Source organism: Mesorhizobium denitrificans, assembly GCF_003403035.1.
GTDB lineage: Bacteria > Pseudomonadota > Alphaproteobacteria > Rhizobiales > Rhizobiaceae > Mesorhizobium_G > Mesorhizobium_G denitrificans.
Genome location: NZ_QURN01000012.1, coordinates 1 through 115,343 on the forward strand (window position 1 = coordinate 1; position 115,343 = coordinate 115,343).

A 115,343-nucleotide genomic window follows, 5' to 3' on the forward strand; every position below is an offset into this window, starting at 1 on the left:
ACCGTATTGACCCCAGCATGACTCGAAATCCATAATCAGAGGTGGCTCACTTCTCGATGGAAAACCCGGCTCACTTCTGAGTGGAAATCAACAGAACGCCCTCGGGCAGCCTTTGCCTCGGTACATTTCAAGCTCGAAGAAATACGCCCGCCCCTCCTTGTGCAGATGCTATCTGCCATGGCCAAGGACGGAAACGACAAGCCTGGCGAGTACCAGCTGCACGACTACGACGTGCAGCGTGCCTTCCAGATGCTGAATCGCAACCCGGACGTCCCTTCAGAGGAAAAGGCCGGGCTGGAGTTCGCATACCTTGACGTTCTGGCGCGCTCTTTTCGAGGTGAAGATGGCCACCAGATTCCAAACCTCGAGCGCTACATCGAGGAACACCCTGAGATGTTCGTGCAGGCGGTCGTGTGGGCGTATAAGCGCGAAGACCGCGGCGAAGATCCTCCCGAGTTTCGCATTACCGAAGGCCGCGAGCATCTGGCAAAGCGTGGATACCGCCTCCTTGAAGCCATTAAGCGCATCCCCGGTCAGGATAAGGCGACCGAAGAGGAACAGCGCAAAAAGCTCGCGGAGTGGGTTGCGGCGGTAAGGAAGTCTTGCGCCGAACTCGACCGCACGGCAATCGCGGACGTGTGCTTGGGCAAGCTTCTCTCCAACGCGCCCGCTGGCAAGGATGGCGTGTGGCCGAACGAGGTTGTTCGTGATGTGATGGAGGATTTGCAGTCCGAGGACGTCTCCAGCGGCGCCCGTACGGGCCTCTATAACGCGCGCGGCGTCCATTGGCGCGGTGAAGGGGGCGGTCAAGAACGGGAACTCGCGGACAAGTATCGCAACTGGGCCGACGCCTTGCAGTTCACGCATCCCTTCGTGTCGTCTTCGCTACTGATGTCGATGGTCAAAACGTATGAGCGGGAAGCCGAACAACAGGACACCGAAGCCGGGATACGACGGCGGTTGAGGCACTAATGGAGGGGAATCTCGTATGCTTCAATGGTCCTCTTGGTTGGCTCAGGAATTGAGCTTTTGATCGCGCTCTCCCGCAACGTTCGCCAGCGCTAAAAAACAGAAACCAGCCAGTGTTGTTAATGTCCGCTTTCGGGAAATATGCTGGCTGATCAAAGCGTCGGTTATGGGGGCGCAAAATCACCGATCGTGCCCTAAAGCAAGCACGGCAAGCACGGCTGCGTTACGTATGATAGTGTCCCTCATCACACATTGGAGAGGGGTATGAAGGAAGGTCCGATCGAACCACCGAAGCAACATCCAAAACGCGCCCTAGCGCGTGGCGTTGTCGAAGGCGCCGTTGAGATCATTCCTGGCGCAAGCCTCCTCACCAACATCTATGCTGTTACCCATCCGCCGATCGAGGAATTAGAAAGGCAGCGATGGGAAGTGGACATGAGCCGCCGTTCGAATGAGCAGGACGAGCTCTTAAAGCGCCTTGTTGGTGCACACCTCCGGATGCGTGCCAATCACCAGCGCGCCAATGACGCACAGCAGCTTTTTTTCATCCGAGGCGGCATGGTCAGCACGCTCGAGGCCATCGCGCGCGACGGTCTGTCCGCCCGCACCGAAGCGGAGCTTCGTCAGAAATTCGCGAAGACGACAAGCGATGTCGAGGAGTTGCTCGAAGGCTTGGATGCAGCGCTCGGTAGCATGAGCGATGACAAACGGAACCGTGAGTTCGTCGACATCCTGCGCGAGACGGTCTTTGGGTCCTTCGGCAAATCCTCGATCCGCAACGATATCTATCAGTTGCTGCACGCCGGCAGACAGTCGATCGAGTGGCAGCGAAACGCGGCAGCTGACCTGTGTGAGCGCATTGACCGGTTCAATGCCAACCTTGCCCGCTTAAGCAACTACGCGATGGCGTCGGGAGATTTATGAACCTTCCCCCAGTGACCCGGCACTCCGCTGCGAACGCGAGAGTGCTCGCTCGTTAGGATGAATCCTGATCACCTTTGTAACACGGCTGGGCATCGACGTCTGCTCTGAGACGATGACAACGACCCCTGCAGCGTCCGAAAAGCTGACGACTTGGCCAATCAATGTCGTGAGCCATCGGCTATGTACTCGATCCGCGCTGGCTATGGAAAACGGCCGATTGCGGTCGCCATCACTTCTCTTTCTCCGGTGGAGTCGGCCAATGGAAGATAGGGTCTTCACCTCCGACGCCCTCGAGAGATTGCAGAATGTCAGACATACGCAACGCGTCTCTCACGCCTGGAATGGCTGCGCGTTGTAAAAAGGTAACTCGGTCGAGGCCTTCATACTGAGCAGCCCGGTCGATGTCGGCCAGTTCTTCAGGCGAAAAGCGAAGCTCGATCACCACTGATATTGTTTGGTCGTTTTGGTCGTTCGTGAAGGCAGCCTCCATCAGCCAGGGAAATGCTTTTCCCATTGTAGCACGGGATCTCTTCTCAGCGGACAGCCAGATGGCATTGGCAGCTGCCAACCCACGATTATCATTGCCGGATCCATGAACATTGCGTTGTTCCCTATTTCGATTCAGAGCTGATTTGCTCGGCGGTTTTACCACCTGATGCGCTGGACCAAACGGGACGAGGATAGGCTCCGCCTCGTGCCTGATATGGAACTGCAGCACCGCGCATAGGCCCCCTACGTCGGTTCAGACGCATGGGCTTATCCGCGTCCGTTGACTTATATGCATTTTGCATCTATCTAATGCGCATATTGGATATAAGTTGCTGCCATGACCGACACAGAAACTCAGTTCCTGCAAACTTATGACCCCGCCGAGTACGAGCGCCCCTCTGTCGCCGTCGATCTAGTCCTCATGTCGGTCGTGGATGGCGCGCCGGCTGTCCTGTTGATCCGGCGCACCGAGCAACCAGCGAAAGACAAATGGGCGCTGCCCGGCGGCTTCGTGGACATCGACGAGTCGCTCGACGCCGCCGCGCATCGCGTGCTGCGCGAGAAAGCGCGGATGGACGACGCCTATGTTGAACAGCTCTACACCTTCGGTGAGGTTGATCGCGATCCGCGCATGCGCATCATCAGCGTGGCCTATTTCGCCCTGCTGCCGGCGGATCGCTATGCCGCCGCGTTGAAGAACTCCTCGGTAGACTTGACGCTTGCTCGCGTTGCCGTCGCCTGGCCGGGCGAGACTGGTGGGCCTGCCGCTGCAATCGGTGGGGACGGCCTCCTGCCCCTCGCCTTCGACCATGCCGAGATGCTCGGCCTCGCCATGCTGCGGCTGCGTGGCAAGTTCGACTATTCGCCCGTCGGCTTTGCGCTTCTGCCCCAACGTTTCACGCTGCGCCAACTTCAGGACGTGCACGAGGCCATCCTTGGGGTGCAGCTCAACAAGCCGGCCTTCAGGCGTCGCATGCTCGACAAGGGATGGATCGAGGCAACCGGTGAGAGAGAGACCGGCGCATCCTTCCGGCCCGCCGAACTCTATCGGCTCAAACCACTTATCCAGGCATCGGAAAGGACATAGGATCATGGCCCAGATACGTAATTTTGGCCCTTTGGCGCGGCTGCGCAGCGATGCCAGCAGCCATGTCATACGCTACGGCAACAAGGGCATCCGCCAGAGCGGGCGTGGCCTTGTCTTCTGGTTCGGGCCGGGTACGTCGAGCATCGCGGAAGTGCCTATGGACGATCGCGAGGCGACCTTGTTTATCAAGGGACGCAGTCAGGACTTCCAGACCGTTACCGTGCAGGGCGTGCTGACATGGCGCGTCGCCGATCCCGAAGTGTTGGCGAGCCGCGTCGACTTCAGCGTCGCGCTGAATAACGGGCAGCCCCGTAGCGAGCCGATCGAACGCATCGAGGCAAGGCTGGCCGGCCTCGTCAGCCAGGCTGCGCTTGAATATCTCGCCGCCGCACCGGTGCGTGCGTTGCTCGACGCTGGTATCGAGCCGCTACGCGCCCGCATCGAGGTCGCGCTTGCTGAGGTACCGAGCCTGAGTGAGATCGCGGTCGCGGTGGTCGCTGTCAGGCTCGCTAGCCTCACGCCGACCAGCGAATTGGAGCGTGCGCTCCAGACGCCGACCTTCGAGGCGTTGCAGCAGAAGGCAGACGAGGCGACCTTCGAGCGGCGGGCCCTGGCAGTAGAGAAGGAGCGGGCTATCTCGGAGAACGAACTGGCCAACAAGGTCGAACTCGCCAAGCGCGAGAAGCTGTTGATCGTGGAAGAGGCGGAAAACGCGCGTAATCGCGCTACGGGACAGGCCGAGGCGATGCAGGTGGAAGCCGAGGCGGAAGCCGGACGCATCCGCACGCTGGAGACCGCGAAGTCGGAGGCTGAGCTTGCCCGCATGGCAATCTACCGCGACCTGCCGCCGGCGGTGATGATGGGGCTTGCCGCTCGCGAGCTGGCGTCCAAGCTCGACAGGATCGACCATGTCAACGTGACGCCGGATCTGCTGGCAAGCCTCGCCGAGGGCTTCCGCAAGGTGCCGCCGGTGGTCGACGCGAGCTAGGGAGCGTCGACCATGGCCACCAACGCGCCCCGCGCCGTCTTCGTGACGCGCGAGACCGACTACGAGCTTCTGCTCGCACGCCACGCCACGCGCGAGCAGGCTCGTTTCTTCCTCGAAACGCGCAGCCAACAGCTCGCCCAGGTCGAGGCGCGGCACGAACGGTTTGTCGACGTGCTGCGCCAGGCGCGCACGACCGTTCCCAGCGAATGGCGGCAGACGCTGGTGCGACGGGCCGATTTCGACCGTTTCCTGTTCGGGCCGGAAGATGTCGTAGTCGCGGTCGGGCAAGATGGGCTCGTCGCCAACGTCGCCAAGTATCTCGACGGTCAGCTGGTGCTGGGCGTCAATCCCGCTCCCGATCTCTATGACGGCGTTCTGGTGCGCATCGCGCCCGAGCGTCTTGCGAGGCTGCTCCCGGCCAGCGTCCACGACGATGTGGCACTGGAGCGCCGCACTATGGTCGAGGCGCTGTTGGAAAACGGCGAACACATCCTCGCGCTTAACGAAGTTTTCGTCGGGCATCGCAGCCACCAGTCTGCGCGCTACCGCATCGCGGTGGGCTCAGCGGAGGAAAACCATAGCTCAAGCGGCCTGATCGTCGCCTCCGGTACGGGCGCCACCGGCTGGGCGCGCTCGATCATGGAGGCGACCGGGATCCATTTGTCACTGGAACCGCAGGAAAAAGCCGTCGCCTATTTCGTGCGCGAACCGTTTCCGAGCGTGGCCACGGGAACAACACTGCGCGCCGGAAAACTCGCCGACGGTGGGCTGACGATCACCTCACGCATGAACGAAGGCGGCACGATCTTCGCGGACGGCATGGAACAGGACAGGATCGCCTTCGACTGGGGCCGCCGTCTCACCGTCGCACCATCGGCACGCACCCTCAATCTTGTCACTGGATGACAGCTAAGGGAAAACGCGGCGGCTTTGAAGTGGTGAAGAAGCAAGCAACATCTTGCTAAAGCGCCCTGCAGAGATCGGAGGCGACGATCAGCATTTGGCCAACGGACATTCATGTCTGCCAATCTCCCTAGCAAGCACCCGACCGTGCGTTAGCTGCTGGCCAGGTCGCGACCGGTCGGGGTGCGGCTCGTGTGGGCTCCGGTGGCTTCACCGTTGAGAGTTTGTTTTCTAGCAGAATTAAAATCAGCCGGCGCTGCACTTTAAATTGGACGGAAATCACGTCCAGCGCAGTAGCAAGATAAGTCCGACGGTACGAACGTGAGGAACAAGAGCGCCGACGCCAGCATATGGCGCACAGGCGAGAGTTTCATAAGAAACGTTTAGGAGCGGAGACGAAGAGGTTGGCGCTTTTTGCGTCAGCTCGCCGATCCAAGATATGCGACACCTCCTTGTAATCCGTGCCCGCACACAGGGACGGTCCGGCTACGGCGCCATTTGAAAGCGCGCCGGCCCGTCCCTGTGCACGGCCACTGCCGGTCTCGCCCTATGACGCAACAGGAGAGAAAATAAACGCCGCTACGCGGCCTTGTCCGTTGCTATTCCGCTTTGAACGCTGCGCTACAAACAGCACCGATTTCACTATGCAACACACATCGTCGTTTCAATTGCGAGAATAGCAAGGAATCAGAAGATCATACCCAAAACAACGGATAGCGAAACCGCACTCTTTGGAACAAACGCAGGTAGCCGTAAGGTATTGCTTTTTGCGGCTGAACCGCCGGTTACACCATTGTAGTCGTCTACGCTAAGAAGCGATTTGAATTGTTGTGTTTTTTCCTCAAGACTTTATCGCCAATTCCCACGCCAGCTTAGCGCAAGCCTCAATCATGCTTGGTGATAATGGTTTTGAGCGTTGTGAAGTCATGTAACGCAGCCATTCCTTTTTCACGCCCGTGTCCCGACTTCCGCGTTCCGCCGAACGGCAGTTCGATACCGCCGCCAGCTCCGTACGCGTTTATGTAAACCTGACCGCTTCTGATCTGACGAGCGACACGGGTTCCGCGCTTGCCATCCTGCGTCCAAACGCCCGCAATCAAACCGAAGTCTGTTCCATTGGCGAGTTCAATTGCATCCGCTTCGTCTTCGAATGGAAGCACCGAGAGCACAGGTCCGAATACTTCGTCACGAGCCAGAGTGTTCGAGCGCGGCACCGGCCCGAACATGTGAGGCGCTACGTAGAAGCCGTCCGATGGCGCTCCTTCGGCGACTTTGCCCTTGGAGAGGATCGGAATTCCGTCGTCGGCAGCTTTCGCGATGAACGTCTCCACCCGCTTCTTCTGAAGCTGGCTGATGAGTGGGCCGAGATCAAGGTCCATTTCCGGGCTACCGGCCCGCAGCTTGCTGAACCGATCAGCAACGGCCTCTACCACGCGGTCATACGCCGATTTCTGCACCAGAAGCCGCGAGCCGGCAGAACAGGTCTGTCCAGCGTTCTGAACGATCGCGTTAACGAGACTCGGAAGTGCTGCTTCCAGATCAACATCGGAAAAAACCACCTGGGGCGACTTGCCGCCCAGTTCGAGCACGCAAGAAATGAAGTTCTTTGCTGCTTCAGTCTGCACCATGACACCGACTTCGGGAGAACCTGTGAAGGAAAGGAAATCGACGCCAGGGTGGCTGATAAGCGCTGCACCGGCTTCCGCGCCCAATCCCGGAACAATGTTGATGGCACCGGCCGGGAAACCGACCTCGGCAGCCAACTCAGCCAGCCGGAGCGAGGTCAGGCATGCGTCTTCGGCAGGCTTCAGGACGGTTGCGTTTCCGGTTGCAAGCGCTGGTCCCAGAGAACGGCCGAACATTTGCGCCGGGTAGTTCCAAGGAATGATGTGCCCCGTCACGCCATGTGGTTCGCGCTCGGTCGCGACGAAAAAGCCGTTGAGGAACGGGATCGTCTCTCCATGGAATTTATCAGCACCACCGCCGTAAAATTCAAAATAGCGAGCGCAAGCCTGTATATCGGCCCGCGCTTGTTTCATCGGCTTTCCGGTGTCGCGGGCTTCAAGCTGCGCAAGTTCCTCGGCATTGTCGAGAATTGCCAGACCAAGCTTAGCGAGGAGTCGCCCTCTTTCGAACGGAGCGAGCTTGCCCCAGGCTCCTTGAGAAAACGCGTGGCGGGCGGCTGCGACTGCCCTATCGATGTCTACACCGTCTCCCGCCGCGATTTCGGCGAACACTGCGCCCTCCCCCGGTGCATAAACGTCGAGCGTTTTTCCGGAATTGCTCGTGCGAAACTCGTTGTTGATGAACACGCCTTTGGCACCGGCAATGACTCGAGCGCCCTTCGTTGGATCGTCAGCCATGTAATTCTCCTTGCGCAACGTCACGCCGCAGCGCGACTGAGTATCGATCTTGCCCGCGCCACGATCGGAGCATCGATCATCTGGCCTTCGACAATTTGCGCAGCGCCAGCATTATCTGCGGCGATGATGCGCCGTGCCCAATCGACATCCTTTTCCGACGGGCGAAATGATTTCAGTACGGGCGCGACCTGATTTGGATGGATGCACAATTTGCCGGCGGCGCCCAATGAAACAGCCAGCGCGCACTCCTGAGCGAGAGCATCGGCATCGTTGATGGCAAAGGCCGGACCGTCCAGCGGAAGCTGCTTGCCAGCCGCCCGACTGGCGACGGCAAGCGATGCCAGCGAAAAAGCCGTCAGCTCTTTCGATACGGCGACGTCCATATCCAGAAAGAAGTCTGCCGGGCCGAAAGCGAGTTGGAGAATATTGGGATGTGCCGCGATCGCTGCGGCGTTCTGCAACCCCTTGGCCGTCTCGATTTGCGCGAGAATAGTGATGTCTCGCCCGAGAACAGCGAGAACCTGTTCGACCAGTTCGGGGCTCTCAACCTTCGGAAGGCAGACCGTGCGACAGCCGGAGGTCCGCAGGGCGTCGAGATCGCTCGTAAACCAAGGTGTCGAGATCGCATTGATTCGAACAAAGGCGGGGACTGGCAGGGCGCCGATACTGGCCAGATTTGCCCGCGCCGCGTCTTTTTGGTTGGGAGATACTGCATCCTCCAGGTCAATGATGACGGCATCGGCACCAGATGCTGCCGCCTTCGCGAACCTTTCCGGACGATTGGCTGGCACGAAGAGCGGAGCGACGAGTGAACTTATGGACATTGTGTTTCCAGCCTGCGGTTAGCTCGTCGAGGCTTGCATATGGCGGACACCCTCGCCGCTCTCGGTCCAGTATTGGTTCGATTTCTCGCCAGAACCGCGGCATATAGCGAGACGATTGCCAGCAATCGCCGGCGACAGACCGCGATAGCTGAAGCGTCCAAGGCTGGCGGATTCCGACGTCGCCGCCAGATTGAGCAGCAGCGTGGCCTGAATTGGTCCATGCACGACGAGGCCGTCATATCCTTCGACTCCGGTCGCGTATGGCAGATCGTAGTGGATACGGTGGCCGTTGAACGTGAGCGCCGAATAGCGGAACAGCAACGTCGGAGACGTTTCGATCGTTCTGCTTGCCGCAGCAGGCTCTGACTCCGGTGCAGCCGAAGGTATCGCTACCTTCGCACCCGGCTTCGCAGCCTCGCGGTAGACCAGGTCCTGCCGTTCACGGACAGCAGGCCCGCGCTCTGTCTCGTATACATGACCGAGCGTGACGAACCAGAGATCGCCAGTCCGGCCATCCTTGCGAACAACGTCCTGAATCGTGGACGTGCGCCTGACCTTGTCACCGATCTGGAGCGGATCAAGGATTTCGAGTTCACCGCCCGCCCACATGCGCCGCGGAAGCGGGACCGGCGGCAAGGACATGTTTTTCGCCGGGTGACCGTCCTCCCCGAGTTGCGACATGGTAGCTATGGCTGGGGAAAGGCACCAATGAATGCCAAGTGGCGCCACGCCATCGGGCACAGGCGCCAGATAAGTATCGAAGATCGCCTTGTAGCTCTCGTTCAGGCGCTCGGTTACAGCATCCTCGGACACTGATGTGCGTCCGATCCACTCGGCAAACGGCTTGTCAGTTTTCATGGTGGAGGCCATGACCTTCAATACGACCTCGGCATGCCCAGAACATGCTCTGACAGATAGGACAAGATCAGGTTCGTCGAGATCGGAGCGACCTGATAAAGCCGGGTTTCGCGGAACTTGCGCTCGACGTCATATTCCTCAGCAAAGCCGAAGCCGCCATGCGTTTGGATGCAGGCATTTGCAGCCTCGTTTGACGCATCGGCCGCAAGCATCTTGGCCATGTTTGCTTCCGCACCACAGTCCTTTCCAGATTCGTAGAGGCGTGTTGCCTCTCGCACCATCAATTCGGCGGCGCGCATGTTTGCGTAAGCTCGGGCGATCGGGAACTGAATGCCCTGGTTGGCACCAATCGGACGTCCGAAAACATTGCGATCCTTGGCGTAATTTGAGGCCTTTTCGATGAGCCACTTTGCGTCGCCCACACATTCCGCCGCAATCAGAATACGCTCGGCATTCATCCCGGAAAGGATATAGCGAAAGCCTTTTCCTTCTTCTCCAACAAGGTTTTCGGCGGGAACCTTCACGTTGTCGAAGAACACTTCCGTTGTGGAGTGATTCATCATCGTGCGGATCGGACGGATGGTCAGCCCCGCTTTTTTTGCCTCCTGCATGTCCACGATAAAGACCGAGAGGCCATCGGTGCGCTTCGCGACCTGATCCTTTGGCGTCGTTCTTGCAAGCAGGATCATGAGATCCGAGTATTCCGCCCGGCTCGTCCAGATCTTTTGGCCGTTTACGACGTAGTGATCCCCTTCCCTCTTGGCGAAGGTTCTGATCGAACTGGTATCGGTTCCGCTTGTCGGCTCGGTTACGCCGAACGCCTGAAGGCGAAGCTCGCCGGAGGCGACTTTCGGAAGATACTTCTCCTTTTGCGACTCGTTGCCATGCCTCAGAACCGTGCCCATCACATACATCTGGGCGTGGCAGGCAGCCCCGTTGCAGCCGGCACGCTGAACCTCCTCCAGCACCGCAGCAGCGGCAGAGAGCGTCAGGCCCGATCCGCCGTACTCTTCTGGAATGAGCGTTGCCAGATAGCCGGCATCGGTGAGGGCTTTCACGAACTCGGCGGGATATGCGCGCTCTGCATCTGCCTTGCGCCAGTATTCACCGGGAAACTGCTCGCAGAGCTTCCGGACAGCCTCGCGGATGTCCTTATGATCATCAAAATCTTCCATGTTTATGCGCTCCGCGCCACGCGCGTCTTTTCGTTGATCGATATGTCCGACAAGAGATCGAGATCTAGCACCGGATAGTTATTCGGCAGGTCCAAGATGGCATCGACAAGTGCGTCGATACGCCGGTCAGACAATCCGGCCTCGGCGAGTTGCAGACGCGCCTTGGCCTCGACCTCGCCGGCTGACACCGGGTTCCCCGGATCGCCCTTCGCTTCACTGCGCACTTCGCTCAGTGTCGATCCGCTCGTGGTCGTGAGCGACACTTCGGAGCCCCAGGACTTTGGATAGGCGTTGTTGATAGGCTCCGAGAGCGAAACTGCGACCTTGTCGCGAATTTCCGCCACGCGTTCACGCGCATCCGCATCGAAACTGGCCTGGATCACCTTGCCTTCGGCAAGCGCGATTGCCACCGTGTGCTGGAGCGAGAACTTGGCGCTGTAGCGATCGTTAGGAACCGGCCTATCGCAGACATCGAGTGCCGCCTGATATGCGCCGACCGAAACCGACGCGATCTCGCGATTTCCGAGCTGCCTATGCAAGTCGATTGCTGCGTCGATGGCTGGGTGGGTGTGTCGGCAGCACGGCCACGGCTTGATCGATGTGCGGATCAACTGCCAATCCGCATCAGGATTCGCCAACACATTCTCCGGCACGGGATCCGTGCAGAGACCTGCGTAAAAGCCCTTCTCGCCCTCCAGTATTTCTTCGGGGCCGGTGAATCCCTCGGCTGCCAGCTGTGCCGCAAGGATGCCCGACTCCGCGCCGCGCGCGGTGTGCAGATGCTTGGACATGGCACCGGTGGCAAGAAACTGCCAGAGACCCGATGATTGCGTTCCGGCATTTCCCAAAGCCCAGACGGTTTGATCCTCGTCGAGCTTCAGAAGGTCCGCCGCAGCGAACGCGGAACCGAACGGCCCACAGGTCGAAGTGTTGTGCCAGACTCTGTAGTGCGCTTTGCCGACCGAATTTCCGACCCGGCACATCGCCTCGTATCCCGCGAGAACTGACTTCAGGAATTCCCGGCCGTTCAGATTGCGGTGCTCCGAGATCGTCCATGCCGCAGGAATGACAACGCTGCCGGGGTGGGTCACCGAGTCGCGATGGAGGTCATCCATTTCCAGAATGTGAGCGAGCCCGCCCAAATAGAAGGCGCGCCGTGGCACATCCGATGTTTCGGGGGGTGCAACAGCCTGCAACATCCTTGCAGGCTCGGTCTTAAGCGCGCCAAGCGCGCAACCCAGCGTATCCAGAACGAAAAGTGCTGCCCATTCCAGATCCTTGTCCGAGACGGGCTTCGAGCGGATGAGTTTCGTGAGATTTCTTGTCAGGCTCATTGTGGTGCTTCTCCCGCGAATGCCTGCTTGCGTCCGACGCTGCCGCCGGAACCGAATTCCGCCCGCAAAGCGGCAGTGTTGGCGCCCAGATCAGGCACTGGCCCGAGTATCGCGCGTTTGCCGTCCATCGTGACCGGTGAGGCGATGATCTCGACCTCGCCAGCCGATGTCTTGACCGTGCTCTTGGTGACGCTGGGATGCGCGTTAAGGCCCTCCATCGACGACAGACGGCCATAGGCGATACGCACGTCGTCCAGAAGCTTGCATATTCCCGCGAGGTCATGCTTTGCGACAACGGCCTGCACGATTTCATCCAGCGCCTGCCTGTTGTTGATCCGTGATACGTTGCTGGAGAATCTGCTATCGTTCTTCAGCGATGGATCGCGAAGAACGCGGTCACAAAACGTCTCCCATTCACGCTCGTTCTGGATGGCAATGAGCACCTCGCCGTCGGAGGTCTGGAACAACCCATAAGGGGCAATCGACGGGTGCGCGAGCCCGAGGCGACGCGGCTCCTTTCCACCGTATCGACGCGCCAGATATGGCACGTTCATGTATTCTGCGAGGGTATCAAAGAGCGATACCTGAATATGCGTCCCCTGCCCGGTGCGCGCGCGAATAAGCAGAGCTTCAAGGATTGCAGCGTAGGCTGCCTGACCGGTTGAAATGTCGCAAATAGATATGCCGACCCGGCTCGGTCCAGACGTTGCGGAGCCGGTCACGGCCGACAGTCCGGCTTCGGCCTGAATGAGAAGATCGTAGGCCTTGCGATCATGATCAGGAGTGCCCGGCGCGTAGCCTCCGATGTCACAGACGATCAGGCGGGGAAAGCGCTTGCGCAGTTCCGCACTGCCGATCCCAAGGCGGTCGGTTGCGCCCGGAGCGAGGTTCTGAACGAAGATATCGGCCTTGGCGAGCATCTGCTCAACCAGTTGCAGATCGTCTGCCCGCTTCAGATCAACAATGCAGGATTCCTTGCCGCGGTTATTCCAGACGAAATAGCTCGATATGCCGTTGACGTAGTCATCATAGCCGCGCGCGAAATCGCCCTCGGGTCGTTCGAGCTTGATGACACGGGCACCGGCGTCCGCGAGCCGCGAGGTTGCAAGCGGGGCGGCAACAGCCTGCTCCAGCGCCACAACAGTCGTTCCCTCCAGCGCGCCAAGCATGGCTCGCTCCCTATGTTCTTTTGCGTTGTCACAGAAGAGAGCCCGGAGCGGTTGAGGTCAAATAGCATTTCTAGATGGAGGGTATAGCGAAACTGAGGGGGCTGGCCGTTTTGCTCAGCTGAACAGCGCGGGATGGTTCGGTTGCTCCGGAAGCTCTGCTGTCCACTCTCCGTCGGCGACAAGCTGCCGCAGTATCTCCCAGGAGAGCTGTGCCACGGCACGGGGCGCGTTCAGTAACGGCCGTTCCGTGGAATAAGCGAGATAGACTTTGCGGGTGATCGACGGATTGGCGAAGCGCCAGGATTTAAATACGCCGGAACGCGTCTCCCTTTCGATTGCCATCTGAGGAAGAATGCCAAATCCGAGCCCGCGGCCGACGAGTTTTTTGATCTGGCTGTATGAATCGATTTCGATTGCCGGGTTCACCGGCTTTCGTACGATGACCGCAGCATCGTCGATCAGGTTCCGCAGCCCGTGTCCCGGACCGGGCACCACCAGCGGCAGCTTCAGCGCGGACGAGAGGTCGAAAGCTGCCTTGTCGAGCTTACAATCAGCAGCCAATTCCGGTGTCGCAAATATGCAAATCTCCTCGGAGAGCCCATGATGCACTTCGAGCCCACGCGGGTCAGACGTCGAATAGATCATCGCCACATCGACCTCCCCGCGCCTGAGCCATTCCAGGACGTAGCCGCTCATCGCTTCGACGACGCGGATGCGGATGTCGGGGTATTTAAGCTTCGCGGCCTCGATCAGTGGCGCTGCCAGCAATTCACCAACCGTTCCGGGCATGCCAAATCGAACGTCACCTGACGGGGCGTGAGCCTGCCCGCGGACACTGTCGGCGATTTCTGCGAATTCGCCCAAAATGCGCTTGGCATGCACCATGAGCCGCACACCGGCTTCCGTCGGCGTCACACCTTGCGCATTGCGAAAGAGCAGCGGGACGCCAAGCTCTTCCTCCATGTGCCGTACATGCTGGCTGAGCGCCGGCTGCGCGATGTGCAGCTGGTTCGAAGCCTTTGAGAAGGAGCCGCTTTCGACGACCTGATGGAAATATCGGATTTGGCGAAGATCCATACGCACCCCTTATCGCGAGAACACAGGAGCTATACATTCTCGTTATTTACACTAGGGGAAATGTGTATGATTTGTCTAGCTAAGCGACGATGGTAGACTGGCTGATCGCCAAACTCATATCGGCTATGATTTCGGCAAGCGCCTTCGCAACCACGTCACCCGATGAACCTTTGGAAGGTGTCACGACTGCAATGGTCCGCTTCATGGCGTCATCGTCAATCGAAAACGCACCGAGCCGCTTTGCGAATATATCCTGCTTGACGCTGTTGTATGGCAGGATCGTCGCATATTGCGTGTCGCGCTCTGCGACGATGGCCTTGACCGCTGAGAGGCTGTCAAGTTCCAGGTCTGGATTGAGGTTCATTCCCCGCTCCTCACAGACGGCATCGATGATGCGCCTCAATTCGTGAATACGTGACGGCAAGATGAGCTTGCTCCGCTGGATCTCCGAAAGAGTCCATTCCCGGCGTTCTGCGTTTTCATCGAAGCTGGTGACATAGACCAGCCGTTCGGAGAACAATTCCCGGATCAGCACGCCGTTTGGAGAACTTGGCTTGTATGTCAGTGACAGGTCCAGCTGACCGCGCCGCAGGAGGTTCATCAGATCTCCGCTATACGCCTCGACGATGCTCAGGTTTACCTTGGGATGGTAATCTCTGAGGTAGCTCTTGATGTTATCGACAAAGAACGGAGCGATTGTCGGGCAGACTCCAAGGACGGCCTCCCCCTGCAGGCCAGAGGAACGAGCCTTCAATTCCCTGACAGCCGCGTCGATGCCTCCCAGATGCGCGCGGGAGCGATCGAGCAGATAGCGGCCCTCCAGGGTCGGCACCGCCCCTCGCCCGGTGCGCACGATGAGCGGAATCCCGACTTCCTGTTCCAGCAGCTTGATCTGCCTCGTCAGCGAAGGCTGGGCGATACCAATGGAATGAGATGCCCGCGAGAAGCCGCCATGTTCGCAGACGGCGACGAAGTATCTCAATCTTCTCAGGTCGACGACAGACTTGTCCATCGCCGCGCTACCTGTTCACTACTCGACCAAGCAGACGCGATATCCACGGCGGCGTCGTGGGCTCGAAGAGCGGATTGCGCGGTGGCGCCAGATCGACAACGCGCTTCGGAGTTGTCACGATCACCGATAGCCCGCCCTGATAAGCGAGCCACCAGACCAGAACGACGCCCACGATCCAGAACAATATCTGCCAGATCAACAGCGATGGCAGGCCGGGTGTAATCGAGCCCTGCGTGAATATAGGGTCACTGAAGAAGCTGTTGCCGAGGATGGCCCCCGGCCCAAGTGCCAGAAACGACCAGACCAGAATGAGCGACCAGCGGGCGGTAATCGCCGCTCCGCGCACGACTCTGGGATCGCTGCTTTCAAAGGCAGCGTGCAACTGCTCACGGTGGGTGCGCTCCTCGCCGCCCCGGCTGAAAAGGGAGACAAGCAGGACGGCAAGGAAATTGAAAGCGAGGCCCCACGCGGCTGAATGGATTGTCAGCGGCCACCTGCCCCACGGTATCTCAACGAAAAACCGGTCAAACAGGATAAGACCGAACGGTTCGGTGAACACGACCAGCAGAATTCCGAGTATCAGCCCGACGATGACACCGCTGCGGCTGATCCAGGGGACCCAACAAAGGCCGAGATAGGCCGGCAGGAGCTGAACCGAAAGGCTCAAGGCAAGAGCGCCAAACACGGCTGCGCTTAGCGGAGCGAAGTTCGCGACCGCAGCAGCGCAGAGATAGATTCCGGCAAGTGCGATCCGCGATGCAAGTCGCTGCCCATTCTGGTCTAGATCGGGAAGGATGTAGCGGCTGACCAGTTCAAGCGTCACGATGCTCGCGCCCGAATTGGCGAAGAACGCAATGGCAATTTGCAGGCTACCCAGCAGCATGATGAGCAGCGCAACTGCCGAGAGTTCATTCAACGCGGCGAATTTGGCGACCAAACCCCCAACATGCTGTCCGTTGCCCAGCGCTGCGATTTCAGCAGCAATCACCGGACCGAACAGACCGAGAAGGCCCGCCGTCACACCGGCCACCATCCAGACCTGGCTTAAGGCGAAGCCCTTCTTCGATGAGCTGGTGATTCCCAAGAAGGAGAAGGCAGGGCTGAGCGATATGCCGATCATGCCTATCGCGAAGGTGAAGCCGGCGATTGCTGTGAACGGCCCTCCAATAGCCTCTTCTCTTCCGATGCCTGCCGTGAATTGAATTACTCCGGGGATGCGATCGGCCAGTATCCCCTGAGCGGTGGCAATGCCCTGCACGGGAAAGGCGACGGCATCGAAGCCGGCAACGATAAAGCCGCCGCTGAGGACGAGCAGCACGAGGCAGACCAGCGACAGCATCGACACCCAGTAAAGTGTACCTCGCCACCCGCCGAGCGCGCCTGCGATAAAGAGATAGATCGCGGTGCCCCAGATTGCATAACTCGCGGGAACAGCGCCGCCTGTCGTTGCTTCAACAATCTCGCCGAACTCCGCGAGACAATATGCTGCTACCGGGATGCTGAAGAGGAAGAGCACGAAAAGAAGATAGAGGCGGATCGTGATGCTGCCGAAGTAGGCGCCGAGCAGATCGCCGATGGTCGACAGTCCGGTCAGCCGGGAGGCTACCCATACCCTCTTCTGGAAGAGCGCCGCGAACAGGGCGGCAAGGATCAGACCGACTGCGATCTGGTTCGCCTGCAGACCGTAGATGGCAAGCAGCCTCAGTTGATCGTTCAGGCCAATCGCCGCGAGTGAGACACCGGCACCGGCGAACACCAGCACCCAGGTCGGCAGGGTGCGCCCTGCATCGAGATATTCGCTTGCCGATGACGCGGCCCGGGCACTCATCGTGCCGAAATAAAGGCCAAGTGCGGCGAGCAACGCCAGCGCTGTGAGGAGTACGAAGGTCACTTCTCGGCTCCTGACGTGCTGCTGCGGCTTTCGTCGCCGAAATCCCGGATGACGTCGAATGCCTGGAATGTACGGCGAACGCCGAAATGAATGATCATGTAGGTTATGACGACGACACCAATGACGATGAAGTCCGCACTGAGCGCCAGGAAGTTCCGTGACGCGAAATCGCGGTCCAGCAGTGTCGCCACTCCGAATGAGATCAGGCAGACCACATAGATGACGAGTGCGAGGGCCAATTCACGCGGCGTGAATGTCGTGGCATAGACGGCGTTGACGATGACATGCCCAAGAAAGCCAAGGATGATCGCGCCCGCACCGGCGAAGAGAAACACCGCCCCACCCAGCCCCAAACCATGATTGATCAGGACCACCGCGGCAAAGCCAAAGGCAACCCAGATCGCCATTACGAGTGCATGGCGATCAAGTCGATCATGGGTCTGTTCAGGATTCATGGCGGTGTGTCCCTGTCAGTTGCTGCTCTCAGTCGTCCTTGTCCTTGCCCGGCGTCTCATTGCCCTGGAAGTTACGGAATGACATGCCACCGGCGCTGCCGAGGTTCTCGATCGGCAGACCGAGATCCTTCATCAGCCCGTCTACGAACGCGACCTGCGTGCGGTACTTCATGGCGGAATTGACGACGCGGTCTGTCATGTTGCCACTGCCGCCTCCGCCAGCGCCGCCCTCGCCGCCAACCATTTCCGACGGGCTGTTGATGCCCGGCAGACCGTCGACCTGAAGAATCTTGATCGAGTCGATGTTTTCCATCGGCTTGACCGTCTCGCGGATAATGCTCGGCAGGTTGCGCACGAGGTTCTCGTAGATCGCGCTGCGCCGGCTGGCGTCGTTGCGCATGTTCTCGGACTCGTTGAGGAGCTTCTGGCCCTCGGCATCCTTGGCGTAACGGACTTCAGCGGCATTCGCCTCAGCGATTTCGGCCAGTGCGCGGAACTCGGCAGCTTCCTTGTCCGCACGCGCGGCCGCAGTAACGCGCTGGGCGTCGCGCTCGGTACGCGATGCCGATTGAATCATCTCGATCCGCTTGACGCGGCCCGCGACTTCTTCCTCCCGTGCGCTGTTGATCTGCTCCTCAAGCTCGGCCTGACGCTTGAGCGCCTTCGCGGCTTCGGTCTTCGCAACAGCTTCCTCTATCGACTTGTTGATGACCGCGATCAGGCGATCCTTGTCGACGATCTCAACTTCTTTCTGCTGTTCTATCTCAAACTTGTCGACGAATTTGCGCGCAGCGATCCGCAACTCGTCCACTTCGCGGTTTGCCACGATGGCCGCGTCTTCGATGTTCTGAAAAGCCTTTGTTTCCGCGAGCTTGATCTTCTGATTCTTCGCTATCTCCTGATGAACGATCTCCTCGTCCCTCTTCAGGCGCTCCATATCGACATTGTAGCGCTTGGCGATGCGAGCTTTTTCCTCTTCAGCATCGGCAAGCTCGTTCGAGATATTGATCTCCTTTTCCTTTTCGACCGCCATAAGCTCAATCACCTTATCGGTCTCGATGCGCTGGCTTTCCACTTCACGCTGGCTTTCGAGCCTTGCCTGATCGATTGCCGCAGTCGAACTCGTCTCGCTGATCGCAATTTCCTGACGGGACCGGATCTCGGATTCCTTTACCTGCTGCTCGTTTTCAATGCGCTGCGCTTCGACCTGGCGCTTGCTCGTGATGCGTTGCAAGTCGAGGTCGCGCTTCGAATTGATCGCCGTCAGCTCAGTCTCCTGCTGACGCTGGATTTCGAGGGCGCGAACCTCGTTGGTCATGGAGATACGCTCAGACTCGACCGCCCGATCTTTGGCAATACGAAGCCGCTCGGACTCCTGCTCGCTGCGGATCTTTGCGGTGGTAATATTGATGGTGGACGTCGAGCGTTCAGATTCGATCTCGGCGAGTTGATTGGCGCGGCGCACCTCGATTGCCTGAGACTGCTCAAGGCGCGCGTATTCCAGGTCGCGATCAATCTCCAGCGCGCGCTGCTCAGTCTCATAATCCTTGAGCTTGATGCTCAGGCGCGACTCGTTCTCGATCTTGTTGCGCAGCTGGCGCCGCTCCTCGATCTGTTCGGTGAGCTGCGTCAGACCTTCGGCATCGAACGCGTTAGAGGGATCGAACACCGATATGCTGGACTGGTTAAGGCTGGTCAGAGAGGCGTTGTCGAGTTCCAGTCCGTTCGAGCCAAGACTTTTCGAAGCAAGCTCGGAAACCTCGTGCATATACTTGCCACGGTTCGCGTGGATCTCCTCCATGGTCATCGTCGAGGCGATTGCCGACATCGCATCGATGAACCGGCCCTGGACGACTTCCTTGAGCGCCGCCGGATCCTGCGTCCGTTCACCAAGAGTACGCGCCGCTATCGAAACGCCCTCTTTCGACGGGATCACCCGAACAAAGAACTCTGCGACAATGTCGATGCGCATCTTGTTCTTGGTGATGAGCGATTGTTCGCCTACCCGCTTAATTTCCACCGGGATGGCGTTCATGTTCACCCGTGTGATGTCGTGCACGATCGGGATGATGAGGGCACCGCCGCCCATCACTACCCTTTCCCCACCTAAACCGGTGCGGACGAAAGACTGGTCCTTTGAGGAGTGCCGGTAGAGCCAGTGAAGTAGGTAGACAAGGATCGCGATGACTATCGTTATGAGGATAACGATGGCGATGACGTCGGCGCCGTTCATGGGTAGTCCTCCACTATTTCCGTGGCGCGCCAAGGCAGCGCCGAACTGGTGTTGCCTAGAAGCGCTCCTCGCCGGCGACGGCGAGAACGATCAGCGAAACTGCGATAAGATTGACGAGGTCTGCTACTGTGTAGAGCACGATGACGCTTGGCACGTGGCCGGCGCCGATAACGACATCCACAAAATGCAGGATCGGATATATGGCCCAGCCGATCGTCATGATCAGGCGAACCCAGAAGTAACCGAGACGGATTGGGCGGCTCGACTTTCGAACGACCTCAGCCATGGCGCCGAAATACATCTCACCCAGAATATAGAGCCAGAAGGCAATCGACAGCAGCACGCCAAGTGTCGGATTGAATATCTGCGCGTCGCCGAGGTAGCGGGACAGAACCATCAGGATCGCCGCTGCTCCAGTACGCCAGAACACACCAGACGGTACTGCCCCGCTGATACGCGCGAAGAAGAAGACCGAGCAGATCTGCAGCGGTTGGACCACGAACCAGGCGACATACCTCGTTGCCGGGGTTAGCTGATGACCGGTAAGCCACAGGTTCAGTGCCGACTGGTAGACCAGACCGGAGGCAAGCAGCGCGACTGCCGATAGCGCGACGGGGACGCGCCACCGCTCCGATGTCCAACTGAGCCCGAGCATCGTCAGCACGGCTGTCGCAAGCGTCGCAACGGTTGCAACGCTAAGCGCGGTGCTGGTGACGTCGCTCGATGAGAAAAGGGTTTGGAACATGTGTCTCCCCTAGACTTGCGCCCTGATGTGCGGGGCGCGGCCATACAGCGCGACCATCGGCAGGATCAGGAGGCCAAAGATGAATTGTTGCCACTCGTATTTTAGGCCGATGCCAATCAGGAACGAGCTGAGAACCTGTAAAACCAAAACACCGATGACAGTGTATCCATAGCCACCAAGACCCCCCATGAGCGAGGTGCCGCCGATGACCACGGCTGCCAGAGTCGTGAAGAGATACTGGTCGCCGACGCCGATGAACCCGCCCCCGCTCCAGCCGAGAAGCAGTGAACCCGTGAGCGCCGCCGAGATTCCGCTGATGGTGTAGGCCAGCGTCCAGTATTTGAACTCGGAGATGCCAATCAGCTTGGCCGAGCGGCGATTGCCGCCAAGTGCATAGATGTGTCGTCCGTAGGCAGTATATCGCAATCCGACAATCACGATGATCGCGAGCACGATCCAGAGAATAATGGTTGGTGGAACCGAGAGGCCGAACGTCTTGCCGTTCATGGCGGCCAGATTCTGCAACCACTTCGGAACCGGCGCAAAGACGTTGCCGCTGAAGGACGAGCCGATGCTTGTAAGAATCTGGACAAGACCGGCAACGGCGAAGCCCATTCCGAGTGTCAGGATCAATGCCTGCCCCTGCAGGCGGTAGGAAAGCACGCCGTTCAGGAAGCCGATTCCACCACCGATGATCAACACGAAGCAGAACGCCAGCCATGGCGGCACCCCGAGACTGACGAGAAACAGCAGCCCGATGTTGGATGCTCCGATCACGAAAGGAATGGAAAGATCAAGACCGCCGAGCAGCGCGACGAGGGTCTGGCCAATGCATGCGATGCCGAGAAAGGCTGCGAACAGCAGGATTGCACGGATATTCGCAGCCGAAAGGAAACCGCTGATCGTGAAGGAACTGATGACGATGAGCGCCAGAAGCACGATCAGGCCGATGAATGCACTGCGGCCATGCGAGAAGCGGTTGCTGACCTTGAACGCGAACACCAGGATCGCTTCCAGCAGCAGGAACGCGATGAGGTTGCCGAGTGTGCGGAAGGTCGGCACGGTTGCCGTGATCAACAGGTAGACGATCAGCATCGTCACCATGACGACGATCACAATTCTGTTGTTGGCCCAGAGGGAGCGCGGCCCCTCTGCCGTTTCGTTGGTTGCTTCGGGAGTCGCGGTTGCGTCCAGCCGTCCCTCGAAGATGACCGCGATATAGTTCAGCAGCCCAAACAGGATTGCGACGAGCACGACCGTATAAAGGATAACCTGTTGCGCGCTGATGCCCTGCCAGAATCCCAGCCCGAAGCCGATGGCGCCGACAATGAAGGTGAGCGCCAGATTGAGCCAGACAAGGGCGCGAGAGCGCGGAATGAAAGCAGAGCTGCTGCGCGCGGGCAAATAGGTCTGGCTCATGGCGAGACTCCCGACGATTGCTGGGGCGGCGAAACGCTGTCGGCATGGGTCTGCTCACCCACGACGAAAAAGAGCAGCAGGATCAGCCCGCCGATAAAGACGTACATGAAAGCGCCGAAACGAACTGCGGCGGCTTCAGCAACGATCATACGCGCCGTGAAGACCAGAACCGCGAGTGCGGCGACCCCGATCATCGCCATGCGCTGGATCGGGCTTAGATCGACGAACCCTAAAACCCCACCATCTGCAATCGGGAGCAGGAAATACCCCGCCGCACCAGTGGCCGCTGGCTTAGCCGCACCTGCGGCAGCATCCGCCAGCACATATGCGTCGTAGGTGCTGACTTGCAGCATGATGCCGACGACAATCGCACCGAGAACGATGAAGGCGGCGAAGGGTGAAATAAAGTAGAGATAGCGCCCGATCACCGGCACCAGCAGCGTCAGCAACAGCGACAGCACGAGGATCAGACCATAGAAAAGCTGCGTGACGAAGGCTTGCGTTGCGCCGAAGTTGAAGGTCGCGAGTACATAGCCGATGAGGAAGAGATTCACCGCCCCCAAAAGCGCACCCGTCACGCCGCCGCGTCCGCCCGACAGGCTCACGCCGCCAAGCACCAGAGCCGTGACCGCAGTAAGCGTCATCGTCGTGCCCTGGGTCGGGTCGCCGGATGCGATGAGCGCTGTGTAGCAGATCGCCCCCAGACCAACGAATATACCGGCGATGATATGCGCGCCAACCCGGACAAGGTTGATGCGAACGCCACTCGTATAGGCCGCACGCTCGTCATAACCCATCAGGCGAAGGTTCGAATAGAAGGAGGTGACTGTGAAAAGCAGCCAGCCGCCAATCGCCAGTAGGAGAAGGAGGAGGACCGGCGAGAATATCGTCGTACCCACGCCCCACGATAACATCCACTCCGGTGCTGAACCGCCGGGGCGCGGAAGGATGACGAGATTGATGCCGGTCAACGCAAGGAATCCGCTGAGCGCAACGATAATCGGCTGGACGCGCACGAAGATGATGATGAGGGCGAAAAGCAGTTGATAGAGGACACCTATACCGATCGCGACGAAGAACACGCCGAAGGGACCGGTGACCACCTCCAGGCCATTCAACCTGACCAGTGATACGTTGATAAAGGCCAGTAGCGGGCCGACTGCCAGATCGACAGTGCCTCGTCCCGCCACTGCGAGAGACATCAATGAGAACGTCGCGAAAATCAACGGGGCCGCCACGATGATCGCGCTGCCGAAGCCCGCCATTGAGACGAGATTCGGCCCCCTGATAACCGCCGTGCCCAAGAGCAAGGCGATCAGCAGGATCGGCACGAGCAGGTAGGTGTTTTGTGAACCCCTGGACTGCGACATCGAACGTTAGCCTGACAACCTGATCAGCTGAAATCGACGACGCGGCGGCCGTCGGCAGCCTTGTCGCGACCGGCGGGGCGCGGATCGGATGAGCCGGTTCGGCTCTGGATCGCACCGCGTTGTCCACGCCGCTCCGGATCGTTGCTGATGATCTTGTTCAGCACCGGCGTCACGACGCCCTTGAACTTCACCGGGTCTTCCGAAGTTGGGAAGTGGCCACCGCTGAAGATCACAACTTCCGAGTTCTTGACCTTCTCGGCTGTGCGTTGGGTCATTTCCGGCGTGCAGGCGAAATCATAGTCACCGGTCAGGAAATAGATCGGCACCTTGCCGGAGATTTTGTGGACCTGATCCCGGATATCGGAGTCGACGCTGTAGAAAAACAGATCGCCCTTGAAAACGCCGGGACCACCCTGCGCATAGTACCAGGCCGTCTCGTAGCGGTAATCGTCCGGCGATTCAGGGGACATAAGCCCGAGCATGCAGGTCGAGATCGCGTCGCCGCCGTGAATTTCGGGATGATGCAGCGGATCGATCCACCAGCCGGGTGAATAATCACAGCCTTCCAGCGAGATCAGCGCCGAGAACTCATTCTCGTGCTTGAGTGCGAGCCAAAGGCAGACATTGCCGCCCATCGACTGGCCCATGATAACCGGCTTCTTCAGGTCGAGCGCCCGGCAGAACGCAACGATGAAATCGCAATAGAAGCGGGTCGTCAGCTTGTACTCGTCCTCCATGAGATGAAAGTCGGAGGGCGGCAGCGATTTGCCGTGCCATGGCAAGTCGAATGCAATGACGCGGAAGTTCTGGGTCATGTCGGGATCGCAGAGTTGGTGCCGATATTCGCGCGCATCGGCACCCGCGGTGTGGAGGCAGACCAGCGGAATGCCTTCGCCGTTCTCCTCGTAATAGGTGCGGTAGGTTTTGCCCTCGCACTGGACGTAAACATAACGTCCGACAATAGGATCGTGTGTGTTCATCTTGGTTCTCCTGTCGGCGTTTTCAGACTTGGCGCATCAGGGCGAGCATGCGCGAGAGCGTTTTGAGGTGCTGCCAGAACGGAAGCGTGTTGCCCTCGATCGACAGCTGCTTGTGAAGCGGGTGAGCCATTGCCCAGATGTCGTTGAACATCGGCGGTGGGACCGGTTGGCTGAATTTCGACCAGGCGCTGGCAGGCGCCTTCAAGGCGAAATCGTAGCCCATGTCGCTCGGCGAAAGGCCTTCGGCGATACGCTGGATCTTGCCCCCGGCGACGACGATCAGATACTCGATTTCATCGATTCCAAGCACGAAACGCCCGGTGAAAAAGCGACCCGTGACCGGCAGGATGCGATCGTTGTTGACGATGCGAGCCCACCGTTCGAGCCATTCGAGATCCAACCCTTTTCTGTTGGAATACTTGCTCATGCAGTCCTCCTGTATTCACATGACGAGAGCCCGGGCTAGCCGGGCAGAGATTGCTTTGCCGGCCCGTAGACCGCGACGAACGATGCCGCGTCGATGGAAACCGGCATGACCGCGGCGGCAAAAGCGGTAAGGTCGGCATCGGCTGGCAGGTCGAGCCTGTCTGCCTTCAAAGCGTAGAGGGTGAAAAAATATCGATGCTCGCGATCCGGCGGCCACGGGCCACCATATCCCCGCCCGAAGCCCGGAATCTTGAATGTGACGAAGTCGCTGTTGAACTCGACCGCCCCTTGGGGAAGCCCTTGGCCCCCGCTTGCACCTTCGGGCAGCTCGCGAATATTGGCTGGAATGTTGGTGACGAGCCAGTGCGCGAATGAACGGGGGAAGTTGAACGCCTCCGGCAGATCCGGGTCGGTAATCGAGAGCGCGAAACTTCTCGTACCTTCAGGCGCGCCGGACCAAATCAGACGTGGCGACGTCTTGGAGTCCTCCGTGAATCTGGCAGGGATGATCCCGCCCGGCGCGATATCCGGCGCATGCAGCTTGAATGACGGCGTGGCTGCCATTTCAGTCACCTCCCTTTCCTTCTGGAAATTGACGACGCGAGGCACTGGACGGCCATCTTCGAAACGAGGCACATGCGACGCAGCCGCGGCGCTGTCTGTTTTGTCGGCGTTCTGGTTGGCCGGCTCACCCGGCATACGCGCGGTCGCCTTTCGACCGAACATCGCGTTTAGTATAACGTGGCCGTCATAAGGCGGCTCGAAGTCTGCCGAGATCGATCCGTTTCTGAAAACGTGAACACGCGTGCACAGATTGAGGAATTCCTCGATCTCGCTTGACAGGAAGAGCACGGCGTTTCCGCGCGCAGCAAACACTTTGAGGTTGCGGTAAAGATCCAGCTTCGCCCCAATGTCGATACCGCGCGCCGGATCGTTGAGAACGAGAACGACAGGCTTTTCGGCAAAGGATCGGGCGATCAGGACCTTCTGTTGGTTGCCGCCGGAAAGCGAGGTGATCAGGTTTTGCCGATCTCCCATCTTGACCGCAAGCTTGCCCGCCTCCCATTCGAAGACCGGGCTCAGTTTCGTCCTGTTGATGAGGTTGAGGATGCCGCCAGCGCGGTACTCCTTGTAGACCGGCATCATCATGTTCTCGAAGATGGAGAGGTTGGCGAAAATGCCTTCCTTCTTACGATCTCCGCTCACGTAGCTCACATCGTTATCGCGCGCGGATGTGAGGTCCGAAATAACGGTGGCCTTGCCGTCGCGAACAACAGTCATCTCACCGGCTTCCAGAGGCTGGATGCCGGCGACCGCCCTTACGAAATCCGCCTGCCCCTGCCCATCCAGACCCGTGACGCCTACCACCTCGCCTGGGTAAAGAGTGAAATTGAACCGGAGGGAGTCGGACCAGACTTTTGCGTCGAAGACCCGCAGAAGGGCGGCGTCGCTCTGGCGCGCGGGAAGCGGTTGATCCTGCAGGGTCTTCTCGCGCTCCGGCCCGGCGATGAGTTCAAGGATACGTGCCTCTGTGATTTCCGATTTGCTGAGGCGACCGACATCGACACCGTCGCGCAGGACTGTCGCACGATCTGCGATCCGCACCAGCTCGGCGATGCGGTGCGTGACGATCAGGATGCTTGCCCCGCGCGCCTTGAGCTGCCGCATCTTGCGGAACAGCCGCTCAGTCGACTCGAAATCAAGCGCTGCGGAGGACTCGTCGAGAATGAGGACTTTCGGATCGGTCAGCAGCGCGCGGGCGATGGTGATCCATTGTTTTATGCTCAGAGGCAGCTCGCCAACGAGCGTAGATAGGTCAACATCAAAGCCGAGCAGTTCGCGCATGAGGGCCCCGGCCTTGGCTTCCTTGTCCTCCCGGTTCATCGACGCGCCGGTGAGGCTGTCGGCACCGAGATAAAGGTTGTCCAAGACGGAACATTCGTCCGCGACGAGAACTTCCTGAAAGACGTTGGAGATGCCGAGTTTTCTTGCCTCGTATGGAGACGTCGCGCTCTTGCCGAGAATTGAGACCTGTCCGCTATCGGGAATGAGGACGCCTGAAATCACTTTTGCCAAAGTGCTCTTGCCCGAGCCGTTGCCGCCAATAATAGCGTGGACCTCGCCCGCATAGGCCGTGAGGTTGGCGCCCCCGAGTGCCACGGTGGGCCCGAAGGTCTTCCTTACAGAAGAGAGTTCGACCGTTGGATAAGCCATTGCCTACATGCACGGGATCTTTCCCGTGTTTCGGGTTAAAAATGTTAAGCACGAAAGGCCGTCCCGCCACGATGGCGGGACGGCTGCTTGGGAGGCCTTTTACGGCTTGAACGCCTCTGGATCGGCAGGATGCAGGAAGAACTGGTCAAGGTATTCCTTGCTCGCCCAGTTGTTCGCCCCGACATTGTACCACTGGTCGGAATCTTCGCTGCAGTCCGCGGGGATCGCCTTTTCAAGCTGTTCGTAGTTCATCACCTGCGGCTTGGTCAGGATTGACTGGACCTTTGGACCCTGTCCCTGAAGCGTGCGCATCATGACATTCCAACCCAGCTCGAAGTCGTCTCCCGGAGGCCACGCATGAATGGCCTCGGTGACGAAATCCTTGTTCTTGCGCCAATAGCAGAGCGCGCCCACCTCGCCGCCGATCGAGAACGGAACCATATCGCGCCCGCTCTGCTGGAGCGCGCGCAATGCGCCAAGTTCCGAGGCAGACTGGATGATGATACCGTTTAGCTCACCGGGGTTTGTGGCAAGCCACTTCTGGATTTCGGACTGCGCGACCTGATCGGTCCACATGCCGGCAACCTGACCGACGACCTTGATGTCCGGATGCTTTTCGAGGGCTTTGAGAACCCCCACGTTTTGTGAATCCGAGGCGGACGCGCCGGGGATGCCCTCGACAATCAGGACATTGCCCTTGCCGCCGATCTGCTGCGCCATCCATTCGCCAAGCATGTTTCCGCCGACAACGAAGTTGGCCGACGAGTTCACGGCATATGGCGACGTCAGGTAGCCGACGGCCGAAAACACCGGGACGTCCTTCTGATGCGCGTACTCGACCGTCTGGTTCAGGGAGGTCGGGTTCGAGCAGCATACGATAATGGCATCGACACCCTGATCGACGAGCTGACGCATCTGCTGGATCTGCGTCGAGTCATTCAGGTTCGACTGGGTGATGATTACGTCCTTGATCAGACCAAGCTTCTTCCACTTCGGAATGATCTCGTCCTGAAGGCGGCTCATGACGGCAGCGCGCCAGGTATTTCCAGCGTAAGAGCTTGCGTAGCCGATGGTCCACGGCGGACCCTTCTTGGGCTTCCATTCACGATAAGCGCTCTCACCGATAGGCTGCATCGGATCGAGCATGTCTTTATTGTACAGCTCGTCCTGAATCTGTTTGGGTAGTTCATCGACGCCGGCAGCAAGTGCGGGCGAGATGCTTGCGAGCGCTGCAATAGCTACAGCGCTTCGCAACAAGGTTGCGAATTTATGTGCCAATTGTTCCTCCCATCAGGCGCAGCGATGGACCGCCGCGCCACAAGCCCTTGATGAGCTTCAAGCGAGACTAACGGACAGATTTTCGGAACGGGTAATACATTTTCACGATGAACGTTATACGCGTTGGCTATGGGTCGAAGACAAATGAATACGTTGATTGTCGGCGACAAATGCAATCCACAGCGAGTGTCCCCTTCCCTGCCCAAGACTCCCTATTCACATTGAGCAGACATTGTGGTGCGTTCTTCAAAGATGACGGAGGATATCGTGGCGACTATGAAAGTGGGCACCGAAGTATTTAGCTTAAGCGTTATGACGCAAGCCGATACGCCGCGCGAACAACTCGATTCAGAGGCAATGGCCATCTACGAGATTTTCGCCGAACGTGAGCGCGAATTCGGATTCAGTCCAGATGTCGTTGTCGAGTATCCGCCAATCGGTGAATCGCAAACGGGTGGCTTTCTCATTGACCCCGTTGGCTACATCGCCGCGCGTGTCGCGGAACTTCAGAAGAGCCGCCCGATCTCGCAAATTGTCGTGCTGACAACCTACGGCCAGCAACTGCTGGGGCCGCTCTCTGCGGCCGGTTACAAGCCTGTACAAATCGACATGCCGGCCGGCCCGGATCATACATACGCGTTTACGCTGGTGCGTGATATTCAGCCGACGAATGCCTGCTCGCTTTACCTTGAAGCGGTCAACGAAGCAGATGACAAAATCCGCCCCACATTCGTGCTCAAGCTGATCGACAGCAATGGTCGGCTCTGTGGTGGTGCGTGCGGCTCTGTCCACGAACGCGACGGTAAACGCTTTGCCTATCTGTCAATGCTGACGCTTGTACCGGGCCTGCCACCCACAACCGGTACACGATTGACCGAGGCGATGATCGAGGCTTTGCGCCAGCAGGGCGTGAGCACGATGCACCTCGGCACACAAACGGCAGGCCGCTTTTACGAGAAGCTCGGTTTCCGGGTCACGCACCGTCTGGTGGAAGGTTTGCGCACACGCATGTCTGGCAGCGGGAAGCACCTGAGCGACGATCTGGTGATGATGAGCATCGATCTTTAACGCAAACACCATGTGCGCCGATGATCGGAGCGCCTAAGCATCAAGATCAAGTGTTTGTTGCTGGCTCGGGTAGACAATGGCTCCATCGGGCTGGACCAGCGCGCCTGAGGTCAGGCGCGCCTCCTCAAGGCGGCCCGCGCTCATGATGTGGAAGACGGTTTCGCCAGCCGCGAGAAGGTAATCTGAAATGATGCGACGATGACATCGCCACCAGACCGCCTCCGAGCACATTATGGCCGAGCGTCGCTTGCTTCCATCGCGCAACAACTGCTCAAGACCAGCGCGAAACTGCTCCGAAAGCGCATAATCGGCATAGTTATGGAAACTTTCGTTTGTCCAAAAGCCGTTGACGTCCGCAGGCAATGTTCGGGCCTTGCCTCGAAGACCGCCCAGAGCAGCAATATGCTCGTAGGAAATCTGGAAGGCTGCCAAGGAGTCGGGCAGCCGGTCTTTGTTGAATTGCGGATTGGTTCTCGACATCGGGATCTTCCTGACATCGACCAGAAGTTCCACTTGCGCTTCACGCAGAAGCGCCACAAAGACTTCGATGCTCCTGTTTGAATGACCGATGGTGAAGAATGGCAGCTTCATCTGCCGGCATCTGGCGCGTAGCTCAGCACTGAGCCCCTGTGTGCCGCGATATGGTCTGTCTTGTCGCTCTTGATCTCGTATTGAGGATCGCTTTCCGTAGCGCGGTGCGTGTGTCCCTTGTAGTCGAAGTCACTGGTATGGATCGCAATGATGGTTCCCGATACATAGCCAGCTTCGGAGTTCCAGGTCACATGGTCACCGATTTTGAACCGCTTTGTCATTTTGCTAGATCCTCGCACATTGCCGGCTCTGGACTGCATCCCGTTTGACGGATCGGCGATGGGTTGCATCAAGCACCAGCGCCCCCTGCCCTGAAATCGTTCGGCGAAAGCAGGCGCAGGTCGGAATGCGGGTTAATTTCATTGTAATCATCGAACCATTCTGGCAGCAAGACTTGGACCAATCGCATTTTCGGAGCCGTCGTTTGAGTAACGTAGCTGCCAGCGGCATCCACCATGTCACGCTCATAACGCGCCACGTGCAGGCCAACGTCGATTTCTATGTCGGCTTCCTCGGCCTACGACTGGTGAAGCGCACCGGAGGCTACGAAGATGCCTTGCAGCTTCACCTGTTCTACGGTGACCGTCTCGGTTCACCGGGTTCGCTGATTACGTTCCTCGTATGGGAAGATGGCGCGCCGGGACGGGTGGGTACCGGCCAAGTAGCCGAGATCGCCCTTGCGGTGCCACCTGACAGCCTTGGCGAATGGATGACGCGCGCCTTGCGCGCAGGGGTGCCGTTCGAGGGACCGTCGCGCGAATTCGGTGAGCCGGTATTGCGGCTGAAGGATCCTGACGGGATCATCGTCAAGCTGGTGGGTGCTGATCTTGCGGCCGCGCAGTCCTGGGGCGATGAGGCGGTGGCGCCACGCCGACTGCGCGCGGTGACGATCCTGACCGAGACGCCAGAGGAGACTACAAGCTTCGTCGGCCGTTTCGGCTACCGGCCGGGGCCGCGCATAGGCAATACAACGCGCATGATCTCCGATACCGACGCGGTCGATATCCGCGATGTCTCCGGCTACGTGCCGGGTATTCCCGGCACCGGCACCGCCGACCATGTCGCCTTCCGTGCGCCGAACGTTGAGGCCGTCCGCGCCGAAGAGCGCGCACTGGCGCGCCTCAACTCGTCAGCAACCAACATGCACGACCGCAAGTATTTCACCTCGCTCTATGTCCGCGAGCCGGGCGGAACGCTGATCGAACTCGCCACTGACGGGCCGGGCTTTACGGTAGACGAAGATACGGAGCGTCTTGGCGAGACGCTGCTGGTGCCGCCGCACGACAAGGAAAGAGCGCGGGATATCGCGGTCATGTTGCCGCAATTTTCCATGCCGGGAACACCCCGCATGGCGCCGCGCGATTTGCCGTTCGTGCATCGCTTCCACGTGCCCGACGATCCCGACGACAGCACGATCGTGCTGCTTCACGGCAGTGGCGGCAACGAAGCCGACCTGATGCCGCTTGCCCGCCGGATTGCCCCACGCGCAACGCTGCTTGGCGTGCGCGGGCGCAGCCATGAGGAAGGCAACGCCCGCTGGTTTCGCCGGCTGACGGCGGTCAACTTCGACCAGGCCGATATTCGTGCCGAAGCGGAGGCTTTCGCGGCTTTCGTCGAGGGGGCAATCGCCGCCTATCGGCTCGATGAAGCGCACCTAACCTTTCTCGGCCACTCCAACGGTGCGAATTTCGCCGCAGCCGTCATGGCGCTCTACCCGCAGGTAATCCGCCGGGCGATACTGCTGCGCGCCATGCCGGTGCTCGAGACGTTGCCGCCCGCAGATCTTGATGGCGCGAGCGTGCTGATGGTGGCAGGTGCGCGCGACCCTTTCGGCAAAGACGCGCCGGCGCTGGCGGACTGGCTCAGGGCAAGTGGCGCGAAACTGGATATGCGCACAGTCGATGCCGGTCACGATCTGGTGCCGGACGACGAGGCGCTGGCGAGGCATTGGTTACAGCGCGAAGAGCCGGTTGGCGCCTGACCGACCCCCGCTAGACCCTACAGGAACAGCCGGACGATGAGCGGCACGACCAGAGAAGTCGCGATTGCGTTGAGCGCCATGGCGATGCCGGCGAATAGCCCGGCGGTCTGATCGACATCGAACGCTCTCGCGGTTCCGATGCCGTGAGAGGTCAGCCCGACCGCAAAGCCGCGCGCGGCATAATCCTTGATACGCATGGCGTTCATGAAGGGTGTGACCACGAGCGCACCGACAATTCCAGTGAGCACGACCAGCACGGCAGTGAGCGACGGGTTGCCGCCCAGCGATTCCGAAATCGCCATCGCCACGCCCGCGGTCGCCGACTTGGGCAGGAACGCGATCAGCACATCGCGCGAAAGCCCGCCCCATGCCCCCATGAGCATAATCGACAGCGCAGCGGTGAACGAACCGACTACGAGAGCTGCAACCATCGGCACAAGCGCCCGCTTGACCTGCCGCCATTGCCGATACAGCGGCACAGCGATAGCCACCGTGGCCGGACCGAGCAGGAAGTGGATATATTGGGCGCCCGCGAAGAACTTTTCGTATGGCTCGCCCGACAGCTTCAGCGTGCCGGCGAGTAGCGCGATTGAAATCAAAACCGGATTGGCCAATGGATGGCGTTTCAGGCGCGTGGAGACGGCAACGGCAAAGAGCCACGCGAAAAGGGTGAGGGTCAGCCACAGCAGCGGTGAGGCGGACAGGTAGACCCAAAGTTCGGTCGGTCGCTTCATGGAACTATTCCCGTCCGATCAGCCGCTGCACGGCGATGAACGTCCACACCGTCGCGGCAAGCGTGATGATTGCCGAGGCCACGAGGATAGCCAGAAGGATGCCGGCTTGGCTCTGCAACTCGCTCCAAAGCGCGACGATACCGACACCAGCCGGCACGAACAGCAGGCCGAGATTGGCAAGGAAGCCGTCAGCCGCCGTTTCCGCCTCGGAAAACAGGCTGAAGCCCATCGTCTTGCAGAATTGCATCGCAACGAACAGCAGGACGAGCCCGACCACCGGTCCCGGCAGCGGGATGCCGGAGCTGAACACGATGCTCTCCCCGATCAACTGGAACAATAGCAGGAGGGCGATTCCCTTGATCATCGACGAGCCTTTCCAGAGCGGCGTGACGGAGTTCTGGTCCATTGTTTACTGCACGTTGAGCGCGATGAAAACGATTGGTTGCACCCCTGCCCTGCGCGTGTACTTGCGACCTGTCGGGGATTGATCTGAGCGTATCAGGCCGCCTCGTCGGTCTTCTGGTCGAAGATCATCTGCGCAGTTGCAATCTCGGCTTCGTTTGCAATCGCCCACCGGCCAAGTTGCTCGATCGGCTCGCACAGCGAATGGCCAAGCGCAGTTAATTCGTAGTCGACACGCGGCGGCTTGGTGGCGAACACGGTGCGCTTCACCAATCCATCACGCTCCATGCCCTTGAGAGTCAAGGTCAGCATACGTTGCGAGATTGTGCCGATGACGCGCTTGATCTCGTTGAAACGACGCGGCCCGTCGCGCAGCGCCATGACGATCAGCACGCTCCACTTGTCGCCGACGCGAGCCAGAATGTGACGCACGGGCCGACACGTCTCCAGAAGATTGACCGGGTCAGGTAACATCCATGTGCCTTCTTGCATAAGGTTTTCCAGTTCCGATATTAGGCCAAGTTACAAATATATACTGCAGTGCAGGCTGCCCTTCAAGGAGCGCCGCCGCAAGGAGAACGACATGGAAATCGGCATCTACAGCTTCGGCGATGTACAGAAAGACGCGACGACCGGCGAGCTTGGTTCCACGGCCGAAGCCACACGCAACCTGCTTGAAGCCATTCAGTTGGCCGATCAGGTCGGGCTCGACTATTTCGGTATCGGCGAGCATCACACACGTGAAATGCCGGCATCTGCCGCCACGGTGATCCTCGGCGCGGCGGCTGCATCGACGAAGAACATCAAGCTCGGCAGCGCTGTTACTGTGCTCAGCACCGACGATCCGGTGCGTGTCTACCAGCAATTCGCAACACTCGACGCGCTGTCCAACGGCCGCGCCGAGATCACGGCGGGGCGAGGTTCCTCGACCGAATCCTTTCCGTTGTTTGGCCACAGCCTCAACGACTACGACGCGCTCTATGCTGAAAAGCTCGACCTTCTGATGCTGATCAACGAAAGCGAATCGGTAACCTGGAACGGAAAATTCCGCCCGGCGCTCAATAAGGCGCAAGTGGTGCCGCGTCCCGATGGCGGCTCGCTGCCGATCTGGCTGGCGACCGGCGGTAATCCGCAATCCTCGGTCAGAGCCGGCCTCAACGGCCTGCCGATTTCATATGCAATCATCGGCGGCCAGGCCAACCGCTTCGCGCCGCTGGCTGAACTTTATCGCCGAGCGGCCGCTCAGGCAGGCGTCGCGCCCGAGAAAATCAAGGTTTCGGTCGCCAGCCCCGGCTTCGTTGGTGAAGATGCAGCCAAGGCCAAGGATTTCTTCTGGACCCACTGGCACGCGGTGATGGAGCAACTGGGCAAGATCCGCGGCTTCGCGCCGCCGCCCCGCTTCCATTATGACAAGGAAGCGAGCGGTGACGGAGCGCTGTTTGCGGGCAGCCCCGAGGAAATTGCCGAGCGCATCGTGAAGCTGCACGGCAGCCTCGGCCATATGCGCCAGTTCTTCCAGATCGACGTCGGTCAGATGCCGCATCGGGAATACCTGCGTTCGATTGAATTGTTCGGCACAAAGGTCAAGCCGCTGGTCGATGCAGCGCTTGGCGACAAGGCGAAAGCCAAGGAGGCAAATCGTGACGCCTGAAATCCGCTCGATTGGAATTCTCGGTGCCGGCAGGGTCGGCACCGCCCTGGCACGGCTGGCGCTCGCCGCCGGCTATGAGGTGCGCGTCGCGACGGCGCGCCCGCCGCACGAGATCGCGCTGCTTTTGGAGGTGATGGCACCCGGTGCCGAACCGCTGTCAGTGGAGGCGCTGATCGCGACCAGCGACATCGTGATACTCGCCTTGCCGCTTTCGAAATATCGCGAGCTGCGCCCGGAGCTGTTTGCCGGCAAGATCGTCATCGACGCCATGAACTATTGGCCGCCGACCGACGGCACGATCGAAGATTTCGAGCGCGCAGCGTCGAGCAGCGAAATCGTGCAGGACCATCTGGCAGGCGCGCGTCTGGTGCGCGCATTCAACCATATGGGCTATCACGAAATTGAACAGGAAGCGCGGCCAGAGGGCGACCCTGCGCGTCGCGCACTGGCAGTGGCAGGCAACGATGCAGACGCACGCGCTGCCGTTTCCGGCTTCATCGATCGGCTGGGCTACGACCCGATCGATGCCGGGCCGCTGATGGCCAGCCGCAACTTCGGTGTTGGCACGACCATATTTGGCGCTGCCTTCGACCGCACCGAAATGGCGCAGCTACTTGCCAGCGCTCACCAGCGGGAGGCTGCCTAGCAGCCTTTCCGCTGTGCAAGACCAAACCCGGATTCTTTACTAGCCCGTTCAGATAGCCAGGATCCAGACCGAAGTCAGTGCCGTAATGCCAGCCGCAATGCGGCTGAACATGCTTGTCGAACTTGGCGAAACCAACATCCTGTTCAACTGCGCGGCGAGTATTACGGTACCGAAGAAAACCGTGCCGAACGCGGCGAAGGTCGTCGCCACCACCAATGCGGCATGCGCAAAACCAGCTAGGCCAACCGGCGCCACGATAGGCAAAAGCAGCATTTGCATAATAAGCGTCGTCGGATTGCCGATGCAGATCGCTACGCCTGCGCCAGCCGACGACAGCAATCCCGCCTTTCCCGATTCCGAACCTGAGATATTGGAGTGGTCGTTCCACATCTTGAGCGCGAGCCAAAGAAGATAGACGACGCCTGCATATTTGGCAGTAGCGAGCAATTCCGGCTTGGTCTGCGCCCAGATGCCTATGCCGAGAATAACAGCGATGACGGCGATAATTTCTCCCAAGCAGAGGCCAGCAGCGAAGGCCAGAGCGCCTTTTCGATTGCCGATGACAGACCGGGCAACCAGAACCGCCATTACCGGACCTGGCGATGCAGCGTAGACGAGCAGAGCCACGAAATATGGGCCAAACATCCAATAGTTCATTTTGTCCCTCCCGATGAATGGGGGGACGAAGAAAGCTGTTTTCTCTCCAGTCCTGCCCCGGTCGAACATGTGTTCGACGGAGGCAGTTGAATCCAAAGTGACCGCGCATCACATCAGGTAATCACCTGATTTGCGATCACCTCGGGCCCGTTTATCGGTGAATCTGATATTCGAGTTCTGTGTGGAGGCGCAGATATGTTTCGCCCCGGCTGCGATACGCCCTATCGGATATTGTCGGGGTCCAGCAGGCCGATCCTGACCGCCGCCAGCAACAGGCTTGCGGTCGAATTGACCTCAAACTTGCGCAACAAATTGGTTCGGTGCGTGTCAATTGTCTTGGGGCTGACACCAAGCGCTTCGGCGGCGCCCGCATTGGTTTGCCCGCGGGCGATCGCAATCAAAACAGCAATTTCGCGGTCGGTGAGTTGAACGTGCGCCCGAGACGATTTCATCAAGAGCGCGGCACCAGCGCTAACTGCGGTTGCACCCGCAAGAACTCGCCGGACCACATCTATGAACTCGGATTCACCACCCTCTTTCAGGCAAATGCCGTGAATTCCGGCCTCAACAAGTTTGCGCAACGTCGCAGCGGTTGCAGTGCCCGTCAGCAACACAAAACGCGTGTCGGGGCACCAGCGCTTTGATTCAAGAAACACTTCCAGTCCGGTCGCGCCCGGCATATTGTGATCCAATATCGCGCAATCCGGTTTGGACTTTCTGATTTCGATAATGGCACGGATTCCATCAGGCACGATCCCGATAATTTCAACGTCATCCAGGACGCCCAGCGCCTTTGCAATGCCCCAAGAGACGAATGCATGATCGTCTGCAAGGAGGACACGCTTTTTCACCAGCAGTTCTCCCGCGCTTGCACGCCGATGCTGCAATTCGTTCTGATGATATTTTGCACGTTTTTGACTTCCCCCGTTCCGCCGGCCATCGCCGCCGAGCGCAATCCGCTCGTGTTGACAGGTCCGGTGGACACGCAAGCGCTTTGCGCCCATTTCGAATACACCACAGATGACGCATGGGAAATCACCATTGGCGATTTTGCCGGATCTTCTTCCATCGATATGAAGCCGCTACCGGGACCAGTGCCGGATTTCGGTTACACCGCCGCGCGCATCTGGCTCAGGGTGCCCGTGGTTAACCAGACAAAGGACGTATCCTCCTGGCGTTTTTACGTGCATGCGAATTTTACCCAGAAGATATCAATATGGAAGATCAGCGCCGATAACCAAATCATCACGCTGCTCAACCTCGACGAAGACACTCCGTTTAGCGCCAGGCCGATCCAGCATCCGCAACTGGTCGCGCCCTTTGCGTTAGAGCCGGGTGAAGCGGCGACTATCGTCATGGCCTACTATTCGCAAGGCGCATCCCGGTTGACCATGTCAATCGAAACGCCCGAGAGCTATGCCGCGCTGATGAGCGTTGCGCAGGCCAAAAGCTACGCGTTTTACGGCATGATGCTCGTCATGATTACGCTGGCTTTGGCCGCGCTGGTGACATTGCGGCAGTCGGTCTTTGCCGCCTATGTCGGCTATCTCTGTTCGGTGCTGATTTATGTCGCCCACGCCGACGGCGTAGCATTCCAGTATCTCTGGCCCAATTTCCCGCGGTTCAACTCGATGGCGTCGGTCGTGGCCGGATCGGGCGTCATGGTATTTGGCGCACTTTTTGCCATCACCTTCCTGCAAACAGCGCGCTATCACCCGGTGATGCATCGCGTCCTTCAGGCGGTAATCGCTATCATAATCGGGCTTGACGTTCTTCTTTGGATCGCTGATCCGCAACTGCTCAAACGCATTCTCGTCTACATGATAACAGGCTCGGTGCTGGTGTTTCTGGCCGCGGCACTCAACGCGAGCAGAACCCGGTTCCGTGAAACTCGCTTCTACGTCGCTACATGGTTTGCATTGTTGATTCCTGCGGGTCTGTTCACGGCGCGCTACGCGTTCGGGCTCGAATCCCAGACTTTCCCCGTCTACGACGCGGTGCGCATCGCGCTGGTCTGCGACGCGCTGCTAATGGGCCTCGCCATATTTGACCGCTACAACCAGCACCGGCAGGCTGCGATGCAGGAAACGCTATCGCAGAGCGAGCGCAACCTGGCGCTGGCGCAGCGTCTCGCCGTGCTGGAGCAAAGCTACCAACAGGTGGAAGCAACCGCCCGCGAGCGCGAGGAAGGCGTCAAGGACACGGTGCATGACCTGCGCCAACCGATGCATGCGCTACGGCTTTCTTTACGCCAGATGTTCAGCGGGCAATCCGACAAGTCGACCGATTTCGGCCAGATCGAGTCGGCGCTTGGCTACATGGAGCAACTTGTCGACAAACGACTTGCCGAGCAGCCGAAATGGGAAAATACGGTCGACGTTCCATCTGCTGCCGATGCTGGAAAAACCGTGGACGAACCCGGGCTCTATGCGGTGCTGCGGGGCGTCACCGACATGTTTTCATCGGAGGCAAGGGAAAAAGGCTTGCAACTGCGGCTCATACTTTCAGCACCAGACGCAAAAGTTGATGCGTACGCACTGATGCGACTGCTCTCCAATCTCGTCTCCAACGCAATCAAGTATACCCGTCAGGGACGCGTCGTCGTTGGCCTCCGGCGACATAAGGATAGCTACCGCGTCGAGGTGCATGACACGGGACCTGGCCTCAGCGGCGATGCGTTTGAGCAGGCCTTGCAACGCAACAAACGCCTCGAACGAGATATTGACGCCGCAGATGGAAGCGGGCTTGGGCTGACAGTCGTCAAGGAAATCGCCGACACGCAGAAATGGCGCCTAAGCTCATGCGCGGATCGCCGATCTGGCGCCAGCATTCGCGTCGAACTCTAGCGCCTTTTGGCCATGCTTTGGCGGCGCAACTAGCTCTTATGGAGCGCCAGGTGAACACCAAGCCCGACAAGGATACCGCCGCCGACCTTCTGTATGATCCGCTGTGCTGATTTCGAGTTGCGCAGCCTGCCGACAATCGCCCCCGCCAGCACGACGCACACGATGTCTGCGGATGAGAATATCAGATTGACGATTGCGCCTAGCACCAAAAACTGCGCCCAAACTGGCAAGCCCGCTGCCGAATCTACGAATTGCGGCAAGAACGCCATAAAGAATATTGCGGTCTTTGGGTTCAGAACTTCGACCATAATGCTTTGACCGAACGCCGCGCGGCCAGACTTGGCTGCAATTGGCGATGGCTGGCCATCCGAAGCTTTTGCGAAAATCAGATTAAAGCCGAGCCAAGCCAGATACAGCGCACCGGCCAGCTTCACAGCTGCGTACAGCGCTGGAACTGCATGAAAAAGCACGGACAAGCCCGCGGCGGCAGCTATGATATGCGCATAGCAGCCAATGTGAATGCCAAGGCTCGCCATTAGTCCTGCGTTGCGGCCGCGCGCCAAGGTTTGAGCCGCAGCGTACAGCATTGCAGGGCCCGGAATATACGCGAAAAGCGTCGTGGTAATGATGAATGCAATCAGGATATCAGCGCTGGGCATTGGGCCTCACTCTTCGTCCAACGGCAGTTCTATCACCATGCCATCATGCGCCGGCTCGACGTTATCAGGCGTTTCGTTCTGCACGGTATCGTAGTCCAGCGGCACATGCATATGCGTGAGCGCCGCGCGTTTTGGGCTTAGCCGCTCGATCCAGCCGAGCGCTTCGTCAAGGCTGAAATGGCTTGGGTGCGTGCGGTATTGCAAGGCGTCTATTATAAGGCAATCCAGCCCATGCAGGCGCGCGGCGGTGGCATCTGGAAATGCCGAAACGTCTGAGCAATAGGCCAAATTGCCAATGCGAAAACCGAGGGAAATGATGTCGCCGTGAATTTGAGGCAACGGCTCGAGACGTATAATGCCGCCTCTCCCACCGATTTCCACCGAATGCGAATGGTCGATCAGATGGGCCTTTACGATGGGCGGATATGAGCTGCCTTTGGGCGTTTCAAAGCAATAGCCGAACGCCTCTTTCAAGCGAAAGAGAGTGGAGCGATCTGCATAGATATCAATAAGATGCTGCTGCTCGATAACGTAGCTTCGCAAGTCATCAATGCCGTGGATGTGATCGGCGTGCGGATGGGTATAGACAACGGCGTCGATGTGCTGGACGCTCGCCATGAGCATCTGATCACGGAAGTCTGGACCTGTATCGATCACCACGGTCGTAGTGCCGTTTTTACCGATGCGCTCGACCAGCGCTGCGGCACGACGGCGACGGTTTTTCGGATTGGCGGGATCGCAAGCGCCCCAATCACCATTGACGCGCGGAACGCCGGGCGACGAGCCGCAGCCCAAAATCGTCAGGCGCAGCAGGTCCGCCATGCTCAGGCGACCCCGATCGGTCGCGTGGCGCGGGAAAAGAGCCGGAAGAAATTATCCGTGGTCAGCTTTGCGATTTCCTCATTGCTGACACCGATTGTCTCGGCCAGCACCGCCGCTGTGTTGACCACATAGGCTGGTTCGTTGCGCTTGCCACGATAAGGCGGCGGCGCGAGATATGGCGCATCCGTTTCGACCAGCAGACGGTCACGCGGAATTTCACGAGCAGTATCGCGAATCTCGGCGGAATTCTTGAACGTCAGAATGCCCGAGAAGGAGACATATCCACCGAGCTCTACGCCTTTAAGCGCGAGTGCTTTGCCTGAAGAAAAGCAATGCAGAACGAAGGGGAAAACGCCCTTCCCTGTTTCCTCTTCGAGTATGGCGGCGATGTCCTCATCGGCCTCGCGCGCATGAATGACCAGCGGCAAACCGGTGATGCGGCTGGCGGCTATGTGTGTGCGGAAACCGACGGCCTGATCGTCGCGCGGAGCCTTGTCGTAGTGATAGTCCAGTCCGGCCTCGCCTATGGCGACGACCTTGGGATGCTCAGCAAGCTTTACTAGTTCGTCCACGGTGATGCCGCGCTCTTCGCCGGCATTGTGCGGATGCGTGCCGACAGAGCAGAAGACATCGTCGTAAGCCTCTGCAATTGCTTTAATTTCGTCAAAGCGGCGCACGCGGGTCGAGATCGTGACCATAGTGCGCACGCCAGCCGCCTTGGCACGCGCAACAATGGCCGCGCGCTCCTCAGCGAAATCCGGAAAATCCAGATGACAGTGACTGTCGACCAGCATTCTTACGCTTCTTCCTTGTCCACATAGCGTGGGAAAACCGGCTGCGGCGCGGGCAATGGCGAGCCGAATTTCAGCGCGTGGTCTTCCGACAGATGCGCGAAGCTGCGCTCATCTTCGGGCACGGCCAGAAGATCCAGCAGCTTTGCGGCGGAGCCCGGAATGAATGCCTGACACATGACGGCAACACGCCGAATGACTTCGGCTGTCGTATAGAGCACCGTTTCCATGCGTGCGGGGTCGGTTTTCTTGAGCGCCCAAGGCTCCTGCGCAGCGAAATAGCGATTGGCCTCCGCGACGACGGCGAAGATGCCCGCAAGCGCGGTGTTGATCGCCTGATCTTTCATCGCGATGCGCGCGCCTTCGAGCGCCGCACTCGCCTGATCCAAAATGGCGGTGTCGGCATCGGCCAGCGCACCCTTGTTCGGAACGGCGGCGTTGCAGTTTTTCGCAATCATCGAAAGCGAGCGCTGCGCGAGGTTGCCAAGATCATTGGCAAGGTCTGCATTAGTGCGGTTCACGATAGCGTCGTGACTATAGCTGCCATCCTGCCCGAACGGCACTTCGCGCATGAAGAAATAGCGGACCTGATCCAGCCCGTATTTATCCACGAGTTCGAACGGATCGACGACATTGCCGACCGATTTCGACATTTTCTCCCCACGATTGAACAGGAAGCCATGCGCAAACACACGCTTCGGCAGTTCAATGCCTGCCGACATGAGGAACGCAGGCCAATAGACCGCGTGGAAGCGCACAATGTCCTTTCCGACAATGTGGACAGCGGGCCAATAACGCCATTGTGGATCGCTGGTATCGGGATAGCCCGCGCCGGTGATGTAGTTCGTCAGCGCGTCCACCCACACATACATGACATGCTTGGGATCGCCAGGAACCGGCACGCCCCAATCAAAGGTCGAGCGCGAGATCGACAGATCTTTCAGACCGGATTTTACAAAGCTGATGATCTCATTGCGGCGCTCGGACGGACCGATGAAATCAGGGTTGGCTTCGTAATAGGCCAGCAGTTTTTCCTGATAGGCGGAAAGTCGGAAGAAATAGGTCTGCTCCTCATTCCACTCGACGGGCGAGCCGAGCGGCTCTCGGCGCACGCCATCGTCGCCGACGGTCGTTTCCTTCTCGTCGAAATAGGCTTCCTGCCGCACGGAATACCAGCCGGAATAACCGCCGAGATAGATGTCGCCATTGGCCGCCATCTTTTCCCAGATTGCCTGACTGGCGCGATAATGGCGCGGCTCGGTGGTGCGAATGAACTGATCGTTCGAGCATCCGAGTTTGACCAGCATTTCCCTGAAAACCGCCGAATTGCGGTCTGCAAGTTCCTTGGGCGTGATGCCGATCGTGTCGGCGTTCTGCTTCATCTTCAGGCCGTGTTCATCCGTGCCGGTGAGGAAGAATACATCCTTTCCGTCCAGCCGCTGGAAACGGGCCAGAACATCGGTCGCGATGTCGGTGTAGGCATGACCGATATGCGGCTTGCCGTTCGGATAGAAGATGGGCGTAGTTATATAAAACGTCTCGCGGGACATGCGCGGCAACTCTCAGGAATGGCTGTTCGGATCGACTATTTTCAGCGCGCCAGCACGGAACAGGCGCTGGGCCAACTTCACATTCGCCCGCTTTGCGGCTTGAGTGCGGTGTTCAGGCGGCTGATCATCGTCAATGCGTGCTGTTTCTGATCAAGGTTATATGTTGCCGTCTCGGTTATAGCTATCCGTGCCATATGCCAAGCGTCTGACAACTTTTTTGCGCGATTTGTATCGCCCGATTGCGCAGCGTCTGCGGCGGCATTGGCCAGAAGCTCAAGCGCCCGCCCGTTAAATACATCAAGCTGGATTGCGCTGTCGCGCCCACTCACAGCTTCAGCGAGGCGTTGGGACGCCGCAATGTCTGCGGAACCGGTGGCGAGAGCGTCAAGCGCGGTGGCGATTTCCACGCCGCCATATTGCTGCAGAATGATCGCGTTGCGTGCGCTGCCCTCCGACCGCGCGAGCAGAGCGTCGCTGACGCGTTCGTCGTCGGGCCACTGGCCCGCGCGTACCAATACTTCCGCTAGATCTTTATCATTTAGCGGCGCGAGCCGAATAACCTGACAGCGCGAGCGGATGGTCGGCAGCAGCGCGCCGGGCGAATGAGCAATGAGAATGAAAATGGTGCGCGACGGCGGCTCCTCAAGATTTTTGAGCAGCGCGTTGGCGGCGGCGGCGCGCATATCGTCCGCCGGGTCGATAATGACGACGCGATAGGAACCATTGCCAGAGGTGAACGACAGAAAGCGCCCAATGCGTCGGATTTCATCCACCGACAGCACTGTCTTGAAGCCCTTCGTTTTGTCGTTCGCGGGGCGCGTGAGGTGCAGCACGGAAGGATGCGCGCCGCTCGCGATCTGGCGGTAGATCGGAGAGTCAATGGCGACCGGTTCGAAGTTCGCACCAGGCTCCGCGCCGCTGAGCAGATGGCGCGCGAAGGCGAAGGCAAATGTCGCCTTGCCAATGCCCTGCGGCCCGGCCAGCACGATGGCGTGAGGCAGGCGCCCTGCCTTTTGCGCCGCCAGCAACATGTACTGCGCTTCAAGGTGGCCGACGAGTTCCGGCGTTTCGGACGGCTCGGCAATGCCTTCCAGCGAGTCGTGTTGCTGTGGCGCCAACCGTTCCTCGCTCATGCCTGCACCTCTTGCCCAGGCGCATAATGCTTTTCGAGCGCGGCAAACACGACTTCCGCAATGGCGAGTTCTACGGTGTCAGGATCCTGATCCGCGTTGATGACTTTGCAGCGCTGTGGCTCGTTGGCGGCAATGTCGAGATAAGCCTGCCTGCGTTGCTCGTGTATGGCGATGGTTTCCTTTTCGAAGCGGTCCGCGCCTTCTCCCTCCGATCGTCGCGCCGCTGCGCGGTGCAAACCGGTTTCGGCGTCGAGGTCCAAGAACAGCGAAAGGTTAGGCATCATGCCGTTTATCGCAACGCGCTCGATGGACGCCATCAAGCCTCGTTCGATGTTGCCGGTAACGCCCTGATAGACGCGCGACGAGTCAATAAAGCGGTCGCACAGCACGATCATCCCGGAGTCGATTGCCGGACGGATAATCTGTTCGACATGGTCGGAGCGCGCAGCGGCAAACAACAGCGCTTCCATTTCCGGGCCGAACTCTTCGGCCGCGCCGGAAAGCAGAACGTGGCGCACGGCCTCTGCACCGGGTGAACCACCCGGCTCGCGCGTAACGAGAACGGTGTAGCTCTTCTGACGCAGCTTTTCGGCCAAGCGTTCGATCTGGGTCGATTTGCCCGCACCCTCCCCGCCCTCAAAGGTTATGAAAAATCCCCGCGCCAATGCTCTTATCCAAGGTTTTGGTGAAACCTACTTAGTGCGATTCATCGCAGTGTTGAAGTGTAGAGCGGACTTTTAGGCGGATGAGGCGTAAGCTAAAGGAAATCGCGGAGCCAGCCGAAGGCGAGTTCTTCGGCGGCGCTGCGGGCGCGCTGGCTTAGCGTACCCTTGCCAATGTCTTCCGCAGCGAAAAGTGGTGTTTCCTGCGTCAATTGCTGGTCTACCCAGACCTTGAGCGAGCCGACCGGCGTTCCTTTCACGATGGGAGCGGTCAGCGGGCCATTATAGACGACATGGGCGACGACCTTGCCGCGATTTTCCTGCGGCAGGAAAATCGAAACGGCGCCCTTGGCTTTGAGCTCAACAGAAGGCTTGTCGCCGCCAAAAACCTTCGCGCGCCCGACGACAGTATCGGCGGCAAACAACGGCGCGCGCTCGAACGCCGTCATGCCCCACTCGACAATGCGACGGGCTTCTTCGGCACGTTCCTTGTCGCTCGTCAAGCCGCCCAACGCGACGAACAAGCGACGATCATTACGCGCTGCCGAACCCACAAACGCATAGCCGGATTCTTCCGTGAAGCCGGTGCCCAGACCATCCGCTCCAATGCCCATGGCGAGCAGCGGATTGCGGTTGCGCTGGGTGATCTTGTTCCACGTAAATTCGGGCTGGCTGTAATATTTGTAGAACTGCGGATAGTCGCGCCAGAGATGGTTGGCGAGCGTGACCAGTTCGCGCATCGTGACCACCTGCCCCGATGCTGGCAGGCCGGTGGAATTCACGAAGCGAGACCTTGTCATGCCTAACGCCTGCGCGCGGCTGTTCATGCGCTCGGAAAAGGCGGTTTCCGATCCGGCCATGCCTTCCGCGATGATGATGCAGCCATCGTTGGCGGATTGCACAATCACACCCTGAATCAAATCTTCCAGCCGGACTTCTGAGTTCAGCGCGGCAAACATCGTGGATGTGCGCGACGGCGCACCACCCGTGCGCCAGGCATATTCGCTGACCTTGAAAGTGTCGTTCATGCTGGCTTTGCCGCTGGCGATGGCGTCGAACACGACCTCCATCGTCATGAGCTTGGCAAGCGATGCCGGCGGAACGGAAGTGTCGGCGTTCTTGGCAATGAGGATGGTGCCGGAATCGGCGTCGATCATGAACGCCTGCTGCGCCTTGGTTTCGAAAAGCTGAGCGTTGGCAGCGCCAACCGTGAGCAACAAAAGGCCGATGACGACTTGGAATGTTGCTGCAATTCGCGGAAGTAAATGCACTTGGGTGAGCCGCGTGTCAGTTACGAACAGTCATTGCGTCTTCGGCACCGAGCGACCATGCAGCCTCAAGCATGGCATCCGGCGTCGCGCGGCCATCGGCATATAGATCGAGTTCGAACCAGCGCACGCCACGATCATCAACCGTCGAGGACATTTCCGCACGACCATAGGCTGAGAGCGCCTTTTCGAGACGCCGTGCCTCAGCTTCGTTCTCGAACGAACCGACCATCACATAATCGCTCGCTGGGGTGGCGTTCTGCCTCGTGAGCAGGCTGGCGAAGGCAGGGTTCTCACGCTTGGTTTCAGCCGGAGCATATGACAGGGAAAGTGCGGCAACCGTGACCGGAGCTTCGTCCGGGCGATAGGTCACGATCGGTCCCATTTCAGGCAGCACCAGTTGCGAAATACCAGGTGCGCCAGCGTCGAAACCATCCATCGATGCTGTCGTCACAAGAGGTTGCGACGGAACGGGTTGCTCTGCATCGGAGAGAACGCCGGGGAACGGCGATGATTGCGAATCCGACGGCGTTGCGCCGTTCATTGCGACCATCACACCGGTCGGCAGTCCGTCAGAAGGATCGGGCGCATTCTTGCCGGGGCGATAAGACGCCATCAAGAATGCATCATCCTGACCATCAAGCGGCGCACGGCCAACATACTCGACTTTCACATTGGCGGTGCCGGAGTGGACGTAATCCAGCATCTCGGCGGCGCGGCGCGAAAGATCAATGATGCGGCCATTGGAATATGGCCCGCGATCATTGATGCGCACGATGACGGAGGAACCGTTCTTCGTATTGGTAACGCGCGCATAGCTCGGCAGCGGCATTGTTGGATGCGCCGCGGTGAGATGCGTCATGTCGTAAATTTCGCCATTGGCGGTTAGGCGGCCGTGGAAAGCATCGCCATACCACGAAGCCGCGCCAAGCTTGGAATAGCTGCTGATTTCCTTGGGGTAATACCACTTGCCGCGGATCTGGTAAGGCTTGCCGATCTGCTCGCGCCCACCCCCGCGTTTCAGCCGCGAACGCTCTGTGGAAACGCGTGGGCTGGCTTTCACGCCATATTCTGCCTCGGAAAAATATTCCGTAGGCCGCTTTTTGGCGACGGCAGAGCGAACGGTTGTATCAGAACTTGTACAGGCCGCGAGCATGGCGGCCGAAATCGACATCACAGCGATGACTGAAGCGTGGCTTAGCCGCGTCTTTTTAGGCATCGTTGGCGCATCCCCTGCGTCAATTCATTCGGATGGGACGAACGTCCCTGAGAACGCAGCCCCTTGATGCCGCCTCTCCTGTTTAATCAGGATTAATTAGCGGTGAATTAATCGATTATGTCCGGAAGTAGGCAAGAATGTGGCCGGAACTGTGCGGAGTGCTGGTTGTCCCGCGCCAAACGCGGTTCCGGCCGCGCCATTAACGGCCAAACCTTAAATTTCGTTCATGTTTTGGACGGCTCAGAGTGCTGCCACAATTGAGGCAGAGCTATTCTCGCATTGGCATCGCCATGCACAGCGTCCTCGCCCCAAACGGCGTTCCACTGACGCATTCCGCTGCCTCCATTTGCGCTTTGCTTACCCGCTCACTCCGTGGCGCGGGCTGATTGCGAACGTCTTTAAGGAGGACGAAACATGAAGTCGAACCTTGGAATCCCACTTTTTGCTGTACTGGCCGTCGCCGCGACCGGATACATTGTCAGCCCCGCCAGCGCCGCAGGACAAACGACAGAGCAGATTTGCAGCGCAAAATATCAGGCGGCCAAAGCTGGCGGAACCTTGAACGGCCAGAAATGGCCCGCGTTCTATTCGGATTGTGCGGCAAGCATCAACGCAAACGGCAATGCTGGCGCAGCCGCAAATCCTGCTCCTGCAAGCAGCACTTCGAAAAGCTCAACCACGACAGCAACCGCACCAGCCAAGAGCACGCCTGCTTCGACGTCAGGCAACCACCAAACGACGCAACAGATATGCAGCTCGAGCTATCAGGCTGCCAAGGCTGCAGGAACGCTAGGCGGTCAAACCTGGCCAGCATATCTTTCGGCGTGCAGCGACAAGATCAAGCAATATTCCGATACAAGCCAGCCGACGCCACCAGAGCCAACAATATCGAAAACGGCAGCGAAAAAAGTGATGCCCGTTGCGAATGGAAATGCATCTCCGGGTGAAGTCGCCTTCCAGCAACGCATCCATGAATGCGCATCAGAGTGGCAGCAGCAAAAGGCCAACGGCACACTTCCGAACGGAGCCAAGTGGCCGCAATTCTGGAGCCAGTGCAACACCCAGCTCAAATCCCAGATGTAAGACGATTATCCTGTCGAGCTTAACGGGATCAGGCGCTCGCGTCTGATCCCAAATTAGCACTATTGAATATTGTTCAAGACTAAATCCGCCGGTTGTCTCGCCGGACAATAGATTATATCTGATTATCTAATATTCACTCATATGTTGGTGCTTCTAATGCCGCCTGTTGTTAGGCGAAACCTAAAAGCAATATATATCTCAGCCGCTTTGCTGCTAGCGGGATGCATTGTCACCGCCGCCGCATTGGCGACAGTAAAGCTTCATAATCAGACCAAGCTAATAAAGCAGCTATACAAATATAGATTTGTCAGCGAGAGCCAGCGGCAAGAAACTGGCTATGATTTGCACGCATTGCCAAACCCGTTTCATGCACAGAAGGATGAAATTCGGAATATCAAGAAGGCATCGGCATCAATCGATGCAATGTGGAAGCAGCTAACGCCAGTCGCGCAGCAGTACTCATATTTTGGCAACAGTCGCGATTTGCCCGTTGGCGCTATGTTGGTGGTCGCCGCCTTTTATGACTATGGAAACAAAGCACCGAACGACGCGAAGCCTGGCTGTGTTTCGATCAACGAAAACACGGACTTCAAGTCGCTGGAAGAGCCTACGTTTTTGGACCACAGCCAAAGCGAGATCGGATGCTGCACCGATTTTGCGCTGATGCTCGCATCATTCCTGACCCATCTCGGGATTGATGTTGAAGTTTTGAATAACGGAAATCATCAGGCCCTGATGATCTCGACAGACGGAAAAAACGGGTTTTTGGATTCGAATAGTCTAACTTTCATTCCCGAATATTTCGCCGAAACCCCCGAACATGAATCGCGAGATATCTATTATTTCACACCATATGACGGCTCTCGCGTTGATATTTTCCAACAGTTCCTGATGAGATCGGTCATGTTCGGGGAGCCGCAATTCCAGAGCGTTGCCTGGAAGCACATGAAGCCGGCCGAGCATTTCGCCAAAATGCGCGCGAACTATCTGATACGCGACGGAGCACCTGCTTATTCACAAGCTCTGCGCTGAATGCGCGCGAAGCTGCAGATCGTGTTGACGCAGCGTTGCAAGCGGCTATAAGCGGCGAAGCAAGAACCAAATAGTTGCAAAACGAGCTTCACGGTCGTTTCAGCGCATCGCGAAAAAGGCAAATAGCTCAAACAGATCAGCTAGATGGAAGAGTGGCCGAGCGGTTTAAGGCACCGGTCTTGAAAACCGGCGTGGGTGCAAGCTCACCGTGGGTTCGAATCCCACCTCTTCCGCCATTTTTTTTCCGCCATTTTTGATTAGATAAGCTATTGATATACATCAATTATATGAAAATCAATATACCAGAACATTTAAAAGACCGTTTTGTTGCGTTAGATAATATTAAGTATAGCGAACCGCCATTACCCTGGAAAAAGATAGGTATATTATCTGTTGGCGGATTAACTGATGTTGGATTTGCACATTCATCTGAACTACTTATAATCGTTTCTGCTTCGGGTAGAGGATTATTGGATTGCAGAAAAGGCACTTTTATTGCACGCGATACGGATGAAAACTTTGAATTTGATATTGGTAATCTGGAAGTAGAAGGTATAGGACCGCTACAAGGCCAAAAAATCCGCACTAACGGACTGTATGGTGGAGGTCTTTCTACTTCTACAAGTGATGGTTGGCGTATCGAGCGTCACCCATTATCTTGGCCAGACGAAGAATTATTTCTATCGTCACAATGGCAAACAATGCTCTGGACTAAGCCTGGTAAGAAGATAGAAATTACAAAGCTGGGCGATTTTATTACTGAAGTTCGAGCTTTTGGTTTTTCGCCCAATGGTATGATTCTAATAATCGCAACATCCTCCGACATTGCAATTTACGGGCGGTAAATAACTGTCCTCGTAGCTTTTTATGCAAAAGTGAAGGCAAAGAAATTTACGAAGCTCCCTGACGAAGACAGGCAGCGCATGGCGCGACTCTATGAAGAAGTTAAGGGTCGCCTGACGGAAATGTCGATGATTGTCGGGACTGCGATAACTATGGCAATGCACAGCCTGCCAGATAGTTCATTGCGCCCTCAAAGTCAGCCGTTGCGCCCCGTGAATACGTTTGATGGGTTGTCAATCCAGAACAACACAAACGAGCCGCACAAAAGCACGACGTATGAGCCAAACAACCGCCAAAGCATCTCGCCGGGGATGAGTGCAAGACCCATGAATTGCGCGATCAACAGAGCCATCATTGCCAGCGTGCTGAACATGCAGATTGGGCGAAGGACTTTGCATAGTGCCGTTATCATTACACCTACTCCGAACGCCGCATCATTTCGCAGAGAATTCTAAACATTCCGCAAAATTTGTGCATCGCTTTTACTGCATGGGGCTATGACCGATTTGCAGGAGTGCCCTGTTTGAGTGTGCCCCTGCGATACAGCAAAGCTTGTGCTGGACTCTTAAGTCGCCCTACCCTTTCGCCCACGCTTTCAGCAGGTGTTCTGCGCGAGCGTACTGATTGACCATATGGACCGGAGCGTCGAGCGCAGCCGCGGCGCGGAGCGGCCAATGCGGATCAGCCATAAAGGCGCGGGCAACCGCAACGACATCAGCACGACCAGACGCAACGATCTCTTCGGCCTGCGCGGAATTGTCGATCATGCCGACAGCACGGACGACAATGCCCGTATTCTTGCGGATATACTCTGCCAGATGCACCTGATAGCCCGGCCCAACCGGGATTTTCTGATGCGGAGAAATGCCGCCACTTGAGCAGCAAATATAGCTGATACCTTCAGCCTGAATGGCCTTCACAACTTCCACGCACTCGTTTTCGTCAAAGCCGCCGTCAACCCAATCCTTAACCGACAGGCGCGCGCCGAGCATAAGCGAAGGCGCAGCTTTGCGAATGGCGCGGGCGACTTCGATGATGAAGCGCATGCGATTTTCGAGCGACCCGCCCCAGCGATCCGTCCGCTTGTTCGACAACGGCGAAAGGAATTGATTGATCAGATAACCGTGGGCGCCGTGAACTTCGATGAAATCAAAACCAGCGCGCACGGCCCGCGCAGCCGACAGGCCGAATTTCTCCACGGTTTCAAGAATCTCGTCTTCGGTGAGCGCGTGCGGCGTTGGATGGCCCTTGTCGTAAGGAACGGCAGAAGCGGAAACGGTTTCCCAAGGATCCTGACCCGGCTTCAGCGGGTGGCCACCTTGCCACGGAAACTGACACGAGGCTTTGCGCCCCGCATGAGCCAACTGCACACCGAATTTTGCACCGGGCGTTGCCACCATGCGCGCGGCATTCAGTGCGCGCTTGGCAGCAGCTTCATTGTGGTCTGAATACAGCCCGTGACAGCCATGCGAAATGCGGCCGCGACGTTCGACGTCCGTCATTTCTACCGTGATCATGGATGCGCCCGACATCGCAAGATTCATCCAATGATAGAGATGCCAGTCAGTCGCGGACCCGTCGTCGGCCGAATATTGGCACATGGGCGCAATGGCAATGCGGTTTGCGAACTCAAGGCCACCAATGGTGATCGGCTGAAACAGAGCGGACATGATATCTTTTCTTGGAATCTGGTTGGCGGGAGCCGCAATGTAAGCGGCGCCGCCCGTTTTACAACGGTTGCTTGCTGAAAGATTCCATGAGCGACAGCGGGTTCGCATCAATCGCGCAGGCTATGCGCACCAATTCATGCAGGCTGATTTCGCTTTTGCCCAACTCGTATTGATCAAGCTTTTCTTCCGGATCGCCGGATACACGCGCCAGCTTCTTGAGCGGCATTTTATGCTTGAGCCGGGCGGTGTGAATGTTTTGGCCAATCGTGCGCCGCAATTCGCGCAGCATGTCTGAATTAAATTGCATGGATTCCTCTGGTGTCAGGAGGTTGAAACCACGCCCATAAACGTGTGCTGCTTATTCCCCTTGCGGGTATTCTATTCGCTGCACTCCCGACATAAGAAATCGCGCCCGCGAGAATCGCAAGCACAAAATCGGTCAACCGGGAGCGTACCGTTATGGGGTAGCGGTTTCAAACGCTAACCCATACCTAGCACGATTCCCGGCAGAGACAATTCTAATTTAGCGAGTTCGCTATTACTTCTTCTTGGCGCGACGGCGAGCCGCGACATAAGCACCGGCTACTGCCAGCGCCGGGAGGCCAAGGCCAAGAACCGGACCGGGCGCGGAGCGAGAAATACCGTCTCCACCACTTCCGCCGCTTGTGCCACTGCCACCGTAGCCACCACCGTTGCCGCCATAGGAGGAGCTGCTACGCCTGACGTCTGCGCCGCTGCTCTTATGTTGGGTTACACCGCCGCTATTGCCACCCGTCCGTATGTTCGAGTTTTGGCTGCCCTGTTCGTTGTGAGACTTCTGGGGGTAGTAGGCACCCCAAGGTCCCGCTGCCGCACTCGAAACAGCGGCGACACTCAGAACTACAGCCGCTGCGGCTGGAATGAGAACCTTCGCCATCGCATTTATCCTTAATAAACCGTTATGGCATTGTAGCGAAAGTGACGAGTGCAGCTATCCCAAAAGAAGATGTAAGCGGCTATGCGTTGGGTGAATAAAAGTCGTAACCCATTTGCTCTGTGTTCAAGATGCATCAGTTGGCCGCGCGCCCGGAAAATATAGTGCTAGAAAAGCAAAAGGCCGGGCGCAAACCCGACCTTCATCCTTGCTTTCGGTAATCTACCTTCTGACTGCGCTCTGACAGCTATTTGCTATTACATGCGCCGTTTCCAGCAGGCCCCTTCATTGTTCGCAACAGTACATCCGTGCTCGCGAACAAATCCAAGCAATTATGCTGCCTGAAGATTATCAGCAGCAGACTTGCCGGAACGACGGTCTGCAACCACGTCGAACGAGACCTTCTGGCCTTCGTTCAGCGTGCGCATGCCAGCGCGCTCAACGGCAGAGATGTGTACGAAAATGTCCGCACCGCCATTGTCGGGAGCAATGAAGCCATAACCCTTGGTGGCGTTGAAGAACTTTACGGTACCAGTGTTCATGACGATTTCCTTCTTCAAGACGTCATATTTCAAGTTACATCCAGCGAACCAGATGCGGGTAGATCGAAGTTGAAAAGGGAAGATCGTCGTGTGCGCAAATGCGCAAAAACAAAGTTCAGCAAACAAGTTCGATGAGGTGCATATAGTTTATATTTCCAGCGAAAACAAGATGCGCCGCGTTGTGGAAAGTCGCATACCGGCAGTGTGAAGCAATATTTACCTGCGCTAGTGTCACGCGATGCAACCGTCACAAAATATTGAGCGCCTTATCGAAATCATGGCCGCGCTGCGCGACCCGAATACGGGTTGCCCGTGGGACATTGAGCAGAATTTCGCCAGCATAACGCCCTACACGATCGAGGAAGCCTATGAGGTGGCCGACGCAATTGCGCGCGGCGACATGGATGATTTGCGCGACGAGTTGGGCGACCTGCTGCTGCAGGTGGTGTATCACGCGCGCATGGCTGAGGAAGTTGGCGATTTTCGCTTCGGTGACGTCGTGCAGGCGATAACGACCAAGATGATCCGGCGTCACCCACATGTATTCGGCGACGAAACCGCGCGCGGCGCAGGCATGGCGAAAGGCGTGTGGGACAAGATCAAAGCCGAGGAAAAAGCCGAAAAGCGCGCGGCGAGACTGGCGCGCGGACTAGACCCCGAAGATCATGGCGCGGGTTTTCTGGACAGCGTGCCAGTGGCGCTGCCAGCGCTCACACGGTCGCTGAAATTGCAGGAACGCGCGTCGAAGGTGGGATTTGATTGGGGTGCGCCGGGGCCGGTGCTCGAAAAAATCGAGGAAGAGATCGGCGAACTGAAGCAGGCGATTAAATCCGGGGATCTGAGCGCCGCGAAGGATGAATTCGGCGATGTGCTGTTTGCACTGGTGAATCTGGGGCGCCATTTGCATGTAGACGCCGAAAGCGCACTCGCCGGGACGAATGAGAAATTCCGTGCGCGCTTTCATTTTGTCGAGCAGAATTTGACTGAGTCTGGCGGGAGTTTGGAGCAGGCCTCGCTGGAGGAAATGGAAGCGCTTTGGCAAAAAGCAAAGGCAGAGTTGAAATGCGGGGAGTGAATTAGGAACGTTTGCGCTGCCCCTCACCTGCCTGCCGGCATCTTTGCCCGGGAGAGCCACGGGTCTCTACCGTCCTTCGGACCCCCCTTAAACAGGGAGAAAAGATGCGGCCATGTCGCGCCAATCTTCAACGTAGCGTTTGCGTGGGCCGTGCCGGCGCGACGCTGAGGTTCCCCTCTCCCTGTTTACCGGGTGAGGATGAGGGGCGGATTGCGCCTAGTCTGCCGCTGACCCAAGCCGCGTTTCGATGGCTTTGCGAGAATCGCGGGTGGTGCTGATGGTCAGGCGGACGCTGCCGTCTTCCTCGTCGGAGCGCTCGATCACATCGCCATTGCGATAAACCCAGTCAATCATTCCCATCTGATCGGGGCGCAGCACGACATCAAACTGCGCGAGCGCGCCGGAAAGCAATTCCTCGATACGCTCGGCAAGCGCGGGAACCCCCTCGCCCGTTACCGCGGAAATGCCGATAGCAGGCGCGGGACGATCCGCGCGGCTCTGGCGCAAAAGGCGCTCGCGGTCGGTCGGGTCGATCAGGTCGATCTTGTTCCAGACCTCAATGACGCGGTTGCTGTCGTGTGGATCGACGCCAAGGTCGCGGAGAATCTGCTCGACGTCCTCGGCCTGAACGGCGGTGTCCGGGTCCGAAATATCGCGCAGGTGGATGATGAGATCAGCCTCGACAACCTCCTCCAGCGTTGCACGAAACGCGGCGATCAGATGCGTCGGCAGGTCGGAGATAAAGCCGACCGTATCGGAAAGGATGACCGTCGTTCCATGCGGGAGACGCAGCCGCCGCAAGGTAGGGTCAAGCGTAGCGAACAACATATCTTCAGCCAACACGCCTGAGCCTGTGAGCCGGTTGAACAGCGTGGATTTGCCTGCATTGGTGTAACCCACAATGGCGACGACCGGGAACGGGACCTTGCGGCGCTTGGCGCGATGCAGGTCGCGCGTGCGGCGAACGGTTTCCAGTTCGCGCTTCAAGCGAATGATCTTCTCCTGAAGCATACGCCGGTCGGCCTCGATCTGCGTTTCGCCGGGACCACCAAGGAAACCCGCGCCACCGCGCTGCCGCTCAAGGTGGGTCCAGCTTCGGACCAGCCGCCCCTTCTGATAGTTCAGATGAGCAAGCTCCACCTGGAGCACGCCTTCCTTGGTGCGGGCGCGCTCGCCAAAAATTTCCAGAATAAGGCCGGTGCGGTCTAACACCTTGGCGTTGAACGCCTTTTCCAGGTTGCGCTGCTGAACAGGGGTAAGCGGGTGATCCACGATCACCAACTCGGCCTCTTTTTCCTTCACTGCGTCAGCGATTTCCTCAACCTTGCCGGTGCCCAGCAGTGTTGCCGGGCGCGGATCGTTGACCATAACGATTTCCGTCTGGACCGGATCAAGCGCGATGGCCTCAGTCAAACCAACTGCTTCTTCGAGCCGTGCGTCGGGTGAGCGCGTGAGGCGCGGCGATGCACCCTGCCCGCGTTCATCACCGGGCAAGCGCTTCAACACAGGCACCACAACGATGGCGCGCGTACCGGCGGTGCGTTCGAGTGTTTCCGTCATTCAAGCAGGGTGAGGCAAATACGGGCCGGGATCAACCGTCCCGACCAACCTCTTCGCCCTCGAACATCTGCACGGGCTGACTCGGCATGATTGTCGAGATTGCGTGCTTATAAACGAGCTGCGAATGACCATCCCGGCGCAGCAAAACGCAGAAATTGTCAAAGGATGTTACAACACCCGTCAGCTTGACGCCGTTAATGAGAAAAATTGTTAGAGGATTCTTGCTCTTACGAACTGAATTAAGAAAGAGATCCTGAAGATTCTGCGTGCGGTCCGCCATTATTTTTTCTTTCGCCGGTTCCCGTCTGTTTTTCCGCAATGCGCCAAAATAGACATCATCTGTCAAGGGCTTGGCGCAAATCGATTTTATGCCCGGTGCTTACATAGGCCGTTATCAGGCCAACGTTTTCTCTGCAACGTCAAAAAACGCCTGGCGCAATGAAGTGGCGACGCTGCCGGGATGGCCATTGGCCACCGGCAGGCCATCAATGATGACAACCGGCATGACAACCGTGGTGCCTGCGGTAATGAAAGCCTCGCGCGCTTTCTTCGCCTCATCGACGGAAAAGCCGCGTTCTTCGACCTTGAGATTGAGTTTTTCCGCGACTTTCAGGACGGTCGTGCGCGTGATGCCGCGAAGAATGCCGTGGTCTGCGGGGCGCGTGACGAGTGTGCCATCCGCCGTTACAATCCAGGCATTGGTGGCAGCGCCTTCGGTGACGTTGCCGTCCTTATCCACAAACCACGCCTCCTGCGCGCCCGCTTCTTTCGCCTGCTGACGAGCGAGAACATTGGGAAGCAGACCGACAGTCTTGATGTCGACGCGGTCCCAGCGATTTTCCGGCACGGTGATGACGCTGATTCCCGACTCGGCGCGCTTTGCCGATGCCTCGGGGCTGGTGCGCTTTGCTGTGATGACCAGCGCAGGTCGCGTGCCGGGTGCGGGGAAAGCATGGTCGCGCAGCGCCACACCGCGCGTGACTTGCAGATAGACCAACCCATTGGTGACGCGGTTGCGGCGCACGACCTCTGACATGAGGTTTTGCAGCACGCGACGGCTTACCGGCCAGGCGATTGAAAGTTCGCGCAATGAGCGGTCCAGCCTATTGAGATGGCCCGGCATGTCCATGATGTAGCCGCGCGCGACCTCGCAAACCTCGTAGACACCATCCGCGAATTGATAGCCGCGATCTTCGATGTGAACGCACGCATCGGCGTGGCGCACATAGCGTCCGTTGACATAGGCAATTCGGGGCATTGTGTGTTCCTAGAAAAATTCGAGGCTGACGCGGAAAAGCTGTTCGACATCTTTTACCGCGCTGGCCAGACTGAAAATAACGACGCGATCCTTTGTCTTGATGCGCAACGTTCCGCCGGGCTTGAGTACGACGCCGTCGCGATAAATAGCGCCGATGCGCATGCCTTCGGGCAGATTGAGATCGGCCAGAGGAGAGCCAACCAGCGGCGAGGTTTCGAGCGCTTCGGCTTCAATGATTTCAGCAGCACCTTTGTCGACCGTGTGCACCGCGCGGATGCGGCCACGCCGGACATGCTGCAGCACACGCGAGATGGTGACACTGCCGGGGTTGACATGAGCATCAATACCGACCGAACGCGACAGGTCGATATAGGCCGGGTTGTTGATGAGCGCGAGGTTCGATTTGCAGCCAAGGCGCTTGGCCATAACGCTGGACAGAATGTTGACCTGATCCGAATTGGTGAGCGCAACCATGAGGTCTGCGTCCTGAACTTCGGCCTGTAGCAACAGCCGCTCGTCCAGCGCGCTGCCGCTAAGCACAACCGTGTCATGCAATTCATCAGCGATTTTCTCGGCGCGCTCCTGGTTGGCTTCGATGAGTTTCACCCGCACCCTGCCCCGGCGCTGCTCAATGGTTTTCGCAACGTACAGGCCGATATTGCCGCCGCCCGCAATGACCATGCGGGACGCTTCCTTTTCCTCGTGACCAAACAGGCTGAGCGTGCGCTTCACCTGCTCCTTGGTAGTGACGACATAGGCGCGGTCGCCCTCAAGCAACTGATCGGTAGAGCGCGGAATGAACAGTTCACCTTGGCGGTTTACGCCAACCACAGTGGAGGGCAGGTCGGGGAACAGCGATGAGAGCTGCGACAGCGGCGTGTTCACCACGGGGCAGTCTTCCAGACATTCGATGGCGACCATGATGATCTTGCCATCGGCGAAGCGCACGACATCGTCCGCGCCGGGCAAAGCGATGCGGCGCAGCACCATTTCGCCCGCTTCGATCTCTGGCGAAATAATGACGTCGATGGGAACGTGATCGCGCGAAAACAGGTCTGCGAAATGCGGCTGCAGATAGGATTGCGAGCGGATGCGCGCGATCTTGACCGGCACGCCAAACAGCGCGTGGGCCACCTCGCAGGCGACGATGTTCACCTCGTCGTGCAGCGTGACGGCGATGATCATGTCTGCTTCCTTCGCGCCCGCCGCTTCCAGAACTTCTGGATGCGAGCCATGCCCGACAAAGCCGCGCACATCGAGCGTATCGCGCACGGCGTGGATCAGCGCAGGCGCGGTATCGATGATGGAAACATCGTTTTTTTCGGCGGCAAGGCGCTCGGCAATGCCATAGCCAACCTGCCCTGCCCCGCAGATTATAACGCGCATGTTCCCCGCCAGCCGCTCATTCTGAAATCAAACGCCAAGGGATTTGAGCTTTCGGTGAAGAGCGGAGCGCTCCATGCCGATAAACTCCGCCGTGCGGGAGATATTGCCGCCAAAGCGGTTGATCTGCGCAATCAGATATTCCTTCTCAAACATCTCGCGCGCCTCGCGAAGCGGCAGCGCCATGATGTGCTGATCCGACTGCGTGGGCGTGCGCGGCATCACATCGCCAATTTCTGACGGCAGCAAATCCGCGGTGATTGGCGCGGACACCTCATCGTCGCGAATAAGGATCATCAGCCGTTCGATATTGTTGCGAAGCTGGCGGACATTGCCCGGCCAATTGTGCGCCTGAAGCACCGCCATCGCATCATCCGCAATGCGGCGCGGGCGAATGCCGGACTGGCGCGCGATCTGCGTCATGAAATGATCGACCAGATACGGAATATCCTCGCGGCGCTCAGCCAGCGCCGGCACAAGCACCGGAACCACCGCAAGACGGTGATACAGGTCTTCCCGGAAGCGGCCCTCGGCAATCATGCCTTCAAGGTTTTGAGCGGTTGATGAAATGATGCGCACATCCACCTTCACCCGCTTGGTGCCACCTACGCGTTCGAATTGCTGATCGACCAGCACGCGCAGGATCTTGTTCTGCGTTTCGCGCGGCATGTCGGCAACTTCGTCGAGGTAGAGAATGCCGCGGTGAGCCTCCTCTAGTGCGCCGACCTTGCGCTCACCACCGTTGGATTCGGTGCCGAACAGCTCAATCTCCATGCGTTCCGGCGTGATTGCCGCCGCGTTGAGCGTGACGAACGGCCCGGCTTTGCGACCCGAATGCGCATGGATGGCACGCGCCACGAGTTCCTTGCCCGAACCAGACGGGCCGATGATCATGACACGGCTGTTGGTCGGAGAAACGCGGTCGATGGTCTGGCGCAACTGCATCATGCCGGAGGACATGCCGATGAGGTCAGCAGAGTCGCCGCTACGCATCTTGAGCTCGGAAACTTCACGCTTGAGCTTGGATGTTTCCAGCGCGCGCTCCGCAACCAGAATGAGGCGGTCGGCCTTAAACGGCTTTTCGATGAAATCATATGCGCCGCGCCGGATCGCGGAAACGGCGGTTTCAATGTTGCCGTGACCTGAAATCATGACCACCGGCACGCTGGGGTGCATGACCTTGATCTGGTCAAGCAGAGCAAGACCATCAAGGCGTGACCCCTGCATCCAGATATCGAGGAAAATCAGGCGCGGCACACGGTCCGCGATGGATGCGAGCGCGCTGTCCGCGTCATGCGCGGTTCGCGTCTCGTGCCCTTCATCACTCAAAATGCCCGCTACGAGTTCGCGGATATCGGCTTCATCATCAATGACAAGAATATCAGACGCCATTTGCGACCTTCTTTTCAATCTGTTCGCCCGATGGAGCAGCAGGCGCAGAATTGGCTCCAGCAGCCGGAAGAATAATGCTCACCATGGCGCCCCGTCCTCCATGGAAACCTTCCGGAGCGTCATTGAGTTCCAGGCGTCCCCCGTGGTCCTCAACGATTTTCTTGACAATCGCGAGGCCAAGACCGGTGCCCTTCTCGCGCGTCGTCATATAAGGCTCAAGCAGCCGCTGGCGGTTTTCGCGCGGCAGGCCCTTGCCATTGTCCATCACATCGATGCGAATATCCGTCCCTTCGCGATGCGCGCGAATACGGATGACGCCGGGCTCGCCGCCCTGCCTTCCATCGATGGCTTCCGATGCATTCTTTATGACGTTGCCAAACGCCTGCGATAGCAGACGGCTATCAAACGTGCCGCGCAGCGGCTCGTCGCCAAACTCGCGCTCGAACCTGATGTCTGACCGACTGACTTCGACAAGGAAGGATGCTTCGCGCAGGGCTTCCCGCAAATCCAGCAGCTTCATTTCTGGCTTTGGCATACGCGCAAAAGCCGAGAACTCATCCACCATACGCCCGATGTCCTCGACCTGCCGGATGATCGTATCCGTGCACTGGTCGAAAACCTCGCGGTCTTCCTGAATGACTTTTCCGTACCGGCGGCGGATGCGCTCGGCGGAAAGCTGGATTGGAGTCAGCGGATTCTTGATTTCGTGGGCGATGCGGCGCGCGACGTCTGCCCATGCGGTGGAGCGCTGCGCCTGCACCAGATCGGTGATGTCGTCGATTGTCACGACATAGGACTGGTCCAGATCGCCGGACTGGGAACTATCGGGAGCTTCAACCGTGATCTGCACGTTGAATGTGCGCTCTGAACCCGCACGGAAGAACGTGACCTGCTCGCGGTAGGCAGGCTTGTCGGACTTGCGGCCAATCTCGAAAACCTGTCCGACATGGGGCAGCAGCTCCGACAGCTTCCGGCCCACGGCAGTTTCGGCGGAAAGCGCCAGCATCGCTTCGGCGGACGGATTGACGATGGTGATGATGCCATCGGGATCGACGCCGATAACGCCCGCCGTGACGCCCGCGAGCACGGCCTCTGAAAAGCGGCGGCGCTCGTCTATCGTGTCGCGCGCCGTGATGAGTTCATTGCGCTGCGAATTCAACTCCTGGATCATCTTGTTGAACGTGTCGCCAAGTGAGGCGACGTCGCCGTCCGAATGGCGCACGGGCACCTCGACATTGAGATTGCCGGTGGCGACTTCATCCGCTGCGCCGATCAACTGGCGAATGGGCCGCACGAGCCGGTCCGCAACGGCAATACCCGTCCAGATGGCCGACAGCACCACAATCAAAGCCAGCGTGACATAGGGCAGCGCGAACGCCGCCTGAAAACGCCCGCGATTGTCCTCCAGCCCGCGATATTCATCCGTGTTGGCGCGCACGATTTCGCGCGCTCGGATGACCTGCGGGTCAACCAATCTAATTGTATAGAGATAGAGCCCCTCGATTTCCTTGAGTTTGATGATCGCGCCAATGATGTTGCGCGTGCGCGGCTCAATCAGCAGCGGCTGACCATCCTGCGCAGCCTCAGCGGCACCTTCCGGCGGCTCCGGCATAGGGAAATCAGCATTGGTGTTGGCGCTCATGACGAATTCGCCATCGGCACGGATCAACGCAGCGTGAGCGAGCGCACGCCCCACCGCCTGGCGGCTCATGAGGTCAATAAAGCCGGTACGGTCCAGACCGTAAAGCTGACGCTGGTTGTCAAGGTCGTAGGCCATCGACATCGTGGTGCCGAGCAGATTGCGCGCGTTCTCCTGCACGTAAGCATCAGCAATGGACAGCGACGAGGAAATGATCGTCTTGGTGCGAATCTCGAACCAGCGGTCAAGGCCGATGTTCAGCGAAAGCGCCGCGATGATGGCGACGATGATGGCCGGGATGGCCGCCACCAGCGCGAACATTGTGACAATGCGCACATGCAGCCGCGAAGCCGCGCGCCCGCGCTTTCGCGCCTGAATGATTCGGTGCGCTTCCCGCACGATCAAGGCGATGAGCAGGACGATGAACACGCCGTTGATTATCGCCAAGATAATCGTGGTGCGCGCATCCGGCACAATGGACGTGCTGCCGACCAGAATCGCGAAGGAAACACCGGCCGCAATGAGTGCGCCGACGATGACAATGATGCCGGGCAACGCCAATAGACGGCGGGCGCCGTCGCCTGCTCCGGCGGCCGCGAATAAAGGTTTTACGGTGGCCGTTGTCTGTGTAGCCATGCGCACTTCGTTGAGATCGAGATTCGACCTATGCAACGCATTGTGGCGATTCTGCAACAAAATGGCAAATCTGCCACAGTTTGTTGTGAGTTGGCGAAGTGCGCCCGCCGCTACGCTTTGCGCCACCATGCGGCATCGTCAGGCTGCTTTTCGATGCCAGTTTGATCTGCGCGCGCGGCACGCGTTGACGCGTTCTCGCCGGAGAGGTCGATGTTTGGCGCGATTTCCGCAAGGGGCAGCAATACGAACGGACGATCCAACATGCGGGGATGCGGAATTTCCAACCCCTCCTCATTGATCGTGTCCGAGCCATATTTAAGTATATCGATATCAATCGTGCGCGGACCCCAACGCTCAGCCCTGACGCGCTTCAATGTCTTTTCCGTTGCAAGACAAAGCTCCAGCAATTCACGCGGCGAGCGCGTGGTGCGGATCTCGGCGGCCGCATTCAGAAAATCCGGCTGATCGGTCTTGCCCCAAGGCGGCGTGCGGTAGATGGACGAAACCTTGCCGATAGCGGAACGCGCGTCGGAATCCATGGTGCGGAGAGCCTGCCCCATCGCGGCTTTCGGATCGCCGAGATTCCCGCCAAGACCAATATATGCAATCTGAATCATGATCTTGCAGATAATTATTGATCTGATTTGTTGGTGAAAAGAACAGCATCAGCAACGGCCAGCGCATCCCTGTTCGCAGCGACATTGTGAACGCGGAAGATGGCTGCACCCTTCATGCGGAGCAAAACGCTAGTCGCCGCAGTGCCGATGTCGCGGTCTTGCGGTTCACGACCAATAAGCGAGCCGAGCAGACGCTTGCGCGACGTGCCAACCAGAAACGGCAGGTTGAATGCACCAAGCTCTTCAAAATGTGCCATTATCTCAATGTTTTCTTTGGCATCTTTGCCAAACCCGAAGCCGGGGTCAAGCACGATGTGGTCACGCGATACGCCTGCTTCATCTGCGATCAGGAGCGATTTCTGGAGAAAGTCGAACTGATCCAGAATTGGCGCTCGGCGTATTTCCCGCTCGCGGCTGTTGTGCATAACAACCAGCCCCGCGCCGGTATCTGCCGCTAGATTTGCAATGGCAGGGTCGTGTTGCAGACCCCAGATGTCGTTCACGATGTGCGCTCCGGCTTCCAGTCCGCGCCGCGCGGTATCGGATCGGTATGTGTCGACGGAGATAATGACGTCCATCCGGCGCGAGATTGCTTCAATTACTGGTAGCACGCGCGCCTGCTCTTCTTCGGCGGTGACGGCGCTCGCGCCGGGGCGCGTTGATTCGCCGCCGATATCGACGATCGAAGCGCCCTCCTCCACCATGCGCTCTGCCTGCCGCAGAACATCATCGATAGAGCCGTAACGTCCACCATCCGAAAAACTATCGGGGGTAACGTTCAATATGCCCATAATGTGAGCCTGCAACCCAAGATCGAGGTGGCGATTATGCGCCAAATGCCATCTAATCGATTTCATGGCGCTCTATCCCTCCACTCCCATTCTCGCTGCACTGATTGTCGCCGGGATGATTATCCCCACGGCGGCTTCTGCCGAAGCGCTTTCGCTTAGTTATTCCTATTTCACAATAGGCGGCGCAACACCGATGGATATAGAGGCCGAGATGGGCCGGTTTGGTCCCGAAATCAAGGGAAGCGAATACAGGCACCCGGGCGCGACGCGCATGGAATTTTCCAGCCGCATCGGCTACCGCCAGGATCAGAACAAGTGCCGGATCGTTTCGGCGCAGGTCAGCATCAAGGCGAAGGTTATCCTGCCGCGCTGGAAACGACCACGCAACGCAGATGCCGCGGCGCGCCTTTTCTGGGACGTGCTTTCCGCAGACATCGTGCGCCACGAGGAAAGCCATCTGGTGATCGGGCGCAACCACGCGCGCAGCCTCGAAAGACAGCTAAAGAAACTGCCCGCGCAAAAGGACTGCGACAAGCTCGCAGAACAGGCCGAAGTGCTGAAAGAAAAGATCATGGCCGAGCATGATCGTGAGCAACAGCGTTTCGACGCTATCGAAGGCAAAAACCTCGAAAAGCGGCTCGTGGGCAAGCTAAAGCGGCGAATCGAAAAGTAAGCCTGCCGGGAAGCAGTTCGGCTGTTTCGCTCAACCCTGCCGTTCAGGGACGCGAACGACGAGACCGTTCAACTCATCGCGGACCCTGATCTGGCACGAAAGACGCGAATTCGGCCGCACGTCATAGGCGAAGTCGAGCATGTCTTCTTCCATCGCCTCGGGTTCGCCGACGGCAGGCATCCACGCTTCATCCACATAAACATGGCAAGTGGCACATGCGCAGGCGCCGCCGCACTCGGCTTCAATGCCGGGAACGTCGTTTCGAATGGCATTTTCCATCACGGTCGAGCCGTTTTCGGCTTCGACGTCAAACTTTGTGCCGTCGAAGGCGATGAACGATATTTGTGTCATTGAACTACGCGGACCTGCCCAAAAATGTTGCCTAGCCGGGAGATAATGCCTTGCACAAACAAGTCAACCAGCAGGACAGACTCAGAAGCGGTCCAAGACCGACCTGCCCGGCTGCTTTCGCGACACTTACCCTGCGAGAAGCTGCGCAAAGCGGCTAGCTTCATCGGCAAGCCCATCCAGCTGCTTCAAAGCTTGCGCATCGTCTGGCTGTAGCATCAGGCGCTCGGCGCAGTCGGAAAGCGCGAACGCGCCAACCGCGCGCGCAGCACCTTTCAGTTTATGCGCCAGCCGCGTGCGATCCTCACCCTCAGCGGCAGGAATTTCCCGCCTTGCCGCGGCAAGTTGATCGATGAAAATGAGCAGTACCTCGCGCTGCAACTCCGCATCGTTCATTGTCTGCTGAGCGAGATGGGTGATATCGATGGGTGCGCTTGCCATATTCTTGCCGCCAGAAGCCTCTCCAGAAGGTGCAAAAACCGGTTGGAAAATAGAGTTTTGCACCATATTAAGAGTTCCTAACAGGCTGTGAATAAATTGGTTCGCGTTTGAAGCACGAAACTGGAAAAGACATTAATGTTCAAGGTCTAAGCTAATTGACGTAAAAGGTGGCGTTGAAACGGAAAAACCGAGTGCGTTAACCGTATGTTTAAACTTTTACGCATTTGCGCCTTTGGATGTTTCCTTTCATCCCCCGCAAAACTACGATAGGTTGGACTTGCTATAATTGTGCTTAGTGCGCAACGCAATGAAACCCGCGTTTTTCGAGTACAGGATAGGGCCCTAGCGACATGGCGAAAAAGACGACTTCGAGCAAAGCGCTCGACCGTGACGTCGCGAAACAGCTTGAGCAGGCACTGGACAAAGATCTTGCCAATGACGGTCTGATTGAACAGCCCGAAGCGGCTGCTGCGTCCGGCAATCTTGTTACACTCAAGGAACTTGAGGTGCAGATTTCCAAGGCCGCGGACGAGCTTGCGCGCGCGGGGCGCGGCGATCCTGCAACCGAGGCGTCAGCAGCAAACGTCAATTCTGACTCGCAGCAGACGCAGCGGCCGGCCGAATTTGCACCGGCTAATGATGACAGGCTGACCGACCGCCGCAGCTTCCGCGAACATTTCGGACGCGGCGGCTCGCGTGCGCCCTATGTTATTGCCGGCTTGCTCAGCGTTATCTGGCTCTTCATCTGCTACGCAGTGGCCGTGCGCACCCTGCCCTCCGCAATCTGGGACGCTACGCGCGTCGAGGAGATCATTCAGGATCGCTCTGCAGTATTCATGGGCGCGCTGACGCTGATCCCGATAATGCTCTTCTGGGCGTTTGCGGTGATGGTGCGCCGTGCGCAGGATATGCGTCTTGCCGCGCAATCCATGACTGAACTGGCATTCAGGCTGGTTGACCCGGAAGCTTCCGCGCACGGGCGCGTGCAGACCGTGGGCCATGCCGTTCGGCGCGAAGTGGCCGCATTGAACGAAGGAATTGAGCGCACGCTCGCGCGCGCGGTCGAGCTTGAAACACTCGTGCAAACGGAAGTGAACCAGCTCGAACGCTCCTACACGGACAATGAGGCGCGTATCCGCCGCCTGGTGGACGGTCTGGGAAGCGAGCGCGAAGCCGTTGTGAGCCATGCCGAGCGTGTGCGCGCATCCATCGCCGGTGCGCATGAAACGTTGCGCGAGGAGTTGAGTGCCGCAAGCGACCTGATCCGTCAGAACATTTTGAGCGCGTCGGAAAACCTTTCCTCGACCATCAAGGATTCCGGCACGGACATGATCCAGCGCTTCAACGAAAATGGAGCGGAGGTCTTCACGCAGATCGACGAGAAGTTCGGCTCGCTGTCGGACCGCATCACGGAGTCCGGCCAGACGATTGGCTCGATGCTGGATTCGCGTATCGCCAACCTCACCCAAGGCACGGTCGACGCAGCACAATCGCTGTCCCGCGTTCTCGAAGAGCGCGCCACCAGCATGATTTCGCTGCTGGGTTCGGCAACAAACTCGCTGAACGATGAGTTTAATAAGCGCCTGCATGACATTGAAAACACACTGACTGAGCGCGGCCAATCGCTGATCGGCGAGTTCCAGAGCCGCGCGGACGCTCTGGACGTCGGAACGGAGCGCCTGAACGTGGCGCTTGAGGCTCGCGCCCGCCAGATCAACGACACTCTGGTTGAGCGCACGCGCGAGATCGCAGGCAGCTTCGCCAGCGGCAAGGAAGACCTCGCCCGCCTCATCGAGGAAAATCAGAAGCGTATCGACTCTGAAATGTCTGCGCTGGTTCAGACGGCGTCTGCTGCGCTCGAACAACATGCAGAGCAATTCATTGACCGTCTGGACGCTGGCCGCAGCCGTCTCTCCCGCGCGCTCGATCAAGATCTGGAGCAGTTGGCGCAGGCCCGCGCGGAAATAGATGCCGCAGCAGCCGACGAAATGCGCCAGCTTTCGCAGAGCCGCGCACAGATGATCGAAGACCTGCACAGCGAGCTTGGACAGTTTGACCGCAGCCGCGCCGAGTTTGTCGAAGAAGTAGCCGGCCACGTTGCGCGCATGGAAGAAAGCCGCACGGCAACCAGCGCTGCTCTCGCGCAGGACCTCGGCAAGGTGGAGGAATCGCGTCGTCTTATCGATCTTTCGATGGGCGAGCATTCGCGAAGCCTGAGCGAAGGACGCGAAGCGCTTTCGAACATGCTGAGCGACGATCTCTCCCAACTCAACGAAGCGCGCAACGCGATTGATGAATCAGTTCGCGGTCACGTCAGCAAGCTGGGCGAAGGACGCGACCTGTTGAAGCGCGCGCTGGACTCCGATCTGATTCGCGTTACGGAAAGCCGCAAGGAACTCGACGAGACGTTTGCGCGCCTGGTTGCTTCGCAGTCGGAGCGCTTTGAGGAGGGCCGCAAGGCGCTGACCGATGCGCTGCAGGAAGACCTGAACAAGCTGGCCGAAAGCCGTGCCAACATTGATGGTCTGGTTGCACGGCAGGTCGAGAAATTGGCGGAAGGCCGCGACATTCTGCGCCGCGCACTGGAATCCGACCTCTCAAAGGTCGCCGAAAGCCGTACCGAAGTTGACGCCATGATCAACGAGCTCGTCGTCTCGCAGGGCGAAAAGCTGGAAGAAGGCCGCCGCGCACTTGCGCTCGCGCTGCAGGATGATCTCGACAAGCTCGCCTCGGCGCGCTCGGACATTGATGGGCTGGTTGCGGGACAGGTGAGCAAGCTCTCCGAAGGTCGCGATATTCTCAAGCGCGCATTGCAAGCGGACCTTGAGCAGCTTTCGACGGAACGTGACGAACTGCATGGCGCAATCCAGACGCATCTGGGCAACCTGTCCAGCCATCGCGACGAAATGGCGAAGGCGCTCGAACAGGATTTGCAGCGGCTTGCTTCCAGCGGCAAGGAACTTGGCGAAGCGCTGCGCACGGCAATCGCCAGCCAGGCGGAAGGTCTGGAACATGGGCGCCGGGTACTTTCCGACGCGTTGCAGGAAGACCTTGCGCGCCTTGGCGACGACCGCGCTGCGCTGGACGGCATGGTTGGCCGGCAGGTCGAAAGGCTGGCGGAAGGCCGCAATATTTTGCGCCGCGCTTTGGAAGCCGATCTCGACAAGATCAATGAGAGCCACGCCGATCTGGGCAATCAGGTTGCGTCGATCGTTGCCGACCTCGGCCGTACATTCGAAGCGGGCCACAAGGTTATCACGCAGACGGTTTCCTCTGATCTCGCCCGCATGAACGAAAGCCGGTCTGAACTGGACAGCCAGTTGAGCGGCATGATGGCCGAGTTGAGCCGTACCTTCGAGGACGGTCGCAGCGCCATTGCGCAAACTGTGGCGGATGATCTTGAAAAGCTCGCAGAAAGCCGAGCGGCAATCGATTCCATGGTTGCCGGTCAGGTCGAGAAGCTGGCAGAGGGCCGCGACCTGTTAAGCCGCGCACTGGAAGCCGACATCGAAAAGCTGGATCAACATCGCGTCGGGCTTGATTCCTCCCTTGCCCGCATGCTTTCAGAACTCAATCGCGGGTTCGAGGATGGCAGCAGATTGCTGAGCGACACTATCGAAAGCGACCTCGCCAAGCTGGCGGAAAGCCGCGTCCATGTAGACGAATTGATCTCCGGTCAGGTGCATAAGCTTTCGGAAGGTCGCGCGCTGCTCACCCGTTCGCTGGAAGCGGATTTGGCGGAGTTCGACAAGCGCCGCATCGATCTGGACGATTCACTCAAGTCTGTCGTCGAGCGCCAGAAGACCTCCTTCGATGAAGGTCGTGACGCGCTTGCCGCCGCGCTGGAAGACGATCTGGCAAAGCTGGCCGAGAGCCGCAGCAGCATAGATGGCCTCGTTTCGGCGCAGGTTGAAAAGCTGGCGCACGGCCGTAACATTCTCGTTCGCGCGCTGGAGGGCGATCTTGGCAAGCTCGCACAGAGCCGCAAGGAACTGGACGATACGCTGAGCCAGATCACCGTGCAGCTTAACGGCAGCTTCGGTGCAGGCCGCGACGCTCTCGCCGCGGCGGTGGAAGAAGACCTGCAAAAGCTGGCCGATACACGGATGCAGATTGACGAAATGGTGTCCGGCCAGATCGGCAAGCTGGCCGAGGGCCGCAACCTGCTGGTGCGCGCGCTCGAAACCGATCTGAAGCGCCTCACCGACGCCAAGTCTGAGTTTGACGGCGGCGTGGTGAACCTCATCAATAGTTATAGCGACAACTTCACCGAAGGCCGAGCCGCCCTGTCTCGCGCGCTGGAAGACGACCTCACCAAGCTGGCCGAAAGCCGCGCGAGCATAGACGGGCTCGTGGCCGCGCAGGTGGAGAAGCTATCAGAAGGACGCAACATTCTCGTGCGTGCTCTGGAAGCGGACCTGTCGCGCATCGGCAATAGCCGCGACGAACTGGAATCCCTGATGCAGCGCGTCGCCGTTGAGCAGGAAGAAGGGCTGGCGAAGGGCCGCGAACGGCTTTCGCAGGCGCTGGAGGACGATCTTCGCAAGCTTGCTGAATCGCGCTCCGATATTGACGGTCTGGTGGCCGGTCAGGTCGAGAAACTGTCCGAAGGCCGCAATATTCTCAAGCGCGCGCTTGAGGCCGATCTTGTAACGCTGGGCGAAAGCCGTGTCGAGCTGGATGCAGCGCTGGTGAAGATGCTCGAAGGACACCATGCCGTGTTCGAGGAGCGCCGCGCGCAGCTTAGCCGTGCGCTCGAAGGCGATCTTGAAAAGCTCGCCGAAAGCCGCGTCAGCATCGATAGCCTCGTTTCCGGTCAGGTTGAGAAGTTGGCCGAAGGCCGCAATATCCTGCGCCGCGCATTGGAAGCCGATCTCTCGGCGGTGGATGCGGCGCGTGAAAACCTGCAGGCTGCGCTCAATGGCCATATCGACGGGCTGAACCAGGGCCGCAACAATCTTTCGGCTGCGCTGGAATCTGATTTGCAGCGGCTCGACGAAGCCCGCACTTTGCTGGATGCGCAGGCTGCAGAACACATCAAGGTATTCGCGGATCGGCGTCAGGAAATCTCCGCAGCGCTGGCTGGCGATGTCCAGCAGATCGACGCGTCCTTCCAGCGCCACATCGATGCAATTTCCGACCGCGCGAGCGCGGTGGAGAATGCGCTTGCTACAGGCGTGGAAAACGTCCGCATCGTGCTGGAGCACAGCGCCGTGCGCACTGCCGGAGAGTTGCGCGACAAGGTTCTGGAACTGACTGCCGCCTTGACCAGCGAGGCTGGCAAAGTGTTCACCGATGCCGATCGCCAGATTGCGGTGCGCGCGGAGGAAACGGCGCATTCGCTCGCCAGCCGCACAGAGGAAATTGCACGCGCATTCGAGGATGCGGACCGCCGCATTTCCGATCGCGCGCTGGACAGCCTGCAGGGCATTACGGCGCGCGCCGAAGAAGCTGCCGACCACATTGCCGATCGCGCGCAGCGCATCGGCGAAGTGTTCGAGCGGGCAGACGAGGTCATTGCCGCACGTGCGGACGAAACCGGACGTGGCGCACAGGCCCGTGCGGCTGAGATCGAACGATTGTTCGATGATGGCGACCGCAAGCTGGCAGCGCGCGCAATCGAAAATGCGAGTGCCCTCGCCCAGCGAGCAATCGAAATTGTCCAGTTGTTTGAAAGCGCAGATGGCAGGATTTCGGAGCGCGTCAGCTCTTCTGCAGACGCACTTTCGGCTCGCGCAGACGAACTGAGGGCCATGTTCGAGCGCGCCGACAACCTGCTGTCTTCGAACATTTCGGCTGGTGCCGACCAACTTTCTGCGCGCGCTTCGGATGTCGCGAACATCTTCTTCGAGACGGAGCAGCGCATCGTCGCACGCACACATCAAACGTCTGCGGAACTCAGCCAGAAAACCGAAGATATCGCCAAGATCCTCGAACAGGCCGAAAACCGGATCGTGTCGCGCACGGGCGAAACGGCCGCGGAACTCGGAACGCGGGCTGGCGAAGTTGCGCGCCTGTTTGACGATGCGGATCGCAAGATCGCGGACCGCGCGGACGCACTGACCGCCGCGCTCGACCAGCGTACGGCGCAGTTTGGGGAATTGTTCGAGCAGACCGACAGCCGCCTTGTTCGCCGCACAGGCGAGACGGCACAGGAACTCGAACGGCGTGCGCGCAACATTGGAGACGCGCTGGCATCTGCCGAGCAACGCCTGGCGCAAAGCTCCGATCAGGCGGTCATCCGCATTTCGGAAGATGTCGCACAGGCCGAGGCACGCCTCTCGCAAGCGGCAGCGGACGTACGCAGCTCGATTGAGCAGGATTTTGCAACCAGCGAAGCAAAACTCTCGCAGCGCGCCAACGTTATCGCGGACACGTTCTCCGCTGTCGGCAAGCACATCACCGAAACCACCAACGAAGCGGCTCGAACGCTGGGCGACAACACGCGCGAACTGAACGAGATTCTGGAATCGCGTTCGTCCGAAATGATCCGCATCCTTGACGATACGGCACGTCCACTCGCCGAACGTTTCACCGCAGGCGGAAGCGAACTGGAACGCAGCATCGAAGCAGCGGCCGAAAAAGCAACGCAGCGGTTGCGTGCGGAAAACGCTGAGTTTGTCGAGACCTTGGCAGGCCAAGCCAATCAGGCGCTGGCCGCTGCATCGGACACACGCGCGAAGATCACCCAGGCAGTCGATCAAACCGTTGCCAAGGTTGTGGATTCGAACCGCCAGCTTTCCGAACTTGCAGGACTGGCCGAACAGAGCCTCGACACGGTTGACCGCCGCCTGAATGAAACAACGCAAGCGTTTGCGGCTTCGACCGAACGCGCCGCGCAGACCTTTGCCAGCTCGGCGCGCCTGCTGGATTCCAACACAACGCGCCTCACCACCATGACTTCGGAAACGCTGAAGGCCGTGGCGGGAATCGCCAGCCGCTTTGACGAGCACAGCAAGCTGCTGTCGTCCGCGAGCGATCTCCTCGGCTCGGCGCAGGGCAATCTCGTTACGACGCTCGGCGACCGTCAGAGCGCGCTTGAAGATCTCGCGGTTGGGCTGGTCAAGAAGTCGGAAGACATCGAAAAGATCATGAGGTCTTTCGAGGGACTGGTGATGAACTCGTTTGCGCAAGCCGAAGGTCGTGCGCAGGAAACGACCGCAAGTATCCAGAAGTCGCTTTCATCGGTGATCGACGGAGCTACACAGCGGTTCGCGGATGCGACCGACGAACTGCGCAAAGTTTCTGAAACGATCCGGCACGAGTTGGACGACACGCGCAATGCGTTGAAGAAGGGCATCGTGGACATGCCCGTCGAGGCGCGGGAATCCACAAGTGCAATTCGCCGTGCCGTGACGGAACAGATTAACGCATTGAAGGAACTGTCCGCGATTGTCGTGCAGTCGGGTCGGACCATTGATGTCAGCGATCCTGACCGCTCCGTGATCCGTCGCCCGGTTTCCAATTCCGAGACGCGGTTGGCGGAACGCTTTGCAACACCGAGCGCACCTGAGGAAGTGAAACTGCCGCTGCGTGGCTCCATCGTGGATGCGCCTCAGCCAAAGCCACGCGTAGCGCCGGTACCAGCGCCAGCCCCTGCACCGACTCCTGCCCCTGCAGCGCCGGCAGGCGAGGTGAAAACCGCACCGCGCGTGGAAGTGATTACACCTGCGCCAGCCGCGCGATTGGACAACACGCTGGGGTCGCTGGCCAAGGATATCGCCAAGTCGATCGATACTGAGACACTGAGCGAGATCTGGGAACGTCGCGAGGCCGGTCGCGCGCTGGATGTTTCACGCAGGCTCTACACGTTGCGCGGCCAGCAGATTTTTGATGAGGTGGCTGATAAGTATCGCCGCGACGACGGCTTCCGTACGGCGGTGGATCGTTACTGCGACGACTTCGAGCGGTTGCTGGATCGTGTCAGCCGCACCGAAGGCGGAAAGCTGAAAGTGCGCAATTACGAGATGTCCGATACCGGCAAGGCATACATCATGCTCGCTCACGCATCGGGTCGCCTGGCGTAGGGATTATTTCGCGGATCGACTGCCGCGCCGCGTCTCTTCCTTCTGTGAGCGTCGAGCTCAATTCGGGAAAGTCAGCGCTGCCCCTCACCTGCCTGCCGGCATCCTCTCCCGCAAACGGGGAGAGGCAAGCGGTGGCCAAGCCTCGCGAAATCTCGAACGTCTCCGCGTGTTCAGCGCATGCGTCAAATTTGGCGCACCGTCGAAGTTACCCGCTCCCCGCTTACGGGGGTGGGTAAGGGTGAGGGCAAAATAAGCGCCACAGGCAAACAACCAGCTGAGACGCAGAGCCGAATACCTGCACTGTATCGAGCGCAAAAATCCGCTTACGACCTGCTCAAATAATCGAAGCGGTCCAGCTCACAATGTCGGTAGCTGCTTTGCCAAATGCAGCGTCGAGCGCATCTACATAAGCATTGTTGCCCGAACCGCTGACAAAGGCATCGGCCTCGAACACGCGGGCGGCGCGGACAACGCCGTTGCGATCATTAAGGATACGGACGAACAACGTCACATGCGCGCGCTGCTGCCCATCGAGCCGAATGTTGAAGGCGCGGATTTCCGTGACGACCTGATAGTCGATTGCAAGGCCCTCGCCCGGCTTGCCAACGCCAGCGAACTGGCCGGACTTCTGAAACGTCTCAGCGAGGCGCGCCTGAATGACCTTGGGCAGGCGATCCGCCCATTGCGCACCTGAGAGATATTCAATCGATCCCGCCTGTGGCTTGATGACAATGTTCTGGCTATCGAGCGCTTTCAGCGCCGATGGCTCGGTGATGAGAATTTGCACACCACGGCGCGCCTTGCCCTTGTCTGCGCCCGGAGCCGTCAGCTCATAGGTGTCCAGCGGCTTGGCCTTGCCGCCAAGCAAAGCGCAACCCGAAACAGAGAGGGAAAGCGCGACAGCGGTCGCAATCGCTCGGATCGAAACTCTCATCCCTTACCAAATCCCACCTAACGCTGCCCCACTTGAACACGGCGCCCTCTACGCCGCACGCGCATCATCGACGCGCTCTACCATCATAACGTCTGACTTCGCCATCGCCACCGCCAAGAATGCGCTGCGGATTGCGCTCAAGATCGGTAATAGCTCCCTCGATACGATTAACCGACCGGCGAGCATCATTGATGAGTGCTTCGGCATCACGCAACCCCTGCCCCGAGAATCGAGCCAATCCATCGGTGATCGTCCCCAACTTCGAGTTGAGCGTGTCCGCAACCTGCCGATATGCCTTCAGCGTGTCGTTGATTTGAACCATAACGCCCTGCGCGTCACCAGATCCGAGCAGATTGTCGACCTTGGTCACTACCGTGTCGAACTTCTTGCCAGTCTCGGTCAGGTTCTTGGTGAAGATGTCAACATTGGTCACGACATCCGAAACCTTGTTCTTGTCGATTGCCTTGACGATTTCTTCCGCCGCCTTGAGCGTGCCATCCAGCTTTTGCGAAACGCCGGAGAGTTCGTCGGCAAGGTTGGAAACGCTGCCGAGGAATTTATCTACGCCATCCGAATTGTTCGCCAGCGCATCCGAGAACTTGCGCGCGTTCTCTGCGGTTTTCTGGAGTTCAGGGCGAACGTCTTTGGTGAAGCCCTCAAGCTCGACCAGAACCTTGTCTGTCCGGGTCAAAATCTCCTGGGCGGTTTGCAGCAGACTTGTAACAGCCGACGGGCTCGCGGTGACTTCAGGCACCTTGTTCTGCTCATCAGCCTCGGTAAACAGATTCGGCTCCTGCAGGCTGCCACCCTTCATTTCAATGTTTGCAGTACCGGTCAGGCCAGCCAGACCGATGACGGCTTGCGTGGAGCGTGTAACCGGGGTCCGCCGGTCAACCATCGCATCGGCGATAGCAGCCGAAGGATTTGCGCGATCGATATAGACGGTCTGCACCTCACCCACGCGCACACCGTTGAACAGCACGACACTGCCGCGCCCCAGACCCGACGCCGAGCCAGGAATGCGGAAGCGCAGCAAAGTCAGTTCGCCCTTGTCGCTGACTGCGGCGGTCCAATAGACGAACAGAAACGCGCCGAGCACGGCAAGGACCGTGAACAAGCCGACGATTACGTAATTTGCTCTGGTTTCCATGGAAAATCTAAGCTCTGTGACGCAAGTCGAGATGCCGCGCTCGCTTGCCTCTGAAATAGGATTTCACCCACGGCTCCTCGCTTTTCAGCATGTCTTCTATGGTTCCCTGAATGAGGACACGCTTATCGCCGAGGACTGCGATACGGTCGCAGGCCGTGAAAAGACTATCGAGGTCATGCGTGACCATATAAACGGTCAAGCCGAGCGTGTCGCGCAGCTTTATGACAAGCTCGTCGAACTCTGCTGCACCGATTGGGTCCAGGCCAGATGTCGGCTCATCAAGAAAGACAAGGTCGGGATCGAGCGCGAGCGCACGCGCAAGGGCGGCGCGCTTGATCATGCCGCCGGAAAGCTCAGACGGGAATTTCGGCCCAGCATCGCGCGGCAAGCCAACAAGCTCAATTTTGAGCATTGCAAGCTCGTCCATCAGCTTCTTTGGGAGGTCCAGATATTCCCGCATCGGAACCTGAACGTTTTCGAGCACGGTAAGTGCCGAAAAAAGCGCGCCGTGCTGAAAAAGCACCCCCATGCGCATGTCGATTGCCATTTTTTCTTCCGGCGTGGCCTTATCGACGTCGATGCCGAACACTTTAACGGTGCCCGCCTGCTTGCGGTTCAAGCCGAGAATAGTACGCATCAGCACAGATTTGCCCGTGCCCGAACCGCCGACGAAACCCAGAATTTCGCCGCGATAGATTTCGAGATTCAAGTTTTTCAGGACTACCTTCGAGCCGAACGCAACGGTGATGTCATGCGCGGTCAGAATAATCTCATGATCGTGCCGTTCTTCTGAAATTTCTTGCGCTTCTGCTGTGTCTGCCATGGTTCGCCCTAGAAGTTGATAGTGGCGAAGAACATGGCGAACAAGCCGTCCATGATGACAACGACAAAAATGGATTTCACGACCGAACTCGTAACCTGACGGCCAAGCGACTCCGCGCTGCCGCCCACCTTCAAGCCCTCGACCGAAGCAAGAATGCCGATGATGATCGCCATGAACGGCGCTTTGACCAGACCGACCGCGATGGTTGACACATCGATTGCAGAACGCAGCCTGTCGATAAACGCTGTGGGCGGAATGTCTACATAGGCCCAGCCGACGAATATCGCGCCTGCAAGTGCCGCGAAATTCGCGATGATGGTGAGCAAAGGCAGCGAAATAACCAGCGCGACAAGGCGCGGAAAAACAAGCACGCCAACCGGATTAAGGCCGATGACGGTGAGTGCATCGACCTCCTCGCGCATTTTCATGGAACCGATTTCGGCAGTGATAGCGCTGCCGGATCGACCGGCAACCATGATCGCAGTCATGAGCACGCCGAGTTCGCGCAGAACCAGAATGCCGACCAGATCGACCACGAAAATGTCAGCACCGAAATAGCGCAACTGGAACGCGCCCTGCTGCGCGATGATCGCGCCAACGATGGCCGACATGAGCACGACAACGGGGATGGCGCCGACCCCCATGCGGTCAATCTGGTGAACAATGGCGGTGAAGTTGATCGACTGGCCGCGACCGGCCTTCATCTGCCCGCCACGAATGGTCGCGCCGAGAATATAAAGCGAGGCGGTGACATCGTCGCGCACGCTGTAAACAGAGCGCCCTATGCTCTCCAGCAAGCGGATCAAGACGAAAGGCTTTGGTTCCGGCTTGGTGTCGTCTTTCGATTCCGCGGCAGGCTCGACAGCATCCAGCAGGATGGTGTCATCCTTGTTAGCGCCCGAAATGGAAACCTCTATCTTGCGTTCGCGAAACGCTTGCGTGAAACGATCCACGATCCACGCGCCTGCCGTATCGATGCGGCCAATGCTGGATATGTCGACCTCCACCCGCTCCACACCCTTGGTGGATTGAAGTGCGCGCATCTGGTCGTCCACCTTGCCGACGCGGCGAGTGGACCAGATTCCCGTCAGTTGAACCGAAAGCACGCCGCCCTCCTGCTGGGAGGCAACGACCGGCCCGTCCTCTGGGCGACCGGGAGCGTTTGTGCGGCGTTTGGTCAACATCGCCCACCTCTTACCGGCACGACAGCGGCATGTCACTTTGCTGCCTGGTCAACAGGCGATTCGCAGAGTGCAAATTCATGGGGCGTGTCCTTTCCGTCACTGGTGAAACCTTCCCGATTGCGGGCGCTTTCACGATTTCGCGCGGCTCCAAGACCGAAGCGGAGGTTTTGGTCTGCACCATCGCAGAAACGGGAAAAGAAGGTCGGGGCGAATGCGTTCCATACAAGCGATATGGCGAAACGCTCGAATCAGTAAGCAATCAGATCGAGGCGATTGGCGCAGCTATCGCACGGGGGCTGACGCGAACGGAATTGCTGGACGCGATGCCTGCCGGCGGCGCACGCAACGCGGTTGACTGTGCGCTGTGGGATCTGGAGGCCAAGATTTCAGGCAAGAGCGTGGTGGCCATGCTCGGCGGGGCTGCACCGCAGCCTTTGATAACTGCCTATACGCTTTCGCTCGGAAGCCCGGAGAGCATGGCCGAACAGGCGCGCAAGAATGCGGGGCGACCTTTGCTGAAGATCAAGCTTGGCACCGACGATGACGCATCGCGGCTTCGCGCCGTCGCCACTGCGGCGCCAAACTCCAAACTGATCGTAGATGCCAACGAAGGTTGGACCGACGACAATCTGGAAAAGCATCTGACGATTGCCGCCGAATGTGGCGTGGTGCTGATTGAGCAACCCTTGCCCGCTGGCAAGGATTCCAAGCTGGCGAAGGTGGCGCATGTTGTGCCGATCTGCGCGGATGAAAGCGTGCATGTGGCTGCAGATCTCGAAAGCCTGCGCGGCCTTTATGACGCGGTGAATATCAAGCTCGACAAAGCGGGCGGGCTGACCGAAGCGCTTAGATTGCGTGACGCGGCGCGCGCGGACGGCTTTGGCATCATGGTTGGCTGCATGGTTGGCTCATCGCTGGCGATGGCGCCTGCGGTTTTACTCGCGCAGGGCGCGGATTATGTCGATCTGGACGGCCCGCTGCTGCTTGCGCGTGACCGCACACCCGCGCTGCGATACGATGGCTCAACCGTTTCGCCACCAGAACCCACGCTGTGGGGCTGAAGGAAGGATTTCACATGGACCTGGGAATTCGTGGCCGCAAGGCCATCGTTTGCGCATCCAGCAAGGGATTGGGCAAAGGCTGCGCGATAGCGCTGGCCGAAGCTGGCTGCGACCTTGCAGTGAACGGACGCAATGCGCTGGTTCTAGCCGAAACAGCGAAGCAATTGCGTGATTTCGGCGTTTCCGTCACGGAGATTGTAGGCGACGTTTCCGATCATGGCTGTCAGCGCGAACTGCTGGGCGTATTCGCGGAACCGGACATTCTGGTGAACAATAATGGCGGACCGCCGCGTCGCGATTTTCGCGAACTCGACCGTGACGCAATTCTTGCGGGCGTGACGCAAAACATGGTGACGCCGATAGAACTTACCAAAGCCGTGCTGGACGGCATGGCTGCGCGCGGGTTTGGCCGCATCGTCAACATCACGTCGCTCTCCGTTTATGTGCCGATACCGGGGCTCGATCTTTCCTCGGGCGCGCGGGCCGGGCTGACATCGTTTATGGCTGGCGTTGCACGCACAGTGGCGTCGCGCAATGTCACGATCAACAATCTGCTGCCAGGCAAGCTCGATACGGATCGCCTGCGCGGTGCTTTCAAAGCGGACGTTGATGAGGCCGAACAGAAGGTGCGGCTGGCTGCAGACATACCGGCGAAAAGGCTCGGCACGGCGGAGGAATTCGGCAAGATTTGCGCGTTTTTGTGCTCAGCGCACGCCGGATATCTGACCGGACAAAACATTCCGGTTGATGGAGGCTTATATATCAGCGCATTTTAGGCACCCGTAAGCACGGGAGGACAGGCGCATTTCGCTAGGCGAGACGATCAGGAATCAGCGCTGGATCTGGGTCGCGATGTTTTTTGCGGGCCTTGCGCTGGCTATCGCTCTGTTTGGCAGCACATTTGCAACGCGAACCTATCTGGCGCAAACCGCCCAACGCGGACAGACAACGCTCGGCTTGGCGGTAGCCGCGCTGCAAGGGCACCTCAACAGGTTTGAGCCGTTGCCTGCACTGATTGCTGACCACGAGATGATCCGCGAACTGGTGCGCGACCCGGACAATCCGCAGCTTCGCGACGAGGCGAATAGATATCTCAAGAAAATCAACGCGTTGCTGAAGTCTTCCGACATCTATGTGATGGCACCGGACGGCACGACCATCGTCGCCAGCAACTACGACACGGATTTGAGTTTCGTCGGCGAGAATTTCAGCTACCGGCCCTATTATCAGCAAGCGATGAAGGGCGAGCCCGGGCGGTTTTTCGCGCTCGGCACAACCTCGCTCAAACGCGGCTATTACTTTTCGTCTCCTGTGCGAGACGGCGGCGCAATTCGTGGCGTCGTCGTGTTCAAGGTCGATCTGGACGACATCGAAGACTCATGGGCCAGCGGCGACTACGAAATCATAGTCACCGATCCGCAAGGGATCGTGTTCATGACCAGTCGTAGCGAATGGCTGTACGCGGGAATGCTGCCACTGACCGAGGAGCGCCTATCGCAAATGCGCGGCTGGCGGCGCTATGCCGATACGCCACTGCGCGAACTGCCGATTACAAATCAGGTCAGTGAAAATGGCCGCGATGTAATCCGCATTCGCGGCAACGGGACGGATCGCGAATTTCTAGTCGAATCCAAGGAAATGCCGGAGGCCGGCTGGACGGTCAGCGTTTTGATGGACACGCGCGCCGCGCGAGCCCAAGCGCTGACGGGCGTGATAACTGCTGTGTTGCTCGTGCTGCTGGCGGGGCTCGCAACGGCGTTCGTGCTGCAAAGACGCGCGCAGCTTGCGGAACGTTTGCGCATACAGCGCGCCGCACAAGAAGAGCTTGAAGGGCGCGTCGAGGAACGCACAGCCGACCTCGCGGCGGTCAATCAAAGGCTTGAAAATGAGGTGACGGAGCGCAGAGCGACCGAGATGCAATTGCGCCAGACGCAATCCGACCTTGTGCAGGCGGGAAAGCTTGCTGCACTGGGGCAGATGTCGGCAGCGCTTTCGCATGAGTTCAATCAGCCGCTCGCGGCAGTGAAGACCTATGCAGAGAATGGCGCGACGCTGATCGACCGGGACCGAAGTGCGGATGCGCGAGACAATCTCGTGCGGATTTCCAGCCTTGCCGACCGCATGGCGACCATCAGCCGTCACCTTCGCAATTTCGCGCGCGAGCCGAACCAGAAGCTGGGCCCCGTGCTGCTGCAAGAGGTGATCAACGACACGGTGGAAATCGTAACGCCACGGCTGAAATCGGCAGGCGTAGTGCTTGAGACCAAAATCGATCCGCCAACGCTTGCCGTGCGTGCCGGTGCGGTACGGTTACAGCAGGTGCTGGTGAATCTGATTACCAATGCGGCTGATGCGCTGGAAGGCAGGGCTGAGCGCAACGTGACCATAAGCGCGCAGCGTAAGGGTTCAAAAGTGTTCGTATCCGTGCGCGACAATGGCCCCGGCGTAGCCGAAGCAATACGCGACAGGATATTCGATCCGTTCTACTCGACCAAGGGCGTTGGCAAGGGACTTGGCCTTGGATTGTCAATTTCATATAACATTATCAAAGATTTCAGAGGACAACTTACTGTAAAAAATCACCCAGATGGTGGTGCATTGTTCACGCTCGAACTGGACGCCGCGCGGATTCAGCACAAAGAGGCAGCAGAATGATGCCTTCGCTGGTGCTGCTGGTCGACGATGAGGACGAGTTGCGCCGCTCGACCGGCCAGGCACTGGATCTGGAGGGCTTGAAGGTTGAAGAATGTGCCAGCGCGGAGGAAGCGCTGGAACTGGTAACGCCCGGATTCAACGGTGTTGTGATCTCTGACATCCGCATGCCGAGCATGGACGGCATGACGCTGATGGAGCGTATTCGAGAAATCGATCCCGATATTCCGGTCATTCTGGTGACTGGTCACGGTGACGTTCAGCTTGCCGTGCGGGCCATGCGCGAAGGCGCATATGATTTTATCGAAAAACCCTTCAACACGCGGCACCTTGCGGAAATGTCTGCGCGCGCGATGGATCGCCGTCAACTGGTGCTGGAAAACCGGGCGCTGCGCGCCGCCGCTGGCCAGCGCGACGATCTGGAAACGCGATTGCCGGGGCGCACGCAGGCGATGATTGACCTGCGCTATTTGATCCGCGCAGCTGCCGGAACGGATGCGGATATGCTGATTGTGGGTGATACGGGTGTAGGCAAGGAAGTCGTGGCTCGCGCCGTGCATGATTTGAGCGCTCGCGCCTCACGTCCTTTCGTGGCAATCAATTGCGCCGCCCTGCCCGTTGATCTGATCGAGAGCGAACTTTTCGGCCATGAGGCGGGTGCATTTCCCGGCGCGCTGCGCCCGCGCTACGGCAAGTTTGAACATGCGCGCGGCGGCACGATTCTGCTGGACGAAATCGGCTCCATGCCGCTGAACCTGCAAGCCAAGTTGCTGCGCGTAATACAGGAGCGCGTTATAACCCGGCTCGGCTCAAACGAACCGATCCCGCTCGATGCGCGGTTCGTGGCGCTGAGCAAAGTGGATTTGGAAAAGGAAGTCGAGGCGGGCAGATTCCGCGCCGACCTGCTCTACCGGCTGAATGTCATAACGCTGAAAGTGCCATCACTGGCCGCACGGCGCGAAGATATTCCGCTGCTGTTCCTGCAATTGCTGCGGGAGGCAGCGGGACGCTATCGCCGCGACGAGCCGACATTGCAACATGCGCTACTTGCTTCGCTTGCCCGGCGCGAATGGCCTGGAAATGTTCGCGAACTTCGCAATGCCGCCGACAGACATCTGCTTGGCCTAGACCACATGGAAAGCGAGACGCAAGCATCTGAAAGCGCTTCTTCGGGCAAGCTGGCGGATCGCGTTGCCGCATTCGAACGGCACATCATCGCGCAGGAATTGGCGAGAAACAGCGGCAAGCTGAAGAGCGTTTATGAGGCCTTGGGAATCTCGCGCAAGACGCTCTACGACAAGATGGTGAAATATGAGCTGGACGCGCATGATGGCGATGGCGGCGGCTCAAATGGGTAGAATCTCACACATCAATTAGCCAACTGTCACCCAATTTACCCATTTTTGCGAATTGGTTTTGCATTCGCCGGCTTTATCCGACCCCGAACGATTGTTTCGTGCGAATTTGGCGAAATAATTTTTGCAGCCACGTTTGGTCTTCGAACCCATGCGTGGAATTTTTGAGTATTCGGGAGGAATTCAATGAACAAGATATTGGCCTCACTCAGCCTCGCAGCAACAATTGCTCTGACGGCTTTCAGCGTGCAGGCGCAGGACTATCCAAACCGCACGATCACCATGGTGGTTCCGTTCGCAGCCGGTGGCCCGACGGACACCGTTGCGCGGCTAGTTGCAGAATCCATGTCCAAAGACCTCGGTCAGCAGATCGTCGTTGAAAATGTCGGCGGCGCGGGCGGCACGCTCGGTGCTGGCCGCGTGGCTAGCTCTGACCCTGATGGCTATACGATGCTGCTGCACCACATCGGCATGGCAACCAGCGCAACGCTTTATCGCAAGCTGGCTTACGACACGTTGAACGCGTTCGAATATGTCGGCCTCGTTACCGAAGTGCCGATGACCATCGTTGCGCGCAAGGATCTGGAACCTTCAGACCTCAAGAGCCTAGTCGAATACGCCAAGACCAATAAAGACACCGTGACGGTGGCCAACGCTGGTGTGGGCGCAGCCTCGCATCTTTGCGGAATGCTGTTCATGTCCGCTATCGGCACGCCGCTCGTGACCGTGCCTTACAAGGGAACGGGTCCGGCGATGACCGACCTTCTGGGCGGACAGGTCGACATCATGTGCGACCAGACCACCAACACCACCAAGCAGATTCTTGGCGGAACCATCAAGGCCTACGCTGTAACGAGCCCTGCCCGGCTCGATGTCTTGCCGGACGTGCCGACGACCGATGAGGCAGGATTGCCGGGTATGCAGGTTGCGATCTGGCACGGCATCTACACACCAAAGGGCACCCCGGCGGAGATCAATGAGCGCCTGTCGAAATCGCTTCAGGTTGCACTAAAGGATCCGAACGTGGTTGCGCGGTTTGCTGAACTCGGCACCAAGCCGTCTTCGGAAGCGGACGCCACGCCGGCCGCGCTCAAGGCAAAGCTTGAAAGCGAAATAACGCGCTGGAAGCCGATTATCGAGGCTGCAGGCCAGTACGCGGATTAATTGAGCTTGGGACGTCATCACCGGCGTCCCACCCCTTTTCCAGATCAAGTGCGAACGGCCGTCAAGGTCGCGCCCAAATGGGGGAAGCCATGAATTCCTTTACGTTCGACAAGACAAATCTCGCATGCGGCGCATTGCTCGTCGCAACCGGCGCATTTTTCGCCGTTCAGTCTCTCTCCATGGAAATTGGATCGACTTTCCGCATGGGGCCGGGATTTTTTCCGCTCGCGCTTTCCGCTGTTTTGATTGTGCTTGGCGTGGTCGTTCTCATACAGGCGACGCGGGTTGAGGGCGAACCTCTGGGCGCAATCGCATGGCGCGGCATGGCCTTCATACTGCCTGCGCCGATAATCTTCGGCCTGACAGTGCGCAGTCTGGGCTTTGTGCCAGCCATTTTCATAACGGCGCTAATTGCATCTTTCGCCAGCCACAAGATGTCCATGGTTGCAGCGGTCGTGCTGTCCGCTTGCGTGGCTGCATTTTCCTACACCGTGTTCTTGTGGGGCCTTGGTCTGCCCTATCAGGCGTTCGCCCCGTGGCTCGGACTGTGAGGCGCGACGATGGAACTTTTTGATAATCTCGCGCTCGGCTTCGCTACTGCGACGACGTTTTACAATATGGGATTCTGCCTGATCGGCGTGCTGCTCGGCACTCTGATCGGCGTGCTTCCGGGCATTGGCGCAACGGCAACCATAGCGATGCTGCTGCCCATCACCTTCCAGATCGGCGACCCTGTTTCCTCGCTCATCATGCTGGCAGGCATCTATTATGGTGCTCAGTATGGCGGCTCCACAACCGCAATCCTGATCAACATGCCGGGCGAATCTTCTTCGGCAGTGACCGCAATCGACGGCTATCAGATGGCGCGAAAAGGCCGCGCGGGCGTGGCATTGGCGGTGGCCGCTATCGGTTCGTTTTTCGCGGGCACTGTCTCGACTTTTCTTGTCGCGATCTTTGCACCGCCGCTGACCTCCATCGCGTTGCAGTTTGGCGCGGCGGAATATTTCTCGCTGATGATCGTCGGCCTCGTTTCCTCCATCGCGCTCGCAAGCGGGTCGGTGGTAAAAGCACTCGCGATGGTCGCGCTCGGCCTGCTGCTCGGTCTGGTGGGTACCGACGTGATCTCCGGCACGCCCCGCTTCACACTTGGCATACGTGAATACGCAGACGGGCTGAATTTCGTTGCGCTGGCAGTCGGTGTGTTCGGCATTGCCGAAATACTGCGCAACCTCGAAAACGAGCGCACGCGCGAGGTGCTTGTCAGCAAAGTGACCGGCCTGATGCCCACGCGCGAGGACTTCAAGGAGATGTTTGCTCCAATTCTGCGCGGCACGGCGATAGGCTCGGCGCTCGGGATCCTCCCCGGCGGCGGTGCAATCCTCGCATCGTTTGCTTCCTATACTGTTGAGAAGCGCGTTTCGAAAAATCCGCAGGAGTTTGGACGCGGCGCAATTGCGGGCGTTGCGGGTCCAGAATCGGCAAACAATGCAGGCGCGCAGACATCGTTCATTCCGATGCTCACGCTGGGCATTCCCGCCAACCCTGTCATGGCGCTTATGATCGGCGCGATGATCATTCAGGGCATCGTTCCCGGCCCGAACGTCGCGACGGAACAGCCTGCTCTGTTCTGGGGCATCATCGCGTCGATGTGGATCGGCAATCTGCTGCTTATCATCCTCAACCTGCCGCTAATCGGCCTGTGGGTGAAGCTGCTGACGGTCCCCTATTACGTGCTGTTTCCGATCATCATGGCGTTCTGCTCCATCGGCGTTTACAGCGTCAATTCGAACATCTACGACCTGTTCGCGGTCGCATTCTTCGGGCTGCTGGGCTACGCGCTGCAAAAGATGCGCTGCGAACCAGCGCCGCTGCTGCTGGGCTTCGTGCTCGGGCCGCTGCTTGAGGAAAACCTGCGGCGCGCAATGATCCTCTCGCGAGGCGATCCGTCGACATTCGTGACGCGTCCCATCAGTGCAATATTGCTGGCGCTGGCGGTGATCGTGTTGGTGGTGGTGCTTCTGCCGAGTGTTCGCAAAAAGCGCGACGAAGTGTTCGTGGAGGAAGAATGATTTCGCTGTGGCTGTCTGCCCTACCCGGCTGACAGCCACGATTTTTATGTATAGGGAACTCTGCGAGGCGGCATCGCTTCGGCCGCTTGCCGGAATTGGTAGACGGAAGAGACTTAAAATCTCTCGGGCTTCGCCCGTGTGGGTTCGATTCCCACAGCGGCCACCAGCATCTCATCTCTTCACCTTCACAAATTCGCATCAATTCGCGACCGAAGGTGCCCGCCGCCTCCCTCGCAAGACAGGCGACGGGCGGCGCGCAGGGAGGATTCTGCGTTGCGCGCTATTGCAACCTAAAGGCGCATAACGCGAACCGAAACCAGTGGAATCGAGATATACCCAGAAATATGGAAAGACCCGTCTATTGCGGCAAACAGACGGGTCTCGCTTGGGGCTTGTAGTTGGTCGTAGTCTACAATCTAGATATTACATGTTATGTTTATTTTTCCAACCATCGGTTGCATAAAATTTACTGGATAGAAGGCGCGACCTACATCTCGTTGGCATCGTTGAAGGCCTTGCAGAACGAGCTACGCTGCGTAGTTACATTCTTGCATTCCTCCATGATCTTCGCCTTGTCGTTTTCATTCATGGCTTTTGCCGCAGCGCGCATTTCCTCCATGGACCGCATGGTCGTCATGCTTTCGTCCGTATAAAACGGCTTCATCGCTACTGGATCGTCGAGCATACCCGGTGTTTTAGCCGAGCCGGTTGCATTATCAGTCGCGTTGGAACCACTTCCGTCGGTCTGCGCGAATACAATTCCAGACGTGGCGAGGCATATGGCTGACGCCATCAATACTGAGCGGAACATAGCGTTCTCCCTTAATAAGTTTCTGATTCCAAACGGGTCTTCGCCACCAATGTTCCAAATTATTTTTATGGGTCGAGGTCACGCCTGCGTTATTTTGTGCAGTGCAAAAAAGTTAACTTGCCTTGACGGTCAGCGTATGCGCATATCTGAAACTCACGGAGAGGTTTCAAATGGTTACAATCGTTGATACTCTAACCGCGTCGCTGATTTCCGGCGTGAACCCCGTCACCGCCCTGCGCGAAGCAACTGGCTACTCGCTGGACCAAATCGCAATCGCTTCCGGTTTAACCGTGTCAGACCTTTCTGACTTCGAAGCGAATGGGCAAATGGAGCCCGAAACACTGAACCGGATTACGTCCGCGCTGGGAATAACCGCGAAGATGGCGTCATAACGACACCTGCGCTATTCAGGAATTTGGTAATGGCTGTTGCTCGAACGGGCAGCAGCCGAAATTATTCTTGCTGACCGCCAACGGCGCATCATTGATTTTCGAAAAATTCCGGTCATGTTCGGCGCGGTATTGGTTGGGAGAATGCGCCCTTGTACTTTCCATTCGTCATCGCGACGATGTTGGTGCTGCCGCTGGTGTCCACGGGAATCGATCTCTGGCTGCATCCAGACTTGCCCACGATGCTTTTGCTCGGACGTTGGTTCGTTTTCTGGGGTGCCGGTGTTCGGCTGTTTGCGGCTGGGCTCAAGCAAACACTTCAGCCTGAATTTACAGCCAGGCAGATTTTCAAATTGAAGACGGGCGAAGCGTTTCCGATTGTCCGCGAGCTGGGCATTTCCAACATTGCCGCGGGCATTGTTGGCATCGCGTCGATCTTTGCGCCAAGCTTTCTGCTGCCGATTGCAGTTTATGCGACCATTTTCTATGGCGCGGCAGGTTTCGGTCATATCGGCCAGAAAGACCGCTCGGCGAACGAAAACCTCGCACTCTGGACAGACTTGCTGATTGCGGCGGTCCTGCTTGCATTCATTATATGGTCGGTAGCTTAAAGATGAAAAACACACTGATTGAAGTTTGCGTCGAAGGCATCGACGGAATGATCGCTGCGCAGGATGCGGGTGCTGACCGCGTCGAACTATGCGCCAGCCTGTTGGAAGGCGGGCTTACGCCAAGCTACGGCACGATCAAAGCCGCGCTGGATGTGGCGCGAATTCCATTCCACGTGATCGTTCGTCCAAGAGGCGGCGACTTTCTCTATAGCGAGGCAGAATTTGCCTCCATGTGTGATGACGTAAGAGCTTTGCGCGATCTTGGCGTTGCCGGTGCAGTCGTTGGTTGCCTGCTTCCGAACGGCACAATCGATGAAGGCAGAATGAGCGAACTCGTGCGCTGTGCCGGCGGCATCAACGTGACCTGCCATAGAGCGTTCGACATGACCCGCGATCCATTTGAAGCACTGGAGGCGCTAATCCGTTGCGGCGTCGGGCGCGTGCTTACAAGCGGGCAGCGCGATACGGCGGTGGAAGGTGCAGCTTTGCTTGCTGAACTGGTGCAGCGTGCTGGCAACCGCATCATCGTTCTTGGCTGCGGTGCGCTTGATCCCGGTTCAATCGGAGACGTGCATTCCGCGACCGGCTTGAGTGAAATGCATTTTGCGTCGCTGCGCGATGTGCCTAGCCCGATGGTGTTTCGAAACCCGAGTGTCGGTATGGGCGGCACTGACCTCGACCGCGAATATCGCCTGACGATTACCGATGCGGCTGTAGTGGCGGCGACGATTGCGGCGGTTCGCGGAAACGGCGATCAGTAAAGGCCGCCGCCGCCACCGTCGATTACCTGCTTGGCCGCAGGCGAAAGTGCCTCGCCGCTCGGCTGAGCGCCGGAATCCATGCCGATAACCCAATAGCTATCGGCCGGACCAGTGCCGGGCTTGAACGCCTCGACAATCATATTCGGGTCGCCCTTGGACGCCTGCATACCGGTCTTGCGATCGATCGGAATGAGCTTCATGCCCGCTGGAACCTGGAAGTCAACGACGGGCGTATCCTTGAGCGCGTCCGCCACAAATTCCTTGAAGATCGGCGCAGCCAGACCGCCGCCGGTGGTGCCTTTGCCAAGCGGCTGCGGCTGGTCGAAGCCGATGTAAAGACCGGCGACGAGATTTGGCGTGAAGCCGATGAACCACGCGTCTTTCTCGTCATTCGTCGTGCCGGTCTTACCTGCAATCGGACGATTGAGATCCTTGAGGATCGTCGCCGTGCCGCGCTGAACCACACCTTCCATCATCGAGGTGATCTGATAGGCGGTCATTGGGTCCAGAACCTGCTCGGCATTATCGACCAGTTCAGGCTCGGGCTGGTTCTCCCAATCCTGCGCAGAACAGCCTTCACAGCCACGCTCGTCGTGCCGGAACACGGTCTTACCGTAACGATCCTGAATACGGTCGATCAGCGACGGTTTGATCTGACGGCCGCCATTCGCCATCACCGAATAGGCCGACACCATGCGCATGACAGTGGTTTCGCCGGAGCCAAGCGACATGGCGATGTGCGGTGGCAGCTTGTCGTATACGCCAAAACGTTCCGCATATTCAGATACCGTTTTCATGCCCATGTCGTTTGCGAGACGCACGGTCATGAGGTTGCGCGAGCGCTCGATGCCGCTACGCAACGTAGATGGACCGGCGGCCTTGCCGTCATAGTTCTTCGGGGTCCAGACCTGATTGCCTATCGTGATGGTTATCGGTCCATCCATGATAACGGACGCGGGCGTGTAACCATTGTCCAGCGCCGCCGCGTAAACGATAGGCTTGAACGCGGAACCCGGCTGGCGCATCGCCTGCGTCGCGCGATTAAACTCCGACTGCGAATAGGAGAAGCCGCCGACCATGGCCAGAACGCGCCCGGTGTGCGGGTCCATGACCACCATACCGCCCGAAACGCCTGGAGGCTGACGCAGCAGATAGCCGTCGCCATCTTCCTTTTTCTCGACATAGATGACGTCGCCAGCCTTGAGCACACCGTCGGGAGCGTTCGCCTTCACGCGCTCGCCATTGACCACGTGGCGCAATGCCCACTTCATGTCATCAGCAGAAATGAACCCCCGGTCGCGCTGGTCTGACAATTCGCCAGAACTTTCGCGGCTCGGCTGCAGGCCGATGGTGACGCCTTCTTTCGCGCTATCCAACACAACCGCAAGCTGCCATTCCGGCACGTCGTCCAGAGGCTTGATCTTGCCTAGCGGAATGCCCCAATCGCCAGACGCGTCGATCTGGTCTTTCGGGCCACGATAGCCACGCAGCGTGTCGTAGCGGATCAGGCCGCGCTGCATCGCCTTGCGCGCGATAACCTGCATCTGCGGATCCAGCGTTGTGCGAACCGAAAGACCGCCTTCATAAAGCGCATCTTGCCCATAACGCGCGATGATCTCGCGGCGCACTTCCTCAGTGAAATACTCACCGGCAAACAGGTAATTGTTGCGGCGACGGAGATTCACGCCGAGGGGTTCCGACTTGGCCTTGGCCCCCTCTTCCCGTGTCGCATATCCATTGTCGACCATCTGGTCGATGACCCAATTGCGCCGCTCAAGCGCGCGTTCGGCGTGGCGGAACGGATGATAATTGTTCGGACCCTTCGGAAGCGCGGCAAGATATGCGGCCTCCGCAAGCGTCAGTTCGTTGACCGACTTGTCGAAATAGGTGAGCGCCGCACCAGCAACGCCATAAGCGCCGAGGCCGAAATAAATCTCGTTCACATAGAGCTCGAGAATGCGATCCTTCGAATATGCCTGCTCGATGCGGAAGGAGAGCAGCATCTCCTTGATCTTGCGCTCGTAAGTCTGATCCGAGGTCAGCAGGAAGTTTTTCGCGACCTGTTGGGTGATCGTGGATGCGCCCTGCTTGCTGCCGGTGCGCAGATTGTTGATCGCGGCACGAAACAGGCCCGACACGTCAATGCCGGGATGCTTGTAAAAATTCTTGTCTTCAGCGGAAAGGAACGCCGCTTTCAGGCGATCGGGCACGGCCTGAATCGGGAGATATAGACGGCGCTCGCGCGCAAACTCGCCCATAAGTGCGCCATCCGAGGCATGAATGCGCGTCGTTACGGGCGGCTCATAGCTTGCCAGCACCTCGTAATCAGGCAGGTCTTTCGCCAAATGGCCGACGAACATAGCCACGCCCGCCGCAGCGAGCAGGCCAATCATAATCGCCACACCAAAAAAATATCCGAGAAGCCGAATCATTCCCGCTCCACATCGAACCAACAAACTAGTGGTTCGAATCCGCACTCCGCCGCACGCTGTCACGAAACAAACCCTGCCCCGTCCTGCGATGGGGATGTGGGCAAATTACGGCGAGATGATCGTAAACCACGCGGGCGAGCCAGAAAAGCCCACGGTGTTGTCTAGTGGCAACGCGAAGCGCGCGCAATTACCTTTCTGCTTGCGCAGCCGGTATTCCCTTGCGCTCTGCAAACTTTTCTACAGCCGCAGCAATGCTGTTCACCGCCTTTGCGCGCCATAGCGGATCACGCAGGCTTGATTCGTCCTCGGCGTTTGAGAGATAGCCAAGCTCGATCAGCACCGAAGGAACATCCGGCGCGCGCAACACGCGAAAACGCGCGTGACGATGCGGATTGTTGATTACACCCACGGATTTGCCGAGTTCGCCCACCAGATCCTTTGCCACATGGACGGAGTAATCCTCCGTTTCGCGGCGGACAAAATCGAACAGAATGTCTGCAACTTCGTGGCTCTCTTCGGCAGAAGCAGCCCCGCCGATTTGGTCGGCCAGGTTTTCGCGGTCGGCCAGCGCCTGCGATTCGGCGTCAGACGCACGCTCCGACCCGGTGTAAACCGTTGCGCCGCGCAGGCCCTTGAACCGTATCGTGTCCGCATGAATTGAAATGAATAGGTCGGCGGCGTTGTCTTGCGCGACCTTCACACGATCATCGAGCCTCAGAAACTCGTCGGAATCGCGTGTCATCACTACCTTGAAATTGGGCTCAGATGCCAATCGCGCCTTTAATTCCTGCGCAAAAGCCAGAGTGATGTCTTTTTCGTTGGTTCCGCTGACGCCTTCCGCGCCGCCATCAAAACCACCGTGGCCGGGATCGAGCACCACAGTGAAGGGTTTTGCAGATTCGGAATCCGGCGCTGGTTGCGCCTGAATCGCGCTCGTTGAACTCGCCTGCTCCGTCATTGCGGCTTGAAACGCGCTGTCTGTGGATTTCTCGACGGCTATCGTGAGCTTGTAGCCCTCACCGTCGCTATCCTGCTCAACATCGACTTTTTCCACATTGAACGGCTTGCGGCTGGTGAGGATGATACGGGACCGCCCCTCGGCGGCTTTGCCATAGCGAATGCCGTTCACAAGGCCGACCGGTTTCAGGCTGCGCGGCTCAAACGCAAAGGTCGTCTCCGGCAGCTCAATGACCAGCCGGTATGGGCCAGACAGCAAAAACCAATGAAGATCGGGGTCCTGATCGAGCGCGATTTCCACGATTGTGCGCTCTGAGTCTCCCGAAGCGCCAAAATTTGTGGCCTTGGAAAGCGCGTGAACCGGGCTGCAAAACAACAAAACAAACAGAAAAAGCGACGCAAACTGCGCAAAAACTCGCCTTAAACCGTTGTTTTTTGAAGCTGGCATACGCATTTAACCGTCCAGTTGTCTCGCCGACGCCGAGGTTTTTTGCCTTGAAAAGCCGGGAGCTTAACAACTGGTATGGAAAGAAGGTTAACAACCCTTTTCGTGGACTCCCGCAGAGCCACAAGCTTGTGTACCGACAATATAATTCGGGGTTGCCAGAAACCGCGCCACACCATACAAGCGAATAGATTGTGGCATGTTAGCGCGCCGCTGCGGTTTAGGGATGGATTAGGCGGATCTTCCATAAAAACCGCGTGGCATTTTGCCCCGCCGCAGTCGCGTGAGATTTTCCGAGGAAACGCAGTTGCAAGCCTCGGTGATAAACGGCCCGGAACAGCGTTCTGCGCCGGCTCCAAATGAGCGAAGAAGTCGATCCGGTGAGCCGGGTCATAGTTTAACCTTTCGCTGAACGAGGCGATGACGATAGGCACCGCACATTACAGAACCGAGACCCGGCGCGAAACGCAGCCGGTGGAGTCTGTTGCGGCCCGCACGCGCTTCGAGGCGATCCCCTATATATCCGGCGGCAGTCTGTTGCCCCTAACGCGCATTCACGGCCCCTACCGTGCGCCAGGCCAAGCTCCCGCCGGGGAGAAGAAATATGCCCAACAAAATGCTTATAGACGCGTCTCACCCGGAGGAGACGCGGGTCGTCGTAACGCGCGGCAATCGTATTGAAGAATTCGATTTCGAATCGCAGGACAAAAAACAACTTCGCGGAAATATCTATCTCGCTCGCGTAACGCGGGTTGAGCCATCGCTGCAGGCAGCTTTTGTGGAGTATGGCGGCAACCGCCACGGCTTCCTTGCATTCAGCGAAATCCATCCCGATTATTATCAGATCCCGATGGCGGATCGTCAGGCGCTTCTGAAAGCGGAGGCTGAGGCCGCCGCGCATGATGACGACGACGAAAGCGGCGAGCCGAAGCAGGAACGCGAACGCAGTGGCAGTCGGCGCCGCAGGCGCGGCAAGAATCGCAACCGGAACGGCGAAAACGTTCAGGCAGCTGAAGAAAAGACCGAATCCGAAGCAGATGCGCTTGATCATGCCGACGACACGGATGAGCATGACGATCACAATGAAGATGCTCCGCGCACAATGGCGGCAGAGGCAGCGTCAGACGTAATTTCCGAGCCTGTTGAACAGGTAAAGGAAGAAGCCGAAGAGGTTTCAGTACATAATGGTCAGGTCGAGGAGGTTTTCTCTGGCTCGACGGACGAGCGCGACATTGAGTCGGTCGGCGCAGGCGATGCGCTGGACGAGGTTCGCGACCGCAGGCGCCCAATGCGCCGTCACTACAAGATCCAGGAAGTTATCAAGCGCCGCCAGATCCTCCTGGTTCAGGTCGTGAAGGAAGAGCGCGGTAACAAGGGCGCGGCGCTGACGACCTATCTGTCGCTCGCGGGTCGCTATTCCGTGCTTATGCCGAACACGGCGCGCGGCGGCGGCATATCCCGCAAGATCACCAGCGCGCAGGACCGCAAGCGGCTCAAGGACGTGGTGAAGGAGCTTGAAGTTCCGCAGGGCATGGGCGTCATTCTGCGCACCGCCGGCGAAAACCGCACCAAGGCGGAAATCAAGCGCGACTACGAATATCTGATGCGGCTGTGGGAAAATGTGCGCAATTTGACGCTCAAATCCACTGCTCCGACGTTGGTTTATGAAGAAGGCAGCCTCATCAAGCGCTCCGTGCGCGACCTTTATAATAAGGACATCGACGAAATTCTCGTCGCGGGCGATGACGGCTACCGCGAGGCGAAGGACTTCATGCGCATGCTCATGCCGAGCCATGCCAAGATGGTTCAGCCTTACCGCGACACCACGCCGATGTTTGCGCGCAACGGCATCGAGGCGCAGCTGGACCGTATGGTGCAGCCGCAGGTCACGCTGAAATCCGGTGGCTATATCATTATCAACCAGACGGAAGCGCTTGTTGCGATTGACGTAAATTCAGGCCGCTCCACGCGCGAGCATTCCATTGAAGACACTGCGGTTCAGACAAATCTGGAAGCGGCGGAGGAAATCGCGCGGCAGCTAAGACTGCGCGATCTTGCGGGCTTGATCGTGATCGACTTCATCGACATGGAGGAGTCGCGTAACAACCGGTCCGTCGAAAAGAAGCTCAAGGATTGCCTGAAAAACGACCGCGCGCGCATTCAGGTGGGCCGCATTTCGCATTTCGGCCTGCTGGAAATGTCGCGCCAGCGCATTCGCGCGAGCGTTCTCGAAAGCACGATGAAAACCTGCCCGCATTGCGGCGGTACGGGTCATGTGCGCTCGGATTCTTCGGTTGCGCTGTTGGTTGTGCGCGCAATAGAGGAGTTTTTGCTGAAGGACGCCAAGCACCACATAACGGTGCGGACACCCGCAGCCACTGCGCTCTATGTGCTCAACCACAAGCGCAGCACTCTGGTGGAACTCGAAGGTCGCTTCGGCCTCACGATCACCATCGAATCCGACGATAGCGTCGGCTCGCAGCATTACACGATCACACGCGGCGCGATTGTCGAGCATCCTGTCGAATTCCATGAGCGGGCAAAGCCTGCCCCAATCGTGGAAATCGAAGAGGAAGAAGACATCGTTGAGGTGCTGGACGAGGAAGAAGCCAGCGACGAAGCAACGCCCGAGTCGGCTGCGGAGCAGGCATCCAGCGACGAGCATCGTCGCAAGCGCAAGCGTCGTCGTCGTCGCCGTGGCGGACGTGATCGCGAACAGCAGGAAGGCGCGCAGGACGCCTCTGCAAGCGAGGACACCGAAGCTGTAGCCGCTGCGGATGAGGATGAAGCAGCCGAAGCTGTAGAGGCCGTCACTGAACCAGCCGAGCAGGAAGTTGCCGCCGAGAAAGCAGACGGCAAGAAGCGCCGCCGTGGTAAGCGTGGCGGCAAGCGCAGCCGCGGCGAGGCTGATTCCGAGGCCAGTGAAGAGCAGGCAGCATCGGAAGCTTCAGAACAGGTGGCAGCGCCAGAACCTGTCGCAACGGTTCAGGCTGAGGAAGCGCCTGTAGCGGAAGAAGCACCCGTTGAGGTCAAGAAGCCCAAGGCTCGCGCAAAGCGGTCAACCAAAGCCAAAGCTGCCGAGGCGGAAATCGTGGTTGCGACTCCTGAGCCAAGCGAACCGGAGGCCGCACCAGCAGCCAAACCGCGCCGCTCGACTCGCCGCAAGCCCGCGAACGCGACCGGAGAAAATGCTGAACCTGCTGCTCCTTCGGTTTCATCGAGCGTGAAGGCCGAAGACGCCGCTGAGACCGCAGAGCCCAAAAAAGGCTGGTGGCAGCGCAAAGGCTTTTTTGGCTAAGCTCGTAAAACAGTGGAATTCAGATCGCCCGGACCAAATCCGGGCGATTTTATTTATCCACCAAGCGCTTAGCGCAACCAGTTCGCAATGCGATCCGTCGCCTCAGCCATTTCTTCAAGGCTTCCAGCGTAAGAGAATCGCATGAAGCGATGGCCATAGTCGGTATCGAAATCACGCCCCGGCGTTGCGGCTACACCCGCCTCAGCCAGCATTCGTTTTGCAAACTGCATGCTGTCATTGGTCAATTGCGAAACATCGCAATAGGCATAGAACGCCCCATCCATTGGCGCGGCCAGCGGGAACCGCAGCAGCGGCAGACGCTCGCCAAGCAATTCGCGATTTGCCGCATAGCGCTGCTTGACCGCCTCCAGTTCATCCGTTGCGGAAAAAGCTGCGACCGCCGCAATCTGCGATAGCTCCGGCGCTGAAATATAAAGGCTCTGCTGAATGCGCTCGATCGGGCGCACAAGCTTTTCCGGCAGCACCATCCAACCGATGCGCCAGCCGGTCATGCAATAATATTTAGAAAACGAATTGATGACCGTGACAGTGTCGCTGCAGCTAAGCGCCGTGTGATCCGCACCCGTAAAATTGAGCCGATGATAAATCTCGTCGGATATGACGGCGATGCCAAGCGCCTCGGCAGTTTTCACCAGCATATCAAGCTCTTCGGGCGGAACGCTCGCCCCGGTTGGGTTAGCGGGGCTGGCAAACAGAATGCCTTTCAGCGGTGCGCGCTTGTGTTCCGCCTCTACCATCTCTGCAGTCAGATATGGACGGTCTTCCAAGCGAATCTCGACGACCTCAAGACCGAGCGCAGCCATGATGTTGCGATAGGCCGGATACCCCGGCGCAGCGATGCCCACGCGGTCGCCTGCATCGAACATCGCCATGAATGCCAGATTGAAACCCGCCGACGAGCCGGTCGTGACCGCCACACGGCAGGGCGAAACACTAACGCCGTAATGGTCCGCGTAATGTGCGGCAATTGCCTCGCGCAAAGCGCGGGTGCCGAGCGAGTCCGTGTAGCCGATACGTCCGTTTTCCAGAGCGTTGCGGGCTGCCTCGCGCACGGCGCGCGGCGCCGGGTCGGATGGCTGGCCTACCGCCATCGATATGATCGACCGCCCTTCTCCACGCAGCCGATTTGCCTCGGCGAGAATGTCCATTGCGTGAAACGGCTCGACGTTGCCGCGGCGCGAAATCGCGATGGCCATGATGTCTCCAAATTCCTCAGGGATTGGCTGCGCCGCACAAATGCCCGATTGGTATGGGTTTCACAAGTTCATGATCGCCCACGGCTGCACTTTTCAACCAGCCTCAGGTAATTTAGGTCTTTATAGTCATGTTGATTTCTCGAATCGCGTCCGCTTTGTGCCGTAGTGCCTGTGCGCTGCTCGTCAGCGGCGCTGTGGTCCTTTCCAGTCTGGGATCGGCGGTTGCACAAAACCTGCCATTGGTGCGCGACGCTGAAATCGAAGCGCTGGTGCGGGATTACGCAAAGCCATTGCTGGCAGCAGCGGGCCTCAGCCGCAAGAACATCGAGATCGTTCTCGTCAATGACCCAAGCTTCAATGCGTTCGTCTCCGGTCGCCGCATTTTCATGAATACCGGAACGCTGATGACGGCCGAAACGCCCAACGAGGTAATCGGCGTGCTGGCGCATGAAATCGGCCACCTGGCAGGCGGGCATCAGGAGCGGCTGCGCATGCAGGTGGACCGCGCCAAAACAATGGCGATGGTTGGCATGCTGCTTGGCATGGGCACGCTGGCCGCCGGTGCCGCGACAAAAAACGGAGAGCTTGGCGGTGTAGGCATGGGCATGGCCACCGGCTCCACGGAAGCGGCGCGCCGCAGCCTGCTTTCCTATCAGCGCACCGAAGAAACAACCGCGGATCGCTCTGCGCTTACATATCTCGATGCGACGCACCAATCTGCGCGCGGCATGCTGAAAACATTCAAGCGTTTCCAGACGGCGCTGGCACTTTCGGGCACGCGTGTCGATCCATACCAGATCAGCCACCCCACCCCGCGCGACCGTATCGCCAATCTCGAGGTGCTGGCGCGCAAGAGCCCGTATTTCGAGATGCGCGACCCGCCGGAATTGCAGCGGCGGCATGACAGAATGCGCGCGAAGATCGCTGCATTTACAAATGGTCGCGGCTCGACGGCTCAGCTTTTCAAGCAAAACAACGATCAGGAAGCCAAGCAATATGGCGAAGCCATTGAAGGCTATCTGCATGGCGACCCGCGCGCCGCACTCGCCAAGGTGGATGCGCTGATAAAGGCCGAGCCAAAAAATCCATATCATTACGAATTGCGCGGCGACACGCTGATGAAGGCCAACCGACCGGCAGAGGCGGCCGATGCCTATGCCAAGGCGATAAAGCTTGATCCGGCCCGCTCAAGCGTGCTGCAGGTTTCATACGGACAGGCGCTACTCGCGCAGGGAAATCCAAAATCGGCAAAGAAGGCTGTGCAAGCGCTGGAACGCAGCGTTGCAGCGGACCCTGAAAACACGACTGCTTATCGCTATTTGTCCCAAGCCTATGGGCAATTGGGACAGGTGGGCGAGGCAGAGCTTGCCGCCGCCGATGGCCACTATTACAGCGGTAACTTCCAGGACGCGAAAATTTTCGCGGCACGTGCGCAACGCAAGCTTAAGCCGGGCTCGGCAGAATGGCAGCGCGCGCAGGACATCATCAACTACCGCAAACCTCGCGGTTAATATGGACCATTTCGCCATGCAGAAGCTCATTCCTTACGGTGTCGCAGGTGCTGCGATCGCGGTTGCCGCTCTGGTTGGCGGATATCAACTCGGCACGACTACGCGAATCAGTTCTCCGGCAATGGCCGCCGCCAGTGCCCCTGAAATGGGTGAATCGATTCGAAACTACCTGCTGGCAAATCCGGAACTGATTGCAGAGATGCAAACCGCGCTGGAAGAAAAGCAGAAGGAAGAGCAGCGCCTCGCCTCGCTCGACACGATCAAGAATGCCAGCGCTGAAATCTTCAACTCGCCAGCAGATGCAGTGGTGGGCAACCCGCAAGGCAAGACGACGATTGTGGAGTTCTACGATTACAATTGCGGGTTCTGCCGGCGCGCGATTGAAGACATGCAGGCGTTGACGGCCGCTGATCCCAATCTGCGCTTTGTATTGAAGGAACTGCCCATTCTGGGACCGGATTCGCAGCGCGCGCATATCGTTTCGCAAGCATTTCACCGCCTAATGCCTGAAAAATATGCGGAATTTCACAGTCGTCTGCTTGGCGGCGGTGGCGGCAGGGCGACAGAAGAAAGCGCGATCCTGGTTGCGACCAGCCTTGGTGTCGACGAAGCAGCGCTGCGAGCGGAGATGAAAAAGCCGGAAGTCATCGAGGCCCTGCAGAAGAATTTTCAGCTTGCAGACCGCCTTCAGATAACTGGCACACCGTCATATGTGGTGGGTGACGAAGTGGTGTTCGGCGCGCTTGGGCAGCAGGTTCTGGCTGATAAAATTGCAAGCGCCCGTGCGCAGTGTCAGACGGCTGCGTGCTGAGACAGCATGTATTCGCAGACAGTTGTGGAAAGTAAAACAACGCACTTGTGGTCTTTTCCCCTCGTTATAAGCAAACTATAGAGGGTCCGCGCGGCGTTAAGTCGTTCGCGGAAGGGTTTGTATGTCGAAACCAATCTATGTGCTCAATGGCCCCAACCTGAACGCGCTGGGCAGGCGCGAACCGGGTATTTATGGCGGCAAGACGCTGGCCGCTATCGCTGATGAATGTCGCGCGGCCGCCAGTTCGCTCGGCTTTGAGATCGATTTTCGGCAGACGAACCACGAGGGCGAACTTGTAGACTGGATTCATGAAGCGGGCGACAAGGCCGCAGGCGTGGCGCTCAATGCGGGCGCATACACCCACACATCCATCGCCATTCACGACGCTATTCGCGCAAATGCGCCGCTGAAAGTGGTGGAAGTTCACCTTTCAAACATACATGCGCGCGAAACTTTCAGGCACAAATCAATGATTGCGCCGGTTGCGACCGGCATGATCTGCGGCTTTGGGCCACTAAGCTACATTCTGGCGCTGCATGCGCTGGCCGCCGGCTGAATGCCGGCACAACCGGAAGGCATAGAAATGTCGATCAAGAAGTCCGCAGTGGACCAGCAGCTCATCCGCGATCTTGCGGGGATTCTCAACGATACCAACTTGACTGAAATCGAAGTCGAATTGGGCGACCTCAAAGTGCGCGTGTCGCGGGGCGGTTCGCCCGTGCAGGCCTTCGCTGCGCCTGCCGCCTATGCGCCGGTCCCCGCAGCAGCGGCTGCGCCTGCCGCGCCCGCAACTCCCGCTGCTTCCGCCGAGCCGTCGCGCAATGCAGTGCTTTCGCCAATGGTCGGCACCGCCTATGGCGCGCCATCGCCAGGCGCGAAGGCGTTCGTCGAAGTTGGACAGCAGGTGAAAGAAGGGCAAACGCTGCTCATCATCGAAGCCATGAAGACCATGAACCAGATACCGGCTCCGCGTTCGGGCACTGTGACGGCCATTCTGTTTGAGGATTCCCAGCCGGTGGAATTCGGTGAGCCTCTGGTGGTGATCGAATAACGCGATGTTCCAGAAGATCCTCATAGCCAATCGCGGCGAAATCGCCCTTCGCGTGCTGCGTGCCGCCAAGGAACTTGGCATTCAGACAGTTGTGGTGCATTCGACCGCCGACGCGGACGCGATGCATGTGCGCCTGGCAGACGAAAGCGTTTGCATCGGACCACCGCCCTCGCGCGACAGCTACCTCAACATCCACCAGATCGTTGCGGCTTGCGAAATTACCGGCGCGGATGCTGTGCATCCCGGCTATGGCTTCCTCTCGGAAAACGCGAAATTCGCGGACATTCTCGCTGCGCATAACATCACATTCATTGGCCCGACCGGCGATCATATCCGCATCATGGGCGACAAGATCGAGGCCAAGCGCACAGCGAAGCGCCTTGGCATTCCGGTTGTGCCGGGCTCCGATGGCGCGATTTCCGACCCGGCCGAAGCCAAGCGGGTTGCGGCCGAGATCGGCTATCCTGTCATCATCAAAGCCTCTGCTGGCGGTGGTGGACGCGGCATGAAAGTCGCGCGGGACGAATCCGATCTGGAGGTGGCACTGGCGACGGCTCGCTCGGAAGCAGGCGCTGCGTTCGGCGACGATGCAGTATACATCGAGAAATATCTCGAAAAGCCGCGGCACATCGAAATTCAGGTGTTCGGCGACGGTATGGGCAAGGGCGTGCATCTCGGTGAGCGTGATTGCTCACTGCAGCGGCGGCACCAGAAGGTCTGGGAAGAGGCCAACTCCCCTGCTCTCAATTCAGCCGAGCGCACGCGCATTGGCGAAATTTGCGCGAATGCGATAGCCGATCTGGGCTATTCCGGCGCGGGCACTATCGAGTTCCTGTATGAAAACGGCGAGTTCTATTTCATCGAGATGAACACGCGTTTGCAGGTTGAGCACCCTGTGACCGAGGCTATTACCGGCATTGATCTCGTGCACGAGCAGATTCGTGTGGCGTCCGGCGGCGGTCTTTCGGTCACGCAGGACGATATTCACTTCAACGGCCATGCGATTGAATGCCGTATCAACGCGGAAGACCCGCGCACCTTTACGCCGTCGCCGGGAACGATCACGCATTTCCATACACCCGGCGGGCTCGGCATTCGCGTCGATTCGGGCGTATATTCGGGCTACAAAATTCCGCCTTATTACGACAGTCTGATCGGCAAACTGATTGTGCATGGACGCAACCGCGTTGAATGCATGATGCGGTTGCGGCGCGCGCTGAACGAGTTCGTGGTGGACGGTATCAAGACAACGCTGCCGCTCTTCCAGGAACTGGTGAACAACCCGGATATTGCAAACGGCGACTATGACATCCACTGGCTGGAAAAATATCTCGCCAAGACAGAGTCATAAGCTAAGGTCTGCTGTGTCGAAAGCAGCAGACCAAATGTAATGGCGCGTCCCTTCGCACCCGGCCAGCGTATTCCTATCGACCTCCTGTTGCGCGCATACGCGACCGGCGTGTTTCCTATGGCCGAAAGCGCCGACGATCCCGAAGTCTTTTGGGTGCAGCCGAAGTTGCGGGGCGTCATCCCGCTCGACGATTTTCATGTTCCGCGCAGCTTGGCGAAAGTAATCCGGCGCGGGACGTTCGAAATCCGGCTGGATCACGACTTCGCCGGTGTCATCGCCGGTTGCGCGGCGTCACGCGAGGGTCGGCTGTCGACGTGGATCAATGGCCCAATCCGTGAAGCCTATGCCGAACTCTACGCACGCGGTCATTGCCATACGGTCGAGGCATGGCGCAACGGCGCGCTTGTCGGCGGATTGTATGGCATCACTCTCGGGCGCGCGTTCTTCGGCGAAAGCATGTTTTCATATGAGCGCGACGCTTCGAAAGTGTGTCTGGTGCACTTGGTGGATCATTTGAAACGGCAGGGCTTCGTGCTGCTCGATACGCAGTTCACCACCGATCATCTTGTGAAGTTTGGCGCAATCGACGTGCCACGCCGGAAATATGAGCAAATGCTGGCCGAGGCATTGAAAGGCAAACCTGCAAGGTTTTTGGCTGAGTGAAAACGGCGTTTTGATCGGGTGCCGAGCGGTGGCGTCCCTAAACCAGTTCGACCTCGACAACGCCGGGGATAGCGCGCATCGCGGAGGCAACGCGGGTATCGAATTTGTAGCGCTCAGGCAGTTCGATCTCGACCTCGCCCTTCCCCTCATCTTTCAGCACGATGAAACTCACCTGCCCTTCGCCCTTGACGTTGAGTTGTGTTGCCAGCGCGGTAAGCGGCTTTGAATCACGCAGATAAATCCGCATTGATTTCTGAACCCGGGTCGCCTCTTGCTCCAGCGACTTCACGCTCTGAATGCGCAGGTTCACGCCTTCCGGGCGATCTTCAGCGGCTACGGTGATGACAAGCGAGCGACCGGGATCAAGCATGTCGCGATACTGCGCGAGCGTTTCCGCAAACAACACCGCCTCAAACTGGCCGGTCGTGTCGGAGAAAACGACGACGCCCATCTTGTTGCCCATGCGGGTCTTGCGTTCTTGCCGCGATGTGACCGTTCCGGCCAACCGTCCAGCGGTCGCGCCGCGCTTCACAGCAGCGGAAAACTCGGCCCATGTCTGCACGCGCATTTTGTCCAGCGCAGCCTTATATTCATCAAGCGGGTGCGCAGACAGATAAAAGCCGACGACTTGAAACTCCTTATGAAGACGCTCAGCCGCGAGCCAAGGCTCGGTCAGCGGCAGGCGAAGCGGTTCCGGCTTTCGCGATCCCGTCCCTGCCCCAAAAATATCGATCTGGCCGCTGGACGCACTGGATTGCGCGAACGCCGCCGCAGCCATCATCTGCTCGACGCCAGCAATCATCGCAGCGCGATCACGCCCAAAGCAATCCAGCGCACCTGCCATGATAAGGCTTTCAAACACGCGCTTGCCAACGATCTTCGGATCGACGCGCTGGACGAAATCTTCAAGGCTGTCGAATGGCCGCTCGTTGCGGCGTTCCACTATATGCTCGACCGCCGCGTCGCCGATGCCCTTGATGGCGGCCAACGCATAGAAAATCTTGTTTTCGCCAACCTCAAAATTTCGGAAGGACGTCATGACAGACGGCGGAATGACCTCGATGCCGAGCCGCGTAGCGTCCTGCCGGAAGTCATTCAACTTCTCGGTGTTCGACATATCCAGCGTCATGGACGCCGCCAAAAACTCGACCGGGAAATGTGCCTTCAGATAGGCCGTCTGATACGAAACCACCGCATAGGCGGCAGCGTGCGATTTGTTGAAGCCGTAGTCTGCGAACTTCGCCAGCAGATCGAAAATGAAATCCGCCTGCGGCTTCGCCACGCCGCGCTCGACCGATCCAGTAACAAAGCGCTCGCGCTGCTTGTCCATTTCCGCGCGGATCTTCTTGCCCATCGCGCGCCGCAGCAAATCTGCTTCGCCAAGCGAATAGCCCGCAAGCTCCTGCGCGATCTGCATGACCTGCTCCTGATAGACGATAACGCCCTGCGTTTCCGTCACCAGATGGTCGATCTTGGGGTGAATGGAGGCGATTTCCTCCTGCCCGTTCTTGCGATTATTATAGGTCGGGATGTTCTCCATCGGGCCGGGGCGATACAACGCCACCAGCGCGATAATGTCCTCGATCCGGTCCGGCTTCATGCCGAGCAGCGCCTTGCGCATGCCCGCACTTTCAACCTGAAACACGCCGACAACCTCGCCGCGCGCGAGCATTTCATATGTCTTGGTGTCGTCCAGTGGCAGCGCGGACAGGTCGATTTCCACCCCGCGCCGCTTGATGAGTTCAACCGCCGTCTGCAATACGGTAAGGGTCTTGAGCCCAAGGAAGTCGAACTTCACAAGGCCCGCGTCCTCGACCTTCTTCATGTTGAACTGCGTGACCGGCATGTCTGAGCGCGGATCGCGGTAGAGCGGCACCAGTTCCCACAAAGGACGGTCGCCGATGACGATGCCCGCAGCGTGGGTCGATGCATGGCGGTACAAGCCCTCCAGCTTCTGCGCCATCGCCAGCAGCGTCTCGACGATTGGCTCCTTTTCCGCTTCCTCCGCAAAGCGCGGCTCGCCCTCGATAGCCTTAGCGAGCGTTACCGGGTTGGCGGGGTTGGCAGGCACCATCTTGCAAAGCCGGTCCACCTGACCATACGGCATTTGTAGCACGCGCCCCACATCGCGCAGCACGGCGCGCGCCTGCAGCGTACCGAAGGTGATAATCTGGCCGACCTGGTCGCGACCATATTTCTGCTGGACGTAACGAATAACCTCCTCGCGACGGTCCTGACAGAAGTCGATGTCGAAGTCGGGCATCGAGACGCGATCAGGGTTGAGAAAGCGCTCGAAAAGCAGCGAGAAACGAAGCGGATCGATGTCTGTGATAGTCGTGGCGTAGGCCACCAGCGAGCCCGCGCCCGAACCGCGCCCCGGTCCAACCGGAATGCCCTGCGACTTCGCCCATTTGATAAAGTCTGCGACGATCAGAAAGTAGCCCGGATATTTCATCCGTTCGATGATCGACAACTCGTATTCGAGCCGCTTGTGATAGTCCTCAACGCTGTAGCCAGGATATGGGCCGTGCGCTGCAAGACGCGCGTCCAAGCCTTCGCGGGCCTGTCGCGCAAGTTCGGCCGCCTCCGCAGCAACAACCTCGTCGGCATTCGAAGCGTCACCGCCCGTAAAACGCGGAAGGATCGGCGCGCGGCTTTTCGGATAATAAGAGCAGCGGCGCGCAATCTCGATAGTGTTTTCAATCGCCTCCGGCAGATCGGCGAACAACATGGAGATTTCAGCGGACGACTTCAGGTAGTTGTCCGGCGACAATCGCCGACGATCATCCGACGCAACCACAGAACCTTCGGCGATTGCAATCAGCGCGTCATGCGCCTCGAAATCTTCCCGGCTCTGGAAAAACGCCTCGTTCGTCGCGACCAGCGGCAGCTCCATCGCATAGGCAAGCTCGACCGTCGCAGCCTCCAAGCCTCGATCATATCCGCCAAGGCGCTCAAGCTCGACATACAGCCTGTCACCGAACAGTTCCCGCAATTGCGAAAGCCGGGCCTCCGCAATTTCGGAATGGCCTTCCTTCAGCGCCGCGCCAATTGGCCCGCGCGGACCACCGGTCAAGCAAATCAGCCCATCGGTCAGCCCGCGCAACTGTTCGACATTGCGGTTCACGAGTTCACCAGACGGCGTTTCCAGATAGGCTGCGCTGACGATGCGCATGAGGTTCGAGTAGCCCTCACTCGTCGCGACCAGCAACACAATGGGCGCGAGTTCCGGTCCTTGTCGCCGCGCGGCTCGCGCAATGTCCGGGCCGCCGGATTCAAAATTGAGGTCGAGCTGCATGCCGATAACCGGCTGCACACCATCTTTCGAGGCTTTCTGCGCAAACTCAAGCGCGCCGAAAAGATTGTTGGTATCGGTGACAGCTATCGCGGGTGATTGATCCTTGACCGCATGGCCAACGATTTTGCCGTGCGGCAACGCACCTTCAAGCAGCGAATAGGCCGAATGCACACGCAGATGCACGAAAGTGCGCGCGACGGCGCGCGGCGACGCTTCGCCCTGCAGCGCGGCGCGCAAAATCGGATCACGAGGTGGTCGGTCGCCAGCCATCTTGGAGATATAGGGGATTCGCGCGCGAACAGCGACGCCCTAGCGAGCGCCGCCCACAGATAGTCTGCGCTCAGGCAAATTCCATGATAACCGCATCGACCGCGAGGCTGTCGCCCGGTTTGCAATTGATCTTGGCGATGGTGAGGTCGCGCTCAGCACGCAGCACGTTTTCCATCTTCATTGCTTCGACCACGGCCAGCGTTTCTCCAGCCTTGACCTCTTGCCCTTCCTTCGCGGAGATGGACACAACCAGACCCGGCATCGGACACAACAACATCTTCGACGTGTCCGGCGGCAGTTTGATAGGCATGAGCTTTTCAAGCTCGGCGGTGCGCGGGAGCATGGTCTTGGTTGTTACCGACATGCCCTTCCAGTCAATCCGCAAACCTTTAGGATCTGGGCGCAACTGTGCAGTTACGGATTGCCTGCCAACAGTGCCGTGCCAAACCGGCTCGCCCGGACGCCAATCCGACGCGACGGTGACGACCTTGCCGCCATTGATCGAAAGATCAGCCTCGAACGGGATGGACACCATGCCGTCGCGAAGCGAAACCTCGACATAGTCGTCATCAATTTTGACAACCCAATCCGGCTTGATCGCGCCGGAGTGCGGCGCGAGTCGCCCGGCCAACCTGTCCAGACGGTCACGGCGCAGCAATTCTACTGCTGTCGCGATGGCAGCGAGCACGCCCTTCTGAGACTCATCAGGCTTGATCGGCGCAAAGCCATCCGGAAATTCTTCGGCTATGAAGCCCGTGGACAACCTGCCCTCGCGCCAGCGCGGATGCTGCATAAGCGCGGAGAGAAACGGAATGTTGTGCTCGATGCCGTCAACGACGAAGCTGTCCAGCGCATCGGACATGGCGTCGATTGCCTCAAGGCGCGTAGGCGCCCAGGTGCAGAGCTTCGCGACCATCGGGTCGTAGAACATCGAAATTTCGGAGCCTTCCGTCACGCCGGTATCGTTGCGGATAACAGCATCGCCTATCGGACCTTCGGCTGGCGGCTGATAGCGCGTCAGGCGACCGATGGATGGCAGGAAATTGCGATATGGATCTTCGGCGTAAAGGCGGCTTTCAACGGCCCAGCCATTCAGCTTGACGTCTTTCTGTCCAAACGAGAGCTTTTCACCAGCCGCAATGCGGATCATCTGCTCAACCAGATCAACGCCTGTGATCAGCTCCGTAACCGGATGCTCAACCTGCAAACGTGTATTCATTTCAAGGAAATAGAAGTTTTTATTCTTATCGACGATAAACTCGACAGTACCCGCACTCTGATAGTCAACAGCCTTGGCAAGCGCGACGGCCTGCTCACCCATTGCCCGGCGTGTCGCCTCATCAAGAAATGGCGATGGCGCTTCTTCGACAACCTTCTGGTTACGGCGCTGAATGGAGCATTCGCGCTCGCCCAGATAGACGGCGTTGCCGTGACCATCGGCAAGCACCTGAATTTCGATGTGGCGCGGCTCGACGACGAATTTCTCAATGAATACGCGGTCATCGCCGAAGGAGTTCTTAGCTTCCGAACGAGCGCGATCAAAGCCGTCGCGCACCTCCGACTTGTCCCAGGCGATGCGCATACCCTTGCCGCCACCACCGGCGGAAGCCTTGATCATGACCGGATAGCCGATTTCGTCGGCAATCTTTTCGGCATGGTCCGCGTCTTCAATAACGCCTAGATAACCCGGAACGGTGTTCACCTTGGCCGCATTGGCGAACTTCTTTGACTCGATCTTGTCGCCCATCGCCTCAATCGCCTTGGGCTTGGGACCGATGAAAATAATGCCCTGCTTCTCCAGCGATTCACAGAAAGAGGCGCGCTCGGACAGGAACCCATAGCCGGGGTGAACCGCCTCAGCACCGGTCGCCTTGCACGCCTCAATTATCTTGTCCGCCAAAAGATAGCTTTGCGCGGCGGGTGCGGGCCCGATGTGAACGGCTTCGTCCGCCATCTCGACATGCATCGCATCGCGGTCTGCATCCGAGTAGACCGCCACCGTGGCAATGCCCATCTTGCGCGCCGTTTTGATTACTCGGCAGGCGATTTCACCACGATTGGCAATCAGTATCTTTTTGAACATCAAGCGGACTCCCGTGCGGCTTCTTTTATGAGCTTGTGCTTTAGGGTCAAGCGCAGCTTGTACACATCTTTCGTCGCAGACACAGATTTCCAAGGTTTGCTTGCCTGATAGGTGGAATCCTGAAAGGTTGCGCGGGCATTGCGTGAGAAGATTATGCCTAGCAGCCCTATTTACCGGCACTTTTCTTTCTATTTGGGGGCGGCGTCCGGTCTTGCGGCCTTATTGTTCGGTTGGTCGTTCGGCACAGATATTACACCTGTGATCGCGGCCAACGCGTTCTTTGCGGTCTACATCTGCACAACACTCGCGATGTTCAAGAACCTGACGCCTGACTACCTGCGTAAGCACGCGGCAAGCAGCGATGCGCCTGTCTGGCTAATCTTCCTCATGACGCTCTTTGCCGTCGTAGCGGCGATGATCTCGCTCTTTCTGTTGATAAACGGCAGGGCTGCAGCTGAACCGCTACATCTCGTCATCGCGCTGGTATCCGTGCCGCTCGGGTGGTTTACCATCCACCTGATGGCCGCAATTCATTACGCGCATCTATATTGGCAGCCCGGCCACGCCGCCGCAGACAAAACGGCGCGGCGCGGCTTGGAGTTTCCTGGCACAAAAGACCCACAAGGATTTGATTTTCTGTATTTTTCCTGCGTTATAGGAATGACCGCGCAAACCTCGGACGTGCAGATCACCGGCAGGCATATGCGCTTCTTCAGTTTGATCCACGGCATTGTTTCATTCTTCTTCAACACAGTAATCGTCGCCGCCGCCGTTAACCTGGCAGTTTCGCTCGGCAATTAATCGTGTCGCAGGGAGGTGACAGAGTGTCGGAGTTGGGTTATTTAGCAACTCGTCAGTGACTCGGATCCCTCAAAGGATTTTAGTCTGCCGGTTCGCGGGAGAGAGCAGCGCAAGCTGCCGCCGAAGGGGAAATCGCCCGAAATCTCTCAGGCAAAAGAACCGTTGCCGGTAATGACACTCTGGAAAGTCGGAACGAAAGTTCCGCGCCGAAGGTGTAAGTGCAACCGACAGAGTTCCGGTTGCGCGAGTCTCTCAGGCTTCAGACAGAGGGGCGCTCATTGGACCGCTTTTGCGGTTGAACAGGCGCGACTCTGGAGAAGTAATGACGGACATTTCGGCACGAGATTTACCCCTTAAAGATATTCACCTAGCTGCCGGCGCAAAGTTTGGTCCGTTCGCGGGCTGGAACATGCCGCTGACTTATCCGGCCGGCGTGATGAAGGAACACCTCCACACTCGCGAGCATGTCGGCCTGTTCGACATTTCGCACATGAAGCTGTTTGTCGTTTCCGGTTCGGGCGCGGCAGCAATGCTTGCAAAAGCCTGCCCAATAGATGCGGCTGCGATGCCGATCCGCCAATCCAAGCTGTCCTTTTTCTTAAATGACAATGCGGGCATCATGGACGACCTAATCATCACCCGGCTGGGCGATGAGCGTTTCATGGTCGTCGCGAATGCCGGAAACGCCGTTGCGGATGAAGCACACCTGCGCGCGGTGAGCGCGAATTTTAACGTCGTTCTCGAGCCGCTTGATCGTGTGTTTATCGCGATTCAGGGACCCGAAGCAGCTGCCGTTCTGGCCGATGCGGGCATCGATACCGGCGGTCTGGTTTTCATGAACGGCTTCGAGCCCCGCGCCAATTGGTTCATGAGCCGGTCGGGCTATACGGGCGAAGACGGTTTTGAAATTGGCTTGCCGGAAGCAGATGCGCGGGCTTTGGTCGAAAAGCTTGTAACGGATGAGCGCGCGCAGTGGATTGGCCTCGCCGCGCGCGACAGCCTTCGGTTGGAAGCCGGGCTCTGCCTGCACGGTAACGATATCGACGCCTCGACCAATCCGGTCAACGCTGCTTTGCTCTGGGCTATCCCGAAAGAGCTGCGCGAAACGGGTACGTTTATCGGCGCAGATGCGTTGCGCGCTGCAATAGCAGCTGGCGCAACCGAAAAGCGCGTCGGCCTGAAGCCGGAAGGGCGCCAGCCGGTTCGCGGCGGTGCGCCACTCGTGGACGACGACGGCAATTCTGTCGGGCGTGTTACTTCGGGCGGTTTCGGACCATCGGCGACTCATCCGGTCGCGATGGGCTATGTGCGCGCCGATCTCGCGAAGCCCGGCGCGGCCAAACTCTTTGCAGAAGTTCGCGGCAGCCGGATTCCGGTTGAAGTCGCGCCTCTCCCCTTCACCCAACACCGTTATTTCAAGGGATAACCATGTCGAAGACCTACTATACCGAAGACCATGAATGGCTCACCGTTGACGGTGGCGTGGCGACTGTCGGCATCACCGAATACGCGCAGGAACAGCTTGGCGACATCGTGTTCGTCGAGGCAGCCGAGGTCGGTAAGCAGATCAAGAAGGGCGACACCGCGGTCGTGGTGGAATCCGTCAAGGCAGCATCCGATGTGTATGCTCCGGTCGATGGCGAAATCGTCGAGGCGAATGACGCGCTCTCGTCGGATCCGGCGTTGGTGAACTCCGCTGCAACTGGCAATGGCTGGCTCTGGAAGATGAAGCTCGCCGATGAAGGCCAGCTCATCGGCCTCATGGATGAAGCCGCTTACAAGACCCATATTGGGTAACAACGGTCGCGCTTTCCCTCACCGGCCAACAGGCGAGGGAACACAAAAAGTATAAGCCGAATCTGGATGGACAACGCCATGAATAGCTACGCTTCCTTCGCTCCAAGGCACATCGGACCGGGAACAGCCGACACGCGCGCAATGCTTGCCGCGCTCGGCGTTCCATCGCTGGAAACGCTTATCAGTCAGGCAGTGCCCAACAAGATTCGGCTCGAGCGCCCACTAAACCTTCCGGCTGCGGCAACGGAAGCAGAAGCGCTTGCGGAGCTTGCGGAAAAGATGTCTGCAAACACCGTGCTCAAGAGCTTCGTGGGCTTGGGCTATCATGGCACGCATACCCCGCCGGTCATCCTGCGCAATATGTTCGAGAACCCGGCCTGGTACACCGCGTATACGCCGTATCAGGCAGAGATCAGCCAGGGCCGTCTGGAAATGCTTTTCAACTTCCAGACATTCGTAACGGAATTGACCGGGCTGCCGGTTGCATCCGCTTCCTTGCTGGACGAAGCGACCGCGCTTGCCGAAGCAATTGGCATCGCCTTCCGTCAGCACAGGGAAAAGCGCACGCGCATCGCATTTGCCAACGCCCCTCACCCGCAAACGCGCGACGTCGCAAAGACGCGCGCCGAGCCGCTCGGCATTGAAATCGATGGCGACACGGTCGACGAAAACACAGCCGCGCTCGTCGTTGCCTGGCCGGATACTTACGGCGTCTATGGCGACCAGAAGGCCAAGATCGCAGAAGCGAAGGCGGTTGGGGCGCTGGTCATTTTCGTTGCAGACCCGCTGGCGCTGACTGTTACGGATACGCCAGCCAGCCTCGGTGCGGACATTGCAGTTGGGTCCATGCAGCGCTTTGGCGTGCCGATGGGCTTTGGCGGCCCGCATGCTGCCTATTGCGCCGTGACAGACGCGCTTACCCGCCTGATGCCGGGTCGTCTCGTAGGTCAATCCGTGGATACAAAGGGTCGCCCCGGCTATCGATTGGCCCTGCAGACGCGCGAGCAGCACATCCGCCGCGATAAGGCCACGTCCAACATCTGCACCGCGCAGGCGCTGCTTGCGAATATGGCCACTGCATACGCGATCTGGCACGGACCGGAGGGCCTGCAAGCGATTGCCAATCAAACGCACGGGCTTGCGAGTCGCCTGGCTGCAGCGCTCAAGGCCAAGGGCCTCAACGTGCTCGGCGACCAGCGCTTCGATACGGTGACTATCGAACTCAAGGGACAGGCAAAGGCGAAGGCCAAGGAAGCGCAGAAGGACGGCCGTTTGCTTCGCATGGTCAATGACGACCTGATCGGCATTACCTTCGACGAAACCTCTACCGAAGCCGATTTGCAGGCAATTGCGGCGCTGTTTGGCGCGACTGCGCCTTCCAAATCGGAGCGCACCCTGCCCGGCAAGCCGCGCGACGCGAAATCGTTCCTGACCCAGCCGGCCTTCCATGAAAACCGCTCAGAAACGGATATGATGCGCTTCCTGCGCAAGCTGGCTGACAAGGATCTTGCGCTGGACCGCACGATGATCCCGCTCGGCTCTTGCACAATGAAGCTGAATGCCGCCGCCGAGATGATCCCGGTTAGCTGGCCGACGGTCGCCAATCTGCATCCCTTTGCGCCGAAGGCACATTCGACCGGATACAAAGCGATGTGTGACGACCTGGAGCGCTGGCTGGCCGAGATTACCGGGTTCCACGCCGTGTCGCTGCAGCCCAATGCGGGCAGTCAGGGCGAATATGCAGGGCTGCTTGCGATACGCCGTTACCATGAGGCGCGCGGCGAAACGAACCGCAACATCTGCCTTATCCCCTCGTCCGCGCATGGCACCAACCCAGCCAGCGCAGCGATGGCGGGTATGGAAGTCGTCGTGGTGAAGTGCGCCGCGAGCGGCGACATCGACATGGACGACATGCGCGCCAAGGTGGAGCAGCACTCGGCGAACCTTGCAGCGCTGATGATCACCTATCCTTCGACGCATGGTGTTTTCGAGGAAACCATCAAAGACATCTGCCAGCTGGTCCACGACAATGGCGGGCAGGTCTATCTCGACGGCGCGAACCTGAACGCGCTGGTCGGACTTGCACGTCCGGGTGACATTGGCGGCGACGTTTGCCACATGAACCTGCACAAGACCTTCTGCATTCCGCATGGCGGCGGCGGTCCGGGCGTTGGCCCAATCGGCGTGGCCAAGCATCTCGCGCCCTACCTGCCGGGCCACATCGACCACGGCAGCACGCATCCGGTTTCGGCGGCGCCTTACGGTTCTGCTTCCATTTTGCCGATCACGTGGATGTATATCCGCATGATGGGCGGCGACGGCCTGAAGCAGGCAACGGAGCATGCAATTCTCGCTGCAAACTATGTCGCGAACCGGCTGAAAGAGCATTATCCAGTGCTTTACAAGGGCCGCGGCGACCGCGTTGCGCATGAGTGCATTCTGGATACGCGTGTACTGAAGGACAGCGCGGGCATCACCGTTGACGACATCGCGAAGCGGCTGATCGACTACGGTTTCCACGCACCGACAATGTCTTGGCCGGTGGCCGGAACGCTGATGGTTGAGCCGACGGAATCCGAGCCGAAGCATGAGCTGGACCGCTTCTGTGATGCGATGATCGGTATCGCTAACGAAGCAGCAAAGGTTGCAAGCGGCGAGTGGTCAAAGACCGACAACCCGCTTCATAACGCTCCGCATACAGCAACTGAAACGCTGGTTGCAGAATGGACGCATCCTTATTCAAGACTCGAAGCGGCTTATCCCGCTTCTGACCCGGATACGGCAGCGAAATACTGGCCACCGGTTTCGCGCATCGACAATGTTGCGGGAGATCGCAATCTGGTCTGCTCCTGCCCACCGCTGAGCGAATATAGCGACGCTGCCGAGTAACAGTTTCAGGCGGGCACTCAGCCCGCCTTTCTGTTTTCGTCGAAGAATACGACCCGGTTTCGCCCTTCCCGCTTGGCCGCGTAAAGCGCACGGTCAGCATCAGTCAGAACGTCAACGAGACTGGACCCTGTTCCAGAACCAAAACTGATGCCGACACTAACGGTGCACTTGACCGGGCCGAGGTCCGTCTGAATCTCCCGGTCGGCATAGGCCTGCGAAATGCTGCTGGCGATCGCTTCCACCTGATGGCGGCTGACGCGAGACACAATCATGGCAAATTCTTCACCGCCAAGGCGGAAGGAATGATCGTTTGGCCGGGTATGTTCCGACATAATCGCGCTGAACATGCGCAGTGCTTCATCGCCAACGGCATGGCCGAACAGATCGTTGGTGCGCTTGAAATGATCGAGGTCAAACATCGCCACGGCGGTGAAGCGTCCAAACTGCTTGTCCGCATAAAGTGATTGCAGCGCCCTGCGATTCATCAAGCCAGTGAGAGAATCGCGCATCGCTTCAGTCTCATGCTGCACGCTGGCGCGAATGTTGTGCAATGTTAGCAGCAGGCCGCCCAGACCCGTCATGCAGGCAACAGAGACAATAATGTTGGCACGCTCCGCCCAATTGTCCGGCACATGGCCCAGTTGCCACTGGCCATTGAAAAACAACACGGCGCCGCAGGCTGCGAACGAAGCCGCGCACAGCACGAATAGCGACGAGACAAGCGTCATCAGCGCCCGCGATTCAGCACGAAAAGACCAGTGAATGAGGCCGATTAGCGTGAGCAGCAACGCGGTCATTAAATAGGCCAAGATGAAAGCCGCGCCATCGACACCACTCAACACGAGCGCTGTGGTGCCGATTGCGGAACATCCAGCTATTAGCAAGGCATCGTGAACGCTCTTGGGCATGCCATAAAGCTGACGCGCCGAGGCAAGAACCATCGCCATGCCCGCGGGCAGTAACGCCAGCATGATGCAAGCAATCAGGCGGCTGGGGTTATTGGCGTAGATCCAGTAGAAAATGACGTGCGCAACGAGTGCGCCGACGCCCGCCGCGCTGGTGACAAGGTGTCTGTGTTGACGGGCGGGCACCCAAACGACGAGCAGCGCCACAACCAGGAACGCACCCGACAAAGCCGCCGCCAATAGCAATGAAACATAGTCTAAGGCCATGCTCGTTCCGCATCATGCCGCCGCGCATATCAATGCACGACGGATCCCTGCCGCCCCTCAGTCGTCAAAGTAATATCATCATATTTATGGAAGCATCCTCAAATGGTGAGAATTTTCACTATTTGATTCAGACCCTTGTGTAGAATGATGTCGCGCGTTATGCCGAACATAACCGGAACGCTTGTTGTTCACCCCTTCAAAATGGCAGTATCGCCAAACTGATTCGATCACGCTCATGGCAGACATGGACCAACCAAGCGATCTTTTCTCTAAGCTCGACGATGCGGGCCGCGCGGCGCAGCGCAAGGCGGATACAATTGTTCAGGCTGTGAAGAAGACCGGGCAGGTCAAAGACGGCAGCGAAAGCTATAGCGCCGCCGACATTGAAGTGCTGGAGGGGCTGGAGCCCGTACGCCGTCGCCCCGGTATGTATATTGGCGGCACAGATGAAAAAGCGCTTCATCACCTGTTTGCCGAAGTCATCGACAACTCGATGGACGAGGCTGTCGCAGGTCACGCGACTTTCATCGAAGTTGAACTCGATGCGCAGGGGTTCCTGACCGTTACCGATAATGGTCGCGGGATTCCGGTGGACCCGCACCCCAAGTTTAAGGACAAGTCGGCGCTTGAAGTCATCATGACCACGCTGCACGCCGGTGGCAAATTTGACTCGAAGGTTTACGAGACGTCGGGCGGCTTGCACGGCGTCGGCATTTCGGTCGTCAACGCTCTTTCTGATGTGCTGGAGGTAGAGGTCGCGCGCGGCCGGCAATTATTTCGCCAGCGGTTTACGCGCGGCATCCCGGTCGGCAAGCTTGAAAAACTCGGTGAAGTGCATAATCGCCGTGGCACACGCGTTCGCTTCCATCCTGATGCTGAGATTTTCGGCAAGAGCGCCGCGTTCGAGCCTGCGCGCCTTTATCGTATGGCGCGCTCGAAGGCATATCTCTTCGGCGGCGTAAATATACGCTGGTCGTGTGATCCATCGCTTCTGAAAGAGAAAGACACGACGCCTGCCAAGGCCGAGTTCCATTTCCCCGGTGGCCTGAAGGACTATCTCGCCGCCTCGCTGGGTGACGAATTTCAGGTCACCCGCGAGATTTTTTCAGGAAAGAGCGACCGCCAGGGTGGCCATGGTTCAGTGGAATGGGCTGTAACCTGGTATGGCGGCGACGGCTTCATCAATTCCTATTGCAACACCATCCCCACGCATGAGGGCGGAACGCACGAAACCGGCTTCCGCAACGTGCTGCTGCGAGGCTTGCGAGGCTATGCCGATCTGACAGGCAATAAGCGCGCGTCCATCGTGACGAGTGAAGACGTGATGATTTCCGCTGCGGGCATGTTGTCGGTTTTCATCCGCGAGCCGGAATTTGTCGGCCAGACCAAGGACCGCCTCGCAACGCTTGAAGCAATTCGCATCGTTGAGGGTGCGGTGCGCGATGCGTTCGACCATTGGCTTGCCGACAATCCGCAGGAAGCTTCGAAACTTTTGGAATGGGTTATTGCCCGTGCGGACGAGCGTGTGCGTCGCCGGCAGGAAAAGG

The 115,343-nt window shown here is 58.5% G+C and carries 98 protein-coding genes, 2 tRNA genes and 1 riboswitch (1 of these 101 running past the window's edge); of the genes, 40 read left to right on the top strand and 60 right to left on the bottom strand.

All coding sequences use genetic code 11. The features are described 5' to 3' along the window. Positions 1 to 177 precede the first annotated feature (177 nt). Both DY251_RS15115 and DY251_RS15120 read left to right on the top strand, forming a co-directional pair. Entirely contained in the window at positions 178 to 972 is a 795-nt protein-coding gene (locus DY251_RS15115; RefSeq protein WP_199498850.1) for a hypothetical protein, read from the top strand. Between the two features lie 261 nt (positions 973 to 1,233). Continuing rightward, positions 1,234 to 1,893 carry a hypothetical protein gene (locus DY251_RS15120; protein ID WP_116624762.1) on the top strand — a complete coding sequence of 220 codons (660 nt, stop codon included), beginning with the start codon at positions 1,234 to 1,236 and terminating at the stop codon, positions 1,891 to 1,893. A gap of 229 nt (positions 1,894 to 2,122) precedes the next feature. Here the strand turns inward: DY251_RS15120 and DY251_RS21300 are convergent, their stop codons facing one another. Further along, positions 2,123 to 2,611 carry a type II toxin-antitoxin system TacA family antitoxin gene (locus DY251_RS21300; RefSeq protein WP_147307442.1) on the bottom strand — a complete coding sequence of 163 codons (489 nt, stop codon included), beginning with the start codon at positions 2,609 to 2,611 and terminating at the stop codon, positions 2,123 to 2,125. Positions 2,612 to 2,719: 108 nt separating this feature from the next. On the opposite strand from DY251_RS21300, the gene DY251_RS15130 reads away from it, so the two are divergent. From DY251_RS15130 to DY251_RS15140, 3 genes are read left to right on the top strand one after another with little or no spacing between them, the layout of a single operon-like run. Next, a complete protein-coding gene (locus tag DY251_RS15130) occupies positions 2,720 to 3,469 on the top strand; it encodes an NUDIX hydrolase (RefSeq protein WP_116624764.1) in 750 nt (249 codons plus the stop codon). A gap of 4 nt (positions 3,470 to 3,473) precedes the next feature. Beyond that, a complete protein-coding gene (locus DY251_RS15135; protein WP_116624765.1) occupies positions 3,474 to 4,457 on the top strand; it encodes an SPFH domain-containing protein in 984 nt (327 codons plus the stop codon). Positions 4,458 to 4,469: 12 nt separating this feature from the next. Next, complete coding sequence (locus DY251_RS15140; protein ID WP_116624766.1) at positions 4,470 to 5,363, top strand: diacylglycerol kinase catalytic domain-containing protein; 894 nt, start codon at positions 4,470 to 4,472, stop codon at positions 5,361 to 5,363. 881 nt (positions 5,364 to 6,244) lie between these two features. Here the strand turns inward: DY251_RS15140 and DY251_RS15145 are convergent. The 18 genes from DY251_RS15145 to DY251_RS15230 all read right to left on the bottom strand — a co-directional run bounded on the left by DY251_RS15145 (position 6,245) and on the right by DY251_RS15230 (position 28,183). Next, complete coding sequence (locus DY251_RS15145; RefSeq protein WP_116624882.1) at positions 6,245 to 7,723, bottom strand: aldehyde dehydrogenase family protein; 1,479 nt, start codon at positions 7,721 to 7,723, stop codon at positions 6,245 to 6,247. 20 nt (positions 7,724 to 7,743) lie between these two features. Continuing rightward, positions 7,744 to 8,547, bottom strand: coding sequence for an HpcH/HpaI aldolase/citrate lyase family protein (locus tag DY251_RS15150; RefSeq protein WP_116624767.1), 804 nt, complete (start codon positions 8,545 to 8,547; stop codon positions 7,744 to 7,746). A gap of 18 nt (positions 8,548 to 8,565) precedes the next feature. Further along, positions 8,566 to 9,405, bottom strand: coding sequence for an HTD2 family dehydratase (locus tag DY251_RS15155; RefSeq protein WP_245415986.1), 840 nt, complete (start codon positions 9,403 to 9,405; stop codon positions 8,566 to 8,568). Between the two features lie 17 nt (positions 9,406 to 9,422). Then, on the bottom strand, positions 9,423 to 10,580 hold the full coding sequence (locus tag DY251_RS15160; RefSeq protein WP_116624768.1) for an acyl-CoA dehydrogenase family protein: 1,158 nt from the start codon (positions 10,578 to 10,580) through the stop codon (positions 9,423 to 9,425). A 2-nt stretch (positions 10,581 to 10,582) separates the two neighbouring features. After that, complete coding sequence (locus DY251_RS15165) at positions 10,583 to 11,914, bottom strand: MmgE/PrpD family protein (RefSeq protein WP_116624769.1); 1,332 nt, start codon at positions 11,912 to 11,914, stop codon at positions 10,583 to 10,585. Next, positions 11,911 to 13,083 carry a CaiB/BaiF CoA transferase family protein gene (locus tag DY251_RS15170; protein ID WP_116624770.1) on the bottom strand — a complete coding sequence of 391 codons (1,173 nt, stop codon included), beginning with the start codon at positions 13,081 to 13,083 and terminating at the stop codon, positions 11,911 to 11,913. The genes DY251_RS15165 and DY251_RS15170 overlap by 4 nt, the downstream gene beginning before the upstream one ends. Positions 13,084 to 13,197: 114 nt before the next feature. Then, positions 13,198 to 14,160 (bottom strand): LysR family transcriptional regulator, encoded by a 963-nt coding sequence (locus tag DY251_RS15175; protein ID WP_116624771.1) that lies wholly within the window; start codon positions 14,158 to 14,160, stop codon positions 13,198 to 13,200. Positions 14,161 to 14,239: 79 nt separating this feature from the next. Next, on the bottom strand, positions 14,240 to 15,172 hold the full coding sequence (locus tag DY251_RS15180; RefSeq protein WP_116624772.1) for a LysR family transcriptional regulator: 933 nt from the start codon (positions 15,170 to 15,172) through the stop codon (positions 14,240 to 14,242). Positions 15,173 to 15,179: 7 nt separating this feature from the next. Beyond that, positions 15,180 to 17,063 carry a hypothetical protein gene (locus DY251_RS15185; RefSeq protein WP_116624773.1) on the bottom strand — a complete coding sequence of 628 codons (1,884 nt, stop codon included), beginning with the start codon at positions 17,061 to 17,063 and terminating at the stop codon, positions 15,180 to 15,182. Then, positions 17,060 to 17,518: a hypothetical protein gene (locus DY251_RS15190; RefSeq protein ID WP_137113818.1), complete on the bottom strand. Its 459-nt coding sequence runs from the start codon at positions 17,516 to 17,518 to the stop codon at positions 17,060 to 17,062. Before DY251_RS15190 ends, DY251_RS15185 begins: the two co-directional genes overlap by 4 nt. A gap of 28 nt (positions 17,519 to 17,546) precedes the next feature. Further along, positions 17,547 to 19,751, bottom strand: a complete 2,205-nt coding sequence (locus tag DY251_RS15195) for a flotillin domain-containing protein (RefSeq protein ID WP_116624775.1) — start codon at positions 19,749 to 19,751, stop codon at positions 17,547 to 17,549. A 55-nt stretch (positions 19,752 to 19,806) separates the two neighbouring features. Then, positions 19,807 to 20,496 (bottom strand): bacteriorhodopsin, encoded by a 690-nt coding sequence (locus tag DY251_RS15200; protein ID WP_116624776.1) that lies wholly within the window; start codon positions 20,494 to 20,496, stop codon positions 19,807 to 19,809. A 9-nt stretch (positions 20,497 to 20,505) separates the two neighbouring features. After that, a complete protein-coding gene (locus tag DY251_RS15205; RefSeq protein WP_116624777.1) occupies positions 20,506 to 21,915 on the bottom strand; it encodes an ABC transporter permease in 1,410 nt (469 codons plus the stop codon). After that, positions 21,912 to 23,285, bottom strand: a complete 1,374-nt coding sequence (locus DY251_RS15210) for an ABC transporter permease (RefSeq protein ID WP_116624778.1) — start codon at positions 23,283 to 23,285, stop codon at positions 21,912 to 21,914. The genes DY251_RS15205 and DY251_RS15210 overlap by 4 nt, the downstream gene beginning before the upstream one ends. Before the next feature lie 23 nt (positions 23,286 to 23,308). Continuing rightward, positions 23,309 to 24,265 carry an alpha/beta fold hydrolase gene (locus DY251_RS15215; protein WP_116624779.1) on the bottom strand — a complete coding sequence of 319 codons (957 nt, stop codon included), beginning with the start codon at positions 24,263 to 24,265 and terminating at the stop codon, positions 23,309 to 23,311. Positions 24,266 to 24,287: 22 nt separating this feature from the next. Continuing rightward, on the bottom strand, positions 24,288 to 24,692 hold the full coding sequence (locus tag DY251_RS15220; RefSeq protein WP_137113816.1) for a hypothetical protein: 405 nt from the start codon (positions 24,690 to 24,692) through the stop codon (positions 24,288 to 24,290). A 35-nt stretch (positions 24,693 to 24,727) separates the two neighbouring features. Next, positions 24,728 to 26,905 (bottom strand): YbhB/YbcL family Raf kinase inhibitor-like protein, encoded by a 2,178-nt coding sequence (locus DY251_RS15225; RefSeq protein ID WP_116624781.1) that lies wholly within the window; start codon positions 26,903 to 26,905, stop codon positions 24,728 to 24,730. A 99-nt stretch (positions 26,906 to 27,004) separates the two neighbouring features. After that, positions 27,005 to 28,183: an ABC transporter substrate-binding protein gene (locus tag DY251_RS15230; RefSeq protein WP_245415987.1), complete on the bottom strand. Its 1,179-nt coding sequence runs from the start codon at positions 28,181 to 28,183 to the stop codon at positions 27,005 to 27,007. Positions 28,184 to 28,450: 267 nt separating this feature from the next. Between DY251_RS15230 and DY251_RS15235 the strand changes: the two genes are divergently transcribed. Continuing rightward, positions 28,451 to 29,251 (top strand): GNAT family N-acetyltransferase, encoded by an 801-nt coding sequence (locus DY251_RS15235; RefSeq protein WP_137113815.1) that lies wholly within the window; start codon positions 28,451 to 28,453, stop codon positions 29,249 to 29,251. 33 nt (positions 29,252 to 29,284) lie between these two features. Here the strand turns inward: DY251_RS15235 and DY251_RS15240 are convergent, their stop codons facing one another. Further along, the gene (locus tag DY251_RS15240; protein WP_116624783.1) at positions 29,285 to 29,842 is read right to left on the bottom strand and encodes a DUF488 domain-containing protein; all 558 of its coding nucleotides are present in this window, start codon (positions 29,840 to 29,842) and stop codon (positions 29,285 to 29,287) included. Then, the gene (locus DY251_RS15245) at positions 29,839 to 30,063 is read right to left on the bottom strand and encodes a hypervirulence associated TUDOR domain-containing protein (protein ID WP_116624784.1); all 225 of its coding nucleotides are present in this window, start codon (positions 30,061 to 30,063) and stop codon (positions 29,839 to 29,841) included. The genes DY251_RS15240 and DY251_RS15245 overlap by 4 nt, the downstream gene beginning before the upstream one ends. Before the next feature lie 203 nt (positions 30,064 to 30,266). Here DY251_RS15245 and DY251_RS15250 point away from each other — a divergent pair, with 203 nt between their 5' ends. Then, positions 30,267 to 31,823 carry a VOC family protein gene (locus DY251_RS15250; protein WP_245415988.1) on the top strand — a complete coding sequence of 519 codons (1,557 nt, stop codon included), beginning with the start codon at positions 30,267 to 30,269 and terminating at the stop codon, positions 31,821 to 31,823. A gap of 17 nt (positions 31,824 to 31,840) precedes the next feature. Here the strand turns inward: DY251_RS15250 and DY251_RS15255 are convergent, their stop codons facing one another. The 3 genes from DY251_RS15255 to DY251_RS15265 form a co-directional block, all read right to left on the bottom strand. Continuing rightward, entirely contained in the window at positions 31,841 to 32,557 is a 717-nt protein-coding gene (locus tag DY251_RS15255) for an LrgB family protein (RefSeq protein WP_116624786.1), read from the bottom strand. A 4-nt stretch (positions 32,558 to 32,561) separates the two neighbouring features. Continuing rightward, positions 32,562 to 32,963 carry a CidA/LrgA family protein gene (locus DY251_RS15260; RefSeq protein ID WP_245415989.1) on the bottom strand — a complete coding sequence of 134 codons (402 nt, stop codon included), beginning with the start codon at positions 32,961 to 32,963 and terminating at the stop codon, positions 32,562 to 32,564. A gap of 92 nt (positions 32,964 to 33,055) precedes the next feature. Beyond that, the gene (locus DY251_RS15265; RefSeq protein ID WP_425373307.1) at positions 33,056 to 33,451 is read right to left on the bottom strand and encodes a winged helix-turn-helix transcriptional regulator; all 396 of its coding nucleotides are present in this window, start codon (positions 33,449 to 33,451) and stop codon (positions 33,056 to 33,058) included. A 91-nt stretch (positions 33,452 to 33,542) separates the two neighbouring features. Between DY251_RS15265 and DY251_RS15270 the strand changes: the two genes are divergently transcribed. Both DY251_RS15270 and DY251_RS15275 read left to right on the top strand, forming a co-directional pair. Beyond that, on the top strand, positions 33,543 to 34,610 hold the full coding sequence (locus DY251_RS15270) for an LLM class flavin-dependent oxidoreductase (protein WP_116624787.1): 1,068 nt from the start codon (positions 33,543 to 33,545) through the stop codon (positions 34,608 to 34,610). Further along, positions 34,558 to 35,256 carry an NADPH-dependent F420 reductase gene (locus DY251_RS15275; RefSeq protein ID WP_116624788.1) on the top strand — a complete coding sequence of 233 codons (699 nt, stop codon included), beginning with the start codon at positions 34,558 to 34,560 and terminating at the stop codon, positions 35,254 to 35,256. Before DY251_RS15270 ends, DY251_RS15275 begins: the two co-directional genes overlap by 53 nt. Before the next feature lie 48 nt (positions 35,257 to 35,304). Here DY251_RS15275 and DY251_RS15280 read toward each other — a convergent pair whose 3' ends face one another. Next, on the bottom strand, positions 35,305 to 35,913 hold the full coding sequence (locus DY251_RS15280; protein WP_158553263.1) for a LysE family translocator: 609 nt from the start codon (positions 35,911 to 35,913) through the stop codon (positions 35,305 to 35,307). Between the two features lie 221 nt (positions 35,914 to 36,134). After that, on the bottom strand, positions 36,135 to 36,764 hold the full coding sequence (locus tag DY251_RS21305; protein ID WP_158553264.1) for a LuxR C-terminal-related transcriptional regulator: 630 nt from the start codon (positions 36,762 to 36,764) through the stop codon (positions 36,135 to 36,137). Here DY251_RS21305 and DY251_RS15295 point away from each other — a divergent pair. Beyond that, a complete protein-coding gene (locus DY251_RS15295) occupies positions 36,732 to 38,759 on the top strand; it encodes a sensor histidine kinase (protein WP_137113812.1) in 2,028 nt (675 codons plus the stop codon). The genes DY251_RS21305 and DY251_RS15295 overlap by 33 nt on opposite strands. Positions 38,760 to 38,788: 29 nt before the next feature. Here the strand turns inward: DY251_RS15295 and DY251_RS15300 are convergent, their stop codons facing one another. The 8 genes from DY251_RS15300 to DY251_RS15335 form a co-directional block, all read right to left on the bottom strand. Beyond that, positions 38,789 to 39,418 carry a LysE family translocator gene (locus DY251_RS15300; RefSeq protein ID WP_116624791.1) on the bottom strand — a complete coding sequence of 210 codons (630 nt, stop codon included), beginning with the start codon at positions 39,416 to 39,418 and terminating at the stop codon, positions 38,789 to 38,791. A gap of 6 nt (positions 39,419 to 39,424) precedes the next feature. After that, positions 39,425 to 40,240, bottom strand: a complete 816-nt coding sequence (locus DY251_RS15305; protein WP_116624792.1) for an MBL fold metallo-hydrolase — start codon at positions 40,238 to 40,240, stop codon at positions 39,425 to 39,427. 2 nt (positions 40,241 to 40,242) lie between these two features. Further along, the gene (locus DY251_RS15310; RefSeq protein WP_116624793.1) at positions 40,243 to 41,034 is read right to left on the bottom strand and encodes a TatD family hydrolase; all 792 of its coding nucleotides are present in this window, start codon (positions 41,032 to 41,034) and stop codon (positions 40,243 to 40,245) included. A 2-nt stretch (positions 41,035 to 41,036) separates the two neighbouring features. Next, the gene (gene metG / locus DY251_RS15315; protein WP_116624794.1) at positions 41,037 to 42,581 is read right to left on the bottom strand and encodes a methionine--tRNA ligase; all 1,545 of its coding nucleotides are present in this window, start codon (positions 42,579 to 42,581) and stop codon (positions 41,037 to 41,039) included. A 77-nt stretch (positions 42,582 to 42,658) separates the two neighbouring features. Beyond that, positions 42,659 to 43,714 (bottom strand): DNA polymerase III subunit delta', encoded by a 1,056-nt coding sequence (locus tag DY251_RS15320; RefSeq protein WP_116624795.1) that lies wholly within the window; start codon positions 43,712 to 43,714, stop codon positions 42,659 to 42,661. Continuing rightward, the gene (gene tmk / locus DY251_RS15325) at positions 43,711 to 44,379 is read right to left on the bottom strand and encodes a dTMP kinase (protein ID WP_116624796.1); all 669 of its coding nucleotides are present in this window, start codon (positions 44,377 to 44,379) and stop codon (positions 43,711 to 43,713) included. The genes DY251_RS15320 and tmk overlap by 4 nt, the downstream gene beginning before the upstream one ends. Before the next feature lie 92 nt (positions 44,380 to 44,471). Next, positions 44,472 to 45,647 (bottom strand): D-alanyl-D-alanine carboxypeptidase family protein, encoded by a 1,176-nt coding sequence (locus DY251_RS15330; protein WP_245415990.1) that lies wholly within the window; start codon positions 45,645 to 45,647, stop codon positions 44,472 to 44,474. A gap of 16 nt (positions 45,648 to 45,663) precedes the next feature. Further along, positions 45,664 to 46,863: a septal ring lytic transglycosylase RlpA family protein gene (locus DY251_RS15335; protein WP_116624798.1), complete on the bottom strand. Its 1,200-nt coding sequence runs from the start codon at positions 46,861 to 46,863 to the stop codon at positions 45,664 to 45,666. Positions 46,864 to 47,277: 414 nt separating this feature from the next. On the opposite strand from DY251_RS15335, the gene DY251_RS15340 reads away from it, so the two are divergent. The 4 genes from DY251_RS15340 (at position 47,278) to DY251_RS21310 (ending at position 49,823) form a co-directional block, all read left to right on the top strand. Next, a complete protein-coding gene (locus DY251_RS15340) occupies positions 47,278 to 47,946 on the top strand; it encodes a hypothetical protein (RefSeq protein WP_116624799.1) in 669 nt (222 codons plus the stop codon). A gap of 156 nt (positions 47,947 to 48,102) precedes the next feature. Next, on the top strand, positions 48,103 to 48,978 hold the full coding sequence (locus tag DY251_RS15345) for a hypothetical protein (protein WP_137113810.1): 876 nt from the start codon (positions 48,103 to 48,105) through the stop codon (positions 48,976 to 48,978). Between the two features lie 146 nt (positions 48,979 to 49,124). Continuing rightward, positions 49,125 to 49,214: transfer RNA gene (locus tag DY251_RS15350), tRNA-Ser, on the top strand. A 51-nt stretch (positions 49,215 to 49,265) separates the two neighbouring features. Next, positions 49,266 to 49,823, top strand: coding sequence for a hypothetical protein (locus DY251_RS21310; RefSeq protein WP_137113809.1), 558 nt, complete (start codon positions 49,266 to 49,268; stop codon positions 49,821 to 49,823). Between the two features lie 194 nt (positions 49,824 to 50,017). Here DY251_RS21310 and DY251_RS21315 read toward each other — a convergent pair whose 3' ends face one another. The 5 genes from DY251_RS21315 to DY251_RS15370 all read right to left on the bottom strand — a co-directional run bounded on the left by DY251_RS21315 (position 50,018) and on the right by DY251_RS15370 (position 52,946). Further along, positions 50,018 to 50,233: a hypothetical protein gene (locus DY251_RS21315; RefSeq protein ID WP_137113808.1), complete on the bottom strand. Its 216-nt coding sequence runs from the start codon at positions 50,231 to 50,233 to the stop codon at positions 50,018 to 50,020. A gap of 163 nt (positions 50,234 to 50,396) precedes the next feature. Further along, positions 50,397 to 51,494, bottom strand: a complete 1,098-nt coding sequence (locus DY251_RS15355; RefSeq protein ID WP_116624888.1) for an NADH:flavin oxidoreductase/NADH oxidase — start codon at positions 51,492 to 51,494, stop codon at positions 50,397 to 50,399. 55 nt (positions 51,495 to 51,549) lie between these two features. Beyond that, positions 51,550 to 51,798 (bottom strand): helix-turn-helix domain-containing protein, encoded by a 249-nt coding sequence (locus tag DY251_RS15360; RefSeq protein ID WP_137113807.1) that lies wholly within the window; start codon positions 51,796 to 51,798, stop codon positions 51,550 to 51,552. A gap of 231 nt (positions 51,799 to 52,029) precedes the next feature. Next, positions 52,030 to 52,407, bottom strand: a complete 378-nt coding sequence (locus tag DY251_RS15365; RefSeq protein ID WP_116624802.1) for a hypothetical protein — start codon at positions 52,405 to 52,407, stop codon at positions 52,030 to 52,032. Positions 52,408 to 52,736: 329 nt separating this feature from the next. Further along, positions 52,737 to 52,946, bottom strand: a complete 210-nt coding sequence (locus DY251_RS15370; RefSeq protein WP_116624889.1) for a cold-shock protein — start codon at positions 52,944 to 52,946, stop codon at positions 52,737 to 52,739. A 238-nt stretch (positions 52,947 to 53,184) separates the two neighbouring features. Here DY251_RS15370 and mazG point away from each other — a divergent pair, with 238 nt between their 5' ends. Continuing rightward, positions 53,185 to 54,021 carry a nucleoside triphosphate pyrophosphohydrolase gene (gene mazG, locus DY251_RS15375; protein WP_116624803.1) on the top strand — a complete coding sequence of 279 codons (837 nt, stop codon included), beginning with the start codon at positions 53,185 to 53,187 and terminating at the stop codon, positions 54,019 to 54,021. A gap of 216 nt (positions 54,022 to 54,237) precedes the next feature. Here the strand turns inward: mazG and hflX are convergent, their stop codons facing one another. From hflX to folP, 8 genes are all read right to left on the bottom strand, one after another. Beyond that, positions 54,238 to 55,581, bottom strand: coding sequence for a GTPase HflX (gene hflX, locus DY251_RS15380; RefSeq protein WP_116624804.1), 1,344 nt, complete (start codon positions 55,579 to 55,581; stop codon positions 54,238 to 54,240). 31 nt (positions 55,582 to 55,612) lie between these two features. Continuing rightward, a complete protein-coding gene (gene hfq / locus DY251_RS15385) occupies positions 55,613 to 55,861 on the bottom strand; it encodes an RNA chaperone Hfq (RefSeq protein WP_116624890.1) in 249 nt (82 codons plus the stop codon). Positions 55,862 to 55,975: 114 nt separating this feature from the next. Continuing rightward, positions 55,976 to 56,839 carry a D-amino-acid transaminase gene (locus DY251_RS15390; RefSeq protein ID WP_116624805.1) on the bottom strand — a complete coding sequence of 288 codons (864 nt, stop codon included), beginning with the start codon at positions 56,837 to 56,839 and terminating at the stop codon, positions 55,976 to 55,978. A gap of 9 nt (positions 56,840 to 56,848) precedes the next feature. Further along, a complete protein-coding gene (gene trkA / locus DY251_RS15395; protein ID WP_116624806.1) occupies positions 56,849 to 58,225 on the bottom strand; it encodes a Trk system potassium transporter TrkA in 1,377 nt (458 codons plus the stop codon). A gap of 27 nt (positions 58,226 to 58,252) precedes the next feature. Then, entirely contained in the window at positions 58,253 to 59,614 is a 1,362-nt protein-coding gene (ntrX, locus tag DY251_RS15400; RefSeq protein WP_116624807.1) for a nitrogen assimilation response regulator NtrX, read from the bottom strand. Next, positions 59,604 to 61,889, bottom strand: coding sequence for a sensor histidine kinase NtrY-like (locus DY251_RS15405; protein ID WP_116624891.1), 2,286 nt, complete (start codon positions 61,887 to 61,889; stop codon positions 59,604 to 59,606). Before DY251_RS15405 ends, ntrX begins: the two co-directional genes overlap by 11 nt. A 110-nt stretch (positions 61,890 to 61,999) precedes the next feature. Further along, positions 62,000 to 62,506 carry a 2-amino-4-hydroxy-6-hydroxymethyldihydropteridine diphosphokinase gene (gene folK, locus DY251_RS15410; RefSeq protein WP_116624808.1) on the bottom strand — a complete coding sequence of 169 codons (507 nt, stop codon included), beginning with the start codon at positions 62,504 to 62,506 and terminating at the stop codon, positions 62,000 to 62,002. A gap of 14 nt (positions 62,507 to 62,520) precedes the next feature. Further along, a complete protein-coding gene (gene folP / locus DY251_RS15415; RefSeq protein ID WP_116624809.1) occupies positions 62,521 to 63,363 on the bottom strand; it encodes a dihydropteroate synthase in 843 nt (280 codons plus the stop codon). On the opposite strand from folP, the gene DY251_RS15420 reads away from it, so the two are divergent. Further along, complete coding sequence (locus DY251_RS15420; RefSeq protein WP_116624810.1) at positions 63,362 to 63,970, top strand: DUF922 domain-containing Zn-dependent protease; 609 nt, start codon at positions 63,362 to 63,364, stop codon at positions 63,968 to 63,970. The two genes, folP and DY251_RS15420, sit on opposite strands and share 2 nt — an antisense overlap. 30 nt (positions 63,971 to 64,000) lie before the next feature. Here the strand turns inward: DY251_RS15420 and DY251_RS15425 are convergent, their stop codons facing one another. Beyond that, positions 64,001 to 64,321, bottom strand: a complete 321-nt coding sequence (locus DY251_RS15425; protein ID WP_116624811.1) for a 2Fe-2S iron-sulfur cluster-binding protein — start codon at positions 64,319 to 64,321, stop codon at positions 64,001 to 64,003. A 126-nt stretch (positions 64,322 to 64,447) separates the two neighbouring features. Then, complete coding sequence (locus DY251_RS15430; RefSeq protein ID WP_158553265.1) at positions 64,448 to 64,759, bottom strand: Hpt domain-containing protein; 312 nt, start codon at positions 64,757 to 64,759, stop codon at positions 64,448 to 64,450. A gap of 350 nt (positions 64,760 to 65,109) precedes the next feature. Here DY251_RS15430 and DY251_RS15435 point away from each other — a divergent pair, with 350 nt between their 5' ends. Further along, positions 65,110 to 72,786: a hypothetical protein gene (locus tag DY251_RS15435; protein ID WP_116624813.1), complete on the top strand. Its 7,677-nt coding sequence runs from the start codon at positions 65,110 to 65,112 to the stop codon at positions 72,784 to 72,786. Between the two features lie 334 nt (positions 72,787 to 73,120). Here DY251_RS15435 and DY251_RS15440 read toward each other — a convergent pair whose 3' ends face one another. The 4 genes from DY251_RS15440 to DY251_RS15455 all read right to left on the bottom strand — a co-directional run bounded on the left by DY251_RS15440 (position 73,121) and on the right by DY251_RS15455 (position 76,877). After that, positions 73,121 to 73,720: an ABC-type transport auxiliary lipoprotein family protein gene (locus DY251_RS15440; RefSeq protein WP_116624814.1), complete on the bottom strand. Its 600-nt coding sequence runs from the start codon at positions 73,718 to 73,720 to the stop codon at positions 73,121 to 73,123. Between the two features lie 64 nt (positions 73,721 to 73,784). Next, positions 73,785 to 74,870, bottom strand: coding sequence for an MlaD family protein (locus DY251_RS15445; RefSeq protein WP_116624815.1), 1,086 nt, complete (start codon positions 74,868 to 74,870; stop codon positions 73,785 to 73,787). Positions 74,871 to 74,877: 7 nt separating this feature from the next. Then, entirely contained in the window at positions 74,878 to 75,693 is an 816-nt protein-coding gene (locus DY251_RS15450) for an ABC transporter ATP-binding protein (RefSeq protein WP_116624816.1), read from the bottom strand. Between the two features lie 8 nt (positions 75,694 to 75,701). Further along, positions 75,702 to 76,877 (bottom strand): MlaE family ABC transporter permease, encoded by a 1,176-nt coding sequence (locus tag DY251_RS15455; protein WP_116624817.1) that lies wholly within the window; start codon positions 76,875 to 76,877, stop codon positions 75,702 to 75,704. Between the two features lie 77 nt (positions 76,878 to 76,954). Between DY251_RS15455 and dgcA the strand changes: the two genes are divergently transcribed. The 8 genes from dgcA (at position 76,955) to DY251_RS15495 (ending at position 85,344) form a co-directional block, all read left to right on the top strand. After that, positions 76,955 to 77,938, top strand: coding sequence for an N-acetyl-D-Glu racemase DgcA (dgcA, locus tag DY251_RS15460; RefSeq protein WP_116624818.1), 984 nt, complete (start codon positions 76,955 to 76,957; stop codon positions 77,936 to 77,938). A 14-nt stretch (positions 77,939 to 77,952) separates the two neighbouring features. Continuing rightward, on the top strand, positions 77,953 to 78,714 hold the full coding sequence (locus DY251_RS15465) for an SDR family oxidoreductase (RefSeq protein ID WP_116624819.1): 762 nt from the start codon (positions 77,953 to 77,955) through the stop codon (positions 78,712 to 78,714). Between the two features lie 76 nt (positions 78,715 to 78,790). Beyond that, on the top strand, positions 78,791 to 80,593 hold the full coding sequence (locus DY251_RS15470) for a sensor histidine kinase (protein WP_116624820.1): 1,803 nt from the start codon (positions 78,791 to 78,793) through the stop codon (positions 80,591 to 80,593). Next, the gene (locus tag DY251_RS15475; RefSeq protein ID WP_116624821.1) at positions 80,590 to 81,948 is read left to right on the top strand and encodes a sigma-54-dependent transcriptional regulator; all 1,359 of its coding nucleotides are present in this window, start codon (positions 80,590 to 80,592) and stop codon (positions 81,946 to 81,948) included. Before DY251_RS15470 ends, DY251_RS15475 begins: the two co-directional genes overlap by 4 nt. A 183-nt stretch (positions 81,949 to 82,131) precedes the next feature. After that, complete coding sequence (locus DY251_RS15480; RefSeq protein ID WP_116624822.1) at positions 82,132 to 83,109, top strand: tripartite tricarboxylate transporter substrate-binding protein; 978 nt, start codon at positions 82,132 to 82,134, stop codon at positions 83,107 to 83,109. Between the two features lie 89 nt (positions 83,110 to 83,198). Then, positions 83,199 to 83,660, top strand: a complete 462-nt coding sequence (locus DY251_RS15485; RefSeq protein WP_116624892.1) for a tripartite tricarboxylate transporter TctB family protein — start codon at positions 83,199 to 83,201, stop codon at positions 83,658 to 83,660. Positions 83,661 to 83,669: 9 nt separating this feature from the next. After that, positions 83,670 to 85,178 carry a tripartite tricarboxylate transporter permease gene (locus DY251_RS15490; RefSeq protein WP_116624823.1) on the top strand — a complete coding sequence of 503 codons (1,509 nt, stop codon included), beginning with the start codon at positions 83,670 to 83,672 and terminating at the stop codon, positions 85,176 to 85,178. 80 nt (positions 85,179 to 85,258) lie between these two features. Continuing rightward, positions 85,259 to 85,344 (top strand) — tRNA-Leu (locus tag DY251_RS15495). 321 nt (positions 85,345 to 85,665) lie between these two features. Here DY251_RS15495 and DY251_RS15500 read toward each other — a convergent pair. Continuing rightward, positions 85,666 to 85,989 carry a hypothetical protein gene (locus tag DY251_RS15500; RefSeq protein ID WP_137113805.1) on the bottom strand — a complete coding sequence of 108 codons (324 nt, stop codon included), beginning with the start codon at positions 85,987 to 85,989 and terminating at the stop codon, positions 85,666 to 85,668. 170 nt (positions 85,990 to 86,159) lie between these two features. Between DY251_RS15500 and DY251_RS15505 the strand changes: the two genes are divergently transcribed. The 3 genes from DY251_RS15505 to DY251_RS15515 all read left to right on the top strand — a co-directional run bounded on the left by DY251_RS15505 (position 86,160) and on the right by DY251_RS15515 (position 87,750). Continuing rightward, positions 86,160 to 86,381 carry a helix-turn-helix domain-containing protein gene (locus tag DY251_RS15505; protein WP_116624825.1) on the top strand — a complete coding sequence of 74 codons (222 nt, stop codon included), beginning with the start codon at positions 86,160 to 86,162 and terminating at the stop codon, positions 86,379 to 86,381. A gap of 149 nt (positions 86,382 to 86,530) precedes the next feature. Further along, the gene (locus DY251_RS15510) at positions 86,531 to 86,989 is read left to right on the top strand and encodes a DUF6790 family protein (protein ID WP_116624826.1); all 459 of its coding nucleotides are present in this window, start codon (positions 86,531 to 86,533) and stop codon (positions 86,987 to 86,989) included. 2 nt (positions 86,990 to 86,991) lie between these two features. Continuing rightward, positions 86,992 to 87,750, top strand: a complete 759-nt coding sequence (locus DY251_RS15515; protein ID WP_245415992.1) for a copper homeostasis protein CutC — start codon at positions 86,992 to 86,994, stop codon at positions 87,748 to 87,750. Here DY251_RS15515 and DY251_RS15520 read toward each other — a convergent pair. Beyond that, the gene (locus DY251_RS15520) at positions 87,744 to 90,182 is read right to left on the bottom strand and encodes a penicillin-binding protein 1A (RefSeq protein WP_116624828.1); all 2,439 of its coding nucleotides are present in this window, start codon (positions 90,180 to 90,182) and stop codon (positions 87,744 to 87,746) included. The two genes, DY251_RS15515 and DY251_RS15520, sit on opposite strands and share 7 nt — an antisense overlap. Before the next feature lie 187 nt (positions 90,183 to 90,369). Continuing rightward, the gene (locus tag DY251_RS15525; protein ID WP_116624829.1) at positions 90,370 to 91,587 is read right to left on the bottom strand and encodes an N-acetylmuramoyl-L-alanine amidase; all 1,218 of its coding nucleotides are present in this window, start codon (positions 91,585 to 91,587) and stop codon (positions 90,370 to 90,372) included. 601 nt (positions 91,588 to 92,188) lie between these two features. Between DY251_RS15525 and DY251_RS15530 the strand changes: the two genes are divergently transcribed. Next, positions 92,189 to 94,882, top strand: a complete 2,694-nt coding sequence (locus DY251_RS15530) for a ribonuclease E/G (protein WP_116624830.1) — start codon at positions 92,189 to 92,191, stop codon at positions 94,880 to 94,882. 68 nt (positions 94,883 to 94,950) lie between these two features. On the opposite strand, the gene DY251_RS15535 is transcribed toward DY251_RS15530, so the two are convergent. Then, positions 94,951 to 96,099 carry a pyridoxal phosphate-dependent aminotransferase gene (locus tag DY251_RS15535; RefSeq protein WP_116624831.1) on the bottom strand — a complete coding sequence of 383 codons (1,149 nt, stop codon included), beginning with the start codon at positions 96,097 to 96,099 and terminating at the stop codon, positions 94,951 to 94,953. A gap of 128 nt (positions 96,100 to 96,227) precedes the next feature. On the opposite strand from DY251_RS15535, the gene DY251_RS15540 reads away from it, so the two are divergent. From DY251_RS15540 to aat, 6 genes are all read left to right on the top strand, one after another. Next, the gene (locus tag DY251_RS15540; RefSeq protein WP_116624832.1) at positions 96,228 to 97,610 is read left to right on the top strand and encodes a M48 family metalloprotease; all 1,383 of its coding nucleotides are present in this window, start codon (positions 96,228 to 96,230) and stop codon (positions 97,608 to 97,610) included. Between the two features lies 1 nt (position 97,611). Continuing rightward, the gene (locus DY251_RS15545; RefSeq protein ID WP_425373308.1) at positions 97,612 to 98,421 is read left to right on the top strand and encodes a DsbA family protein; all 810 of its coding nucleotides are present in this window, start codon (positions 97,612 to 97,614) and stop codon (positions 98,419 to 98,421) included. A gap of 121 nt (positions 98,422 to 98,542) precedes the next feature. Next, positions 98,543 to 98,977 carry a type II 3-dehydroquinate dehydratase gene (gene aroQ, locus DY251_RS15550; RefSeq protein ID WP_116624833.1) on the top strand — a complete coding sequence of 145 codons (435 nt, stop codon included), beginning with the start codon at positions 98,543 to 98,545 and terminating at the stop codon, positions 98,975 to 98,977. A gap of 27 nt (positions 98,978 to 99,004) precedes the next feature. After that, the gene (gene accB / locus DY251_RS15555; protein ID WP_116624894.1) at positions 99,005 to 99,472 is read left to right on the top strand and encodes an acetyl-CoA carboxylase biotin carboxyl carrier protein; all 468 of its coding nucleotides are present in this window, start codon (positions 99,005 to 99,007) and stop codon (positions 99,470 to 99,472) included. 4 nt (positions 99,473 to 99,476) lie between these two features. Then, on the top strand, positions 99,477 to 100,823 hold the full coding sequence (gene accC, locus DY251_RS15560) for an acetyl-CoA carboxylase biotin carboxylase subunit (protein WP_116624834.1): 1,347 nt from the start codon (positions 99,477 to 99,479) through the stop codon (positions 100,821 to 100,823). A 39-nt stretch (positions 100,824 to 100,862) separates the two neighbouring features. Further along, entirely contained in the window at positions 100,863 to 101,486 is a 624-nt protein-coding gene (gene aat, locus DY251_RS15565; protein ID WP_116624835.1) for a leucyl/phenylalanyl-tRNA--protein transferase, read from the top strand. Between the two features lie 37 nt (positions 101,487 to 101,523). Here aat and dnaE read toward each other — a convergent pair whose 3' ends face one another. Both dnaE and DY251_RS15575 read right to left on the bottom strand, forming a co-directional pair. After that, the gene (gene dnaE / locus DY251_RS15570; protein WP_116624836.1) at positions 101,524 to 105,054 is read right to left on the bottom strand and encodes a DNA polymerase III subunit alpha; all 3,531 of its coding nucleotides are present in this window, start codon (positions 105,052 to 105,054) and stop codon (positions 101,524 to 101,526) included. A 70-nt stretch (positions 105,055 to 105,124) separates the two neighbouring features. Then, on the bottom strand, positions 105,125 to 107,137 hold the full coding sequence (locus tag DY251_RS15575; protein ID WP_116624837.1) for an acetyl-CoA carboxylase biotin carboxylase subunit: 2,013 nt from the start codon (positions 107,135 to 107,137) through the stop codon (positions 105,125 to 105,127). 153 nt (positions 107,138 to 107,290) lie between these two features. Between DY251_RS15575 and DY251_RS15580 the strand changes: the two genes are divergently transcribed. The 4 genes from DY251_RS15580 to gcvP all read left to right on the top strand — a co-directional run bounded on the left by DY251_RS15580 (position 107,291) and on the right by gcvP (position 112,624). After that, a complete protein-coding gene (locus tag DY251_RS15580; protein WP_116624838.1) occupies positions 107,291 to 107,938 on the top strand; it encodes a DUF1345 domain-containing protein in 648 nt (215 codons plus the stop codon). Positions 107,939 to 108,023: 85 nt separating this feature from the next. Beyond that, positions 108,024 to 108,110: riboswitch (glycine riboswitch) on the top strand. A 150-nt stretch (positions 108,111 to 108,260) separates the two neighbouring features. Beyond that, on the top strand, positions 108,261 to 109,364 hold the full coding sequence (gene gcvT / locus DY251_RS15585) for a glycine cleavage system aminomethyltransferase GcvT (protein WP_116624839.1): 1,104 nt from the start codon (positions 108,261 to 108,263) through the stop codon (positions 109,362 to 109,364). Between the two features lie 2 nt (positions 109,365 to 109,366). Further along, positions 109,367 to 109,735, top strand: coding sequence for a glycine cleavage system protein GcvH (gene gcvH / locus DY251_RS15590; protein WP_116624840.1), 369 nt, complete (start codon positions 109,367 to 109,369; stop codon positions 109,733 to 109,735). Between the two features lie 78 nt (positions 109,736 to 109,813). Beyond that, positions 109,814 to 112,624: an aminomethyl-transferring glycine dehydrogenase gene (gene gcvP / locus DY251_RS15595; protein ID WP_116624895.1), complete on the top strand. Its 2,811-nt coding sequence runs from the start codon at positions 109,814 to 109,816 to the stop codon at positions 112,622 to 112,624. 17 nt (positions 112,625 to 112,641) lie between these two features. On the opposite strand, the gene DY251_RS15600 is transcribed toward gcvP, so the two are convergent. Beyond that, positions 112,642 to 113,796, bottom strand: coding sequence for a GGDEF domain-containing protein (locus DY251_RS15600; RefSeq protein ID WP_116624841.1), 1,155 nt, complete (start codon positions 113,794 to 113,796; stop codon positions 112,642 to 112,644). A 244-nt stretch (positions 113,797 to 114,040) separates the two neighbouring features. On the opposite strand from DY251_RS15600, the gene parE reads away from it, so the two are divergent. Beyond that, on the top strand, positions 114,041 to 115,343 hold the 5' portion of the coding sequence (parE, locus tag DY251_RS15605) for a DNA topoisomerase IV subunit B (RefSeq protein ID WP_116624896.1). The gene runs 746 nt beyond the window's last position; the window shows 1,303 of its 2,049 coding nt (coding positions 1-1,303); the start codon lies at positions 114,041 to 114,043; its stop codon lies off the right edge, out of view.

Excerpts from the sequence above, each read along its gene's own strand:
- DY251_RS15405 (WP_116624891.1), bottom strand. The coding sequence starts at position 61,889 with ATGGCTACACAGACAACGGCCACCGTAAAACCTTTATTCGCGGCCGCC.
- DY251_RS15580 (WP_116624838.1), top strand. The coding sequence starts at position 107,291 with ATGCCTAGCAGCCCTATTTACCGGCACTTTTCTTTCTATTTGGGGGCG.
- DY251_RS15545 (WP_425373308.1), top strand. The coding sequence starts at position 97,612 with ATGGACCATTTCGCCATGCAGAAGCTCATTCCTTACGGTGTCGCAGGT.
- DY251_RS15190 (WP_137113818.1), bottom strand. The coding sequence starts at position 17,518 with ATGAATCCTGAACAGACCCATGATCGACTTGATCGCCATGCACTCGTA.
- DY251_RS15475 (WP_116624821.1), top strand. The coding sequence starts at position 80,590 with ATGATGCCTTCGCTGGTGCTGCTGGTCGACGATGAGGACGAGTTGCGC.
- accB (WP_116624894.1), top strand. The coding sequence starts at position 99,005 with ATGTCGATCAAGAAGTCCGCAGTGGACCAGCAGCTCATCCGCGATCTT.
- DY251_RS15435 (WP_116624813.1), top strand. The coding sequence starts at position 65,110 with ATGGCGAAAAAGACGACTTCGAGCAAAGCGCTCGACCGTGACGTCGCG.
- dgcA (WP_116624818.1), top strand. The coding sequence starts at position 76,955 with ATGGGGCGTGTCCTTTCCGTCACTGGTGAAACCTTCCCGATTGCGGGC.
- aroQ (WP_116624833.1), top strand. The coding sequence starts at position 98,543 with ATGTCGAAACCAATCTATGTGCTCAATGGCCCCAACCTGAACGCGCTG.
- DY251_RS15515 (WP_245415992.1), top strand. The coding sequence starts at position 86,992 with ATGAAAAACACACTGATTGAAGTTTGCGTCGAAGGCATCGACGGAATG.
- dnaE (WP_116624836.1), bottom strand. The coding sequence starts at position 105,054 with ATGGCTGGCGACCGACCACCTCGTGATCCGATTTTGCGCGCCGCGCTG.
- DY251_RS15150 (WP_116624767.1), bottom strand. The coding sequence starts at position 8,547 with ATGTCCATAAGTTCACTCGTCGCTCCGCTCTTCGTGCCAGCCAATCGT.
- DY251_RS15470 (WP_116624820.1), top strand. The coding sequence starts at position 78,791 with ATGTTTTTTGCGGGCCTTGCGCTGGCTATCGCTCTGTTTGGCAGCACA.
- DY251_RS15135 (WP_116624765.1), top strand. The coding sequence starts at position 3,474 with ATGGCCCAGATACGTAATTTTGGCCCTTTGGCGCGGCTGCGCAGCGAT.
- DY251_RS15275 (WP_116624788.1), top strand. The coding sequence starts at position 34,558 with ATGCAGCGCTTGGCGACAAGGCGAAAGCCAAGGAGGCAAATCGTGACG.
- DY251_RS15155 (WP_245415986.1), bottom strand. The coding sequence starts at position 9,405 with ATGAAAACTGACAAGCCGTTTGCCGAGTGGATCGGACGCACATCAGTG.
- metG (WP_116624794.1), bottom strand. The coding sequence starts at position 42,581 with ATGTCCCGCGAGACGTTTTATATAACTACGCCCATCTTCTATCCGAAC.
- DY251_RS15160 (WP_116624768.1), bottom strand. The coding sequence starts at position 10,580 with ATGGAAGATTTTGATGATCATAAGGACATCCGCGAGGCTGTCCGGAAG.
- DY251_RS15360 (WP_137113807.1), bottom strand. The coding sequence starts at position 51,798 with ATGCAATTTAATTCAGACATGCTGCGCGAATTGCGGCGCACGATTGGC.
- DY251_RS15500 (WP_137113805.1), bottom strand. The coding sequence starts at position 85,989 with ATGTTCCGCTCAGTATTGATGGCGTCAGCCATATGCCTCGCCACGTCT.
- hflX (WP_116624804.1), bottom strand. The coding sequence starts at position 55,581 with ATGACGGAAACACTCGAACGCACCGCCGGTACGCGCGCCATCGTTGTG.
- DY251_RS15130 (WP_116624764.1), top strand. The coding sequence starts at position 2,720 with ATGACCGACACAGAAACTCAGTTCCTGCAAACTTATGACCCCGCCGAG.
- DY251_RS15165 (WP_116624769.1), bottom strand. The coding sequence starts at position 11,914 with ATGAGCCTGACAAGAAATCTCACGAAACTCATCCGCTCGAAGCCCGTC.
- DY251_RS15220 (WP_137113816.1), bottom strand. The coding sequence starts at position 24,692 with ATGAGCAAGTATTCCAACAGAAAAGGGTTGGATCTCGAATGGCTCGAA.
- DY251_RS15270 (WP_116624787.1), top strand. The coding sequence starts at position 33,543 with ATGGAAATCGGCATCTACAGCTTCGGCGATGTACAGAAAGACGCGACG.
- DY251_RS15300 (WP_116624791.1), bottom strand. The coding sequence starts at position 39,418 with ATGCCCAGCGCTGATATCCTGATTGCATTCATCATTACCACGACGCTT.
- DY251_RS15465 (WP_116624819.1), top strand. The coding sequence starts at position 77,953 with ATGGACCTGGGAATTCGTGGCCGCAAGGCCATCGTTTGCGCATCCAGC.
- DY251_RS15445 (WP_116624815.1), bottom strand. The coding sequence starts at position 74,870 with ATGGAAACCAGAGCAAATTACGTAATCGTCGGCTTGTTCACGGTCCTT.
- DY251_RS15245 (WP_116624784.1), bottom strand. The coding sequence starts at position 30,063 with ATGACAAAGCGGTTCAAAATCGGTGACCATGTGACCTGGAACTCCGAA.
- DY251_RS15450 (WP_116624816.1), bottom strand. The coding sequence starts at position 75,693 with ATGGCAGACACAGCAGAAGCGCAAGAAATTTCAGAAGAACGGCACGAT.
- DY251_RS15505 (WP_116624825.1), top strand. The coding sequence starts at position 86,160 with ATGGTTACAATCGTTGATACTCTAACCGCGTCGCTGATTTCCGGCGTG.
- DY251_RS15115 (WP_199498850.1), top strand. The coding sequence starts at position 178 with ATGGCCAAGGACGGAAACGACAAGCCTGGCGAGTACCAGCTGCACGAC.
- aat (WP_116624835.1), top strand. The coding sequence starts at position 100,863 with ATGGCGCGTCCCTTCGCACCCGGCCAGCGTATTCCTATCGACCTCCTG.
- DY251_RS15255 (WP_116624786.1), bottom strand. The coding sequence starts at position 32,557 with ATGAAGCGACCGACCGAACTTTGGGTCTACCTGTCCGCCTCACCGCTG.
- DY251_RS15535 (WP_116624831.1), bottom strand. The coding sequence starts at position 96,099 with ATGGCCATCGCGATTTCGCGCCGCGGCAACGTCGAGCCGTTTCACGCA.
- DY251_RS15335 (WP_116624798.1), bottom strand. The coding sequence starts at position 46,863 with ATGCCTAAAAAGACGCGGCTAAGCCACGCTTCAGTCATCGCTGTGATG.
- DY251_RS15210 (WP_116624778.1), bottom strand. The coding sequence starts at position 23,285 with ATGTCGCAGTCCAGGGGTTCACAAAACACCTACCTGCTCGTGCCGATC.
- trkA (WP_116624806.1), bottom strand. The coding sequence starts at position 58,225 with ATGCGCGTTATAATCTGCGGGGCAGGGCAGGTTGGCTATGGCATTGCC.
- DY251_RS15260 (WP_245415989.1), bottom strand. The coding sequence starts at position 32,963 with ATGGACCAGAACTCCGTCACGCCGCTCTGGAAAGGCTCGTCGATGATC.
- DY251_RS15265 (WP_425373307.1), bottom strand. The coding sequence starts at position 33,451 with ATGCAAGAAGGCACATGGATGTTACCTGACCCGGTCAATCTTCTGGAG.
- DY251_RS15575 (WP_116624837.1), bottom strand. The coding sequence starts at position 107,137 with ATGTTCAAAAAGATACTGATTGCCAATCGTGGTGAAATCGCCTGCCGA.
- mazG (WP_116624803.1), top strand. The coding sequence starts at position 53,185 with ATGCAACCGTCACAAAATATTGAGCGCCTTATCGAAATCATGGCCGCG.
- gcvH (WP_116624840.1), top strand. The coding sequence starts at position 109,367 with ATGTCGAAGACCTACTATACCGAAGACCATGAATGGCTCACCGTTGAC.
- DY251_RS15490 (WP_116624823.1), top strand. The coding sequence starts at position 83,670 with ATGGAACTTTTTGATAATCTCGCGCTCGGCTTCGCTACTGCGACGACG.
- DY251_RS21310 (WP_137113809.1), top strand. The coding sequence starts at position 49,266 with ATGAAAATCAATATACCAGAACATTTAAAAGACCGTTTTGTTGCGTTA.
- DY251_RS15525 (WP_116624829.1), bottom strand. The coding sequence starts at position 91,587 with ATGCCAGCTTCAAAAAACAACGGTTTAAGGCGAGTTTTTGCGCAGTTT.
- DY251_RS15140 (WP_116624766.1), top strand. The coding sequence starts at position 4,470 with ATGGCCACCAACGCGCCCCGCGCCGTCTTCGTGACGCGCGAGACCGAC.
- DY251_RS15310 (WP_116624793.1), bottom strand. The coding sequence starts at position 41,034 with ATGCTGGTCGACAGTCACTGTCATCTGGATTTTCCGGATTTCGCTGAG.
- DY251_RS15455 (WP_116624817.1), bottom strand. The coding sequence starts at position 76,877 with ATGTTGACCAAACGCCGCACAAACGCTCCCGGTCGCCCAGAGGACGGG.
- DY251_RS15145 (WP_116624882.1), bottom strand. The coding sequence starts at position 7,723 with ATGGCTGACGATCCAACGAAGGGCGCTCGAGTCATTGCCGGTGCCAAA.
- ntrX (WP_116624807.1), bottom strand. The coding sequence starts at position 59,614 with ATGGCGTCTGATATTCTTGTCATTGATGATGAAGCCGATATCCGCGAA.
- folP (WP_116624809.1), bottom strand. The coding sequence starts at position 63,363 with ATGAAATCGATTAGATGGCATTTGGCGCATAATCGCCACCTCGATCTT.
- DY251_RS15390 (WP_116624805.1), bottom strand. The coding sequence starts at position 56,839 with ATGCCCCGAATTGCCTATGTCAACGGACGCTATGTGCGCCACGCCGAT.
- DY251_RS15305 (WP_116624792.1), bottom strand. The coding sequence starts at position 40,240 with ATGGCGGACCTGCTGCGCCTGACGATTTTGGGCTGCGGCTCGTCGCCC.
- DY251_RS15240 (WP_116624783.1), bottom strand. The coding sequence starts at position 29,842 with ATGAAGCTGCCATTCTTCACCATCGGTCATTCAAACAGGAGCATCGAA.
- DY251_RS15215 (WP_116624779.1), bottom strand. The coding sequence starts at position 24,265 with ATGAACACACACGATCCTATTGTCGGACGTTATGTTTACGTCCAGTGC.
- DY251_RS15345 (WP_137113810.1), top strand. The coding sequence starts at position 48,103 with ATGCCGCCTGTTGTTAGGCGAAACCTAAAAGCAATATATATCTCAGCC.
- gcvP (WP_116624895.1), top strand. The coding sequence starts at position 109,814 with ATGAATAGCTACGCTTCCTTCGCTCCAAGGCACATCGGACCGGGAACA.
- DY251_RS15205 (WP_116624777.1), bottom strand. The coding sequence starts at position 21,915 with ATGAGCCAGACCTATTTGCCCGCGCGCAGCAGCTCTGCTTTCATTCCG.
- DY251_RS15370 (WP_116624889.1), bottom strand. The coding sequence starts at position 52,946 with ATGAACACTGGTACCGTAAAGTTCTTCAACGCCACCAAGGGTTATGGC.
- DY251_RS15170 (WP_116624770.1), bottom strand. The coding sequence starts at position 13,083 with ATGCTTGGCGCGCTGGAGGGAACGACTGTTGTGGCGCTGGAGCAGGCT.
- DY251_RS15425 (WP_116624811.1), bottom strand. The coding sequence starts at position 64,321 with ATGACACAAATATCGTTCATCGCCTTCGACGGCACAAAGTTTGACGTC.
- DY251_RS15480 (WP_116624822.1), top strand. The coding sequence starts at position 82,132 with ATGAACAAGATATTGGCCTCACTCAGCCTCGCAGCAACAATTGCTCTG.
- DY251_RS15295 (WP_137113812.1), top strand. The coding sequence starts at position 36,732 with ATGATCGTCTGCAAGGAGGACACGCTTTTTCACCAGCAGTTCTCCCGC.
- gcvT (WP_116624839.1), top strand. The coding sequence starts at position 108,261 with ATGACGGACATTTCGGCACGAGATTTACCCCTTAAAGATATTCACCTA.
- folK (WP_116624808.1), bottom strand. The coding sequence starts at position 62,506 with ATGATTCAGATTGCATATATTGGTCTTGGCGGGAATCTCGGCGATCCG.
- DY251_RS15485 (WP_116624892.1), top strand. The coding sequence starts at position 83,199 with ATGAATTCCTTTACGTTCGACAAGACAAATCTCGCATGCGGCGCATTG.
- DY251_RS15520 (WP_116624828.1), bottom strand. The coding sequence starts at position 90,182 with ATGATTCGGCTTCTCGGATATTTTTTTGGTGTGGCGATTATGATTGGC.
- accC (WP_116624834.1), top strand. The coding sequence starts at position 99,477 with ATGTTCCAGAAGATCCTCATAGCCAATCGCGGCGAAATCGCCCTTCGC.
- DY251_RS15440 (WP_116624814.1), bottom strand. The coding sequence starts at position 73,720 with ATGAGAGTTTCGATCCGAGCGATTGCGACCGCTGTCGCGCTTTCCCTC.
- DY251_RS15340 (WP_116624799.1), top strand. The coding sequence starts at position 47,278 with ATGAAGTCGAACCTTGGAATCCCACTTTTTGCTGTACTGGCCGTCGCC.
- DY251_RS15540 (WP_116624832.1), top strand. The coding sequence starts at position 96,228 with ATGTTGATTTCTCGAATCGCGTCCGCTTTGTGCCGTAGTGCCTGTGCG.
- DY251_RS15600 (WP_116624841.1), bottom strand. The coding sequence starts at position 113,796 with ATGGCCTTAGACTATGTTTCATTGCTATTGGCGGCGGCTTTGTCGGGT.
- DY251_RS15180 (WP_116624772.1), bottom strand. The coding sequence starts at position 15,172 with ATGGACAAGTCTGTCGTCGACCTGAGAAGATTGAGATACTTCGTCGCC.
- DY251_RS15195 (WP_116624775.1), bottom strand. The coding sequence starts at position 19,751 with ATGAACGGCGCCGACGTCATCGCCATCGTTATCCTCATAACGATAGTC.
- DY251_RS15530 (WP_116624830.1), top strand. The coding sequence starts at position 92,189 with ATGCCCAACAAAATGCTTATAGACGCGTCTCACCCGGAGGAGACGCGG.
- DY251_RS15200 (WP_116624776.1), bottom strand. The coding sequence starts at position 20,496 with ATGTTCCAAACCCTTTTCTCATCGAGCGACGTCACCAGCACCGCGCTT.
- DY251_RS21315 (WP_137113808.1), bottom strand. The coding sequence starts at position 50,233 with ATGATAACGGCACTATGCAAAGTCCTTCGCCCAATCTGCATGTTCAGC.
- DY251_RS15175 (WP_116624771.1), bottom strand. The coding sequence starts at position 14,160 with ATGGATCTTCGCCAAATCCGATATTTCCATCAGGTCGTCGAAAGCGGC.
- DY251_RS15420 (WP_116624810.1), top strand. The coding sequence starts at position 63,362 with ATGGCGCTCTATCCCTCCACTCCCATTCTCGCTGCACTGATTGTCGCC.
- DY251_RS15120 (WP_116624762.1), top strand. The coding sequence starts at position 1,234 with ATGAAGGAAGGTCCGATCGAACCACCGAAGCAACATCCAAAACGCGCC.
- hfq (WP_116624890.1), bottom strand. The coding sequence starts at position 55,861 with ATGGCGGACCGCACGCAGAATCTTCAGGATCTCTTTCTTAATTCAGTT.
- DY251_RS15320 (WP_116624795.1), bottom strand. The coding sequence starts at position 43,714 with ATGAGCGAGGAACGGTTGGCGCCACAGCAACACGACTCGCTGGAAGGC.
- DY251_RS15430 (WP_158553265.1), bottom strand. The coding sequence starts at position 64,759 with ATGGCAAGCGCACCCATCGATATCACCCATCTCGCTCAGCAGACAATG.
- DY251_RS15280 (WP_158553263.1), bottom strand. The coding sequence starts at position 35,913 with ATGAACTATTGGATGTTTGGCCCATATTTCGTGGCTCTGCTCGTCTAC.
- DY251_RS15225 (WP_116624781.1), bottom strand. The coding sequence starts at position 26,905 with ATGGCTTATCCAACGGTCGAACTCTCTTCTGTAAGGAAGACCTTCGGG.
- DY251_RS15365 (WP_116624802.1), bottom strand. The coding sequence starts at position 52,407 with ATGGCGAAGGTTCTCATTCCAGCCGCAGCGGCTGTAGTTCTGAGTGTC.